The 115343-nt window shown below is 42.4% G+C and carries 76 protein-coding genes and 1 pseudogene (1 of these 77 running past the window's edge); 58 read left to right on the forward strand and 19 right to left on the reverse strand.

Annotated elements, in window-relative coordinates:
* Together BDD30_RS00005 and BDD30_RS00010 are read right to left on the reverse strand one after the other, a co-directional pair.
* A partial coding sequence (locus BDD30_RS00005) for a two-partner secretion domain-containing protein (protein WP_121302515.1) occupies positions 1–7006 on the reverse strand: 7006 nt, incomplete at its 3' end.
* Between the two features lie 20 nt (positions 7007–7026).
* A complete protein-coding gene (locus tag BDD30_RS00010) occupies positions 7027–7302 on the reverse strand; it encodes a hypothetical protein (protein ID WP_041381875.1) in 276 nt (91 codons plus the stop codon).
* Between the two features lie 902 nt (positions 7303–8204).
* Here BDD30_RS00010 and BDD30_RS00015 point away from each other — a divergent pair.
* Entirely contained in the window at positions 8205–9221 is a 1017-nt protein-coding gene (locus tag BDD30_RS00015; protein WP_015834423.1) for a phage tail protein, read from the forward strand.
* A gap of 2 nt (positions 9222–9223) precedes the next feature.
* Positions 9224–9847, forward strand: coding sequence for a tail fiber assembly protein (locus tag BDD30_RS00020; RefSeq protein WP_015834422.1), 624 nt, complete (start codon positions 9224–9226; stop codon positions 9845–9847).
* 17 nt (positions 9848–9864) lie between these two features.
* Here the strand turns inward: BDD30_RS00020 and BDD30_RS23315 are convergent, their stop codons facing one another.
* A complete protein-coding gene (locus tag BDD30_RS23315) occupies positions 9865–10032 on the reverse strand; it encodes a hypothetical protein (protein WP_170152928.1) in 168 nt (55 codons plus the stop codon).
* A 138-nt stretch (positions 10033–10170) separates the two neighbouring features.
* On the opposite strand from BDD30_RS23315, the gene BDD30_RS00025 reads away from it, so the two are divergent.
* The 22 genes from BDD30_RS00025 (at position 10171) to BDD30_RS24905 (ending at position 38165) form a co-directional block, all read left to right on the forward strand.
* Positions 10171–11121 carry a tail fiber protein gene (locus BDD30_RS00025; RefSeq protein WP_015834421.1) on the forward strand — a complete coding sequence of 317 codons (951 nt, stop codon included), beginning with the start codon at positions 10171–10173 and terminating at the stop codon, positions 11119–11121.
* Between the two features lie 2 nt (positions 11122–11123).
* Positions 11124–11747: a tail fiber assembly protein gene (locus tag BDD30_RS00030; protein WP_015834420.1), complete on the forward strand. Its 624-nt coding sequence runs from the start codon at positions 11124–11126 to the stop codon at positions 11745–11747.
* 130 nt (positions 11748–11877) lie between these two features.
* Complete coding sequence (locus BDD30_RS00035) at positions 11878–13137, forward strand: phage tail fiber protein (RefSeq protein ID WP_015834419.1); 1260 nt, start codon at positions 11878–11880, stop codon at positions 13135–13137.
* Between the two features lie 666 nt (positions 13138–13803).
* Entirely contained in the window at positions 13804–14355 is a 552-nt protein-coding gene (gene tssB, locus BDD30_RS00040; RefSeq protein WP_015834418.1) for a type VI secretion system contractile sheath small subunit, read from the forward strand.
* A gap of 7 nt (positions 14356–14362) precedes the next feature.
* On the forward strand, positions 14363–15844 hold the full coding sequence (gene tssC, locus BDD30_RS00045; RefSeq protein ID WP_015834417.1) for a type VI secretion system contractile sheath large subunit: 1482 nt from the start codon (positions 14363–14365) through the stop codon (positions 15842–15844).
* Positions 15845–15907: 63 nt separating this feature from the next.
* A complete protein-coding gene (locus tag BDD30_RS00050) occupies positions 15908–16402 on the forward strand; it encodes an Hcp family type VI secretion system effector (RefSeq protein ID WP_015834416.1) in 495 nt (164 codons plus the stop codon).
* Between the two features lie 57 nt (positions 16403–16459).
* Positions 16460–16903, forward strand: a complete 444-nt coding sequence (gene tssE / locus BDD30_RS00055) for a type VI secretion system baseplate subunit TssE (protein WP_015834415.1) — start codon at positions 16460–16462, stop codon at positions 16901–16903.
* 1 nt (position 16904) lies between these two features.
* Positions 16905–18716 (forward strand): type VI secretion system baseplate subunit TssF, encoded by a 1812-nt coding sequence (gene tssF, locus BDD30_RS00060; RefSeq protein WP_015834414.1) that lies wholly within the window; start codon positions 16905–16907, stop codon positions 18714–18716.
* A complete protein-coding gene (gene tssG, locus BDD30_RS00065) occupies positions 18707–19669 on the forward strand; it encodes a type VI secretion system baseplate subunit TssG (RefSeq protein ID WP_015834413.1) in 963 nt (320 codons plus the stop codon). The genes tssF and tssG overlap by 10 nt, the downstream gene beginning before the upstream one ends.
* A 22-nt stretch (positions 19670–19691) precedes the next feature.
* Entirely contained in the window at positions 19692–21698 is a 2007-nt protein-coding gene (locus BDD30_RS00070; RefSeq protein ID WP_015834412.1) for a type VI secretion system Vgr family protein, read from the forward strand.
* A 34-nt stretch (positions 21699–21732) separates the two neighbouring features.
* A complete protein-coding gene (locus BDD30_RS00075) occupies positions 21733–22329 on the forward strand; it encodes a DUF6931 family protein (protein ID WP_015834411.1) in 597 nt (198 codons plus the stop codon).
* Complete coding sequence (locus BDD30_RS00080; RefSeq protein ID WP_197535172.1) at positions 22329–22628, forward strand: PAAR domain-containing protein; 300 nt, start codon at positions 22329–22331, stop codon at positions 22626–22628. The genes BDD30_RS00075 and BDD30_RS00080 overlap by 1 nt, the downstream gene beginning before the upstream one ends.
* Positions 22629–22641: 13 nt before the next feature.
* Positions 22642–23739, forward strand: coding sequence for a type VI secretion system protein TssA (gene tssA / locus BDD30_RS00085; protein ID WP_121302517.1), 1098 nt, complete (start codon positions 22642–22644; stop codon positions 23737–23739).
* Entirely contained in the window at positions 23729–24388 is a 660-nt protein-coding gene (locus BDD30_RS00090; RefSeq protein WP_015834408.1) for a type VI secretion lipoprotein TssJ, read from the forward strand. Before tssA ends, BDD30_RS00090 begins: the two co-directional genes overlap by 11 nt.
* A gap of 5 nt (positions 24389–24393) precedes the next feature.
* Entirely contained in the window at positions 24394–25791 is a 1398-nt protein-coding gene (gene tssK, locus BDD30_RS00095; RefSeq protein WP_015834407.1) for a type VI secretion system baseplate subunit TssK, read from the forward strand.
* Positions 25791–26411, forward strand: a complete 621-nt coding sequence (locus BDD30_RS00100) for a DotU family type IV/VI secretion system protein (RefSeq protein WP_041381871.1) — start codon at positions 25791–25793, stop codon at positions 26409–26411. Before tssK ends, BDD30_RS00100 begins: the two co-directional genes overlap by 1 nt.
* Positions 26412–26426: 15 nt before the next feature.
* Positions 26427–29927, forward strand: coding sequence for a type VI secretion protein IcmF/TssM N-terminal domain-containing protein (locus tag BDD30_RS00105; RefSeq protein ID WP_015834405.1), 3501 nt, complete (start codon positions 26427–26429; stop codon positions 29925–29927).
* The gene (tssH, locus tag BDD30_RS00110) at positions 29920–32490 is read left to right on the forward strand and encodes a type VI secretion system ATPase TssH (RefSeq protein ID WP_015834404.1); all 2571 of its coding nucleotides are present in this window, start codon (positions 29920–29922) and stop codon (positions 32488–32490) included. The genes BDD30_RS00105 and tssH overlap by 8 nt, the downstream gene beginning before the upstream one ends.
* Before the next feature lie 85 nt (positions 32491–32575).
* On the forward strand, positions 32576–33814 hold the full coding sequence (locus BDD30_RS00115; RefSeq protein WP_231849131.1) for a hypothetical protein: 1239 nt from the start codon (positions 32576–32578) through the stop codon (positions 33812–33814).
* A gap of 17 nt (positions 33815–33831) precedes the next feature.
* Entirely contained in the window at positions 33832–34458 is a 627-nt protein-coding gene (locus BDD30_RS00120; RefSeq protein ID WP_015834402.1) for a response regulator, read from the forward strand.
* Positions 34459–34461: 3 nt separating this feature from the next.
* A complete protein-coding gene (locus BDD30_RS00125; protein WP_121302519.1) occupies positions 34462–38070 on the forward strand; it encodes a transporter substrate-binding domain-containing protein in 3609 nt (1202 codons plus the stop codon).
* Between the two features lie 26 nt (positions 38071–38096).
* Positions 38097–38165 (forward strand): tail fiber assembly protein, encoded by a 69-nt coding sequence (locus BDD30_RS24905; RefSeq protein ID WP_387794716.1) that lies wholly within the window; start codon positions 38097–38099, stop codon positions 38163–38165.
* 107 nt (positions 38166–38272) lie between these two features.
* Here the strand turns inward: BDD30_RS24905 and BDD30_RS00135 are convergent, their stop codons facing one another.
* The 7 genes from BDD30_RS00135 to BDD30_RS00160 form a co-directional block, all read right to left on the reverse strand.
* Positions 38273–38647: a LecA/PA-IL family lectin gene (locus BDD30_RS00135; protein WP_015834400.1), complete on the reverse strand. Its 375-nt coding sequence runs from the start codon at positions 38645–38647 to the stop codon at positions 38273–38275.
* Between the two features lie 952 nt (positions 38648–39599).
* Positions 39600–41366: an ATP-binding cassette domain-containing protein gene (locus tag BDD30_RS00140; protein WP_015834399.1), complete on the reverse strand. Its 1767-nt coding sequence runs from the start codon at positions 41364–41366 to the stop codon at positions 39600–39602.
* 19 nt (positions 41367–41385) lie between these two features.
* Positions 41386–43308, reverse strand: coding sequence for an asparagine synthase-related protein (locus BDD30_RS00145; protein ID WP_041381870.1), 1923 nt, complete (start codon positions 43306–43308; stop codon positions 41386–41388).
* Positions 43305–43769 (reverse strand): lasso peptide biosynthesis B2 protein, encoded by a 465-nt coding sequence (locus BDD30_RS00150; RefSeq protein ID WP_041381869.1) that lies wholly within the window; start codon positions 43767–43769, stop codon positions 43305–43307. The genes BDD30_RS00145 and BDD30_RS00150 overlap by 4 nt, the downstream gene beginning before the upstream one ends.
* Positions 43759–43935 (reverse strand): hypothetical protein, encoded by a 177-nt coding sequence (locus tag BDD30_RS23320; RefSeq protein WP_158307064.1) that lies wholly within the window; start codon positions 43933–43935, stop codon positions 43759–43761. The genes BDD30_RS00150 and BDD30_RS23320 overlap by 11 nt, the downstream gene beginning before the upstream one ends.
* 190 nt (positions 43936–44125) lie before the next feature.
* Complete coding sequence (locus BDD30_RS24910; protein ID WP_015834396.1) at positions 44126–44242, reverse strand: lariocidin family lasso peptide; 117 nt, start codon at positions 44240–44242, stop codon at positions 44126–44128.
* 669 nt (positions 44243–44911) lie between these two features.
* Positions 44912–45379, reverse strand: coding sequence for a hypothetical protein (locus tag BDD30_RS00160; protein WP_231849130.1), 468 nt, complete (start codon positions 45377–45379; stop codon positions 44912–44914).
* Between the two features lie 736 nt (positions 45380–46115).
* Between BDD30_RS00160 and BDD30_RS00165 the strand changes: the two genes are divergently transcribed.
* The 4 genes from BDD30_RS00165 to BDD30_RS00175 all read left to right on the forward strand — a co-directional run bounded on the left by BDD30_RS00165 (position 46116) and on the right by BDD30_RS00175 (position 49794).
* Positions 46116–47672, forward strand: a complete 1557-nt coding sequence (locus BDD30_RS00165) for an MFS transporter (RefSeq protein WP_041381868.1) — start codon at positions 46116–46118, stop codon at positions 47670–47672.
* Positions 47673–47714: 42 nt separating this feature from the next.
* Complete coding sequence (locus BDD30_RS00170; protein WP_015834393.1) at positions 47715–48518, forward strand: SDR family NAD(P)-dependent oxidoreductase; 804 nt, start codon at positions 47715–47717, stop codon at positions 48516–48518.
* 80 nt (positions 48519–48598) lie between these two features.
* Positions 48599–48736, forward strand: a complete 138-nt coding sequence (locus BDD30_RS23325; protein WP_170152929.1) for a hypothetical protein — start codon at positions 48599–48601, stop codon at positions 48734–48736.
* Positions 48679–49794, forward strand: a complete 1116-nt coding sequence (locus BDD30_RS00175) for an NADH:flavin oxidoreductase (protein ID WP_015834392.1) — start codon at positions 48679–48681, stop codon at positions 49792–49794. The genes BDD30_RS23325 and BDD30_RS00175 overlap by 58 nt, the downstream gene beginning before the upstream one ends.
* A 193-nt stretch (positions 49795–49987) precedes the next feature.
* On the opposite strand, the gene BDD30_RS00180 is transcribed toward BDD30_RS00175, so the two are convergent.
* Complete coding sequence (locus BDD30_RS00180; RefSeq protein WP_015834391.1) at positions 49988–50959, reverse strand: EthD domain-containing protein; 972 nt, start codon at positions 50957–50959, stop codon at positions 49988–49990.
* 344 nt (positions 50960–51303) lie between these two features.
* Here BDD30_RS00180 and BDD30_RS00185 point away from each other — a divergent pair, with 344 nt between their 5' ends.
* The 3 genes from BDD30_RS00185 to BDD30_RS00195 are packed head-to-tail and all read left to right on the forward strand — an operon-like array spanning position 51304 to position 56776.
* Positions 51304–52986 (forward strand): FAD-dependent monooxygenase, encoded by a 1683-nt coding sequence (locus tag BDD30_RS00185; protein ID WP_015834390.1) that lies wholly within the window; start codon positions 51304–51306, stop codon positions 52984–52986.
* Positions 52986–53219, forward strand: coding sequence for a DUF2783 domain-containing protein (locus tag BDD30_RS00190; RefSeq protein ID WP_015834389.1), 234 nt, complete (start codon positions 52986–52988; stop codon positions 53217–53219). The genes BDD30_RS00185 and BDD30_RS00190 overlap by 1 nt, the downstream gene beginning before the upstream one ends.
* Before the next feature lie 44 nt (positions 53220–53263).
* A complete protein-coding gene (locus tag BDD30_RS00195; RefSeq protein ID WP_015834388.1) occupies positions 53264–56776 on the forward strand; it encodes an indolepyruvate ferredoxin oxidoreductase family protein in 3513 nt (1170 codons plus the stop codon).
* 598 nt (positions 56777–57374) lie between these two features.
* On the opposite strand, the gene BDD30_RS00200 is transcribed toward BDD30_RS00195, so the two are convergent.
* Complete coding sequence (locus tag BDD30_RS00200; RefSeq protein WP_015834387.1) at positions 57375–58256, reverse strand: helix-turn-helix domain-containing protein; 882 nt, start codon at positions 58254–58256, stop codon at positions 57375–57377.
* 480 nt (positions 58257–58736) lie between these two features.
* A pseudogene (locus BDD30_RS24915) lies at positions 58737–58870 on the reverse strand (IS110 family transposase); the annotation flags it as partial.
* A 526-nt stretch (positions 58871–59396) separates the two neighbouring features.
* On the opposite strand from BDD30_RS24915, the gene BDD30_RS00210 reads away from it, so the two are divergent.
* The 20 genes from BDD30_RS00210 (at position 59397) to BDD30_RS00300 (ending at position 90917) form a co-directional block, all read left to right on the forward strand.
* A complete protein-coding gene (locus tag BDD30_RS00210; RefSeq protein WP_015834385.1) occupies positions 59397–60962 on the forward strand; it encodes a hypothetical protein in 1566 nt (521 codons plus the stop codon).
* 207 nt (positions 60963–61169) lie between these two features.
* Entirely contained in the window at positions 61170–61619 is a 450-nt protein-coding gene (locus BDD30_RS00215) for a phage tail protein (RefSeq protein WP_015834383.1), read from the forward strand.
* A gap of 25 nt (positions 61620–61644) precedes the next feature.
* Positions 61645–63018 (forward strand): phage tail sheath family protein, encoded by a 1374-nt coding sequence (locus BDD30_RS00220; RefSeq protein ID WP_015834382.1) that lies wholly within the window; start codon positions 61645–61647, stop codon positions 63016–63018.
* A gap of 307 nt (positions 63019–63325) precedes the next feature.
* Positions 63326–64492, forward strand: coding sequence for a phage tail sheath C-terminal domain-containing protein (locus BDD30_RS00225; RefSeq protein WP_015834381.1), 1167 nt, complete (start codon positions 63326–63328; stop codon positions 64490–64492).
* Between the two features lie 17 nt (positions 64493–64509).
* Entirely contained in the window at positions 64510–64980 is a 471-nt protein-coding gene (locus BDD30_RS00230; protein ID WP_015834380.1) for a phage tail protein, read from the forward strand.
* Positions 64977–65159, forward strand: a complete 183-nt coding sequence (locus tag BDD30_RS00235) for a DUF5908 family protein (RefSeq protein WP_015834379.1) — start codon at positions 64977–64979, stop codon at positions 65157–65159. Before BDD30_RS00230 ends, BDD30_RS00235 begins: the two co-directional genes overlap by 4 nt.
* A complete protein-coding gene (locus BDD30_RS00240) occupies positions 65156–65839 on the forward strand; it encodes a CIS tube protein (protein WP_015834378.1) in 684 nt (227 codons plus the stop codon). The genes BDD30_RS00235 and BDD30_RS00240 overlap by 4 nt, the downstream gene beginning before the upstream one ends.
* Positions 65836–67392 (forward strand): phage baseplate assembly protein V, encoded by a 1557-nt coding sequence (locus BDD30_RS00245; protein ID WP_015834377.1) that lies wholly within the window; start codon positions 65836–65838, stop codon positions 67390–67392. Before BDD30_RS00240 ends, BDD30_RS00245 begins: the two co-directional genes overlap by 4 nt.
* Entirely contained in the window at positions 67392–67838 is a 447-nt protein-coding gene (locus BDD30_RS00250) for a GPW/gp25 family protein (protein WP_015834376.1), read from the forward strand. The genes BDD30_RS00245 and BDD30_RS00250 overlap by 1 nt, the downstream gene beginning before the upstream one ends.
* On the forward strand, positions 67835–68260 hold the full coding sequence (locus BDD30_RS00255; protein ID WP_015834375.1) for a hypothetical protein: 426 nt from the start codon (positions 67835–67837) through the stop codon (positions 68258–68260). Before BDD30_RS00250 ends, BDD30_RS00255 begins: the two co-directional genes overlap by 4 nt.
* 52 nt (positions 68261–68312) lie before the next feature.
* Positions 68313–70112 (forward strand): baseplate J/gp47 family protein, encoded by a 1800-nt coding sequence (locus BDD30_RS00260; protein WP_015834374.1) that lies wholly within the window; start codon positions 68313–68315, stop codon positions 70110–70112.
* Positions 70109–72973, forward strand: a complete 2865-nt coding sequence (locus BDD30_RS00265) for a hypothetical protein (RefSeq protein ID WP_015834373.1) — start codon at positions 70109–70111, stop codon at positions 72971–72973. The genes BDD30_RS00260 and BDD30_RS00265 overlap by 4 nt, the downstream gene beginning before the upstream one ends.
* Positions 72974–73016: 43 nt before the next feature.
* On the forward strand, positions 73017–73670 hold the full coding sequence (locus BDD30_RS00270; protein ID WP_015834372.1) for a hypothetical protein: 654 nt from the start codon (positions 73017–73019) through the stop codon (positions 73668–73670).
* 207 nt (positions 73671–73877) lie between these two features.
* Positions 73878–76226, forward strand: coding sequence for a hypothetical protein (locus BDD30_RS00275; RefSeq protein ID WP_015834371.1), 2349 nt, complete (start codon positions 73878–73880; stop codon positions 76224–76226).
* A gap of 117 nt (positions 76227–76343) precedes the next feature.
* Positions 76344–77132, forward strand: a complete 789-nt coding sequence (locus BDD30_RS00280; protein ID WP_015834370.1) for a hypothetical protein — start codon at positions 76344–76346, stop codon at positions 77130–77132.
* Between the two features lie 206 nt (positions 77133–77338).
* Positions 77339–78793, forward strand: coding sequence for a contractile injection system tape measure protein (locus BDD30_RS00285; protein ID WP_015834369.1), 1455 nt, complete (start codon positions 77339–77341; stop codon positions 78791–78793).
* 27 nt (positions 78794–78820) lie between these two features.
* Entirely contained in the window at positions 78821–80932 is a 2112-nt protein-coding gene (locus tag BDD30_RS00290) for an ATP-binding protein (protein WP_015834368.1), read from the forward strand.
* A 26-nt stretch (positions 80933–80958) separates the two neighbouring features.
* Complete coding sequence (locus BDD30_RS00295; RefSeq protein ID WP_015834367.1) at positions 80959–81888, forward strand: Pvc16 family protein; 930 nt, start codon at positions 80959–80961, stop codon at positions 81886–81888.
* A gap of 109 nt (positions 81889–81997) precedes the next feature.
* Entirely contained in the window at positions 81998–82123 is a 126-nt protein-coding gene (locus BDD30_RS24560) for a hypothetical protein (RefSeq protein ID WP_282958013.1), read from the forward strand.
* Positions 82104–90917, forward strand: coding sequence for a glycosyltransferase (locus BDD30_RS00300; RefSeq protein ID WP_170152930.1), 8814 nt, complete (start codon positions 82104–82106; stop codon positions 90915–90917). Before BDD30_RS24560 ends, BDD30_RS00300 begins: the two co-directional genes overlap by 20 nt.
* Before the next feature lie 546 nt (positions 90918–91463).
* Here BDD30_RS00300 and BDD30_RS00305 read toward each other — a convergent pair.
* The 6 genes from BDD30_RS00305 to BDD30_RS00330 all read right to left on the reverse strand — a co-directional run bounded on the left by BDD30_RS00305 (position 91464) and on the right by BDD30_RS00330 (position 98477).
* Positions 91464–92855: an MmgE/PrpD family protein gene (locus BDD30_RS00305; protein ID WP_015834365.1), complete on the reverse strand. Its 1392-nt coding sequence runs from the start codon at positions 92853–92855 to the stop codon at positions 91464–91466.
* Positions 92852–93439: an acyl-CoA carboxylase biotin carboxyl carrier protein subunit gene (locus tag BDD30_RS00310; protein WP_015834364.1), complete on the reverse strand. Its 588-nt coding sequence runs from the start codon at positions 93437–93439 to the stop codon at positions 92852–92854. The genes BDD30_RS00305 and BDD30_RS00310 overlap by 4 nt, the downstream gene beginning before the upstream one ends.
* Positions 93440–93504: 65 nt before the next feature.
* A complete protein-coding gene (locus BDD30_RS00315) occupies positions 93505–94977 on the reverse strand; it encodes an acetyl-CoA carboxylase biotin carboxylase subunit (protein WP_015834363.1) in 1473 nt (490 codons plus the stop codon).
* Complete coding sequence (locus BDD30_RS00320) at positions 94974–96209, reverse strand: hydroxymethylglutaryl-CoA reductase (protein ID WP_015834362.1); 1236 nt, start codon at positions 96207–96209, stop codon at positions 94974–94976. The genes BDD30_RS00315 and BDD30_RS00320 overlap by 4 nt, the downstream gene beginning before the upstream one ends.
* Before the next feature lie 13 nt (positions 96210–96222).
* Positions 96223–97728, reverse strand: coding sequence for an acyl-CoA carboxylase subunit beta (locus tag BDD30_RS00325; protein WP_015834361.1), 1506 nt, complete (start codon positions 97726–97728; stop codon positions 96223–96225).
* A gap of 305 nt (positions 97729–98033) precedes the next feature.
* On the reverse strand, positions 98034–98477 hold the full coding sequence (locus BDD30_RS00330) for a MarR family winged helix-turn-helix transcriptional regulator (protein ID WP_015834360.1): 444 nt from the start codon (positions 98475–98477) through the stop codon (positions 98034–98036).
* 549 nt (positions 98478–99026) lie between these two features.
* Here BDD30_RS00330 and BDD30_RS00335 point away from each other — a divergent pair.
* The 7 genes from BDD30_RS00335 to BDD30_RS00365 form a co-directional block, all read left to right on the forward strand.
* Complete coding sequence (locus BDD30_RS00335) at positions 99027–99608, forward strand: nucleoside deaminase (RefSeq protein WP_015834359.1); 582 nt, start codon at positions 99027–99029, stop codon at positions 99606–99608.
* 339 nt (positions 99609–99947) lie between these two features.
* Positions 99948–100826, forward strand: a complete 879-nt coding sequence (locus tag BDD30_RS00340) for a PhzF family phenazine biosynthesis protein (protein WP_015834358.1) — start codon at positions 99948–99950, stop codon at positions 100824–100826.
* A gap of 204 nt (positions 100827–101030) precedes the next feature.
* A complete protein-coding gene (locus BDD30_RS00345; protein WP_015834357.1) occupies positions 101031–106838 on the forward strand; it encodes a non-ribosomal peptide synthetase in 5808 nt (1935 codons plus the stop codon).
* Between the two features lie 923 nt (positions 106839–107761).
* Positions 107762–108187, forward strand: a complete 426-nt coding sequence (locus tag BDD30_RS00350; RefSeq protein WP_015834356.1) for a PaaI family thioesterase — start codon at positions 107762–107764, stop codon at positions 108185–108187.
* Complete coding sequence (locus BDD30_RS00355) at positions 108153–108746, forward strand: GNAT family N-acetyltransferase (RefSeq protein ID WP_197535155.1); 594 nt, start codon at positions 108153–108155, stop codon at positions 108744–108746. The genes BDD30_RS00350 and BDD30_RS00355 overlap by 35 nt, the downstream gene beginning before the upstream one ends.
* A gap of 87 nt (positions 108747–108833) precedes the next feature.
* A complete protein-coding gene (locus tag BDD30_RS00360; RefSeq protein WP_158307063.1) occupies positions 108834–114917 on the forward strand; it encodes an AMP-binding protein in 6084 nt (2027 codons plus the stop codon).
* Positions 114907–115343, forward strand: partial view of a type I polyketide synthase gene (locus BDD30_RS00365; protein WP_041381863.1) — the start only. The gene runs 3826 nt beyond the window's last position; the window shows 437 of its 4263 coding nt (coding positions 1–437); it begins with the start codon at positions 114907–114909; the stop codon falls past the right edge of the window. The genes BDD30_RS00360 and BDD30_RS00365 overlap by 11 nt, the downstream gene beginning before the upstream one ends.

The raw sequence follows: 115343 nt of genomic DNA on the forward strand, positions 1-115343 counted from the left end.
GGGCGTTGTGTTGCTGGCTGTCATAGCGCTGGCTGCCCTGCTCGCTGCTGAGTGTCAGATGGCGTTTTACCTCGGCGGTCATCTGTTCGCCGCTGACTTGTGCCCCTTTCAGGGTGGTATCCCGGCCACTGTTTAGCTCGACGGTCTGTCCCGCCTGTAACGTGGTGTTATTGTGGCTAACACCGTGACCGTTTTCACGGCCGTTACCCCGGCTGACATTGGCCGAGACGTTCAAACCGGTGCCCCCGGGTCCGGCAGTCAGGCCCACGCCCAGCGAGCTGCCGTGGCTGCGGCTCTTGCCGGTGGTCTGTTCGGTGTTCTGGCTGGACGAGAGCGCAATATCCCGGCTGGCATGCAGTTGCAGGTCTTGACCGGCCTGTAACTGGCTGCCCTGAATGCGGATATCGCCGTTCGGACCGGATGCCCCTTTATCGTCACCGTGCGCCGTTATCGTGAGGTTATCCCCGGCGGTCAGGTGGCTGCCCTGTTGGGTAGTCTGCTGGTGCTGCTGTTCTGAACGGGAAGACTGACGACCGTAGGACAGGCTCACTCCGGCCAGGGTGTTATTGCCTTTATCACTGCCCTGGGCTTCGGCCAGCCGGGCAGCCTGTGTCGCCTGTACCCCACTGAGGGCGGCCTGAGTGTGTTGCAGGGCTTTGAGGCGCGGGTCTTCGGTTTGCTGCGCGGCCCGGGCCGTCTGCACCGCACTGTTGAGGGCGCCGCCTGCCGTGCCACTCAGCGCCACCGTCAGGCCACTTTGTTTCTGTTCGGTTTTGGTCAGGGTAGTGTGATGGTTTGCCGCACTGGTGATATTCACGTTCTGGCCGGTCAGGGTGATGTCCTTGCTGGCCACCAGGTCACTGCCGTGAAGGTTGAGCTGGGTACCGGCATTGAGGGTGACATGGCCCTGGCTGCTGCCCACCGTGCTGCCTTTATTCCGCTGGCTGTCGCTGTCGGTGGTGACTTTCTGGCTGGCCTGGCCTAATGTGAAACCAATACCGCCCGTGCCCATCAAGCCCGATTTTTTCTCCTGCCGCAAATGGGTTTCACCGTGAGATTCTGCGGCGGTGGTGACGGTCAGCTGATGACCGGCGTTCAGGCGGACATCCTGCGTGCCCGCCACATTGCTGCCGCGGATATGCAGGTCTTTACCGGCCTGTAAAGTCACTTTATCGCCGCTGAAGGTGGTGCTCAGGGCTTGTCGGTCATGCACTTCGTCGTGGGTTTCCACTGACGACTTGGACAGCCAGCCTTTGCTGGTTTGCTTACTGTGCTCCACTAAGTCGGATGAGGCGGTACCGGTTGTCAATGTCAGGTTATTTCCGGCCTGCGCCGTCAATTGTTGACCGGCATTGACGTGGGCGGCGGTAGCGGTCAAATCCTGCCCGGCTTGCAGGGTCACCTCACCGGCACCGGTTATCTGGCTGCCGATATCCTGCTGTTGGCTCAGATGGCGATAGTTATCTTTCCCCCAGTCGCCCTGTTCTGTACGGTGCGTGCTTAGGGTATCCAGCGTCAGGTTATGGCCGGCGGTTATCTCGGTGCGACCGTCTTTACCGGCGTTCTTCACCTCACTGGCGGTTAATTGCACATTGTTGATGGCACTCAGCGACAGGGTGCCCTGGTCGTTCTGCACATAAATCCCCGCCGGACGGTCCCGCCAGCGGTTCGCGGCATCTCCGCGCAGGGTCGCAGCGCTGGTGATATCCCGACCGGCTTGCAGCACAACTTTATCCGCCCCCTGAATCTGGCCGCCCCGGTTGGTGATGTCCTGCCGGGCCGTCACATCCACTTTACCGCCGCGAATAAAGCCGCTGTTGGTCAGGTTGTTGGCCGTCAATTGGGTAACGTCACGCCCGCTAATCGTGCCGCTGTTGGTGATATCGCCCTGACTGTTAAGGGCCACGGTATTACCGGCCAGTAAAGCGCCGTCTCCGCTCAGGTCGCCGGGTCTCACCCGGGCGTAAACCTGGGGCACCGTCACCACCTGCGTGCTGCCGTCCGGCAGAGTCACCGTCTGGTTGGTCAGCCAGATAATGTCGGCGGTCAGCAGCGCCATCTGGGCCGGACTCAGGGCAATGCCGGGGGTGAGTTGTTGTTCCTTACCGAAAGCCACTCCGGCATCCATCAGCGCCTTAAACTGCGCTTCATCGTTATGGTAACCGGGCAGGTAGCGCTGGCCGGTCAGCTGGGTAATCTGCTCCCGCACCAGTCGCTGTTCATAGAACCCATCGCCCAGGCGTTTGTGCACCAGCGCCGGGTCGTGCGTTAACTGTTGCCGCATATAATCCGAGCCCAGCCACTGTTTATACTGGGTAAATTTCGGGTCGGTCTCGACCAGATAGTGGCTGTCACTGGCCGGTTGCACCGTATACAGGCTGTTATCCGGCAGGCGGGTATTGGGGGTCACGACACGTATCACCGGGTCGATGGGTTGCCCTTTCACCGTTTCTGGGGGCAAACTCAGTTCAAACGGTTGACCAGGTGGCAAGACCCGCGGCTGGTCGTTTATCCCGCTCACCGGTTTCACCGCCGTGGGAGCCGCGTGAATTTGGCCGGTCTGTCGGTCCGTAATCGTGATATCGGTGTTCTGTGGACGGGCATGGTCCTGCCAGGCCAGCGTTTTCAGGTCAATCGTTTCTACCACCGGCGCAGGGTTATAACCACTGCGACTTTTTCCCTGCGAAGTTTTGGTGCCGCCGATGCCGAGTTTGTTCCGTTTTTTCTTGGCGTACCAGTGGGTCTGGCTGCCGGTCTCGGTGGTGATACGTTCGCCCTGCGTGGCGAGATTGTGCAGTTCGCCAATCGTGCCCGTCAGCGCGCCACCGGCAATAATTTGGCTGTCGTGGTTGGTGACCTTTGCACTGTTAAGGGTGAGATGGCCGCCGGCCAGAATTTTACCCGGGTCGCTGTGTTTGACCTGCGTTTCCGTCACGGTACGGGTGTACTGATACTCATAGAAGTTATCGCTGCGGCTGCCGTCCGGCATCCGGGCGGTATGCACGCCGTATTTGTCCCGCTGGGCGGTGTCTACCTGCGACCAGTCATAGCGGGCAGTCTGGCCGCTAAGCGCCGCATCGTGATGCCGGGCGTGTTCGGTTTCGGCGACCTGAGTCACCAGCCCGGCGTTGGTGTTGTGGAGCTGGTTGGCGTCAATCGTCAGATTACCGCCGGCTTCGAGGGTGGCGGCGTGGTTAGTGAGTTCACGCGCCTGACCGGTGGCGGATAAGGTGTTATCCAGCTGGCCGCCGATATGCGTCTCGCCCACACTGTAAATTTGCGCATGATGCTGGTTGTTCAGGGTGTCAGTGCCGATAGCCAGCCGGTCACGGGCGGCAATCACCGCCGCGTTGCCGGCGTGCGCGGTGTTATTGAGCGTCCCCGTCTGGAGGGCGAGATGGTCCCCGTAAATCCGTCCGGTGCCGGTGTTGGTCAACGTGTGAGCCGTAAGATGGGTCAGGTTGCCGTCAATCAGTCCGGTATTGGTCAGCGTATCGTGGACCTTGATTTGCGTTTGTTCGGCGCTGATTTCACCGGTGGCGCTGTTAGTAAGATTTTGCGCCCCAAGATGCAGCGCCTGACCGGCTTTTATCGGGCGGTCATTGAGGAGATTGCCGGTGGTTTTCAGGGTCAGATTGCCATTGGCCGCCGTGTTGCCGGTATGGTGAAAATCCTCGGTTAAGGTCACCGCCATATCGCCCTGCGATAACAGTTGGCCGTCACCGCTGAGCGTATTAGCCTGAATATCGACCTGTTTCCCGGCAATCAAGGTGCCTTGTTGGTTGTTAATCCTCAGAGGCGGTTGCTGAGCCTCGCGGTTGATAGTGAGCTGTTTGCCTGCGGAGACCCGCCCCTGAGTATTATTCAAGGTCTGGCTGATATTCGCTTGCAGGTGGTCGGCTGCCCGTAAAGTGCCCTGACTGTTGTCCGCCTGTTGGGTGCTAACCGTTAGGTTTTGGGCTTCCAGTCCTTTATCCGTCTGCGCCGTGTCGCGATTAATCAGGTGAGCGGTGCTCAAGGTCAATTGCGCACCGCCACGAATCAAGCCGCCGGTGTTATCGGTTTGGGTTTTAACATTCAATACGGTGTCGCCCACCGCCTGCACCTGCCCATGACGATTGTCGAGCTGCTGGGTTTTCAGGTTGAACGTACCTGCCGACAACAATTTGCCGTCCCGGTTATCTGTCTGCGCCTGTCGGGTGTCAATAACCAACTGTCCGCCTTGCAGATGACCGTGGCGATTGTCCAGCGGGCCGCTGGTGACGGTGGTGATGCCATCGCCGAGAATACGGCCCTGCTGGTTATCCAGTCCCTGTCCATCGGTATCGAGATTCAGCGCATCGGCGGATTGTAAGGTGCCCTGACGGTTGGTCAGTTGCTGACTGTGAATGTCCAGTCCGCCATTGCCGGCTATCTGTCCCCGGGTATTGTTAAGCGCGGTGCTGCTCAGGGTAGTGTGGCCGTCTGCGGCGATGATCCCGCCGGAGTTATTGATATCGCCGGTATGCAGCGTTAAGTGTCCGCCGCTCAATAACTGGCCGCCTTTCTGGTCCGTCGTGGCGGTGTTGGCGAGCCAGTGACCGTGAGTTTTCACCGTCATGTCGCCCCCGGACTGTAATAGTCCGGCGGTGTTTTCCAGCTCACCACTGTGTAAGGTCAGGGTATCTTGCGCGATCACTTGTCCGGCGGTATTGGTGAAGCGGTGCCCGGTCGTCTGGCTGGTGATATGTTGCGCCAGTAATGTCCCCTGGGTGTTATCCAAAGCCTGACTGGTCGTAGTGAGTCGGGTTTTGGCTTCGATATGGCCGTGGGTGTTCTGAATCTGTTGCCCGATAGTCAGCGTGGCACTGCCCCCAGAGGCCGCCAGGGTTCCCCGGCGATTATCCAGTTGGGTCGCGGTGAGTTGGATATGTTTACCCGCTTCCAGTCGGCCATTCTGGTTATCCAGCGTGTCGTTAACCGTCAATGTCAACGAGCCGTTTTCAGCCGCAACAAACTGGCCCTGACGATTGTTTATCGCCGTGGCATTCAGATGCAGGTTTCCGTTACCGGCAATCTTGCCGCCCTGATTATTCAGCGTGTTGACCGTCAGGGCCAGGGTATCGGTGCCCGATTGTTGCATGACACTGGCCTGATGGTTCAGGGTGTCTGCGATTACCGTGATTTTATTCGCCGTGGTGACGGCGTGGTTCAGTTGTAAATCGTGAGCCTGAATATCCAGTGCGCCGTTGGTCAGCAGTTTGCCCTGATGGCCCAGCCAGTGTTGGGCTGTCAGGGACAGCTGACCGTTGCCGGCCAGTTGCACTTGCCCCTGAGTGTTGTCTGCGGTTTGCGCGGTCAGGTGGAAGTTATCCCCCTGATTGACGAGGTTGCCCTGACGGTTATCGAGCTGGTCGGTGGTGATCGTCAGCCGTGACCCGGCATTAAACAGGGTGCCACCCCGGTTATTCAGGGTCCGGGTGTGGAGGGTCAGTTCACCGGGACCGGTCTGGGTCATTTTGCCCTGATGATTGGATAAATCCGGTGTGGTGACGTGGATTTCCCGCGCCACCAGCTGACCGCCGTCATTGTTAAACTGGCCCGGTGTCTTTGCGGTAAAACGGTCCGCCGTCACGGTAGCATGGGCGGTGCTGATGCCCGGTTGACTGGCCGTCAGCTGAATGTCGCCCGCTACAGTTTGACTGCCGCTGAGGTCAATCTGTTGACCGTGAATATTCAGCGTATGGGTCGCCAGATTTTTCCCGCCAGCCTGAACCTGCTGGGCGGTCAGGGTCAGTGAGCCGGGGCGGGTGGTGTTCCCGTTATCATCCAGTCCGGCGGCCCAGATACTGTGGCGGTCACTCTGTATCGTCTGGGCGGTGGCGGTGATATCCCCCCGCGCCTCAATCCGGCCCCGGTTGTGCAGTGGGCCCCCAGCCTGCAAAGTGACCGTCGATTGCGACAGCAGTTTGCCCTGATTATCTATCCCGGCGGTACTGGTTAATTGCAGCGCATCCCGGCTGCTGATTGTGCCCCGGTTCTCAATCCGGCCATCGGCGGTGACGAAGACTTCCCCCGCGGGCACGCCGATATCGCCGGCATTCCGCACCCCGACACCGGCTTCGGTGCCTATCAGCAGAATCTTATGAGCATACATCCCGCCGAGTGCCGTACTGTCCAGCGCGAACAGTGGGTGGGCCTCATCTTCAGCGGCGGATTTTTTCGTGATGGTCTGGTGTGCGGCATCCACGCGATTGCGCCCGGTGGTCACTTTCAGGTTTTGGGCGTGTAATTTGGCGTTGAGGGCAACGGCGCGGGCAATGATGTCCGTGTAATTTTGCTGCCGGCTGTCCATCCCTTGCCCCTCAATACGCACTTCGCCCTGATTCACGTCAAAACCGGTCAGATGCCCCCGTTCCATCAGGGCTTCACCGGTGGTCAGGGTGGTGCGATGGGCATTGATAAAACCACAACCATTACAGGTAATCCCGGACGGATTGGCAATCACCACCTCAGCCTTGCGTCCGGCGACTTCAATCCAGCCATTGAGGTGGCTGGGGTCACGGCTGTTGACTTCATTGAGGATCACTTTGGCTTCCCCTTTAGCCAGCCAGGGGTTGCCGGCGACCATGCCGCCCAGTTGGGTCTCGGTCGCCTTTGCGCTGTTGTTGAGGATAACCCCGCGTTTATCGACATCAAACTGGCGGTAAGTATTGTGGGACACGCCGGCAGCGCTGGGGGTCTGGATATTCACCTGCGGCGTGCCGTTGGCACTGGGGATAATCGTCGGCTGTTGCTGGCCCGGTGCCTGTCCATCGGCCACAATCGCCGCCTGGGCGGTGAGTGAAATCCCGCCCAGGGCCAGCAATAAACCGAACTGGAACGCGGTAAGGCGACACAACCGTTGAGCCGATGGCCGACCGCGACGGCGCGCGGTGCTGCCTTGCCCGGCCCGGGCAATCTCCGCCACCACCATCAGCCTATTTCGGGATCGGTTAAAGATAAGACGATATAACTGTTTGTTCATGGGGGGTCTCCACGCACAGACTACACACGGGCAGCCGGGTTATTTGAATGAATACGGCCAGTACCGAATGGCGGGACCCGGGCAAGGGGAAAGCCGTGTGCTGCCGTCGGAAAGGCGGCGGGCGAGGTTTTTTCCAGTACAGACAGGCGAACTGCTTCAGGCGATGGAGCTAATTGGGCCTCCAGTGCTTGCTGACGCGCCTGTTGATGAATACGTTGTTGATCTGAGAGGTCAGCGGCCTGACTGCCTGAAGCCGTGCTATAAAAAACCGCTAATACCAAAATACTGCTTTTCATTGCTTTTCTATTCCACAATTACGAAGCGGTATTAACCATAAATTTAACTTAGCGATCAATGTTTGAGGTTTATTGTCACGCAGGTAACTAAAAGCAGGGATGGGGTTAAGATAGCAGCAAAAACAAGGGGTTGTATTTTAATCAAAAAATAGATCCAGGTTATTATTGTGTTACAAATCATATAAAAAATACATTAATATTAGTTATTTAATAATCAATAGTAATAATTTCAAATTAATTTCATTTTTTTGTTTTATTTTGTGATATTAATCACAAAAATAGATCTCATTACCGGAAAAAGTTACTTGCAATAAAGAGGATTTTCGTCATTACCTGAACAGGTAAAACTATTTACCCTTGTCCGATAATACTGAGGCTAAATCGCGTCAATTGAGTTATATCCTTCATCCTTCAAATTGCTGCTTTGTTGGCTGCTTTCACTTACCCCAGTCACAGAGTTATCTATGCTCCTAGGGATGCGTTCACTTGCTGCCGCGCCGCAACTTGAAATCTATTGGGTATAGCTTTTTCACGGCAGGGGCCAGAAAATAATTGGCAAAATATTTATCTTGACCATTTTACTATATTATCCTCCTGCTTTTATCTTCTTATTTTTTTATATGGAAATATTTATAATTTTTTATTATCCGCGGATCATAATAAATCCAGGAAATATTTCCATAAAAATGACAGTAGAAAGTCAGGGTCATGAATAGTTATCAAATATTGACCTGATTATTTTTTGCCTATTATATAAAAATAATTAACCCTGTAAGTTATAAAAACAATCCATTATTATTTTTATGAACTAGACTATGACTGACCCCAATTGGGAGTAATTATCTGTATAATAATTTAATATGTTGATTATAGAAGGGCATTATTTAATTTAAGAGGGGTATATGAGCCAAAAGAATGATTTCAAGGCATTTTCTATTAAGAATGGTGCTAATGTGGTGAGTCAATATTCTTATGAAAATAGTCCTGAGTTACAGACTGGATTGACACCCAATAGTCCTGTTGATATTCACTTGTTAAATAAGGCGCTGCGTCAATCGTCAGTTATATCATCTGTGGTAGCTGATTTTATCGCGACACAATCTGGCGATGATATTTTGGATGATGGTGATATAGCTAAACTCACTGTTCAATTAAATAGAGCCTTAAAACAAAAAGTTACGGCAGAAATTCCCAGTGCCTCATTGATACAAAAAGGTGTTGTTCAGCTGACTAATGAGATGGGTAATAATGACACATTGGCAGTAACACAAAAGTTAGTTCAGGAAATAGTCAATTCATTGCGTGAAAATATTAATGGCAAGGTACCCAATAGCCGGAGAATAAATGGTAAAGCGTTGACTGAAGATATTAATCTGAATGCGAGTGATGTGGGAGCATATACTCGTACAGAAGTATATACTCGAGCGGAAGTAGATAAGTTGATAAAAACAACCAGTGAAATTCCTGTTGGCTCTCCTATTCCCTGGCCGTTGTCCCATCCACCTTTTGGTTATGTCACTTGTAATGGCTCCGCTTTTAGTAGATCACAATATCCAAAGTTAGCGGAAGCTTATCCTAGTGGTAGGTTACCCGATTTAAGAGGTGAGTTTATCCGTGGTTGGGATGATGGTCGTGGAATAGATAGTGGTAGAGCACTTCTGACAAACCAGAGTGATGCAATTAGAAATATAACCGGAGGATTCTCAGCCCGAAGAATGCAGGGTCATTTAAACATATTCAGGTCAACTGGCTGTTTTGGTTGGAAATTTGATGAGTCATATGTTATAGGCACAAGCCAGATGTCGAGTGTTAATTATGGAACAGATGATATAACTTTTGACGCATCACGCGTTGTCCCAACAGCAAATGAAAATCGTCCTCGCAATATCGCATTTAACTACATCGTAAAGGCAGCATAATAATGACACAAGAAAATATCTTAGATACTGAAATCGCAATATTAGGTGAAGACGGCTTAGCAATTAAGGCTGGCTGGATAAAGGTTTATCATGTTAATCCTTATTCGAGAGAATTCGCCGGAACTAATGTTGAATATGTGGCGGAAGGTGTAGGTGTATCCGCGCATTCTTATCCTGATGCTCCAAATCTTCCTGATACCGATAATATGGTTGTACGTCGCAGTGCGGACGAAAGTCATTGGGAAATTGTCCCTGATCATCGGGGGAAAATAGCTTATAGCACACAAACAGGTGAACAACAGGAAGTTATTGAACTGGGTGAATTACCAGAAATATTGACATTCGAGCAACCGGTTACTGATTTTGATAAATGGGATGGTGAAAACTGGGTAACAGATATTGAAGCGCAACAAGCCAGTCAAATTAAACAGGCAGAACAACAACGTGCCACTTTTCATCAACATGCCAGTGACGCTATAACCGTGCTGCAATATGCAGTTGAAACTGAAATGGCATCAGAGGCTGAAAAAACGTTATTGCTGGATTGGAAAAAGTACATGGTGTTATTAAGTCGAGTTGATATTTCATTGGCACCAGATATTACTTGGCCTGAAAAACCACAATAATAATAGCGTTACCGTTTTTAAATATTGATATACCCGTTATCTTTCAAGTTGCCTCTTTGTTGGCTGCACTCACTCACCCCGGTCACAGAGTTATCTATGCTCCCGGGGATTCGCTCCCTTGCCGTCGCGATGCATCTTGAAATCCATAAGGTATAAGGTATAAAAAGGCTAGCTTTTTTAATCATAATTTTGACTTAGTAAAAGCTCGTCTAAAAACGAGCTTATCACTATGTTATTAATAATGGGTATAAATTCTGGGGAATTATGTTTAATAATTTAATATGTTGATTATAACATAATATTATTTAATTTAAGAGGGATATATGAGTCAAAAAAATGATTTCAAAGCTTTTTCTATTAGTAATAATGCTAATGTGGTGAGTCAAGAAAAATATGAAGAAAGTCAGGGGGTAAAGACGGGGTTTCCACCAGAGAATATCCCTATTCATGTATTAAATAAGGTGTTACGTCAATCGTCAACTATAGCCTCTGTAGTGGCTAATTTTATTGCGGCCCAATCTGATGATGATGTTCTGGACGATGGTAATATAGCTAAACTGACCGATCAATTAAATCTATCTTTAGAACAAAAAATCACAACAGTAATTTCCAATGCCTCATTAACACAAAAAGGCGTTGTTCAGCTGACCAATGAGATGGGTAATAATGACACATTGGCAGTGACACAAAAGTTAGTTCAGGAAATAGTCAATTCATTGCGTGAAAATATTAATGGCAAAGTACCCAATAGCTGGAGAATAAATGGTAAGGCGTTGACTGAGGATATTAATCTGAATGCGAGTGATGTAGGAGCATATACTCGGGCGGAAGTAGATAGATTGATAAAAAAAACCAGTGAAATTCCTGTTGGCTCTCCTATTCCCTGGCCATTGCCTCATCCACCTTTTGGTTATGTCACTTGTAATGGTTCTGCCTTTAATAGATCACAGTACCCAAAGTTAGCGGAAGCTTATCCTAACGGAAGATTACCCGATTTAAGGGGCGAGTTTATACGGGGATGGGATGATGGGCGCGGAGCTGATAATGGGCGGAAATTATTATCCTGGCAAGAAGGTTCCGCATTGTCGGAATATCTTGGAAGCTTCACAACTGGAGTAGCACAAAATATACATCAGAGGGATGGAGTTACATATCACGATAAAGATCATAAAAGATATAAAATACCATCATTAGAAATCATTGGTACTGGAGTTGATTATTTCCGGTTCAGGCCACGCAATATCGCATTTAACTACATCGTAAAGGCAGAATAATAATGACACAAGAAAATATCTTAGATACTGAAACCGCAATATTAGGTGAAGACGGCTTAGCAATTAAAGCTGGCTGGATAAAGGTTTATCATGTTAATCCTTATTCGAGAGAATTCGCCGGAACTAATGTTGAATATGTGGCGGAAGGTGTAGGTGTATCCGCGCATTCTTATCCTGATGCTCCAAATCTTCCTGATACCGATAATATGGTTGTACGTCGCAGTGCGGACGAAAGTCATTGGGAAATTGTCCCTGATCATCGGGGGAAAATAGCTTATAGCACACAAACAGGTGAACAACAGGAAGTTATTGAACTGGGTGAATTACCAGAAATATTGACATTCGAGCAACCGGTTACTGATTTTGATAAATGGGATGGTGAAAACTGGGTAACAGATATTGAAGCGCAACAAGCCAGTCAAATTAAACAGGCAGAACAACAACGTGCCACTTTTCATCAACAAGCCAGTGACGCTATAACCGTGCTGCAATATGCAGTTGAAACTGAAATGGCATCAGAGGTTGAAAAAGCGTTATTACTGGATTGGAAAAAGTATTTAGTATTATTAAGTCGGATTGATATTTCATTGGCACCAGATATTACTTGGCCTGAAAAACCGCAATAATAATAGCGTTAAAATTTTACCGTATTTAAATATTGGTAAAAGGTTTTTTTAACCGTCGTTTTTATTTAATAGAAGCTCGTTTTTAAACGAGCTTATCGCTGTGTTTATTATATAGCAATAGGGGGGATATATGAGTAAAAAAAATGAGTTTAAAGCCTTTTCTATTAAGAATGGTGCTAATGTAGTGAGTCAAGATAGATATGAAGCAAGTCTGGACTTACAAACGGGGTTTCCACCCAATGATGTTCCAACACATTTGTTAAATAAGGTATTACGTCAATCATCAACAATAGCTGCTGTGGTGGCTAATTTTATTGTGACCCAATCTGGCGATGATGTTTTGGATAATGGTGATATAGCTAAACTCACCGCCCAATTAAATCTGGCGTTAAAACAAAAAATCACGGCAGAAATTCCTGATGCTTCATTAAAGCAAAAAGGTGTTGTTCAACTTACAAATGTGATTGGCAATAGTGACACATTGGCAGTGACACAAAAATTAGTGCAGGAAATCATTAATTCATTACGTGAAAATATTAATAGTAAAGTACCCAATAGCCGGAAAATAAATGGTAAGGCATTGACCGGTGACGTTAGTCTGAATGCGGGGGATGTGGGGGCTGCATCAATTAATGATGCAATGCGTTTTACTAATTTGAATGGATGGGAAAATATATATAACGGTTATTCTTGGGTTGCCCCTAATACGCCTTTCGTCACTCGATATGGGTTGCCAAATGTATATGGGGTCCAGTTAAGATTCAGTAATGTGAATGGTGCCTCAAGCGAAGGCATTGATGGAGTATGGAGCCATAGGCTCGTTTTCATGCATGAAGGCGATACATATCGTACAGATAGAATAAACGCCGATAGCAAAAGACAGTATACACGCAGGTTTTGGGATGACAGAAATGCTAAACCGGATACTAATGGATACCTTAAACGAGCCTCTCCGGTAGTAGAAATTTATCCTGATGGCACATTCTCAACTAATGAAGAATCAGAGGGTGTGGAAGTTAAAAAACAGGGGATCGGCATATATCATCTATCAAATATTTTGGGTTATAACGCTGATGGTGGTTGGGGGATACATGGTGGTATTTCTGTTCCCCATGACAACAATAATCTCGAATTGATTTTTGTTAAAGATCAGGTTCAGCCTGATGGTTCTATTATTATTAAAACTTTCCACCGTCAACATGCACATTTACCTGAAATGTTTCAGAACTGGCAACTCAAATCTGTTGATGACAATGGTAACGAGATATTCTACCAAGATGGAGAACCCTGTGATATTCCCGAATCTTGCCGCTTAGATATTCGTGTCCAAATGCCAGAAGATTCGCTGTGGAACTTGAGACAAAAGGAGTTACAGGAAGAATATAAATAACGTGCACCGCTGATCACAATTCATAATTTGTAGTAATACGGGGCCTAATATGGCCCTGTATCTTATTTTTTACGCAATTACCCGGCTATTTGCAATAAGTATTTATCTATTAATCCAGATACAATTTCCAGTAAAAATTCATCAGGCCGTGACATCTCAATTAATCATATTTAGGTAGTTAATCGATTTGTCTTTATTAAAAGCCTTGAATATGAATCAAGTATTTTATTTCAACGTTAGGAAATCCGTAATTAAATAAAATCCTAATTCCATATATATTTCTATTTTTCTGACAAATCAGATTTCCATTATTAAAAATAGTTAATCGAGAAATAAGACAAGTACGAAAATTCATTTTAATAATAATATTTAATGTTTATTTTAATTATTAAATACAATGAGTTATATAATTTCATGGAATTCAATGTATGATATTTAACCCTAGTGAGGTTGCATTAAAACAATATACGTGAGAATTTATTTACCAGCCGACACACGGTGGGTTTTAAATATCATTGAATGTGCCACAGCATATTAAGTTGCTATAAATGGACGTTAATTGATCTCTTCGTCCATCTCATCTTGTTCGGTTATTTAATCAGGTTTGGTGCGGTTTAACGTAAGTAAGTTTGCACTTCCTGTCATATATAAAGGTAAAAAGGTGCCATGAATACTCAACGTAAGCTTGATAAAGTAAGGCCGCCCCGTGTTCAGATTACTTATGATGTCGAATTAGGTGGTGCGGTTGAGAAAAAAGAATTGCCTTTGGTTATTGGTGTGATTGGGCAATTTGCTGAGCAATCAATTCCTATGCGTGAACGTCGTTTTATGCATGTTGATAAAGATAATTTTAATGCTGTTATGGAAGGTTTATCACCTTCTTTGGAATTACAGGTTGAAAGTGCTCTGCCGGATCAGAGTGGATTTATTAATATCGATTTGCAATTTCAATCAATGGCTGATTTTTCCCCGGAGAATTTGGCGAAGCAGATTGAGCCACTTCGTAATTTATTGGAAATTCGCAGCAAATTAAGTGATTTGAAAGGTCGTGCATTGAGTAATGAAAAATTGCGTGACCGTCTGGCGGAAATTCTTGCTGAACATGCGGACAAATTACCGCCGGTAAACGAGGAAGCAGAAACCGTTGCAACAGAAAATACAACGGATGACGTTACCCCGGAAAATAACAATATTCCGGAAGATAACAATGCACAGTGAGGACAACATGGAACAGAGCGTTGTTGAACAGCAAGAATTGCAAGCAACGGAAGCCAGCGGCGATTTTCTTGATCAGATTATTGATAACACCCAGGCCATTCGTCGGGAAACGGATCGTGATCGGGTAAAAAGCCAACTCGACCAGTTTTTATCAGAAGTGACTGCTGGCTCATTAGTGGTTTCTGGTGATCTGGTAAACAGCATTGAGGAGCGTATTGCCGCGATTGACGCGTTGATGTCAGCTCAACTGAGTTTGGTACTGCATCATCCAGAATTCCAGCGTCTGGAATCTTCCTGGACGGGGCTTAAAGGGTTACTCGATCAGAGTGAAACGGATAACACCCAGATTCGCATGTTGAACGCGACAAAAACCGATTTAATTAAGGACTTTAAATCGGCTTCTGATTTCGATCAGTCAATGCTGTTTAAAAATATTTATGAACATGAGTACGGTACCTTTGGTGGTGAACCTTACTCGGCATTTGTGGGTGATTTTGATTTTGATAACAGCCCAGAAGATCTTTACTTACTGGAGCAGATTTCTCATGTGGCGGCTGCGGCACATGCACCGTTTATTAGTTCAGCCAATGCAGGCATGTTGGGGCTGAATGATTTTGGTGAATTACCGCGTCCGCGTGATTTGTCCAAACTGTTTGACACATCCGACTATTTGCGTTGGAAACGCTTCCGGGAATCTGATGACTCCCGTTATGTTGGTCTGACTTTGCCAAGAGTGATTGGTCGTTTGCCTTACGGAGCAAAAACGATTCCGATTGAACAGTTCTGTTTCGAAGAACAGATGAGAGAAGGGGATAGCAATAGTTATCTGTGGATTAATGCCGCTTATGCATTGGCTGGCCGTATGGTGGCTGCGTTTGAACAATATGGCTGGTGTGCTGCGATTCGTGGTGTAGAAGGTGGGGGATTGGTCGAGGCATTGCCAACTCATCATTACTCCTCTGTGTCCGGCGAAAAAATGCTGCAATGTCCAACTGAAGTGGCTATTTCTGATCGCCGTGAGAAAGAGTTGGCAGAATTAGGCTTTATTCCTCTGGTTTATTATAAAGGGACTGACTACGCCGCATTTTTCTCTGTGCAGTCACCTAATAAACCCAGGAAATATAATTCTGACCTGGCAAATGCCAATGCAAAATTATCAACACAATTGCAATATATTATGACGACTTCTCGCTTCGCACATTATTTGAAAATGATTGTGCGTGACAAAGTGGGTAGTTTTATGTCCCGCGGAGAATGCCAAACTTATCTGCAAAGTTGGATCAACCAATATATTGTTGGTTCTGATACTGTCGGCGCAGAAATTAAAGCCAGCCATCCGTTGCGGGAGGCAAGAGTTGATGTTGTTGAAGTTCCCGGTTCACCTGGAACATATCGCGCAGTGGCTTATTTAAGGCCGCATTTCCAATTAGAGGGATTAAGCATGTCTTTACGGTTGGTTGCTGATTTACCACCGTCCTCAGCTGCTTGATTGTTCATTTATTAATATTTGTCTTATTCATTACAACTAAACAACTAACTGGAGTAGTTAATTATGAGTTCTTCAATTTTTTTGCAAATTGATGGTATTAAAGGTGAAAGTACCGACAGCAAACATAAAGACTGGATTGAGCTGGAGCATGTGAATTTTGGCGCGTTCAACCACGCACGTATTGCAGACAGTGGTAAACGTAAGATTACCGTTGGTGCAGCGGATTTCCGTACGATCGACTGTGTGAAGGTGATGGACATCAGTTCTGTCAAATTGTTGTCAGCAGTGGCACAGGGGACTGCGATTAAGAAAGTGAAATTGGAAATCTGTACGATTTTCAAAGGGGAAATGCACCCTTACGCGGAGGTTGAAATGGATGAATGTATTATCTCTGATGTCCATGAAACTTGTTCACGTGGCGGTGAATTCCCACAAGAGCAGTTTTCCATTACCTATTCCAAAATTAAATGGACATTCACACCACTCAGTCCAGACGGCACCAAAGGCAACAAAGCAGGTCCAGAAGGCTGGGATCTTATCGAAAACAAGAAACAGTAATTTTTGTTGTTTACTGCCGGCCTTTGGCCGGCGGTTTTATCCGCAAAGAGATGACTTATGATTCAGCCTTCATTTCTCCATCGCTTGAAAGATGATTATCCACAAAATGAAGAACGTGGAGTAACGTTTATTTGGTCGCGTCAGGAAGTTGTGCAAAGCCTTATGTTCGATCTGAACATGTTATTTTCATCAAGACCGATTTCCGCAGTTTTACCTTTATTTGGTGAGTTACCGAAATCCGTTTTAAATTATGGCGTTTCTGATGTTATTAGTGTTGATATTTCGGATGATGAGCGTATTGATGCACTGAGTAATAATATTTACCAGGCTATTTCCTGGTTTGAACCACGCCTAAAAAATGTCGTTATTACATTACAGAAAAATACACCGGAGAATATTACTTTTTGGGTGAGTGGAATTTTTTTCAACGAACAGATTGTGTTTTCTATCTCATGGAGCAGTACTGCTTATACCTATTCAATTTCATGGGACAGATCATAATATGATGTTATTACCGCAAAAAATACTGACTTATTATAACCGGGAGCTGAGTTATTTAAGGCAATATGGTGCCGCTTTTTCTCAGCGTTTTCCTAAAATTGCCAAACGTCTTGGATTCGCGGAGGGCGTTTCAGAAGATCCCCATGTAGAACGGTTAGTAGAATCTTTTGCTTTTCTGACGGCCAAGATTCATCAGCGTATTGATGAAGATATGCCAGAGCTGAACAACGCCATGCTGGAAGTGTTGGCACCACAATTCTTACGCCAGGTTCCGTCAGTATCGTTGGTACAGTTTCAACAAGACCCGTTGGCATCGGGTGTGACTGGCGTGATGACGGTGGCACGACATACGCCGTTAATTTCTCAGCCGGTCGATGATGTGGCTTGCCGTTTCCGCACGGTATATCCGCTGGAAATGTTGCCACTGGATTTAACCCACACGGAACTGATGCCAGATCCTTATGATCGGGATTTTATTTTAACTCTGAATTTCACGTTGTGGCCGGGTGCCAGCTTTCGGGCGCGTCATATTCGGTTGTACTTACATGGTGCGCCGATACTGGCCCATAGCTTATATGAGCTGTTGTCGGCGCAGGTAAAACAACTGGAATGTCGGCTGGGTGAGCACGTATTCAACATGGATAACCGAGATATTCAGGTCGTGGGTTTCGATCCGCAAGATAACCTGTGCGCTGATGATCTGATGATAAATCCGACTCATCATCTGTTCCGCGATTATTTTAGTTTTCCTGAACGGTTCTTATTTCTGGACATTCCGTTACCTGATGCAGGTTTGATCACCAAATTAGCGGGAGATCTGCATTATCGTTTCCGGCTTAAGGATTGTGCTGCGTTGCGTCGTATTGAGCGAATGAGCGATAAAGTTGATAGTGAAACTTTTCGGCTAAATTGTGTCCCGGTAGTGAATCTATTTTCTCATCAGGCAGAGCCGATTATTCCGTTAGAAACTGAGCACGAATACCTAGTGCAACCGGATGCGCGTCGTCCACAAAGTATGGAAGTCTATACTATCGATAGAGTTGAGATTGTTAGCCGTCAGCAAGAGCAATTGAGTTCTAGATCTGTACCGCCATTATTCGGTATTGAACATACACAAGATGGCGAGCAACCTCTGTTGCTCTGGCAAGCATCACCACGCCCTTCACTCAGGCATAACGAAACGGGAATGAATATGTTTATCGGTTTTTCCGATAGCAGTGGTGAGCAATTAAAGCCAGAAACCGATGTGGTGGTATTGAGTTTAACCTGTACTAATCGTGATATGCCGCGGCTGTTGAGCAATGGTCATCCCGATGGGGATTTTGAATCAGAGGTTGCTTTACCGGGCGTAAAAATTCTGGGACTGATCCGTCCCCGGTTACCGGCGCGCCCACAACCGAATTGCGCATTGAACTGGCGTTTGGTGTCACAACTCAATCTGAACCAAATGTTACTGAGTGGCTCGCAAGGCGTTCAATGCCTAAAAGAGACGCTAGAACTGTACAACTTGCATGGTGATCCGGCCATATCGCGGTTAATTGCCCAACTACAACAGGTTGCCATTGTGCCTGTGAGTGCACGTCTGAATCCTGCTGATCCTTATTCTCTGGCGCGTGGATTGGAAGTGACGTTGACATTCCAGACACAGGCGGGTGAGTTTGTCGATTTTTATCTTTTTTGCAGCCTACTGGAACGTTTTATCGCTATGTATGCGCCGATTAACAGTTTCACGCAGACAGTGACTCAATTGGAATCGGTTAATAATAGTATGCGTCGTTGGCCACGTCGTAGCGGGAGGCTGACATGGCTTTAGAAAATAGAATACGTCTGGCTGGGGGGCGCTTTTATCAGAATGTTCGTCGTCTGCTTAAACGCTGTCACTATCGGCGAAGTAGTGAGGCAGCAGTTATTCCTGATGATGTGGTGCAATTTAGTTCGGTCCTCACACTGGATGCGCCGGAAAGTGAAGTGGACGCTTTGTTGCCACCGCAACAAGAGGGTGAGCAGTATCGCATGGCGGTATATCACTTTGGTTTGTTGGGAACATTTGGTGCACTGCCGTTGCGCTATACCGAATGGCTGATTGATCGGCGTTATCGTTATGGCGATGAATCAGCTCAAGCGTTTATTGATATTTTTACCCATCGTCTGCTCAGTCTGCGTTTTCAGGCATGGCAGAAATACCGGTTATTTGTTAATGCTGAATTGCAAAGCCGTCGGGCGTTACCTGCGGTCATTCCGGCAGTGGCTGGGCAATTTACGACGAATGAACCACAGCATATTCGTCCTGCCTGCGTTGGCTTGTTGGCAACATCTGTTCGTTCAATGATGAACTTGCAACATCTGTTGCAGCGGGAATTCAACATGCCAGTCAGTATTCAGCCGTTTAGGGGACGTTGGCAATATGCAGAGCAAATGCACTGTTGTTGTCTGGGCCGCAGTTTGCTGGGTGATAATCCGATGTTAGGTAGCGCTTATTGGGATATTCAGTCGGGATTTCATATTCAGTTAGGACCGTTTGCAGCCCAGCAGAGCGCCGATTTTATGCCAGGAAATGAACGATACCGCAGATTGACGCAGTGGGTGTGGCAATTTGCCGGTCCGTTGCTCTCTTTCTCGTTGGAATTGCTAGTAAAGCACGATGGGCAGGGCAATATATTAAACGGCAGTCGTCGATTGGGATGGGATGGTTGTTTGGGGAATACCGGCGATACCCATATTCAACGTGTGTATCTGGGAGAATGTGTGGGTCCTTATACGGTTTGAACAAAAAATTCAGGTGAAAAAAATGCTGTTAGGGCAAAAGAATCGTTTTTTACAGGTTATCGGCAGTCTGTCAGATATTGTGGCACTGAATAAAATCAGCGGCGAAGAACACTTGTCTCGTCCTTATTCCTTTTCAGTCCAGCTCTACTCCAGTTCGGATTGGAACAAGTTAGAGCCTTATATTGGTAAACCACTGGCATTTCGTATTGGTGAAGCACCAAATCACCGGATTGTGCATGGCATATTGACGGAATTACAGCAACAAGGTTTTGCTGATGGTCAGTTTTGTTATCAGGCACGGGTTGAACCGTGGCTCAAAATGTTGACGTTAACCAGTAACCTGCGTGTTTATCAGCGTATCAGTGTGCCGGATATGGTGTGCGATATTTTCCGTAAACGTGGGTTCAACGATGTTGAACTGGCGTTAAAAAGCCGTTATCCGAAACTTGAATATTGCATGCAATACAAGGAATCAGATTTTGATTTTGTGACGCGCCAACTGGAACAAGCGGGTATTTTCTACTTTTTTCGCCATGAAGAAGGGCGTCATGTGTTGGTACTGGCTGATCACCCTTCGACGTTTGTTAACGCGCCTTTGGCGGTATTGCCGTATCAGTCGAAGCTCGGTAGTCAGCAAGGATACGGGCTGCGTGCCTGGCAGATTCATCGCACGATGATCCCTGGCATGGCGGAAATGAGTGGCTATAACGTTAAAAATGCCTCGACAGTCAGCGCCAGTGCTAAAGCGAATAGCGGTTATTCCATCAATCCGAAACTTTCTATCTATGACGATCGGCGTCAGGAGGAACGTAATCAGTTGGAGGCACAGGCGGCGCTGTGCATGGAACAGTGGGAATCACAGTCGCATTATGCAAATGCGGTTAATAGTTATCCCGGTTTGCAAGTTGGGCATCAATTTACGTTGAAAGGGCATGTCAGCGCTGATGGGCGTTATGCGGTGGGCAGCCAGCAATTAAAAGCGGAAAGTAACCTGGAGGAAGGAGGATTGTTGTTTTCGTCGCAGGTGACGCTGTTTCCGGCGAATAAAACGTTCCGTCCACGTCCTTCAGTTACGCGGCCCTATATTGCTGGTGTGTTGTCTGCGTTGGTTGTGGGTGCGGCATCGGAGGAGATTCATACCGATGCACAAGGGCGTATCAAAATCCAATTTCATTGGGATAAAGAGCACAAAAAAAATGATGACAGCTCTTGTTGGGTACGCGTGAGCCAGTTTTGGAATGGTGCAAAATTTGGTGCTCAATTTGTGCCACGTGTGGGTAGTGAAGTGTTGGTGAGTTTTGTTGACGGCGATCCCGATAGCCCGCTAGTGACTGGAACGGTTTACAACGGCGTGAAGATGCCACCGTTTGCGTTGCCGGGACAAAAAACACAAAGCGGTATTGCTACCCGCAGCAGCGCAAAAGGTACGGTGGAGCAAGGGCATCAATTTTGTTTCGAAGATAAGAAAGGTGAAGAATTTATTTTGCTTCATTCACAAAAAGACCTACGTCTGAAAGTGAAAAATGATTTTTCAGCGAATATTGACCGTAATGCCTCGTGGGAAATTGCAGAGAAGCGCGATACAAAAATTAAAAAAGGCAACGATACGTTAATTCTGGGTGAAGGCAATGCTGTCACTGAGGTAAAAAAAGGCGATAAGAAGCAAACACTGGATCACGGCAATTTCACCACGACTGTCAGCGCGGGCAGTTATTCGCTGGAGGTATCCAGAGGCAGCGCCAAAATTAACGCGGGACAACACTGCACTATTACGGCCAATCAGGGAATTGAGCTGAAAGTGGGTGCCAGTAAATTGTCGATTACTCCGGCGGGGATCACCATCAAAGCGCCATCTGTCACGGTAGAAGGATCAGGGAAACTGGCATTGAAGAGCAGTGGAGTGGCGGAATTAACGGGAACTACAGTCAAAGTACAGGGCAGTGCGATGGCACAGTTAAAAGGCGGCATTGTTCAGGTGGATGCGACAGGTATTGCGATGGTGAAAGGGATCTTGACCAAGATTGGTTAATAGTGGAATCAACGGATAATGAGAGTTTGAAGCAATGGCTAAATTACGACACTGTCAGCTTTCGTCACAAGCGGAGTTGGTATTACAGCAACACGTAGCACATGATCAGAATCTATCGGCACTTAGTCAGGAAATGTTGTGGCAAGATGCTGTGTTCTACACCATTTTCATGTTGCCTTACACTCAGGCTCTGGAATTGGCACTGACATTTATCTCTCGTGTTTACGAACGTGATCTGAAGCAGGAACAGCGGTTGCTGTTGCAGCAAGTGCGGCACTGGCGCGCTAATGGGGGTGACCTGTTACGTCATGAATTGTTCGATCAGGCACAGACTATAGGGTTTGATAACCCTATCTCGTGTCTGGCGCTGTCGGTTTTCTGGAGCGAAGGCAGCATGACAACGCCGGATCTGGAAGATGTTTATCCGCAGCCGTGGCAGTCACTGGCGGCATTGGCAGATACGCTGTGCCTGATCCTGCACTTTTATGGTGAACAGCCGGAGCAGCAAGTGCTGTATGTCGAGCAGTTTTTTCAACTGGCGCAGGGGCAATTAAAGCAATTACCACCATCACAGGATCAGGGCCGCAAAAACTATCTGTACCATGAAGCTATGTTATCAGGAGAAAAATGATGCCAATGCCAGCTGCTCGGGTCGGAGATATGCATATTTGTCCAATGGTATCGCCTGCAGTACCTCCGGTGCCACATGTGGGTGGGCCTATTATGCCGCCAGGAGTGCCAACGGTTCTTATTGGTGGTTTGCCCGCGGCGACGATGGGGTCGTTGTTGGTGTGTGTTGGGCCACCGGATACGGTGGTAATGGGAAGTCCAACAGTGTTAATTGGCGGGCGGCCTGCGGCCAGACTTGGCGATTTGTGCGCCCATGGCGGCACGATCACGACAGGCTATCCGTTGGTGATTATTGCCTGAAAGGGAAATAAGAGTGAATTTAGCACAGACAGACATCGCACGTTTTTTACATCCTATCTCTGCTGATGCACCCGCGGGATGTGATATCGAATATGAACCTCTTTTTGAACAGATAAACGCTGCGCGTGAAGCAGATGAGGATCTCCCACAGGATGATGAGTGGGGATATGAAACCCGGCAGGCTGACTGGCCTCAGGTTTCAGTGTTGTGTCAGGAAGTACTGGAAAAACACAGTAAAGACTTACAGATAGCTTGTTGGTTAACTCAGGCACAGGGAAAGCTGTATGGTTTAGCTGGCATGGCTGGCGGTATGACATTAATTGCCAGCCTACTGGAAACCTTTTGGTCAGTACTGTATCCGCCGTTGGATAATGAAGAGGGAAACTGTGCTGATGCCCGTCTTGGTCGGTTGAGTTGGTTGGATAAACAACTGGTAAAACAATTGGACAACCTGACACTGACGAGTGATGGTAAGTTGAGTCTGAGCGTTTGGCAGCGGGTGCAGTATTTTGAACAACGCGTTGCGGCTAATAGTGAATTACGCGCCTCCCTGATCAGTGATGGCTATTTCGGTATCGCTGAATGTGATGACAGTATTCGCGCTACGCTTGCTGAACAATTTGACCAACTATTGGCTCAGGCTGAACAAGTCAAGCAGGCATTGGAAAAACTGCACCAAATTATGGTGAACTTGATGCCAGATGCTGGCAACAGCATGAGCTTCAGCACACAACGATTACAGGAGATGATGGCATTAATCACGCGTTTTCATGAGATTGTTGCGCCGGAAGACGCGCAACAATACCACGATGAGGAAGCGTTACCAGGAGGAAGAGCGTCAAATGGTATTAATACGACGTTGGCAGAAGATCGGTCACATCATGAAATACGCGCTATTGCCATTGGGCAGATGATCAATATCGCCAATTATTTTCGTAAGAACGAACCCACCAGCCCAGTACCCTATTTAATGGAACGGGCAGCACGCTGGGCAAATATGGGAATAGCCGAATGGCTGGAGGAAATGATGGAAGATAATACCTCAGCGCTACAGGACATTATGCGCGTGATAAAAGGACCAGATAAAAATAGAGAGCAAGATGAAGAATAAGACGAATTTTTATAATGTTATTAAACGTAGTTTCTCAGTATTACTAATAATTTTTTTAATCAATGGTTGCAGTGATTCAATTTCTAATAATGAAAAACGATTACAGGCAATTGAACAAGCCAGACCTGTTTATGCTAATAATGCCATTCGTTTAAAAATGACGGCTGATCCGCAGCTGAACGTTTTTAATAATATGCCCAATAGTTGTACGATATTAATTGCTCAGGCGGAGAAACGTGAACAATTGGATAAATTACTGGCTAATCCCACGCTATTACGTAATTTATTTGCTGGCACGGGTGCAACCGAAAATATATTACAGCTTGATAATTATGTGATGATGCCGGGGCAATCTGTATCTTTACATATTGATAGAGCGGAACAGGCACGTTATATCGCGCTGATTGCCGGTTATTATCCCGCCCCAGATAGTGCACATGTGCGGGTATTATCGTTACCGTTACGTCTTGAACAACGCGGTTGGTGGAATAAATCCTGGAATGCTGAGTTTGTTCCTATGAATATTGATTTAATGCTGGGGCGTTATGCCATTACCCGGAGTAATGTCTCTGCGGGTAATGCGGGGGATGAGGTGATTTTCCCTGAGCAGACAGCTGAATCTGATAATCGGAATTTGTTAAGGAAGTAACCGCCATGTTTGAACATAAACCGATGTATTGGTATTCAGGATTGTATTTACAACCACAACATTTTCAGGCGCATGAATTGCAACATGAATATTGGCAAGGACGTTATCAATTATTGACTCAACCTTATGCTTTCGGTGTTGTGAGGTTGGTGTTCAATCTGGCCGCGCTGAGTGATGAAGTACTCAGTATTCATAAAGCCGTGTTCGTTTTTCCGGATGGCTGTTATGTGGATTGTGATGTGAATGGTGTGCTCAGTGCTCGCTCACTGCGCAACTGTTGGCCGGAACGTGAAAAACCACAGCGCATTTATGTTGGCCTGCGGACGTTTAACCATAACCAGAGTAATGTCACCGGTGTCGTGGATGCTGACAGTGTAGGTAATATCACTAGCCGTTGGGTGACATGGCCGCAAGAGCAACGGATGCGGGATGCGTTTGGTGAGGGACCAGAGGCAGAAGTGCAGCAACTCACTTATAACTTACGTTTTTTTCTACATGATGAAATTGCACAGGCAACGGGTTATACATTGTTACCTGTGGGTCAACTGCATTGTACTAGTGATGGCATTGAACTGGATAACCGCTACTTGCCGCCCTGTTTGACGTTATACGCTGTGTCACAACTGGGACAGCGTATTGATCAACTTTGTCAGGAATTGACAGGACGTGTCCATCAACTGGAAGAGCTAAAGCGCCCGCAAACATTGGAAGCGGAAGTTTATACTCAGGAAAAAAGTACATTATTGCTGACATTGCGTACTCTGGTGCGTTATGTCGTGCAGTTGCATCACTGCCAGGAGACGCGTGATGTTCATCCTTTGCAGATTTTTGGGCTATTGCGTCAACTGATCAGTGAGCTTTCCTGTTTTACCGACCGTTGCTCTTTTTTAGGGGAATGGAACGGACGAGAGGAGACGTTGGAGAAATATCAGCATCAGGATTTAGCTTTGACGTTCAATAGCTGTGAACGAACCATTATCGACCTGCTCAATGCACTGGTATTGGAACCGAACACGGTGATCCCGCTGCAACAGGAATGCAATGGTTATTATCATGCAGCGTTCAACGTAACAGGCGCAAGTGAACAGCAACGGATCTATTTGGTGCTGCGCTCTGACAACTTAACTGACAGCGAACGTGAAATTCCTGATGATCGTTTAATTAAGCTGGCGGCAGCGGAACAGATTGACGGCATTATTAATCGCGCTTTACCTGGAGTGCGCTTGTATTACCAGGAGATTGCCCCCCATGGTTTACCTAACCGAATGAATACTCATTATTTCCGGGTAGAAAATCGGGGAACGCTGTGGCGGCAGGTAGAAGATAGCGAACGCGTAGCGGTGCACTGGGCTGATGCGCCAGACGATTTACAGATAGAAATCGTTATAGTGAGAGTGTCGTGATGCGCTTATTGGATTGTTACATTCCGGTATTTACCTGTGTGTTGCGTATGATCCAGCAACAGGTGAATCAAGCCGAAGAGCTACGGCAAACATTGTTAGCCGCGTTGACGCAGGCGCAGAATGAAGCGCAACGGTATGGTTATGGATTGCAAGATATTGAAGAGGCGAATTTCGCAGTGGTGGTTTGGGCCGACGAAGCTATTTTATGCGCAGGTCAGAAAGAATTGCATGTTTGGCGGCAGTCATCATTGCAGGCGCAGCTTTATAATGCTGAACTTGGCGGAAATACCTTTTTTGATCGTCTGGCAGCGTTATCCCCGGATAATTATCAAGTTCGATTGGTTTATGTTTTTTGCTTGCTTTCTGGATTTTATGGACGTTATGGCAGACGTGATAATTTGGAATTGCACAATATTATCCAACAAGAATTAGATAATTTTCCTGATACTTTGCGTCGTTATATTGCCACAAAAAATCACAGGATCATGAACACGGGCGATAATATTCTGGAAAATAAACGACCTAATAATAAATGGCGTAGGAAGTTAATATTATTAATATTGTCGCTTATCTCAATTTATATTTTTATCACAGTTTACTTATTGAATATTAGCCGATAAAGTCGGAAATTAAACATGAAAAAGTTATTTTATGCCATTGGCTGGCTCAGCGTGATGGTTATCCTTTTGTTACTCAGTTTAATCATTGCTGTGGCGTTTTCATGGCCAACAATCGGTGGTCTGATATTATTTCTTTGTTTATTGCTGTTGTTATTATTGCTGCGTGGTGCGATGGCATTAATACCGCAGATAACGAATAAGGTGAGTCGGATAAATAAGTTCTGGCGACAGGGAAATAATCGTCTGGAATATTTACTGTATCAGCATTGGTGGTGGGGAGGACGTTTACAAAGTTGGCGTCGATTTCGTTCATGGTTACAACGTAACGGTTCTGTTCCTCCATGGTTTCTAGTGGTGGGAGAACTCAATAGCGGCAAACAGTCATTGTTAGCACGCAGTAATGTGGTGCCTATGACAGGGAGAAATTTGACATCGTTTTCGGAGAATACCTTTACTTGCCGTTGGTGGTTTTTCCGTCGGGCGATGTACATGGTAGTTTCTGGTCGTTATACCGAGGGCCAATCCTTGTACCGGCAAGCGTGGTTGCGTCTGATACGTTGGATCGCACAGGTGCGTAACCCTGCGGGTGTACTCGTTTGTCTGTCGGCAGAGCAGTTGCTAAACAGTGACAATAGAGCGCTCTATACCATGGCGCGTAATGTACGTGCGCAGTTGGAACCGTTGCAGATACGTTTGGAACGTCGTTTACCAATCTGGTTAATTCTGACACACAGTGAAGCATTGCCGGGGTTCAGCCGTTGGTGTTCGCAATTGTCGGTAGAGCAGCGTGCTGACTTACTGGGTAGTTTTATTGATCAACATACAGATGGCAATGTCACTGATGTGCTGGATAAGAGTATACTCACGATTGTTGATACTCTGAAAATGATGCGCCTTAAATTGCTCAATCAGCAACGGCAGCAACCACAAGCAGAAGTGTTGGCGTTACCGGAAACTGTTGCCCAATTGAAACCCGCATTGGACTATTACCTAAACGCATTATTCGAGCGTGATCATTATCTGGAACATGGTCTGTTACGCGGCGTATTTTTTACTGCGGAACATCAAACAGAATTGCAGCAAACCGAAGGCGTTTTTAGTCACCGTTTGTTGGGAGAATATCTGCCTAACCAGATTCGACGTAGTGATTCTGTTTTGCTAACCGGTTGGCGAACATTGACCAAACGTGCGTTGATTAGTGTGTTTAGCTTGATGATTGTATACGGTGCAGGTAGCGCATTGGTTAATACCTGGCATGGCGTCACGCAACTTGAGAATATCCATGAAACCAGTCCACTTGAGCGGAGCTACTTGCGCTATCAATATGTTGAGCAATGGTTACAGCAAACAGTGTCATACCTGCTTTTTTATCCTGTCACCTATACGCTGGAACAGCGTATGGAGCAGGAATACCAGCAGCAGGTTCCAGTTGATGTGTTCAATCCTGAGTCGATAGCCACACGTTTGCTAATGCGTTTCAGGGAGGCTGAAACACCGCAAAAACGACTGTTGGTTTTACATTGGTCGCGCTTTATCAATATCGAGCAGGCAATGGCGCGTGGTGCTTCACTGGAAACTTTACAACACATGCCTGCTTATTCTGCCTCACTATTAAGCGGTAAAGATGATCCTCTACGGCCAGATCAGCGGGTAGCATTGCGTTTAGCACAATATCGTCAAGGCAACGCACAGCAAGCCTTCGATCAATGGCGGGATACATTGCAGACATTATTGGAAGATTCCAGTGATTGGCAGTGGCTTTTGGCGGATGAACAACCGACTGGAACGCATTCGCTAACGTTGGCGGATTTCTGGCCGCTGGCGGAAGGTGATGTTGCTAAGGTTAACGCGCGTATTCGTGGCATTTATACTCGCGCAGGTGAGCGGGATATTCAGGCTACCTTGAATGAGTTGGCACAGGCTCTTGACCGACCGGCACGCTTTTCTCCTTTGCAGCGCTCATTCTGTCAACAATATCAGAACCAGCGTCAGTCAGAGTGGTTGGCATTTGCTCAAGCAATGCCACAAGCGGAAGGATTAGTACGTGGTAAGAAAAACTGGCAAACGTTGGTATTAGCAACCGGCCAGTTTGGCAGTCCTTATATTGTTTTTCTGTCACGACTGGAGAATGACCTGTCTACGGTGAAGCAGGAAGATCAGCAGCTTTGGTTACAGACGCAACAGCGTTTATGGCAACTGCATGGCTATATACAAAAAGGCAGCATGATGCAGCGTGTCTCGCTGGGAAATATTTCCTTGCGCCAACGCATAATGTCATGGCTTGGCATTTCACCGCAGATCTCTGTGCGGTTGGATGACAATGCATTAACGCGCTATCGCGATTACCGGCAGGCCATACAGTTGAATAGTCAACGTGAATTGCTCAGTGACATGGAAACGGAATCGTTAGTCAAAAATGCGTTGAGTGATGGGAAAGGGGAACTAAATGATAACGGTTTACGTACATTGTTTAATCGCTTCGCATTGTGGCGTCATGAAACGGAAAGCAAGAATGCCGGAGTAAATGAAACCTTGTGGCGGCTCTATCAGGGTGATGCTCATTTGGTACTGCGTTATGCCTTCTTAAGTGCTGCCAGCCGCTTGCAAACACAGTGGGAAAGTAAAGTGATCTGGCCGATGGAAAAATTAGGCGGACAGACGCTGTTGGATGGTCGGGAATTGAATGCACGGTTGTATGAATACAGCAATGCATTTGTACGGGATACGGCAGATTATGCGCTGGATATTCGTCCTGAAGGCATTAATCGCCAAGAAATTGAAGGTGTGTCCTTTCCGTTTAACGACAATTTTATGTTCTATATCAATAATTTGATTCAACCGAATAACATGCTGTCATCTACATCTGATATTCGTCGCCGTTTGCAAGAGAAGCTCGCTTTGTTGGAAAGCGAACGTGAATTGGCTGCGGTACAGCAGGAACCGGAACAAGAGCAATCAGCAGAAGTGGTGATTACCAGTCAGCCTGCGACGGCTAACCGGGGAGCGAGGGTGTTACCGGTTGGTAGTTCAGTGACGCTAAGTTGTAATGATGGTGAGCAACAACTCAGAAGTATGAATTTCAATGACAGTATGACTGCGCACTGGAATCCGGCCTCATGCGGCAAGGTACGGATTGATGTGTATTTCCCCAGTTTTACGCTAAGCAAAAGCTATGTTGGTGCTGATAGCTTGCTGCAATTTATACGCGCTTTTTCTCATGGCGAACTGACATTGACAGCGCAAACATTCCCGCAGCGGCGCAATGAATTAGGCGCTTTGGGTATCAATGACATCACAGTGCGATATCAGATCGGTGGAGAGAAAGCGGTTTCTTCATTGTATCAACAGTGGCAACAACGTCAGCAGCAACAAACCGCACTATTGGAACAACGCAACCGACTGGATAGTCAGTTGTTGGATTTAAGTGAGCCGACAGTGGCGAAAGGCTCTCTTTCTACATTGCCGTTACAAATCACGACATATTGGAACGAATTGAGGAAACCTAAAAGTGAGTAATTATCTGAAACAGATCGTGGGTAAATTAACGGTGGAGGCGCGTCAGTGTCTTGATGAGGCTGCTAATTTGGCGGTACGACGCACCCATCATGAAGTGGAAATTGAGCATTTGCTGCTAGCTTTGTTTGAAAAACAGATGCCGATGATGGAGCAGGTATGTCATCACGGTGGTATTGATGCTATCGCGCTACTGAATGCTTGCCAGCGGTCGCTGACGCTATTGCGTAGTGGTAATCATCGTCCGCCAGTATTCTCTACCAATCTGACAGAGTGGATGGAACAGTCATGGATGTACGCCAGCACTCGTTCTTATTTGGGATCGTTGCAGATTACCGCTCAGGCGTTGATTGTGACATTACTCGTCAACCCATCACTGCAACATTCGCTCACATCGGAACTGCAACAGGCGTTACAGTGTAACTCTGATGCGATAGAACAGTGGTTGTGTACACAGGTGCATCCAGAACCACAGCAAATGACGACTACCAGGGATAATACGCAATCCGCATTGTCTCAATATGCTCATCATCTAACGCAGGCGGCACGTGATAATAAACTGGACCCGGTACTGGGACGTGAGCGGGAGATTCGTCAATTAATTGACGTGTTGCTGCGCCGTCGTCAAAACAACCCACTGTTAACCGGTGACGCGGGGGTCGGTAAGACGGCTTTGATAGAGGGACTTGCTCAACGTATTGTCGATGGCCGTGTACCGGAGGTGTTAACGCAAGCCGAATTATTCACACTTGACATGGGGCTATTGCAGGCAGGTGCTAGCGTGAAAGGTGAATTTGAAAGTCGCCTGCAAAACTTATTGGATGAGGTGAAAGAATATCCTGCACCCGTGATTTTGTTTATTGATGAAGCGCACACTTTGATTGGTGCTGGTGGTCAAGCCGGGCAAAACGATGCGGCTAATTTGTTGAAGCCAGCGTTGGCTCGGGGGGAATTGCGGGCGATTGCTGCAACTACCTGGGCCGAATATAAGAAATACTTTGAAAAAGACGCCGCGTTAGCCCGTCGTTTTCAGGTGATTAAAGTTGAAGAACCTTCTCTGGAACTGGCTACAGCTATGTTACGTGCCATAACACCGGCTATGGAAAAACATCATGGCGTCAAAATACTCGCTGAAGCGGTAACAGAAGCCGTGACATTAGCCAGTCGTTATATCAGTGGGCGTCAGTTGCCGGATAAATCAGTCAGCCTGTTGGATAGCGCCTGTGCCCGCGTCTCAGTTTCACAGACTGACGAACCTGCACCTATTGAAGATTTACGTGCCATGCTGGCAAATATTGCTACTGAACAGGCAGCATTATTACGTGAAGGTGGTCATGAAACTCAGTTAAAGAAATTGGCACAACGTCAGGCCGAATTACAGGCTTCACTGGAAGAAATTTTGCCGGAATATCACATTCAGCGTCAGTTAGTGAATGACATCCTCACTTGTGAAGAACATGACGAACAGCTACCCAAACTGCGAGCAGAACTGCATCAACGCCATCGCCAACATGCCTATGTATTTGACTGTGTTGATGCAGCTTGCGTAGCGGATATTGTTGCCGGCTGGACGGGGATACCGCTTGGCCGGATGGTAGAAAATGAACGTGATGTACTGCGTCAACTCGAAACGCGCCTCGGTCAGCGGGTAATGGGGCAAGATCATGCGCTCAGTCAGATAGCGCGTCAAATTCGGATTGCCAAAGCGCAACTGGCTGATCCGGTCAAGCCTACTGGCGTATTTATGCTTGCAGGTCCTTCTGGTGTTGGAAAAACGGAAACCGCTCTGGCATTAGCTCATGAATTGTATGGTGGTGAACGTCATATGATCACGATCAATATGTCGGAATATCAAGAGGCTCATTCTGTTTCTGGCTTGAAAGGTTCTCCTCCAGGGTATGTCGGTTATGGACAAGGTGGCGTGTTGACCGAAGCAGTTCGGCGTCAACCTTACAGTGTGGTATTACTCGATGAAGTGGAGAAGGCGCATCCTGATGTGTTGGAACTGTTCTTTCAGGTGTTTGATAAGGGCATGATGGAAGATGCAGAAGGGCAGCAGATTAATTTCCGCAATACGTTGATTATTCTTACCACTAATGCGGCATCGGATTTGGTGATGCGGGCAGCGATGCATGGGGTAAAAGAGCAGGGTGAAAATCGCCCGGCAACACTTGAAGATATTCAGGAGATTATCCAACCGGAACTGCAACGGATTTTTACTCCCGCATTTTTAGGCCGTTTGCAGGTTATTCCTTATTTGCCAGTACATGGCGAAGTTCTGCATGCCATTGTGCGTCATAAACTGAATAAAGTGGTTGGGCGTTACCATCAAGCAACTCAGTGTGAACTGCACTATAGCGACGGGCTGGTAAATTTCATCGCTGAAGAGTGCCGGATCGCAGAAAGTGGGGCACGTGAAATTGATAACTTGTTAATGCAGTTTGTTCTACCGTTGTTATCGGATCAATTGTTATTGGGGGATACACCAGTGAATGAGGATGTTCGGTTGGATGTTATGGACAATAAAGTACAGTTATTATCAGATAAAACCGAATTATCACCATAGAATATTGTCAACTTAGGGTAAGAGACTGCCTTCTCTGCTATTATTATCTTATGATGTAACATCAGTGTTACGGAATGAGATCCTGATGAAAATGAAAAAGATAGTGGTCTTTTGGTTTATTTTTACGCTAGTCAATTTTGCGCTGGCGCTGCTGAGTTTGCAAGTACGTGATGTCTGGAGCCTGTCGTCATTGGTGTGGTTTCCGGCGGGTTTGTTACAAGGCATTTTTTGCGCCAGGGCTCCCCGGTACTGGCCTGCCTGGTTAATAACGGGGGCTTTGATTTCTCTGACAGCGAGCCAATGGTATGGGAGGCCGGTAAATGTATCGTTGATATTTTCTTGCATCAATGTCGTGATGTTAGTCGTGACGGGACTAATCTGGCAATTTTTCTACGGTGCAATGTGGGCGCCAAAACGAGCAAGGGACATCTTTAGTCTGATAATTCTTTGCTCGTTAAGTGGAATTATTGAGCGATTTATGGCTAAGTGGGTACTTCATCTATTGGATTACCCTACCGATATCTCCATTTCATTACTGCTTGTCGTAGGCTCTGTGTTGAGCTATCTGCCGTTTACATTTTTTATTATTTCTTTCATCACCCATGAAAAAAACCGGACCGGAGACAGGAGAGTCTATGGTTTATGCCTAGTGGCTTTGTTCGTTATGGCAATATTGTTTACTAGCCCACCCCCTGAAACAGGGAAAATTCATTGGCAAGGGATAGCGCTGATGTTTTCCTTCAGTTTACCGATGCTATTAGCATTAAGTGGCGATTTATTGGTATTAAGTAGCTTCTTATCCTTATGTACACTAGGGGTTGTAAGTGCAACCATTTTTGGCTTTGGGCCATTTTCATTTCCATTAATGAATCTTCAACAGAATGTACAAATGGCAGCATGGTACAGTACCGCGTTTACTTTGCCTGCGTTACTATGTTGTAGCTGTTTATATAAAACAATCAATGCATTGCATCGTCGTAAAGCGCGATTTCTGTTACTGAGTGCGATGTTGGAACAAGAACAGATTAATTGCTTTCGCTTAAGCGCCGATGGGCACTTGTACTGGCATCATGATGCTGCCTGGATGCGGTGTGGAAAGGCGCCTGCCTACTGGTCACAGTTGATGGCTTGGGTACATAAAGAAGATAGACAAAAGATTGAACAACTTAAAAGTTCAGTTTCTTTGATACCACAGGTGTTAAAAGTGCGGATTGCTGATGGCAAAGGTGAATTTAACCAGGTCATTATCGCCTTGATTATTCATGTAGGGGAAAATGCCGGTTTTATTGAAGGAACTATGCGTGAAATAGCAGATAAAAAATAATATGGAGAAAATAACCTATGTCAAGACGAGTTATTATTGCTGACGATCATCCGGTATTTTTATTAGGACTGCGTACAGTATTGGCAACATTACCCGAGAATTATCAGGTTGTGGGGGAAGCGCATGATGTTACTGCGCTTTTTTCTCTGCTGGAAGAAAAAGAGGTGGATATGCTAATTACGGACTTCAATATGCCAGGTGATAATCAGATTGACGGTCTGCGGATGATTAGCCGGATACGTGAGCGATATCCGAGTTTGCCGATTGTGGTGATTACGATGATTAGTGACCGGAAAATAATTGCTTCGTTGATTGATTACAAAGTGAAAGCGATTTTAAATAAAAATAGTCTATCTCATGAACTAGTGAAAGGATTGTATAGCACAACGGGATGCCATGAGCCTTATTTGAGTGAGCAATTTCTCGAATCTCCGGGTGAGGAAGTTGTAAAGGCACTAACCAGTAAAGAGTTAGAAGTGATTAAATTATTGGGCCAAGGGCTGAGTGTGAATGATATCGCTGCGCGTTTGTACCGTACTAAACAGACGATTAGCGCACAAAAAATCAGTGCGATGAAAAAGCTGGGGTTAAATAATGAAGCCGCGCTTTATAATTATTTGCATCAGGTTGGATTGGGATTGTAACAAATGAAAGGCGGGCGGAACGGACTTCTATGGGTCGCCATATTGTTACTCTTGTTGCCATTATCTGGCCAGAGTCTCAATCTGTTTGAATTCCATAATGCGCAAGAGCTGCCTTCAGACGGACTGCCGGTGGAATTTTATTCGAACGTCGTCACTCAGGAGTTTGTTCCATTACCTGTCAAAGAACACGAGATCTTAGCCCCGCATTTCCCAACACTAAAAGTTGGTATTCTCTGCTGTATCGGGTCGCCATTAGTGACCCATCGTTGGGATGGCAAGTTGGAAGGGATTTATGCTGATTATCTTCGCCTGATTGAAACGGTGTTAAAAAGGCCCGTGGAGGTACGTCTGTTTGGCAACTGGGCATCCGCTTATGAAGCATTGCAGCGTGGAGATATTCAGCTGTTATCACATTCTGCCTCATCACAATCGGAAAATAGGAGCGATAATACTTACCCGATTCTGGTGCAGCCACTTGCCCTGATTATGCGTAAAGAACAAGTGAATATGCCATTTGATAAAATGAATATTATGGCGGCGCCTGGCAGTAACCCAAATATCATTAAACAATTGAGCAAATATTACCGCAGCGTTTTAGTGGCAAAAAGTCAACAGGAGGCAATTCAGGCGGTGGTGGATGGTCAGGTAGATGCTTATCTGGATGGTCAAAGCCAGATTGCCTATTTACTGGCTTTTCGCCCGTTTAGCGAGCTGACTTATCGTCGGGATCTTTCACAGGGAGAACGATATAATTTTCTTGGTCGCAACGGTGATGGGATGGTTGAAACGATCAATCTTATCCTGACCGCAATTCCCCATGAGATAAGAACTAAGGTTTATCAACGTTGGGTTTCTGGGTTGGCCCTAGGAAATAATAACGACACCGCGATCTTTTCACCACAAGAAAAAGCCTGGATTAAAAAGAATCCTGTCATCAATGTTGCAACCAGTCGTACTGAGCCGCCTTATTCGTTCTTAGATAAAAAAGGTGAAATTACAGGGCTGGATGTCGATATTTTACGTCTGATAGGCGAGAAAAGCGGCATCACCTTTAATTTTATTCCGGCAGATGGCGCTGCGGGGGTCAAAAAACTGTTAAAAAATGGTGAAGCTCAGATGACTTCTTTAGTCAATACACCAGATCGTAACCGTTGGCTCTCTTTCAGTCATCCTTATGGTACTGTGGAATGGGTAATGATCACCCACAATGGGCGTAATGCCCCTTATGAGTTTGAGCAACTTAAGCATCACCGGGTTGCGGTTCCGCGCGATCATGCACTAATGTCAGTATTGAAGCAGTATCCAGATATTTCCATCGTGGAAGTTGACAGTGTGACAAAAGGGATTGAAATGGTACTGGCCGGAGCGGCGGATGCAACTTTTGATAGCTTGATTAGTGCTGATTATCTACAGGCAAATCGCTATGGTTCCAATATTTCTATTCAATTTCTTAGGGATTCGTTACAACCAGAACAATACGCCATTCTACCTTCCTATCCTCAATTAGTTAGCATATTGAATAAAAGCATTGATGCACTGCCCCCAAATGAGCTGCGTGTGTTGCGCTTAAAATGGTTATCTATGGCGAATGTGACGCCTTATGATGACAATAAGATCTCTCCTTGGTTGAAATTGTGGGGAGGCGCGTTATTTGTGATTGCACTGAGTTCGGCCTTTTGGGGCAGTTATCTTGCACATCAAATCAGACGCCGTAAAAAGGCGGAAAATAACTTACAGAATTTGCTGGCATACTGGGAAACGTTATTTAATAACATTCCTACGCCAATGTTTGTCTGTGATCCAACGATGTGTATTACGGCTGCGAACCTTTATTTCCGGCGTGAGATGAGCCAGGCTGGATCTGATGTAATTGGCCGTAGTCTTTTCTCTCTCTGTTTCTTAAACCCTGATGATGAGCAAGATATCAGTATGATTTTCTTGCACTGCATGGAGGGGGAATTGGCGCATTTTTCTGATCGCAGCATTGTGGTTCAGAGTCAAAACAAAGATGTTTATTTATGGCTTGAAAGTTACAGCAATACCGAAGGCGTTGTTCAGGGCATCATTGGCGGTTGGTTTGATGTCACTGAGCGTAAATTGCTAGCGCAAGAGCTACGCCAAGAGCGCGATAAAGCCGAACTTGCCAGTCTGGAAAAATCAGATTTTCTGGCGCACATGAGCCATGAGATCCGTACTCCTTTGCAGGCAATTATCGGTATTCTCGATTTGGAAGTAAAACAACAAACCCAGCAATCTACGCCGTTACATATTGCATGGCATGCCGCTATGTCTTTACAGGGAATCATCGGTGATGTGCTGGATTTTTCCAAGATAGAAGCTGGGCGTATGGTGCTGAATCTGAAGTCAGAATCATTGCAGGATGTTTTAGAAAGTTGTGCGGCAACTTTTAGTCATCGAGCGAAGGAAAAGGGGCTGTATTTCATCCGGCAGTTTGATTTGCCATCTGAATATTATCATCTACTGGATGCTATACGTGTAACTCAGGTAGTTAATAACTTGCTGGGCAATGCGATTAAATTTACTGAACAGGGTGGCGTGCGGATCAGCACTAGCTATCAGCATATTGCAGACAGTAATCGAGATGAAATTACGCTGGTGGTTGCAGATACCGGTTGTGGTATTCCGGAAACCTTGTATGAGGCGGTTTTACTGCCGTACGTACAGGTAACGCAAAATAATGGTGGTAAGACCGGTACTGGGTTGGGATTACCTATTTCTGTACAGTTAGTTGAATTAATGGGAGGAAGCCTAAAAATCACGGGTGTGCCTGGTGGTGGTGCGCAAGTAACCGTGATGTTACCGCTTCTACGTAGCACGATGGAGAAGGAAGTTGCGAGTGAAAAAACTGAAAGTATCAGCACGGAGATTAATGAACCACTGAATATCTTGGTAGTTGATGACTTACCTGCCAATTTACAAGTGCTGTCATTACAGTTAGCGCCATCGGGCCATTATGTTGTACTGGCTGAAAGCGGTGAACAGGCGATGAATCTGATGGAAAATGGCTATTTCGACATTGTACTGACAGATTGTCAGATGCCAGTGATGAATGGTTACGAACTGACCCAGTTACTGAGAGAATATGAACAGCTACGTCAATTACCGCCGTTCATTATTCTAGGGTGTACCGCGAACGCATTTTCTACCGAGCAAACCCGTTGCCTGGAGGCGGGAATGAATGGTGTGTTGATTAAACCGTTGGTGCAAAGCAAGTTATTGGCAGAAATTACTCGTTATTACCGACAAGTCAATGATGAGGCAACACTCCAGTTTGATGAGATTCAAACGTTGGCTCAACAAGATATGGTTGTAGAACGTCAATTACTCAGTGCGATACAGAAGGGCATGTCGGAAGATATTGCAGAACTGAGGCAACAGGAAAATCAACAATTCCATGAGAAAGTTGCACATCATGCACATCGTATGAAAGGCGCTTTTGCCTTGATGCGATATCAGCAGGGAATACGTGTCTGTCTGCGTATTGAGAAAGGCGAATTTTGTGATGAGAAAACAGTTGCCGTTTTGTTGACTCGTGCTGAGCATTTCCAACGGCAAATCGAGCAGCGATTGGAAATATTGCAAGATGGGTGACATTATTTTTTTAGTAATTTTACATATTGTTTACTCGTGTAGATGTGAATCAAGCGCCTGATGTGGAATGGCCGCCACAGCCTAAATTAAAATAGGGGCTGTGAATTGCTATCCGCCAAGTGAAGATCACATGATTTTTCACTTGGCATTATATTAATGAGAATGTTTATTACTTTATTGCTAATACGTATTCACTGGATTTTTATTTTCTTTCCTTAAGAGGGGAATATCGAGACTCTATTATGACATCGACAAGAAATTTATCTGAGTTGTCACCGTAATACCTTGGCGCGTCATTGAATAAAAGTATTAATTCTCCATCTACGGGAACAGTTTTATGAAGTACTCCATTGCCTATGTCGTAGGTTTTATCACCGATTTTGGCACTGAGCGCGTCGGATGAATTTAGTTGATAAGTAGGTATAGAGCCCTGAGGTGCGGCCCATTGATTGTCTCCACGACCGAACTTTACCCATCCTTTGGCAATAACAGAGATTATATCTCCTTGTTTGAGAATAAGTCCTGTGGGTTTACCGTTTTTAGCATTAGCTGGAACACTTCCTGACCAATCATACATAATATTACCTCCGAAATTATGTTTTATACCTGTTATCTTTCAAGTTGCCTCTTTGTTGGCTGCACTCACTCACCCCAGTCACATAGTTATCTATGCTCCCGGGGATTCGCTCCCTTGCCGTCGCGATGCATCTTGAAATCTATTGGGTATATGGGAATAATTTTTCCAAAGATATTTGCATATTTGGCTGAAAAAGAATTTATCTTTTTATGACAGGAGGAGCAATGAAATACATCAGATATTGTGAACTATGTTAGTAAAAATGATTTTTAGAACAACGGTTAATTTAATATTATAATTATTTACTTTTGTTTTTTATAAAATCTGTTGGATTCGACTGTATCGAGCCGCGTAAATTGAAAAAGTGCGTCATTTTAATTTACGCGGTTCGCTACAATGGCTCTTACTAAACTGTGTATTAGAAATATATATGCGTTGTTACTCTTCATAAAGTACACCCAGATCCAGTAACGTATCTATTCAATCCAGTATTAGTTCAATATCTTCAGATTTTAATTGGCTATTATTGGCAATACGATCGATAAGGGTTTCTACAATATAGACGAAAAAAACATTATTACACTTGATATTTTTTATGGTTTTTACAAAGTATTTATTATTATAATTCATATTAACTGATAATAATTACTCTCCTCTGTAAATCATAATATGTCACTATATTAGATCTGAAATAAAGTATTAGGTAATTTATTTAAACTGAGCATGTCACCGAGGTAATTATCGTGGGCATTATTCCTGAGATATTCCTGTATTAGATATCGAAAATATGGTTCGGGTCACAAATCCAGCACTTAAGTGCTGGATTTGACAATTTAGAGGTCAGAGGCCGCCCGTTGAAGCAAGAACTAGACACTGAGCAATCAGCAGTCACCCACTAACGGGAATCCCCCTCCTGAGTCACGAAGTCGAAGGTGGGGGAAGATGTCAACTCTTATATAATCTCAGTGCGTTTCTGATAGAAACTGGCTTGACTGTGAAACATCCGGGCGTATTTTCCGTTCTGTGCGATAAGTTCATCATGCGTTCCTGCTTCAATAAGGCGGCCTTGGTGCAATACGATAATGCGGTCGACGAAGCGCGTTAAAGAAAGGCGATGACTGACAATAACGGTCGTCCGTTGCTTGGCCAGTTTGAGTATAAGCCGCATTATCTCGCCTTCAGACTCCGGATCAAGTGCTGAGGTGGGTTCATCGAAAACAAGCAGGTCGGCCTCATCAATGTGAGCCATCGCCCGCGCGATAGCCAGCCGTTGCCATTGCCCTCCAGATATATCGGCTCCACCTTCTATTTCCGTCGTTAACGGCGTGTCCAGCCGATTTTCAAGAAAATTAAGACCAACCTCCCGCAGATATTCGTTGATAGATTGCGTATCGCGGGTAAAAAGATTACCACTTACGTCAAGTGGAAAACGTGCAAAGTCTTGAAATACACCAATGACGCGTGGAGGAATGTGCGATACCGACCACGTTAGTTCGCCAGTGGTCGGTGCATATAGCCCGCATAGCATTTTGAGCAGGCTTGTTTTTCCAGCGCCATTTTCACCAACGATCGCGATCGTCTGCCCATGTTGAATGTTCAAATCAATTTGCTCCAGCGCAGCACATTCAGCACCTGGATAGCGTAGTTCAACATTCCTCAGCGTTAGACAGGGCATGATCACCGATGATTTGGGCATAGTCTGAGGCTTACGCGTGTCCTCGCAATTTGTCTCCTGTTTAGCCGTATGGATGGAAACCAGGTTGCGATATGGACGTACGGCATATGACACTCGGAGCAGGTCACCGAAATTAAAAATGACCGCTGATAGGCCGTCTTTCAGTTGAACGAGTGCACCAAGCAAAAAGGCGAGCTGAGCAATGCTGAACTTACCTAGCTGAAATCCATCGACAACAACATAAAGCGGTACGCCCAGACAGATGCTCGCGAACAAGGAGGTGAACAACAATTTGATGGCGTTACGTGTACGTACCAGCTTGATATGCTTAAGATAGTTATCATAAAGGGTTTGCCACCGACTCAGCAAATGCGCCTGCATACGATAAAGACGCAGATCTTTAGCAAATTCGGGTTGAGTTAATATTCGCTCCAGAATACGCAGTTCGTTAAATGTCGCTGCATGATGTTCCTGCACATCCCAACTTTCGCTTTCCGTTCGAGCACGGTACATCACGGTAGGCACCATGCCCACCAGCATTAGGAAAGGTATCCACCATGCGACCTGTCCTGTCAGGAAAAGAATCGGAATAATCATCAAAATTCCCGTACATACGGCGTATAAATGTGACACCATTTCACCTAATTCATCGCCGACTTTAGTCGAGAGAATAGCCATTTCACGCAGTTTGGTATCTTCATGAATGGCGAGGCCCGGGAACGTTGCAATGATCTCATTCACCTTACGTTTCAGTAGCATGACTGCTGAGTCTCGCAGTGTATCTACGATAAAGTTTGAGATAGCATTCAGTCCGTCCTGAAAACCACTGAGTATAAAATAGGCAGATACTAATGCGATGACAGCCGCTGCGGCTATATTGGTGGTTAGACTTTCTATGAGATGTGCGTTGATATAAAGTAACGCGCTAGGAATGAGGCCAATGACAAGATTAGAGGCAATAGCAATAGTTAATGCGCGCGGTGCTGCTTGCCATAACAGCGACAATGCGTTGCGGAGGTTTTGTATGTTATCCCAATATTTCATGACGATAGTCTCGGCTCATTTAGTTCACGAAAGTACGCAAGGGTGAAAATTTCAGGTAGTGAATTACAGAAGTTCGCTCCTGCGTAAATTTCATCAGCCAGGCTTCAAGATCTATCACTCCACGTAGGTAATGGTATTCAACACCAAGCTGAGTGTTGGGATCTTCCGTCGCAATGATATAGGCCATCAAATAGCGACGGAATTGGGCCTGATCAATGAACTTCCAACTATCCAAGATCATTGGCCTATCCGTCAAACGCAACATCTCTTTCGCGCTGTTATAAAACATACGACGAGCCATTAATGCATAACTTGTTTTGCTCTGTTTGTCGGTAGCAAAATTGGGTAGTATGTCGGAATAAGCCTTTCTCGCCAGCATCTTTGAAGTTGCATATGGGTTGGCAAGATTGAGACGTTTGTAATCATGGTTTAGATGCGGTGGACAGGACAGCATAAATGCGGTCATCCTCGGATCTAGAAGAGGATGAGAATGTGTGCAGTAAATGTTCAGCGAATCGAAATAAGTGGCTCGAGGAAAAAGTAAAGTTTTAATGTAATCATGGCCAAGATATTTAGCCTGAGAGCACGCTATCTTTATTTTTTGTAATTTAGCTTGTTGGCTCATAGAATTATGCAGCACAGCCCCAAAGTAGTCGGGCAGCCTCTGGTCATTTGACACCTCCTTAATCAATGCCCGTCTTCCCAAATAAGGTGAAAGAGAAGTGAGTATATGGCGAAAGTAGTCCAGAGAAAAAGGACGCACCCGCAGATTCTCGGTGATATATTTATGTAACTCCCCGATTCCGTCGTGTATACGAATCGAATCTAGAATCCATTGATGCATCGATTCTCCAAGAATGATATCTCCGCCTTCTCCCGTCATAATAAGCGATACATTGTTGTGCTGAAAAACGCTAGCTAAAGCCTCCTTGGCAAGTGGGTTAGCGGATGGCTCTGGCCCGTCGACGTAGGCGATTGGATCATCTGGTGCCGGCAAACGAAGAAAATCATCGGCATAGACAATATTGTGAGGAAGGTTGCAGTGATGAACTAGTGCCTCAACAATTTTATCATCTTGACTCATTGCAAGGTCTGCATCTCTGAAGCTCATATTGGCGCAGAACATGGGAGGGCTTTCATTCAATGCGAGGCTTGCGCCGAGGACAGTACTTGAGTCTATTCCTCCGCTTAGTAGAATCCCATCTGCGCCGGCTTTGAGGCGGTCTGCCACACACGTATCAAAGCATTCTCGGAATGCGTGCTGAAAGTTCTCATGATAAGAGAGCGTCTTGCTGTACTGAGAAGCTGCGCTTGTGTTCATTGGTGCCAATTTAAATATCCCATCTGTTCTATTGATCTTCAATACGCTGTTTATCGGCATCTTTCGTATTTCAGCAAAGAAAGTTGCGCCATCGGCCAGTTCGTTTTCTCCTACCATGACGGACTGCGTTAGGAATTCAAAGCATGACTCATGTCTTATGTTGAGCGGCACATGATGAAACAACAGTAACATTCTTAAGTCATTACTAATGACCCACTGTCTATTCTTTCCCTGCCAGTAATAAACCGGATGTGTCGCATAGTGATCGGTCACAGCATGCACATGGCCGGGCTGAATCGATATGTAGCTAAACTCACCTATTACTCTTCCCTGAGATGGATCAAGTATCGGCGCGTTTTGGCGGAATGATGAAATAAGAAGATCGTTGTCCAAATCACGTATCCATCCGCTGTAAGATGAATGAGCAGTAGATATCTCAATGCCAGTCAACTTTCGTTCAGTATCGCAAAGGCGAACATCGGCTTCGATCATTGTTGCCCATTGGTGATCCATCTTCTTCATGCTATCGATTTGGATATCTGTCATGGCATTGAAGAGAGCGTTAACATATGCATCTATATCAATCGTCGTAGCGTTTATTACCACCGACCAAAGTTTCATATTGAAGTTGCCCATTCAGAGATGGCTGTATCTGGACTCATGCGCTGTAACGGACTATATCCGCTTAAGTCTACATGCCCCGGGTTAACAATTTTTGTTTTGAATTTGTCACTGCATAATTCAATCCATGCATGACCGACGATCTTCTCATCTTGTTTTTTGATGCCAATCACCATATCGCTGGGGATGCCGTGTAAAGACGCCAACAATTGAACGACAATACTTGCTGAATAGCATGATGCACTAGTAATTTCTGATGAATCGGCCTGGTAAATAAAATCACAAATTTCCTGAAAATAGGATTGATCGATATGCTTTGCTGCATCAGAGAAATTCCCTCTAACAGTACATGGATATATCGATTTAAAGATACTGAGATAGGCATCTTTGATTGGTTTTTCCAGCAATATGGCTCTTACTAAACTGTGTATTAGAAATATATATGCGTTGTTACTCTTCATAAAGTACACCCAGATCCAGTAACGTAGCTATTCCATCCAATATTAGTTCAATATCTTCAGATTTTAATTGGCTATTATTGGCAATATGATCGATAAGGGTTTCTACATACAGGCCATTCGGTGCATCTTGGAAAACACCCATAATATCGGCAGCCACCCCAGACACACCAAAATACTCTCCTTTGGTTTCGCTATATATTATTGCCTCACCGTCCAACGAAATGTATTCAAGAGGTTTTTTCGAATAAATGAGTTTTGGATATCTTTGCATTACGTATTTTACATACCTATTAAGAGACATTAAGTTGAGAAGAAAAAGCACGCACCTAAAAAACTTAGATACGTGCCAAATACCATTATCTTCCGCCGCCTTTCACACCGCGTCCAAAGACACCATCACCGGGGCGGGACTTTTTAGATAGAATGACTGCCAGAAATGATCCATAAGAAACTATTTTTGTCGGTTTAATCATTTTTTAACCTCTTTACGTTAAAATTAAAAAAATATTTTTTCGCTTTAGCATAAAAATAGTTTACTGAATATTTAATTAAGGCTCGTTTCTTGTACGCGGGTATAATAAACTAAGAGAATGCATAGAAGCTATTTGCTTTTACACTATAACGGGTAATTATGTAAAGTAAAAAATTCACATAATAGAGATAAAAATACAAATTAAAATAGAAATCATGATATTACAGTTCTAATAACCAATACACACCAAGTAATTGGCCCACAAAAATATAGACGAAAAAAACATTATTACACTTGATATTTTTTTATGGTTTTTACAAAGTATTTATTATTATAACTCATATTAACTGATAATAATTACTCTCCTCTGTAAATCATAATATGTCACTATACCCAATAGATTTCAAGATGCATCGCGACGGCCAGGGAGCGAATCCCCGGGAGCATAGAGAACTATGTGACTGGGGTGAGTGAGTGCAGCCAACAAAGAGGCAACTTGAAAGATAACAGGTATATATTAGATCTGAAATAAAGTATTAGGTAATTTATTTAAACTGAGCATGTCACCGAGGTAATTATCGTGGGCATTATTCCTGAGATATTCCTGTATTAGATATCGAAAATATGGTTCGGGTCACAAATCCAGCATTTAAGTGCTGGATTTGACAATTTAGAGGTCAGGGGACCACTCGGTGAAGCCCCACGTCCTAGTAAATTTTCTTAATATTTTCAACTGTATGCTGCCATGAACTCCAACAAATGCAAGATGGTTATCCTTTCTCATGCACCACTCGAATCCTCCAGATTGACGTTTAATCACAACCATATCCTCCCATTTTTTCTGGTACTGAGCTTGACAGACAAGTATCTCGTGAGCGTTGTAGCCAAGGTAAGCCCCGTGCTTATTTACAGGGGATGCCCGGCAAATAAAACCAAGGTAGTCCCCATTTCCCCTTTCAACACACTCAAATTGTTGTAGTGGTTCAGTGCTCTCCCATATTGCCAATGACACGCTTCCCGGCACTGCATGAAATTTACTAGCTACCGTTACAGCCGTCGCGTAATTACCCGCTGGATACGGATGAATAATATAAGTTTTTCCTGGGATCGGAGTATCGTTGCCTGTAAGTATTCCCATAATCATTCCTCGTTAGTTTATACCCTTCATCCTTCAAGTTGCTGCTTTGTTGGCTACCCCAGTCACAGAGTTATTTACGCTCCTAGGGATTCGTTCACTTGCCGTCGCGCTGCAACTCGAAATCTATTGGGTATATATAGTATTCATTGCATTCATTTTAATTATTGTGTTTTTTTAATGAATTAAAATAATAATAAACATCAGTATTCTGATATATAAATATCTAAAAAATTCATAATATATTCCTTTAATTTCCTCATCGTTTACGAATTACTTTTAAAATATTTTCGTTCCCTAATGAAAACTATGAATTTCGATACAGGGATATCATAACTTTTATTGTTTATTTTAATATTCAAGGGCTTTTTATGGCGTATGGCGAAAAAATCTTTATATGTTTTTCAATGAGTCCTAATGTATTGGGTTATTTCTGAAGTCTGTTGAGTTACTTATTTTTCATTATAAATTTCCATTTTCCTATTCTGCACGAACTAAAAACAATTTCATCTGAAATACATTACATCACTTTATTATTCTCATTGATGAGTTTCCAGGGCATTTTAGCCTTCAAATCACTACCGTCTTGCAACCAACTTACCTTGTATCCTGTTTGAGCTATACTTCATAAAAATAGATTGCATGCGATCTATTCGTATGACACCATTGTGTCATTATAGCTCCTTAAGCTGAAGCAAAGATGGCGTCTGATTAACCAAACCGAGTCATGGAGTTTAAAATGAACGTTTCACAGCAGATACCTGCGCCTAATAATTATAGTGAAGAGAGAAACCGGTATTCAGTATTACTTCCTTTGTGTGCTGCGGGAATCATCATCCCTATCGTATTCACAGGGCCTGCAATTGCTACGCCTATGATTGCTCTCGAACTTGGTGGTTCTTCGATTGAATTGGGCGGAATTGTTAACGCTTATAACGTTGCTTTTGGTAGTTGTGTGATGGCTGGTGGAACATTGGCTGATCGGTTTGGTCGTAAGCGTTGTTTTTTAAGTGGATTAATCTTGTTTTTTATCACTTCACTTCTTATTGGCTTCGCTCCCGATATTATTTCACTCAATATACTCCGGGGTATAGAAGGAATCGCCGGCGCTTTGACCCTGACGAGTTCATCAGCTCTGATAGCGCAAGAATTTGATGAACATTTACGATTGCGAGCGTTTAGCTTCCTTGGTACCTCCTTTGGTATTGGATTAGCATTCGGCCCTATGCTTGTGGGGACGATGATAGCTAACTTTGGTTGGCGATCGCTCTTTTTCTTTATCGCTTTGGTATCACTGCTTGTCCTTTTGTTCAGTGCCAAAAAGGTAAATGAATCAAAAGATCCTGAAGCGAAAAGTATAGATTGGCCGGGCATCATTCTTTTTACACTTGCCTTGAGTACATTAACGTTGGGAATTGTTTTTGCACCAGAAAGAGGATGGACTGATATTTATATTATTGGATTGTTCCTTACGAGTGCTTTGCTTTTAGTTGTTTTTGTTATAGCGGAAGTTAAGTCTCGATATGCAATGCTTGATTTAAGTCTATTCCGCTATCCGCGATTTATTGGCGTGCAATTATTGCCTATTTCAACAGGATTCTGTTTTGTCGCGTTGTTAGTTTCTCTGCCAATCTGGTTCATCGGTATTCAAGGTTTTAATGAGGGGCGAGTAGGTCTTGCAATTCTCCCACTGACAGCGCCGATGCTGGTTGTTCCTTTCATTGCTGGGTATCTCTCAAAATATGTCTCCCCCGGGCTGATTTGTAGCATCGGGTTGTTGGTTGCCGCTGTTGGCGGATGTTGGTTAGCTTTCAGCCTCCAAGTTGACGGAAATATAAATTCTTTAGTTGGTCCTTTATTAATGATCGGTATTGGTAGTGGATTGCCGTGGGGACTCATGGATGGTTTATCTATGAGTGTAGTACCTAAAGAACGCGCAGGCATGGCAGCAGGCATATTTACGACTATGCGTGTATCTGGGGAAGCTTTGGCTATCGCTATCATTGGTGCTTTGCTGGCAGCGAAGACATCGGCCATTCTGGTTTCCGCCAAAGCAGATCATGCTTTTTCAAATATAGTCTCCAGCGAATGGGGAGGAAAGATCGCGAGTGGCCAAATGTCATCCATACTTGAATCGGTCACTGATGCTGATAGGGCAAGTTTGGGCCACTGGCTTGCGACAATATATCAAAATTCCTTCGGTTCAATTTTGTTGATAATCGCAGCATTAACAGCGTTGAGCGCGTTAGCTTGTGCATTATTGCTACGACGTGAAAAGCAAAATTCAATTCGCTAATACATAATTTTAATAAATTGACTTGCAAAAGCGAGGTATCTGATGGATTTGCAGCTAACAGGAAAACGAGCTTTGGTGACGGGAAGCAATAGTGGAATTGGTAGAGCGATAGCAATTTCCTTAGCAAATGAAGGCGTGCAGGTTGTTGTACATGGACGAAGGAAAAAGGAAACCGAAGAAGTGATGCAGGAAATACTTGATTATGGTGGACAAGCGTGCATGGTTATTGGCGATCTGACTGATGATGATCAGGCTCAGAATGTTGTCCGGGTGGCTCAAGTTGCATTTGGCGGAATCGATATATTAGTTGCAAATGCTGGCGCTTTTCCGCCAACGCCAATCCTGGAAAGTACGGCTCAGGATTGGTTAAATCTTTACGATCAAAACGTAGGTTCTATCATTCGTTTACTTCGTTTTATCGTTCCTTCAATGGTTGAAAATGGATGGGGGAGAGTGATTACTTTAGGGAGTATTGCCGCATCCCGTCCCTTTGCTTCTTTCGGTGCTTATGCGACAACAAAATCGGCCTGTGTGAGCCTTGCTGTCACCATTGCAAAAGAGTTTGCTGGTACAGGCGTGACTTCCAATTGTATTAGTCCAGGTGATGTGATTACTCCAGCAGCAGAACAGCATTGGCGAACCGTAGCTAAACGCAATGATTGGTCAGATGAGTGGGAAAAGATTGAATCTCATGTGGCTACCAATATTTCACCGACTTTGGTAGGGCGATTGGGCCGCCCAGAAGAAATTGCTGATTTAGTGACTTTTTTGGCAAGCCCGAAATCTAATTATATCAATGGCTCTAATTTTAGGATCGACGGAGGTTTTTTAGCGAGTACGGCTTAATTCGATAGATATATACCCAATAGATTTCAAGATGCATCGCGACGGCAAGGGAGCGAATCCCCGGGAGCATAGATAACTCTGTGACCGGGGTGAGTGAGTGCAGCCAACAAAGAGGCAACTTGAAAGATAACAGGTATATACCCTATGGTAGAGGGATATTATGGATACACATTACGCTGCATTGTTTGCGCCAATGTCATTTGGCTCTCAGATGTTGAAAAATCGAATTGTCATGTCGCCAATGACACGGCAATTATCTCCCAATGGTATTCCAGGGCAGGTAAATGCTGCATATTATCGACGACGTGCCGAGGGAGGTGTTGGTTTAATTATTACCGAGGGAGTATGTATTCCACATATCGCAGCAAATGGTTACGCTGATGTTCCAGTAATGTATGGAGATGAAGCTCTTAACGGATGGAAAACAGTTGTAAAGCAAGTCCATGAATATGGTGCGTTGATAATTCCCCAACTTTGGCATGTTGGTCCAATGCGTAGACCGGGTATTGGGCCAGATCCTTTAGTGCCTGGATATGGCCCGATGACCATAAGCGATGGCGGCCAGACAATCGTGAAAGGTATCGATGAGAAAGATATCAAAGATATTATTGATGCGTATGTTCAGGCGGCTAAGAATGCATTGGATATTGGCTTTGATGGTATTGAGATCCATGGGGCACATGAGTATTTGTTAGATAGTTTTATTTGGCAGGTGACAAATCAGCGTACAGATAAATATGGAGGAACCTTTAATAATCGTATTCGTCTTGCATCTGAGGTTGTCAGCGCGATACGGAAAGCCACTACTCCAGAATTTCCTATCGTATTCAGGTTTTCACAGTGGAAAATACGAGACTATGGCGCCAAAATAATCGAAACACCCGATCAGTTAGAGAAATTTGTGACAACGCTAGTTAAAGCCGGTGTAGATATATTTGATGTTAGTACCCGCCGTTTTTGGGAACCAGCATTTGAAGGAAGCCCAGACAGCCTGGCAGTTTGGACCAGACGTTTAAGCGGCAAGCCTACCATTATGGTAGGTAGCGTTGGCTTGGATAAAGCCTATGCGATCGCTCAGTTGCGTGGAGATGAGAAACCAGATGCAGGGAGAGCTGATTTAGCGCCGGCAATAGAATTGTTAGCATCAGGTTCAGTTGATTTAGTTGCTTTAGGGCGAATGTTATTAGCTGATCCAGAATGGCCTACAAAAGTTTATGAAGGGAGACTGTCGGAAATTCTTCCTTTTAATAAATCGTCAATGACGACGCGTCTTTGATGTTATTTACATATACCCTTCATCCTTCAAGTTGCTGCTTTGTTGGCTGCGTTCACTTACCGCCGCGCTGCAATTTGAAATCTACTGGGTATATTACTTATATTTAATATTTAATCTGACAGCTACCGATTATTTGTCTGGTGTCTGTCAGATGAATTTTCGTATCTGATTGTCAATCCCAAATTATAAAAAGCTATTTTAGCGAGTTTTGATTTATCAATGTGTGAGAAAGCGCACTCCAATATTCGCTTTTTTCTCTATTAAATAAAGAATTATTCTCTAGAGTGGCAGATAAATCCAGATCCTGGAGAAAGTCTTCTAAATCTGTTATCGATGCGAATGTCATAATCGAGATGGCATCTATATCTTTTGCTATCGGATGGAAAAACTTCTCTCCTACCGTAATGGGACCAATATTATGTAGCTGAATGTAACGTTGGACAAACTTTTGCGTTGAAGGTTGAGAGATTATTTGTTTGGCATATTTGTATAACAGAATTTCATGAAAATCACTGCGATTTAATTCCGTTGCACGTTGGTGAATATTGACTAAAAGGATAGGGTCGCTACGTATTTTGCCCGGAATTAAAACATGTTGACGACAAAGTACTGGACAGAGTTCTCGAAAGATCACTTGATCTTCTGGCAGGATAGCTCTACTGATTTCTGGGTGTTCGAATAAAGAATACAAGTTATCTCTATTTGGGAAGCTTAAATACGCCATGCCATCCCATTGTGGCCGACGATGGACAGGAATATGCCCTATGATGGTATTAAACAAATGCCCGTCTTTATCAAGTGGTGGCTTATAAGGAAGAGGGTTGATGCTTGAAGGCCCAGATGAGAATCGATGGATTTGATCGTAACGTAATAATGTATATTCCCCACCGGCTTCCCGTGGTAGGGCATGAATAAATCTAGGGCCATGGACTTTACGCCAATATTCAGCCCATTTTTCGAAAGCTAAATTAGCATCCTTTTCAAATGCATTTATCACTAAAGACGGCTCTACTAAAGGATTGCCCTGTACGTCAAGCATTTGATTTGGATCTTTACGACGTTCTGTTAACGAAGAGCTGTCAGCTCTGGAAAGCAATGTGCAAAGTACGGTTGTCTGAGGTGTCGATGATGAACTCACTGGCGGAACGCTAATGCAATCAGTCATATGTTACTTCCTTAGCTAAGCGCTGGTGCAATATTAGTGCATTACAAACGTTCGACGTGTCCGATAAGTCTGTGAGGGACAGTGAACCTAATAATGGTATCATGCGATTAGTAAGCATGTAATGATATTTTTATGCTGGCATGCATTCACTTGCCGCCGCGCTGCAACTCGAAATCTATTGGGTATATAACGAATAGCAATGTTATAGCTGTTTATATTTACATTAAAATTTAAAGAATATGTTTGCTTATTACACGCAAACGATCTAAATTCAAAAAAGAAATAATCCCGTTCAGTTCTCATCAATCGTTTCTGTTCTCGCGTCATTCCGGAGAGCTAAAAAAATGCATCAACCTCCAAGTTTGGATTACAAAAAACCTTTGGATATCAACTTATCAGTGCCAAGGAAGGTTCCCGTAGTGATTGTGGGAGCTGGATTAGTAGGATTGACTTTGGCATTAGATCTCGCTCGTAGAGGTGTGCCAAGTGTCGTGCTTGAAACACGACAGGTATTAACTGAAGGCTCTCGAGCGATTGTCTTTGCTCAGCGTTCTTTAGAAATACTTCAGCGGTTAGGGTTAGGGGAACGATTGGCTGAAAAAGGCGTCAATTGGAGTTTATCCAGGGTTTATCATGGGGAACGAGAGTCTTTCAGTTTCGATTTTAAAACTGAGCCTTATTTTGGTTGCCCTGCGTTCTTGAATATTCAACAGACTTATATAGAACAATGGTTAATTGAGGATTGTTTAGCCAGTGAGTGGGTTGATTTACGCTGTTTGAACACGGTTTCCGCGTTAGAGTCGAATAGTGTTGGTGCTTCGGTGATGGTCACCTGTCCAGATGGTTCGTATCAACTTGATTGTGATTGGCTCATCGCATGTGATGGCGCGCGATCGTTTGTGCGTAATACGCTGAATTTACCGTTAATTGGTAGGCACTTTGATGATCATTTTTTGATTGTTGATGTCGAGATGAAACCGGACTTTCCGGCAGAGCGTCGTTTCTGGTTCGATCCACCGTTTCACCCAGGACATTCGGTTCTTTTACATAAACAACCTGATAACTTGTGGCGCGTTGATTTTCAATTGGGGGTAGAAGCAGACCCAGTATTTGAGAGACATCCGGCAAGAGTTACCGAACGTTTAAAGGCGATGCTAGATCCGAAAATAGCTTTCAAGATTGACTGGATAAGCATATATACCTTTCGATGCAGGCGATTAGAGAACTTTGTTCATTCGCGGGTAGTATTCGCTGGCGATAGTGCTCACGAAGTTAGCCCTTTTGGAGGAAGGGGGGGAAATGGAGGAATTCAGGATGCAGACAATTTGGCCTGGAAACTCTGTGCTGTTGTAAAACATGGGGCATCATCAAAACTGTTGCAGTCCTATAACGAAGAACGAATTCACGCTGCCGATGAGAATATTATGAATTCGACTCGCAGTGCCCAATTCATCACCCCGCCGAATCACGCAATAGAGACTCTTCGTCGAGCAAGTCTTGTTTTGTCCGAAACAACGGCAATGGGACGTACCTTTGTAAACTCTGGGCGTTTATCCAGTCCCGCTCGTTTAAATGGGATTGGGCAATTTTTGTATGACACCTCGGTAAAAGGAAAGGTAAAGCCCGGAGATGTCGCGCTGGATGCCCCGGTAAAAAATGGAGATGAGAGTAGTTGGTTATTGCACTTCATCGGTAGAAAAGGGTTCACACTTCTATGCTATCGACAGAGTTCTAATTATGACGGAGGAGTAAATCATCTAGAAGATATCAGTAGTCCCTATCCATTAGAAATCATTACAGTAGTGCCGGCTACAGTAGAACAACTTGCTGTAACCTCAATTGATGTCACTTTGGTAGATCACTATGGTTTGGTTGCTAAGCGTTATGATTTGGCTGGTGGATCAGTCGTGTTATTTAGACCTGATCAACATGTGTTAGAGATATTTTCCTCATTTAACCGTGATGACATTGAAAGGACGCTTGCTTATTCCATACCAATAGCTACCCATGCCGAGAGCAAAATATAATGAAATCGTACAATCACTTTTTGGCAGAATCATTAATTACCTATAGCCACTTAACAGACCCAGATGCCTGTTATGAAATGATAACAGAGGCATGTCAAGAGCTGGGGGATGAACTAGGGAATCTATTTTACGCTCAATTAGTTTTATTACTCGTTAATCATATCGGTGATTCTAATATCTTACGAGAAGCGATAACTGTTACACGTAAGGGGCTGATGACAGCCGCCAATTAAATCGCGTAATAACCTTTAAAAATTTATATTTGAGGGGAATTGATATGATTCTCGATACTTCTTATCGTCTTGAATCTCGTTATCGTCGAGGTATTGATGAGCCTCAAGGCAAAATATTCATCAGTGGACAACAAGCTCTGGTGCGAATGTTATTAGCTCAATCAGCTCTTGATCGATCTGTGGGTTTAAATACTGCGGGATTTGTCAGTGGTTATCGTGGCTCACCACTTGGTGGTGTTGATAAAGAACTTTGGGCTGCAAAAAATTTACTGGAGCAAGCCAATATTCGGTTTCAACCCGGTATAAACGAGGATTTAGCCGCAACGACTCTCATTGGTACTCAACGTGTAGAAACGGATAAAATGCGTCGCTTTGACGGTGTTTTTGGGCTTTGGTATGGAAAAGGGCCTGGAGTAGACCGATCTGGTGATGCATTAAGGCATGGTAACGCCTATGGTTCATCGCCACATGGAGGAGTATTAGTCGTTATTGGTGATGATCATGGGTGTGTATCCTCTTCAATGTCGCATCAATCAGATCAAGCACTAATTGCCTGGGGATTACCGGTTATTCATCCTATTAACCTTCAGGACTATGAATATTGTGGGCTCTGGGGTTGGGCATTATCACGTTTTTCAGGTTTATGGGTGGGATTTAAGGCGATTACTGAAACGGTAGAAGCGACTGCATCAGTTAACGTGTCTGGGTTTCCATCGTTCAAACAACCTGAGGTAGATGTTGGGCCTGACGGATTACATTGGCGCTGGCCAGATTTACCAGGTATGCAAATTGAGCGGCGCTTTGCTTATAAACTAGAAGCTGCTCGTCGTTTTATCCGCGAAAATCCATTAGATAAAGTGGATTGCGCCCCGGTTACACCAAAATTGCTTATTGCCGCAGTGGGTAAAGCTTACCTGGATGTTCGCGGAGCATTAGATGAACTTGGTATAACGCTGACTGAATTAGAGGCGGCAGGCATTGCATTACTTGGTATTCGAGTTGTTTATCCACTATCTCCTATTTTAAAAGACTGGGCTCAACGAAGTGAGAAAGTATGGATTATCGAAGAAAAAGCCGGGGTCGTTGAGAATTCGCTAAAGGCCAGTATATTTAATTCAGTTCTCAATACTCAGCCATTAATTATTGGCAAGTCAGATGAAAATGGAATAAAACTTTTACCCAATGAAGATGAGTTAAAACCATCGCGTATTGTCGATGTTCTTGTTAAACAGCTTCGAGAATGCGGTCTGTCAGTAGAAGTCCCATCATTTTGGTCAATGAAACTCATCGAACGTTCTGTTAATTGGGTAAAACGTACTCCATATTTATGTTCCGGTTGCCCACATAATAGTTCGACAATGATTCCAGAAGGGAGCCAGGCGAGGTTAGGCATTGGATGCCACGCTCTGGCCGCTCGTATTCCTGAACGTGCCACGACCGGCAGTGTACAAATGGGAGGAGAAGGTGTTGATTGGATAGGTCAAATGTCGTTTGTCAAAACAGAGCACATTTTTCAAAATATGGGAGATGGAACTTTCTTTCATTCTGGATATTTGGCCATTCGGCAAGCAATCGCAGCAAAAGCGAATATCACTTATAAGATCTTATATAACGATGCTGTCGCAATGACGGGCGGTCAACCATTGGATGGTAGTTTAAGTGTTGAGCAAGTAGCAACGTTAGTCTGTAATGAAGGGGCTCAAGAAGTGGTTATTGTCGCCAAAGAGCCTGAACGTTATAAAACAAAGGGCCGTTTGCCTGAACAAGTCAAAGTTTACCACCGTGATCAGCTTAATGAGGTGCAACTTCGATTGCGGACGATACCTGGTGTCACCGTATTGATTTATGATCAAGTGTGTGCCGCTGAAGATCGCAGACGCCGTAAACGCCAACCAGTACCGGCTAAAAAGACCTATGTAACAATAAACGAGCTTGTCTGTGAAGGTTGCGGAGATTGTCAAATACAGTCGAACTGCTTATCCGTGGTGCCCGTTGATACCGAGTTTGGCGCTAAACGGGCGATAGATTCTGAATCATGTAATACAGATCTTTCATGCTTAAAAGGTTTTTGCCCCAGTTTTGTGACTGTGACAGGAAAACCGCGTTTGGTTAATACGGATAAAACCAAACAAACCAAACGGCAGTTAATTATGACACGGGCGGATGAGTTACCACTGCCGCAATTACCCAGTATAAATCAATGCTATGAAATACTGATAACGGGTGTTGGTGGTACAGGTGTTGTCACTATGGCTGCGACTATCGGTTTAGCGGCTCATCTACAGGATTTTTCGGTTAGCGTGCTTGATTTTACGGGCTTTACTCAAAAAGGCGGCTCTGTTTTTAGTCACATACGCATTGGCGCTAAAGATCATATATTACATCAGCATCGTATTGATCGAGGATGTGCCAACGTTTTAATCGCTGCGGATTTAACTGTCGCGTCAGAAGATGAGGCATTAAATGCTCTGCTTTCAGGACAAACTAAAATCATTGCCAATACGCATGAAATGCAGACGGGTTCAATGGTTCGTGATAGAAACCTCAAAATAGACACTTCTGAGATTGAGAAACGATTAATAGCATTGGTCGGGGAAGATTGCTATGACGCTATAAATGCACGTTATTTTGCAACTCAATTCGTGGGGAGCATACAAACAAATATATTATTGTTGGGATATGCCTGGCAGAAAGGCGTCATCCCGTTAAGTTTGCAAGTTTTTGAGCAAGCAATTAATTTACAAGGCGGTGATATTACTGCTAATAAAGTCGCGTTCGCTTGTGGTCGGTTGCTAGCTAATGATCCTGAATATATACAATCCTTAGTTGCTCCTGCCGCTAAAAGTTATCAACCTATCAGGACCAGCAGTGGTAGTGGTGAGCCGGGACTCCGTAAGATTATTGAGTCTCGTAGCCGTTATCTTACGGACTATCAGAATGAGCGCTATGCGGCAAAATATAGAGCACAGGTTGATGCCGTTATAAAAGCGACTGCTAACTGGGGGGATTTCACACTAGCTCACGCAGTTGCTCGCAATTTATTTAAGCTCATGGCTTATAAAGATGAATATGAAGTTGCCCGCCTACATAGTTCACCGCAATTTCTTAATTCTTTGACGGAATCATATATTGGGCACCCAAAATTAAATTTTCATCTCGCACCGCCATTCTTAGGTAAGTGGCTGGAAAAAAATGGCTATCATCGTAAAATTACTGTATCTGGTTGGATTATTCCCTTTTTTCGCGGGCTTGCCGCTCTCCGATGTTTGCGCCATACTTTTTTCGACATCTTTGCCTGGTCTCATGAACGACGTGAAGAGAGGCTATTAGTTTCGAGATATAAGGATACATTAAATGACTTATTATCAAAGATTTCACCAAATAATCTCTCTTTGATTGTCCAGTGGGCTGAAGTACCCGAAAATATTAGGGGATATGGACATATCAAGGAGCGTTCAATTGCAGCAGCGTATAAACGTCAGGATGAATTACTTAATCAAATAGCAAATGGTGGCTCAACCATATATTCAGCGATACCCGTTAAAGAAGTGAGTTAAGAATCTTTGGATAAATAACCGAATTAAGTCATCGCTACTGGTTATTCATTTTCAAATAAAATAAGGTTTGAGAGTTACTGGTTCTAATAGTTTTCTACATTCTTATATAAAACAAAAGGTAACTCTCATTAATTATGAATTTTTAGACCCTCGATTGACAGTTTTATGTATATACCCTTCATCCTTCAAGTTGCTGCTTTGTTGGCTGCTTTCTCTCACCCCAGTCACATAGTTATCTATGCTCCTGGGGATTCGTTCACTTGCCGCCGCGCTGCAACTTGAAATCTATTGGGTATATTTAACAGGTGTTAGTTGAGCAAAAATGAAGAACAGAAAGTTAGAAGAAAGCTCAAAATATTGGCTCATTCTGAAGAGGGGAATAATGTCAATGAAACCTGCCGTTATTAGGCAATATCCCGGGATACTTTTTCCCGTTGGGAAAAAGGATTATGCTGCCAAAGGAGAAACATAAACAACAATGTCACTTTTATCGGCGGGGAGAGCATCTGTTTACAAAACAATTACGGACGTAGTACGAGTAAACAGAAGTCTCCAAACTAAAATTATGATGTTGAAGTCAACTGTGCAATAAGTCAGCTTAAATGTGAATCAACTTAATTAGCCACTGTAGTTCTTCTTTATTTTCTCTCTTGTAATATATTTTTCTGTTTATTTTTATATTAAAAGGTGATGGGGGTGATATCAGGGCTAAATCATATTTTTTTATTAATAATAGGTTTTCTTCGCACTGTGGAACAAATGATATACCTGCTCCATCTCGTAATGCCTGTAAAACATCATAGATATTTGGGATTGTAATTATACTTCTATTATAATTCAGGTTTAATAAATGTTTTTTTATCTGCTCGAATTCTTTTAAAAATAACATATTTTCTGTTTGAATTATGTTATTTGTCAATAACAGATCCATATTGCTTTTGCTATATTTTATAATGTGCTTTGTAACGGCTAACCCTAGAAAATTCGGAGTTAAATCCATACTTTCAATGCTAGAGTGAAGATTATCTTCATTTCTTAACCCAATAAAAATATCGGCTTTCTCATGAAATATAATATCTGATATCAGATGATTGGGATAGGTCCTAACATCAACTAGAAAACTAGATTCACTTGAGCATATTTTGGAAATTATCGAGGATAGGCTAGGAAATAAGGTTCCATCCGTTGCAATATTGATGACGTTTTTTTTGCTGTTAGAAAAGCTCTTCATTAAACGTTTTGTTGTCGAATTTACATCTTGGTAATATGGAAATAATTCTCTATATAATAGTTCTCCGTTAACTGTCAACTTAGCATTTCTCCTGGAATGCTGAAAAAGTTGAACTCCAAGTTGTTCTTCTATTTCTTTCATTCCCTTGCTGAGGGCTGAAGGTGACAAGCATAATTCATCAGCAGCTTCTTTAAAAGAACCTTTATTAGCTATCATTATGAATTGCTTAATCTTTTTTGAGAAAAACATACTTTCCTCCTGAATTGAAAGTCAATATAAGAATATTTATATATTTAATGTCATCTATTTTTTTATATCAATTTGTTTGGTTGATAAAGAAAAAAACAGTTTATAGTGTATTTTTGTATTTTTTCTATAATTTTGTATATAATTGTAAATTTTTGAACTACACGAGATAACTGAGGTCATATATAATCCATATTATGAGTAAAAGTAGATTGAATTGTAGGAAACAGGATTTTTATTACGTTATATTTGTTTAAGGAGTAGGAGTATCTGTACTGATCAATGTGAATGAGTCCTGTTTCTGACTATTTCTATTACCTGAGAAAGAGCATTACTGATTATTTTAAGGAATTATTATTGTATTTAGGGGGACATTGGCAAGACAGGTCAATAACAATGGCAGCCTATCATGATATCCAGCTCGCCAATCTCAACATGTAATTCGAGATAGCGCTGAGCTAGTGATTTCAGTGTAATACGGTGGGCATCCTCAACATCAATCGTATCACTTTTACCCCGTTTCCTGCGCCCCATTCTGTCGGGAGCTGTGACCTAAAGACTTCAATACCTGCGGGTTGAAGATATCGCAGCAAACCTGCGCCATACGAACCGGTACATTAAATCCCCACCCGGATGAGCAGCCAAAGTAATTTCAGGATAAAATAGTTTCAAATCAAAATAATTAAAATGGAAATGATATGGATGATTGTGTAATAATTTTATTATAGATGTACGAAAAAGGTGAAAAAAAGTATTTTCAAGGTGAAAAAAAAGCGTTTTTATTACCCATGAGCATATACTACAATTTTAAAAGATAAATATTAATATGACCTAATGACTATCTTAACTGTCTCTGCATATTGTATTTTTCGTTATTTTCAGTGAAGTGTTGCACACTATTATTAATATATTTTTCTGAAATACAAAACGTTCAGAAATGGCGGTAGCTTTATCAGATGTAAGCTTATACCCAATAGATTTCGAGGGGCAACACGGCGGCAAGTGATTGTCTAATCCAATTTTTTCTCATTTGAATATCTAATTCAAATTCCTTATCTAGGACAGCCCTTTATTTTGGATAATGAAAGTCTTTGATGATTTAAATTTCATTAATATTTTTATGATATTTTAAAGGATAATACTATGAATACAGCTCAAGAAATTATTAACCGTTTATCGGGGAGAGCCGTTACGCTTGGTTGGGATGTTGTTATTGCTTATGACCGAAAAAAAATTAACACTCTGTTAGAGCAACAATATGTTGAAAAGGTAAAAAACGGGGAGAACTTCCCGCTTATCAACTGGGAGAACCAGAGAAAAACACTTCAATTTAAAGATCTTCAATTAGGTGTTCCACTTATTTCTTTTGAGAATTCAACACTGGAAAATTCAAGGGCGCTTGCCACGATAGAATTTATTTCAGGAGCTATTATTGAATTTAGTGACTCCGGGCAAATAATCAACTATAAGAAGATTGAACCTAGTCATGGTTATGGCATGGTGCTGACTATCGATCTCATGGCTGGTACAGGTTCAGTAGAAGAACAAGGTCGGGTGATAATAAATCTTAACGAAGGCGCCATACTCGATTTGCATGTTATCCAACAACCGCCAGCAGAAGTGGTAGAATTTTTCCGCACTTGGTTGATGGCTAATAAAATGACTTATGAATTAGGTAAGCTGGATCTGAGTAGTCAAGCTGGTCTAGTGCCTCGTTCTTTTCGTATTCGTACTCAGCGGGCGCCTGAAAAAATTCGTAAAGCGACGAGCGATGAAGGAAATGGCGCTGTTTTGTTGTTTGTTGCCACTAACTATAACCCTACAAGTGGAACTTTACCTGCCAAGGATTATCCGTGGCTAATCCCTGAGGAATATTCAGGCGCATTGCTTATCGGTAATAAATGCTTATTTAAAGACATTCTGAAACCGAATCTGGATCAGTTGTTTGATAAAGGGGAATGGACATTAAAAGTTCAGCAAACGGATTCTGATCAACTGCTGCATTATCTGGAGGCAAACTCTGCATATATAACAGATAAGCCTTATATGGCAGACTTTGAAGGAACTCAGGATGGAGTCTGGACAGGACGTTATAAATTTGAGACTGGCCGGGGACATTATGGGGTGTATGAAAATGTACGCTTTCCTATCAATGGAATGTTGATGAAACCGGCTAAAACTGGATTACAGTTATCAATAGATTCACCACAAAGCCATCAATTTAATGTTGATTTCGGAATGAAGTGGTTCCATTGTGCTAATATAATGTGTGGTTATTCCTGGTTTAACGAGACTTACCCATTTTATCTTGATGGAAAATCATTTTATCAAGTTCATATTGACCCTGATAAAGAGGTGATTTATTTTACTGGGCCAGATGAAGATATTAATATTGTAGGAAATTACAGCCCGCCTGCGTGGTGGCAATCTAAATGGCAAAAACATATCAGTGATGATTTTACGGATATTTCCTCGGAAAAATTTAAGCGACTCAGTCAAATAAAATTGCCAGAAATATGCATGTTTGCCGTGAACCATTTATTATTTCCTGGTCATAATACTTTGCTGTTGAAAGACGTTTATTTACCGGGTGATATGGTGATTTTCGGTGATATTAACCCATCACTTACCGCTTTTCGGGTTACGCCATTAAAAGCAACAGTGGTGGCAAAGGGAACCCAACAATTTAAAGCCATAGAAACTAATTGATGATTATACCCTTCATCCTTCAAGTTGCTGCTTTGTTGGCTACGTTCACTCACCCCAGTCACATAGTTAGCTATGCTCCCGGGGATTCGCTCCCTGGCCGTCGCGATGCATCTTGAAATCCATAGGGTATATATTTAATTGGATAAGTCTTTTTTATTTTAACATTATAACCTGATTCTTTTTGGATAAAATTAAAGGATTATTAACATGTCTATTACACAAGAACAAATCGCTGCTGAATATCCTATTCCTAGTTACCGTTTTATGGTTTCTATAGGAGATGTGCAAGTCCCTTTTAATAGTGTTTCGGGATTAGATAGGAAATATGAGGTTATTGAATATAAAGATGGCATTGGTAATTATTATAAAATGCCAGGACAAATACAGAGGGTTGATATTACACTTCGGAAAGGCATATTCTCTGGGAAAAATGATTTATTTAATTGGATTAATTCCATTGAACTCAATCGGGTAGAAAAAAAGGATATTACAATTAGTTTAACTAATGATACTGGCAGTAAAGTCTTAATGAGTTGGGTTGTTTCGAACGCCTTTCCGAGCTCACTGACGGCCCCTTCATTTGATGCTTCAAGTAATGAAATTGCAGTACAAGAAATTTCATTAGTTGCTGATCGGGTAACAATTCAGGTTCCCTGATAACTAAAAACTTTAAGGAAAAATAATGTCTGTACAAACAACTTATCCCGGAATTTATATTGAAGAAGATGCATCATTGTCTCTATCTATCAATAATAGTCCAACAGCAATCCCTGTTTTTATCGGTAAATTTTACAACTTGGATGGTTCCTTACCTAAAGTGGGAACATGTTCTAGAATTACCAGTTGGTTAGATTTCACTAAAAAATTTTCGGTAGCTCCTCCTCAAACCATTTCATTGATCGCGTCGCCAATTGCTGACACACAAGAAAGTGTACCCAAAGCAGTTCAATATACTTATAAGGCCGAGTTTGAAACCTCAGAAAATCTGGCAAATGGTGCCTATGCGGTACAACATTATTTCCAGAATGGCGGTGGTATTTGCTATATCATACCTTTAGTTAGCGTGAAAAAAGAGGATGCTGCGATTGAGTTAACAAAATTACCTGAATTAATTGAAAGACAACAAGAGATTACGTTAATCGTCTGCCCGGAGGACGATAAGACGCTCACTGTTGATAGCAGTAAAAAATCGGATGTTTATAACAGCATCAATACATTATTGAGTAATAAGGTAGGTTATTTTCTCATTGCAGATTCAGATGATGGCAAAGCAGTTCCTGATACGTTGCCGGAAAAAACTGCGGTCTATTATCCTGGTTTACTAACTTCTTTTACACAACGCTATGCCCGACCTGCCGATTCTGCTATCAAAGTGACCGGTATTACAAATATATCAACTCTGGCTGATATTCACACCAACTTGGCCGATGACTACTCAACAGCAAGTCAGGTTATTAATGATGTTTTGGAAAAAAATAATAAGCTCGCATCGTCTCCCATTATTTTACCTCCCAGCGCCGCTGTTGCTGGTGCTTATGCCGCTGTTGATGTGAGTCGTGGTGTTTGGAAAGCACCTGCGAATGTGATGTTAAGTAATGCCACGCCAATCATTAGTATTTCCGATGCGGAACAAGGTGTGATGAACCCATTAGGTATTAATGCTATTCGTAGTTTTACTGGTAGAGGTACTTTGATTTGGGGAGCTCGTACTCTGGATAAAACGGATAACTGGCGCTATGTTCCTGTACGTCGTTTATTCAATAGCGCAGAGCGAGATATTAAGTTAGCAATGCGTTTTGCAGTTTTTGAGCCTAACTCCCAACCAATTTGGGAAAAGGTCAAGGCTGCTATCAATAGCTATTTGCAGTCACTTTGGCAGCAAGGTGCACTGCAAGGCAATAAACCCGATGAAGCCTGGTTTGTACAAATTGGTAAAGGCGTGACCATGACAGATGATGATATTAAGAATGGGAGAATGATTATCAAAATCGGCATGGCGGCAGTACGTCCGGCAGAATTCATTATTTTACAGTTTACGCAGAATATCGCCCAGTAACTTAGGTCTATACCCTATAGATTTCAAGATGCATCGCGGCGGCAAGGGAGCGAATCCCCGGGAGCATATACCCAATAGATTTCAAGTTGCAGTGCGGCGGCAAGTGAACGCATCCCCAGGAGCATAGATAACTATGTGACTGGGGTAAGTGAACGCAGCCAACAAAGCAGCAGCTTGAAAGATGAAGGGTATAGATAACGATGTGACCGGGGTGAGTGAGTGCAGCCAACAAAGAGGCAACTTGAAAGATAACGGGTATATTTAATATGGGCGATTTATTGCCCATTTTTGTGAAAGGAAATGAGTTATGTCGCCAACGCTACCCGGTGTAACGATGACTCAGGCGCAGATAACAGCGTTCGGTGTCAGTACATTAAATATGCCCGTATTCATAGGGTATTGTACGAGATTGCCTGCCTTTTCAGCGCCTGTAAAAGTAAACAGTTTAGCTGAAACAGAACAAATAATAGGGAAAGAAGGGCGTTTGTATGCTCTATTGCGCCACTTTTTCGATAACGATGGGATACAAGCTTTTATTCTGTCGTTAGGCGCACCTGCTGGGGAAAATGCTAATAGTTGGCTTGAGGCATTACAACAGCCCGATTTGTATGCGGCTGTTGCAGCAGAGCCGCTAATTACACTTTTAGCCGTCGTTGAGGCAAGTGAACTGAACCAAAAAGAAGGTAATGAGGCTGTGGAAGCTTGGCGACAGTACTGGAAAGCAGTATTAGCGTTATGTCAGGCACGCAGTGACTTGTTTGCCATATTGGAGGCACCAGATGATACCGCATTAATCAAGCGTAGTTTGCAGGATTTTCATCATAAGGCACGTCAGTTTGGCGCTCTCTACTGGCCAAGGCTAGAAACATCTTATCAATCCTCTCAGTTAAAAATTTTGTCTCCTATTGGTGCAGTAGCAGCGGTTATTCAAAGTAATGATGTCCGGCGAGGGGTAGGACATGCACCTGCCAATATAGCGTTAAAACAGACGATTCGCCCGATAAAGTCCCGCCTGGAATTAGAAGAGTTGTATGAAGAATCGGATGGTTCACTGAATCTGATTTGTAGTTTTCCAGCTCGTGGTACTCGTATTTGGGGATGTCGTACGTTGGCGGGTATTGATTCACCTTGGCGTTATATTCAAACCCGATTATTGACTTCACACGTGGAAAGGCAACTCAGCCAGTTAGGGTGCATGTTGATGTTTGAACCTAATAACGCAGTCACTTGGATGAAGTTTAAAGGCCATGCTGGGAATCTATTAAGGCAGCTTTGGTTACAAGGGGTGCTGTATGGGCAGCGTGAAGATGAAGCCTTTTCCGTTGAAATAGATGAAAACGAAACGATGACTCGCCAGGATATTGATGAAGGCAGAATGATTGCTCGTATTCATTTGGCATTGTTAGCACCGGCAGAGTTTATCGCTGTGACTTTGAATTTTGATACTCGCTCAGGCATTGCGACGAGTACATAATAAATCGGAATATCTCCATGACACTACCAGCAGAGCTTTATACCCCAGCGGTTTCACATCGTTTTATTGTTAATTTTCTTTTTAAAGGTTTACTTCCTTCTCCCGTAGATATTCGATTTCAACGTGTTTCTGGTTTAGGGCGTGAGTTACAGGTTGAACAGCGCCATCAGGGGGGAGAAAACGCACGGAATCATTGGTTGGCTGAACGTATACAGCATAATAGCTTGATATTAGAAAGAGGGGTTATGGTCGTTACCCCTTTAACACTGATGTTTGATCAGGTGATGCGGGGGGAAACTCTCAATTGGGCAGATGTGGTAATTATTCTTCTCGATCAGGCTCAACGTCCGATAACAAGTTGGACCTTGAGTCATGCGCTACCGGTTCGCTGGCAAACAGGAGATTTAGATGCCAACAGTAACCAAGTGCTGATTAACACCTTAGAGCTGCGTTATGAAGATATGCGCATTATAGGGGTAAAATTATGACTATCGAAATCCGTGAACTCATTGTTCAAGCCCGTGTTGTCGGGACTGATACCAAAACAACACGAACCGTTCCTTTATCTATTGTGCAAATGGAAACACTTATAGAACAACGTCTGGTTGAAAAAGTGAAGCGGGAGATATTAGACGTACTCCGGGAAGAACAAGGTGGTGGGTTATGAGCTTGCTTGAACGAGGTCTGGCTAAACTCACGATTACGGGTTGGAAGGAGCGTGAGCGTAAACATCAGATTGGTAAACTAGAAGCAATGTATAACCCGGAAACACTTCAACTGGATTATCAAACTGATTATCTCCCTGATGTTAGCAATAATCAGGTAACAGTGAGTAACCGCTACGTTTTGTCAAAGCCCGCAGGGTTAACACTATCCTTGTTATTTGATGCCAATATGGCTGGTCTTACGACAACCGTCGAGTCCCAAATCACTACCCTCAAATCGCTTTGTTTAGTTAATGCAAGTACTGATGAACCCAATTTTTTGGAAATTAATTGGGGGGCAATGCGTTGGGAAAATAAAAATTATTTTGTTGGTCGGGCTAGTGGATTGTCTCTGACTTATTTGCGCTTTGATCGTAACGCAACACCATTGCGTGTGAGTGCGCAGCTCACATTAGTCGCAGATGAAAGCTTTGTGCTCCAGGATAACCAAGCCAAGTTAGATGCGCCGCCGGTATCAGTAGTTAATGTCCCGGATCTGACTTCATTACCTGCACTGGCGAATATCGCTAGCGTAACCACTATGTTGGGAGTGGATTATTTAATGTTAGCCCGCACCAATGATATGGATAATTTGGATGATATGCAGCCAGGTCAGACATTGCGAACACCGGAGGCATCATGAGTTTTTTAGATAACAGTAACTTCAAGCCATCAGATATCAAACTGTTCGTTAACATTCAGGGAGTGGAGAAGGAACTCAACGAACTGATAGTAAGCGAATTGAAAATCTCCCGACGTATCAATGCCATTCCGCAGGCAGTTGTAAAGCTAAGAGCGAAAGAGAGTGAAAGTGGTGTATATCAGTCTGATGTACAGCGGATGTTGAAGAGTTGCCGTCCGGGAGTAAAGGCAGAGCTTCGTATTTTGAATACCCGGCTATTCAGTGGCGATATTGTGCAGCAAAAAACAGAGTTAGTGTATGCGAAAACACACACTATCAAATTGGTGCTACGCCATGACTTACAGCGCATCACCGGTAATTTTCGTACCAGAGTGTTTGCGAATACCCGTGATCGTAAAGTGATAGCCGATCTATTGAATACCGCAACATTAAAGCCGGCATTTTCGGGGACATCACATTGGGATATAGATCATGAGCAACTGGTTCAGTATCGTTGCAGTGATTGGCAATTTTTGTTGCAACGGCTCTATGCTACGAATAGCTGGTTGTTAGCTGAAGAAGATAAAGATAACACTCAGGGGAAAGTGACCATTATTGCTCCAAATTCTTTGCCCCTGAATGAGCGTTGGACACTGCAACATCAGGCTGATCATCAGGCTATCCGGCTTTACAGCACGGAGCTGATGCTGGATAACCGGTTTGATACAGCGGAGGCTGTTGTTAGTGCTTGGGATATTGATGATCAGGCATTACTCGTGGCGTGGAAAGAAACCCTTAGTCAAGTTGGGAAAGATGCGTTAGCGTCAGATAATTTTAGCCAGACAAATAAAGATTCGAGTGAACTGTTATTAAGTTGTCCGCTCTCTACAAAAGAAGTTCAATTTTTAACGCGTAGCCAATTAGTCATGCGGCGCTTGACGGCCGTTCGTGGTTCACTGAAGGTTGAAGGCAGTACTAAGTACCGTTTAGGGCATGAACTGATGTTGTCAGGTTTTGGTGAAAATATGGATGGCTCACAAATACTGACGGGAGTGGATCATCGAATAACGGCAGAAGAAAGTTGGAAAACAACCTTACATGTGGGATTAGAACTGCCGTTAAAGGCAGAGTATGTCACTCAGGTTAACGGTGTTCATATCGGCAAGGTTGCTGATTATCAATCAGATAGCAAAAAATGGGATCGTATTCCTGTTTTGATCCCTGCATTTGGAACGAATATTCCCTTGTTTGCCCGATTGGGAAAACCCTACGCCAGCCACCAAAGTGGATTTTGTTTCTATCCTGAAACGGGTGATGAAGTCATTCTCAGTTTTTTGGAAGGGGACCCTCGTTATCCTGTCATTATTGATTCCCTGCATAATCCTAAACAACAGACTCCATTGCAAATCAGCAAAGAGAATAATCTCAAAATGTTGATGATTAAGCAGAGCGATAAAGATGAGCAACAATTGTTATTTGATAGCCAGCAACAAACAGTCGCGTTAATCGGTAAGAAAAATATCGAGGTTAAAGGTGAGTATATCAACCTGACTAAATCAAAGGGGACTCGATAATGGCAAATACGCTTATTGGCCAGGTATATGGTCAAGGATGGGCTTTTCCCATTAAATTTATTCCTGATAATAAAGAAACCGCAGATCAAACAGCCGGTATTGTTATGGCTCAAGGGATTGAAGATGTCAGTCAATCGCTGGAAATATTATTTCTTACCGAGCCTGGCGAACGAATTATGCGTGAAGATTTTGGTTGTGGTTTACAAGATTTTGTTTTTGAAAATATTAGTGATACGCTAATTTCTGCCATCAAAAATCGTATTCAGCAAGCAATATTACGTTATGAACCTCGCGCATATTTATTGAACGTTGATATTCAAACCAAAGAAAACCAACCTGGACATCTGCTCATTCAGATTAATTGGAAATTACGTGGTAGTGATATATCTCAGCGTTTAGACGGAGTGCTTAGACTCCATTCAGGTCAAGCATTGGAACTGTTATGACCAATTATATTATTATCGACGGGGATCTCATTCAAATAAATCCCAAATTTGAGGGTGATCGAACTCTTACGATTAATGGTATTCCTAAAATAAGCGGGAATGGAGATGCGCAAATTGAAGGAAAAAATATTTGTGTGTCAGGTGATCACTTAACTGTCTCAATTCCAGCCATTTATATAACCTCCAGACATCCTGTTGCAGGTAGTGGAAAAGTGAAAATTACAAATTTATCTGACGACCAACTAGCAGAATTTTGTGTTAGTGGGGATGTTGTGATTATTGAAGGCAGTCAGTTTGAAGCTCAGTTTACACCGGATAAGCCGGCCACTAATCCAAGTAACCAAGATGCAGATAATCCTGCGCCTTCGAATGGGAGTGGGAGATTTATACACTCACAGAACTTCGTTAAGGCAGAAAAATAAAAAATTTTGCCGAAGCGGTTAATAAGTATGAATAAGCGGGGCGGATAAAAACATGGATCTTGCTGAATTAAATAATACGTTGATGAATGACTTACCAACGACCAATTTTAAGTTAGAAACAAAGGACCCATTAACGCAATTAAAGTGGTTACAACGTTATACAGAAAATATTCGTTTTTATGCGAATGATGATTATTTCTGGCATCAATTCTGGTTCTTAAAAAATCACACACCAGAAGCGCTCTTTGCTCGTTTGCAAGGTGAAACGTTGGCTGATGGAGAATTGCCTCCTCATCAAGCGCTATTGCTGGCCTTTTTACAACAGCTTAAGACGCCAGGAATCATGCTTGATACTTTTTCAGCCCGTCATCGGCAATTGTACTATCAGGAATTGCTAGGGATAACGCAGAAAGATGCACAACCTGATCATGTGGCGCTTGGCGTGGTATTAAGTACTGGTATTGCAGAATATTTATTACCGACAGGCACATTAGTGGATGGTGGACAAGACAGCAGCGGAAATTCACTGCAATATGCGTTGGATACCGATTTATTGGTTAATCCAGGGCAATTAACAGATGTTCGCTACAGCTATTTGGATCATAAGACCTATAAAATCTTCATCTTGCAAGATGATAAAGCGAATATCAGTTGGCCCTCTTCAGGCGCTCGTTTATTTGTAGCACCTGAGGGCAACGGACAGGAAAAGGCACCTGAACAAAAGTTGGCACTTTACCTGGGATTTGATGATATACAGCCAGGGCAAACTCTTTCTTTATTTTGGCAATTCATTGCATCAACTCCCCTGACATTAAAATGGTTTTATCTGAACGAGATAAATAACTGGGTGAAGCTAGATAGTGTCAGAGATAACACGGATGGCTTTTTTATCAGTGGATTATGGCAAGCGATATTACCTGATGATGCGGTGAAAATGTATTTTCCAGAGACAACTTCTGTAAAACGCTACTGGATTAAAGCTGAGGTGGAATCGCTTACTGAATCTGGCGATTTGTGGCAACCGCTATTAGAAGGCATCTTGTATAACGCTCAAACAGCAACGCTGGTTGATGCAGACAACACAGATGAAAAGCACTTTCATGATGGGCTGATGCCTTTTAGCGTGCAGCATTTGGTCAACACCGTTTCAGAGGTAAAAAAAATTGAGCAGCCCTGGTCTTCTTGGGGGGGAACGCCACAGGAAGACACTACTGATTTCTTCCATCGAGCGGCAACACGTCTTCAGCATCGCCAGCGTGCGTTAACTTGGGATAACCAAATTGCCATGTTGAAGGCTGAATTTCCGCGGATTTATGATGTCATCTCACCAAATATCACGTGGATGAACCAACTTCAGACATCAAATACGCAAACGCTGATCGTTATTCCTGATGTGAACTACAGCGACAACAAGGATCGCTTACGGCCACAATTCAGCCCTGCCAGCTTGCGACAAATGAGTGACTGGTTACAGATTCACACTAGCGCATGGGCGAATCCACAAGTGGAAAATCCAATTTATATTGATGTCTCTGTGACCTATGAGGTGCAATTTAGTGCGGGTGTGAATCCTGATTATGCCCTCCGGCAATTACAACAATGGTTGAGTTCAATTTATATGCCATGGTATCACGCAGATAAAAAAGGTGTTGCCGCTGGCGATCAAATCGATTTTTACCAACTGTTTGCAGATATTCAGCGAGTACCTTACGTGGAGCATGTCAAAACATTGACATTGACCACAAAAGACACCTCATTAACCAATGGCGGGGTTATTAAGGCACAGCAAAATGAAGTGCTGGTGTTGGTATGGCAACAAGGAGAACAAATTAGGCAGGGAGAATCGAAATGAGGCAGCATAATGAGTTATTTCCTGTAGTAAAAGACGCGATAAGCTTTGAAAACCTGCAAGCTCAGGGTGAGAAGGTTATTAGTGATCAGTCCGGTAACATATGGAGCGATAAAGATAAACATGATCCTGGTATAACATTACTAGACTCTTTAAGTTACGGTGTTTCGGATTTAGCGTATCGGCACTCATTACCTTTAACCGATTTATTAACCATTGCTGGAAAAGATACGCTTTTTCCAGCCGAATTCGGGCCACAGCAGACGCTAACTTGTGGCCCTATAACACTGGATGATTACCGGCGTGCGTTACTTGATTTACATGGTAATGATGCATTTAAAATATCAGCTAGTGACCCCAGAGACTTTTTGTTTCAGGATATACAGTTAATTTGTGAGCCAAAAAGTAAGCGTTATAAATACTATTTCAATCCCGAAACGCTTGAATATACATTCACGCCACCTTCAGGGGATAAATTTAAAACTTTAACACTACGAGGGAATTATTGGCTTTATTGGATACCAACCCGTTGGGCAGGTAAATCAGCTAATTTGCCGTTAGTTAAGCGGGTGATGGAAGATTTTCTCCGTGAAAATCGAAATTTGGGGGAAAATGTTGTTCAAGTGACACGGGTGATATCAACGCCTATTTATCCTGAGCTGGTCATTGAGCTGGCGGATGATATTACAGATGCGGCATCAGTATTAGCATCAATCTATATGCTATTAGAACAGTGGGCGATGCCGATGCCTGCTCGCTTTACTACCGAAGCATTACAGGCCAAGGGATTAACAAACGAAGAGATCTTTGATGGGCCGTGGTTGCGTCATGGTTGGATACCTCAGTTACCGACCTCTCAAAACTACCATACAGGCATGGTTCTGAAGATGAATCATCTGATTAACCAATTGCTGGCGGTTGAAGGTATAAAGCGCGTAGTTAGCCTGACGTTGCCAGAAACAGAATATTTGCATCAGATAAAAGATGATAATTGGTCCTGGCAATTAGATGTTGGTTATTATCCATTATTATGGGGAGCTAATCCACTAGAGGTAATTACAGAGAAAAATAACAATTATGTCAAATTGTTCGCAAAAGGTGGGGTACGATTACAACCTGATCAGAAAAGTGTTGAGCGGTTATTATCACAGGAATCACTCATTAATAATGCTGCATCCACGTTACCGGCTGGTAAGGTGCGTGATCTCAAAGCCTATACACCTATAAGCCGCAGGTTGCCTGCCTGTTATGGTTTGCAGAATACTTTGCAAAAGTTAAAACCTGAACAACGACACTTATATCAGTTCCTATTACCATTGGAGCAAATGCTTGCTGATGGATGTGCGCGGCTTGCATTTTTGCCACATTTGTTAGCATTTAGGGACCGAAGCGGAAATATCAGTGATACACTCTGGCCTTTCAAGAATACAGAGGACACAATTGCCCAACAGGTTCATCAGGAATATGCCGGTACATTAAAAGCCTTTCAACAGCAGGAAATTAGCCTGTTTGATGATAAAAATAGACCGCATCATGGCAATATCAATCGGGAATTAGATATTCTTGATTATCTGCTAGGGTATTTTGGTACACAACGTGCAAAGCGTCCATTAACGCAGGATATTCATGATTTTCTGCAAACCCAGCGAGGTTATTTGGCACAGCAGCCGGAGTTGGGTTATCAGCGTGATAATATCCGTATTGATCGAGTTTCAGCTTTACAAAAACGTATAGCAGCCCGAATTGGGCTAGATGGTACTATTTTCAAAGAATCGGTTGATTTAAGTAAGTTACCTTTTTATTTGATTGAACATCGTCAGCTTTTACCAAATTTACCCCATCTTGACTTTCAACATGATCAAACTCCCCAATCTTTTGTGATTTCCGACAACATTGTTAAAGTGAAACAAGCGGGAATAGCAGATAAAATCGTTCGTGGACAGCTTATTGATTTTATAGATATTGAAAGCAAATTTACCGTTCGTGCCCAAATGATTGTCGCTGTAGAGGGAAATGAATTTTCTCTGGATACAAAAAATAGTATTCAACTTGAAAAGAATCTGCAGTTATTACAATCAGCGTCTGAGAAAAACAATTTACGATGGAGAAATAGCACGGCGTGGTTAGAGGATATGACGTATCGTATCAATTATACTGACGATCAGGTTATAGACGATAAAACAAAACAATGTCGTTTACAAAGTAATACTAAATCGCCTTTTCCAGCCTTAATTGCACCAAAAAATAAGATTACGATTATTAAGCAATCTTCTCCACTCTCCAGTATTGCTGAATTTACTGATGAACCAGAATTCAAATTAGTTGCAACGGTGACAGAGATTGATCGGATTGAAGGGATATTGACTATCGAACGGGATGACAACCAACTCCCTTTCCCGACTAAAGAAGAGAGTAATCAATATATATGGTACATATCTGATGAAAACTATATTTCAAGTGATCGTTTCTCTTTTGTGGTGAGCGTCGTGCTGAATCGCGGTTTGGTTGAAAGGGAAGATATTGATCAATATAAGCTAGAGGAATGGATAGAGCGTGAAACACTTGCAGAGTTTCCTGCACATATTTCGTTAATTACTCATTGGCTGGCATCTGAAAATTTCGATGATTTTGCGAAGACATATCAACGTTGGCAAAACAATGGGGCGCAGTTAGGGGATGAATCCTACACCATTTTGGAAAAACTGACATTAGGGCATTTACCAACAGGACTTACTGGCATTAGTAATATGTTTATTGCTACAGAAGCTCAGCGTCTAGAAGTTGTTGGCGAGAGTGGTAATGAGTGGAATACCCAGGCAATTATTAACAACGAACTATTCTATGTTCCCTCACAGAATAGTTAATACCGAGTGTTGTGATCAACTTTTATTATAAGCCGGAGGATAAATGGACAACAAAAATAACAAACCTACTGATCAAGAGATTCTAAAAACATCACGGGCTGTCGGAGAAATTCCTTCAGCGGATAATTTAAAAAATCGTTTTAAAGCTCGTTCGATTCCATTAGAGACGGATTTTACTAATCTCATTGACCTTGCTGAAGTTGGACGATTGGCTATCGGCCAGTCACCATCGCAGCAAAGTAAAACGCCTGGCACCGGAATGGAATTAACTTCGGATGGTAAATTACAAGTCAAGGCTGGGGCAGGTGTTGATATCGATAATAATAATCGTATTACTATTAAGTCTGGTCATGGAATTAAGGTTGATGGAAACGGCATTTCCGTTAAACCAGGTTCGGGTATTAAGGTTGATAGTAATGGTGTAAATGTCAATATTGATGATTTTTGGGAGGAAATACGCAATAAAATTATGCCTAAAGGAACCATGCTGCCTATTTATGGCACACCTAACCCCTCTGCGCTGCCAACAGGATGGGAATGGTGTGATGGTAAAGATGGCAGACCTAATTTAAAAAAAGGGAAATATAACTTACTATCAGGTCAGTCTTCAGGTACTGATACTTTTTGGGCAGATAATAAGAATGGAGATACAGAGATCAACGTGTTATTTGTTTACTATATGATTAAGGTTGTGTAATATCTTAAGTAATATGCATTACTCTAAAATGAATGATTTATATTTAAGTAACATAATAATTAAGTTGTGTTGTAGGGCTGTTTTTATGAGAAATATAAAAACGGAGGTAATAATTGGCTTCAAAATATCAGTGATGAAATAGAGTTATTTCGCTTTATAAAAATTTTGTTTTATTTCTTTTAATAATTATTTATAGAAGGTAATGATATGTGCACACAAAAAAACGTGTTAGATAGACTGAAAGATAGAAATATTACATTGGGTTGGGATGTTGTTGTTGCATATAACCAAGAAAGTGTTAATAAGTTATTGAAGCAACAATATGTTGAAAAAGTTTACTCAAATGAACATTTTGTTTTTAAAGATTGGCATGATGATAATAAAACGAAATTTATTGAGGGATTAACAGTAGGCGCTCCACTAGTTTCATTTGAGGAGGCGTCTTTATCCGATGCTAATGTAAAAGTGACACTTAACTTTCTTTCTGGTAGATGGAGAGTTATACAAGCAAATACCGGCACACCAATTGAATGGAAAGAAATTGTTCCTGGCAGTGGCTATAAAGCAGAATTAGTTGTTCCGCTTAAATCAATAACTGGTAGTGTAAGTAAAAAAGATATCATATTAAAATTCAAAGATGCTGTCGTAAAAAAAATAAATTTATTTGACAATCAAGAGCCTGATTTTATTAATTATTTCAAGCAATCGATCAGTGAGGGAAATTATACTTTAGGGCAACTGGTGACAGACAGCACACCGGGATTAATTCCTGCTGAATTTCATATTCGTACTCAACCCCATCCAAAAACACGTGAGCGTGGTTCTCAATATGTAGGAAATGGTGCGGTACTGTTGTTTATTAAAACGCAATATGGCGGAAGTGGAACATTGCCTGTAAATGATTTTGATTGGTTAATTCCTGATGATCATACTAGCGCATTAGTCATTTCGAGTAAGACCATGATGGGGCAAATATTGCCAAAACAATACAAAGATAAATTGCCTGGTGATCCTCAGTTTAGCCCACCAAAAAGAGTCAATGATAAACAAGACTCTGCTTATTATATTACGATTACCGATGGTGGATTTGATGGTAATAGCCCTATAGAGAAGTCATGGTTACGTTCTGATTATAGCAATGGGATTTGGACTGGTGAACGTGGTAATGCTATTATTGGTGAAAAAGGAAAGCGGATACCACCACGTTTTCCATACCAAAATTTTGTTATTAAACCTCATGGTGAATCGTTATTTCAAGGATGGGAGAATAAGATAAATTACACTCAAAAGTGTGCAAGATATTTCCGACATCATAGTAATAGTATAACTTTCGAAGATACTGCATTAATGGATCTCAGTATTGGTGGACAAGGTAGTATCAATTGCCAGATTGATGGTGAACATTTCTATTTAAAATCAGATGATTTTTCCCCCAATGTCAGCTATGAACCAACTTCATTCTGGGATAAATTTATCGGTGGGGTGGATGCAAATGTGAAAGATGAATTCAGAGATGAATTAGCACAACAGGCAGAAGCAAAGTTAAAACAGGTATTTAATATTGAATTGCCTGAAATCAGTCTGTTTTCTATTAAACATCTGCTCTTTCCTGGCATGGATGTTATGCAACTTAAACAGGGTTATTTCCCAGGAGATTTGATTATCTTTGGGGATATTTCACCTAAATTGACCACAATTCAGGTGGCTCCTTTGGAAGCCATGGTTGCCCTTAAAGAAAATCAAAAATTCACTGTCGTACCTGAAAATAAAAATGTTAGTTGGAAGTTGGATCATAATAGTGAGGCTATCAATGATCCGGGAAATATTGATGATAAAGGTATTTATACGGCACCGGGCAGAATCAGATCTGGTTCTGAAGTCATTAAAGTCACTGCAACTGACGGCGATGGAAATCAGGCATCGGCGGCGCTGACGTTGGTTCCTTCTTCTGTTGCATTAACACCTTCTTTTGCTTTTATCTCTGAAGCAGATAAGAAACCTATATTATTATTGGCGAATGTCCTAGACGGAAAAGCAGTAACATGGAATGTGGAAAGCTGTACAGGCAGCCAATGTGGTTCTGTTGATCAGAATGGGCTTTATACTCCACCAGCAGGGCGTTTTAACGATGGATTTACTTTTGCATCCATCACCGCAACTGCAAAAGATGGTAGTCAAGCACGAACCATTATTTGTCTAATGGCATCAATGCCAGGACATGGTTTTTACAAGGTTGAACCTAATTTACGTTTGAATGTGAAAGTAGGGGAAGAAATTATCTTTAAAGCGCAGGCAGATAGCTATAATGGTGATCCTGATACTTGGGAAATTTTCCCTCCTCGCGGAAAATTAAGTGAACCTGAGTTTGAACCCAATAATGATCCTGAAACTAATGATACAATTTTTGGTCATTATAAGGTGACCTATACCGCGCCGACTAATGTTACCTCACCTGAATTGCTTGTTGTCCATGTATGGGAGAAAAATAGGCATAATGAGAAAAACAAAGGTAAGGCAGGATATGCACTTATTGAAATTATCCCAGATGATAAATAGAAAATTTATTTAAATAAAAATCACAGCGGGTTTATCTCGCTGTGATTAAAGTCATCTTTTTTTATAGATTGTTTATCTCTAATAATAATTTTATTTTATAATATAAAGGAAATTAAAATGAATAATGAATATAAAAATAACACCGTGAATTGGCGTATTTCACCTGATACGGTAGGAAGTATTGATAATAACGGTTTATATACAGCACCTAATCGGGTAAAGAATATCGAATTTGTCCAAGTAATGGCAAGCGATGCTAATAATAATCAATCTTCTGCGATTATTACTGTTATTCCCTCTTCTGTTGCGTTAACGCCATCGTTTACTTTTATCTCTGAGGCAAAAAAAACATCAGTCACTTTTAAAGCGACAGAACTTGAAGGGAAAAAAGTGACATGGAGTATAAATAATTATACCAGTAATCAGTATGGTTCCATCGATCAAAATGGTATCTACACACCACCGGAAAGTCGTTTTAACGATGGATATACTTTTGTATCTATTACAGCAAAAGCGGAAAATGGCGCTGAAGCGCAAGCGCTTATTTGCTTGATGGCCAAAATTCCAGGGCATGCCTTTTTCGATGTTCAGCCTAATATATGTTTAAGTGTGAAGCCTGGAGAAGAAATCATTTTTAGAGCTAACGCAGATCGTTATAATGGTGATCCTGATTCCTGGGAAATTTTCCCGTCTCTTGGTAAATTGGGTGAGCCTGAGTATATAAAAAATAACGATCCAGAAATTCCTATTTATGGATATTATCAAGTGAAATATATTGCGCCAACCAATATAAATTCTTCCCAAATACTCGTTGTGCGTACTTGGGAATATGACAAACATGATGAGCATAATCAAGGTAAAGCAGGATATGCATTCATTGAAATTGTGCCAGAAAATGAGCTTTAATATATATACCCAATAGATTTCGAGCCGCAGCGCGGCGGCAAGTGAATGAATCCCCAGGAGCATAGATAACGATGTGACTGGGGTGAGTGAACGCAGCCAACAAAGAGGTAACTTGAAAGATAATGAGTATAAATGACTTTAGTAAGAGAAATTATGGCTTCATTCAGAACTATTTATTAGAGTAATTAACTTTATAAAGACATTTAATGGAAAATATAATAGAAAAATTTAATATTAATATTGAAGTCTCATCTGAAATTATTGGAGAGAGTTTATTAAACTCCCCTTTATTGATGAGTAGAGAAATCAGCAATCAATTATCTGAAATATTATTAGATTATAAAGAATATAATATTGCATTGGATAAGTTAGTGTTAAATATAGGAGAAATACCCTATGAAATATTTGAACAACAATTCTATGGTCGTTTGGGAAAATTATTAAATGAAAAGTTAACAATAATAATAAATGATAAATTATTGGTAAAAAACATATCAACCTCGTTATTTCCTGAATGTTTTAGTGAAAAAAGAAACCCATTATTAAATAGAGTCATAAAAAATTTACCTTCTAATTTGGTTTTTGAAGTTCATTCAATGGTAAAAATAGAATCAGTAAATAACAAAAAACAAGCTAATATATTGACATCTTATCTGGCTTATTCTTTTTTTAATAAAAGCAAATTACAACAACATTTATTTTCCACTAGTAATAATAAATTAATTGAGAGCTTATACGCACTTTTTCTAACGGATCAGAATCGAATACCTACTGCTCATAAAATAGGAAAAGGTGCACTTATACTATCTGCCCTTATTTGGCTTTATTCTAATTCCAATGATTATCTGCCCAAACCAGAAAGCACTCTGTTGTTACAAATAGAACAGGATATAAAACAAGGATATTTGCCTTTAACGTTGTTAATCACTTTCTTCCAGAACAGAAATGGCGGGCGTGTTTTTTGCGATTGGCAGTATGCGTTATGGCAAATCGATATCATCAAAAATCACTTAGGCATTAAAATAACATCGAAAGAACCCCATTTACGGGAGAAAATAATGTTACAACCAGTTAATGCTTCTGATCGATCCTCTGTGCTGATATCAGACGAAAAATTGACAATACCGTTAACAATTACAGGTGCGGGATTAGTGCTTCTCTGGCCACTATTAACTCCACTATTTTCGTCTTTTGATTTGTTAGATAAGAAAAGTTTTTCAGACAATTTGGCACAGGAAATAGCATTTAATTTATTGGAATGGTTAGTCTGGGGAGATGAGATGCTGTTACATCAGGAATCATCATTATCTTTATTACTCTGCGGAATAGATCACCAAACAATACTGGAGCGCCAGGTTCTTATTCCTGAGCACAAGGAAAAATTAAATAACTGGTTGCAAGGTATTTGTACTCAACTTTTCTCTTGGAAAAAGCTAGGGATCGATGATATGCGCCAACTTTTTTTGCAGCGTCAGGCTGCACTTTATTATGAAGATGATGGCCGTTGGTTATTAACGGTGCAGCGTGAAGCTTATGATGTATTACTGACTCAAATGCCTTGGCCGTGGCCATTGAATATTGTGACATTACCTTGGCTAGCTGAGCCGATTAGTATCACTTGGGAAGGTATCTCTGAACCAACGGATTTGTCATTTTGGTAATCCAATATCTCATTAGGAACTCTATGCATGTACGATTTATCTGATGATCTTGCCAGACAGAATATTTCACCGGAATATGAATTGACGGTTTTGCTGTCTCAGACTGCTATATTGGATAAACGAATTCGTTTACGAATTCAGGAATTAATGCAACAGCAAACACTATTGGGAGAAAGTGGACAGACGTCTTTTGATGATATTTCATTTTCATTCGTTTCGAGTGAACAACAAAAATCATCTTATTTGGTGTCACCGCATCAAAATTGGACGAAAGAGGATTTTCCTCCTGAGCCGATCCCATCTCGTAGCCGTCTAGGACAATTAGTTGAACGGTTTGACTTAACTCAATTTGAAATTGATTTGATTTTATTGTGCCTGTTGCCTCATCTTGACAGACGTTATCTAACGTTATTTTCTCTTGTTCCGGTAAGTGGAGGTAATAACAGCAAAAAGCAGATGTTAACGTTGGGATTGGCTTTGGAGTTGCTTTGTCCGAGTGTAGTAGAGCGCAATGCGCAACGTGCCAGTTTATTACCACAGGCACCGCTTTGGGATTATCGTTTATTTCAGTTGCGCGGTGATATGTCTGTTTCCTACGATGAAATACCGTTAGCAATCGATAATTCTCTTATGCATTGGTTATTGGGGCATGATGCTCTCCCGATTTCTCTTCTCTCCCGGGCTCATTGGCTTCCTGTTCCTGAAGTGCCTGATATTTTGCCTGATTTCACCAACCAATTGATAGAACTCTGCCAAATGGAACAAGAGGGGATGCTGACAATAATCGCCGGCGGAGCCGGAAGTGGCAGCAAAACAAGTGTTGCACGCGCAGCATCACAAGTAGGGCGCTCTGTATTGTTGTTATCGTTAGCATCAGTGACACTGAGTGAACATGAAACTATTACACTGATAACACTGGCATTACGTGAAGCACAACTAAGAAATGCCTGTCTTATGTTTGAAGCTTTGGATGAGTTTTGTGAAGCACGCCCCGCTTTGCAGCTCTGGCTAGGAAATCGACTGGCTCGTTGTTCGATTCCGCTGTTTTGTCAATTACCTAAGCAAGCATCATTATTGCCATTGGATGCAATTTCACAAGTTGTATTGTCTATGCCAATGCCTTCTTTAATGGTGAAGGCTGCAGCATTAGCTTCAATGATGACGAATTATTTTCCAGACAATTCATTGGATGTTGAAAGTTTAGTGACATGTTTCCATCCTTCTCCATTGATATTGAAAAAGGCCCTTAGTGAAGCAGAAATTTATCGCCGACTACGGGGGGAAACGGCTAGTTTGAGATTAGATGATGTGCAAATGTCCCTGCGTTTTCGGTTACAGCAGAATTTTGGACGTTTAGCACAGAGAATTACACCACAACGAACCTTTGATGATTTGATCATCAGTGAATCTCAACAGCAACAATTACAAGAAATCCTGGCGGCTATTCGGCAACGAGATAGGATGCTAGAGCAAGGATTTGCTCGTAAAGTGAGCTATGGGACGGGTATCAGCACGCTATTTTTTGGTGAATCTGGCACAGGAAAAACGATGGTAGCAGAAGTGTTAGCTGGTGTTTTAGGTGTGGATTTGATCAAGGTAGATTTGTCCACTGTGGTTAACAAATATATTGGTGAAACTGAAAAAAATCTGGCTCGTGTTTTTGATTATGCCCAAGAAGACGCCGGGGTATTGTTCTTTGATGAGGCAGATGCATTGTTTGGCAAACGAAGTGAAACTAAAGATGCAAAAGATCGTCATGCTAATATTGAAGTTTCCTACCTATTGCAACGCCTTGAAAGTTATCCAGGGCTGGTGATATTAGCCACCAATTACCGTAATCATTTAGACTCAGCATTTAGTCGTCGCCTGACTTTTTCGGTACGATTCTCTTTTCCAGATGTTTCCTTACGGGAACGGATGTGGCGGATTATCTGGCCATCGGGAATTCAATTAGCCGACGACATCAGTTTTTCAGCGTTGGCAAAACGGGCTGAATTAACGGGGGCGAATATCCGTAATATTGCGCTACTCGCTAGTTGGCTGGCAGTAGATGAAGGAAATGAAAAAATTACTATGGCTCATATTGAATGCGCATTACGACGTGAACTGAGTAAAGTTGGGCGCATTGATTTACCTTAATTTTTCTTTGTAATCGGGAGACAACTATGGTTAAAAATATCAAATCAGATGAAACCTTACTGATATTAAATAGTAAAATAGAAGATGCATTAAAAGCGTATTTACCGGGCGAAGATGTCGTTATTCGGTTCGATATGTTTGGTAAAAATGAAAATCCAGATTCTCCTACCGTGTGCGTTTTTCTTTATGATATTCAGGAAGATCTGCAATTACGCGTGGGAGAAGGGCGGCAATACCTGCCTGCGACAGGAAATTTTGTCCCGGGATGTGTCAATGTTCGTTGTAATTATCTTATTTCCTACTGGGAGCCGGAACAGAGCGGAGGGCAGGGATCGCCAACCATACGTTCTAATAGTCAATCAATGAAGATAATGAACTGTGTATTGAATGCATTAATTAATCATCGTTCATTTCCTGGTTTACCCAGAACTTATACGAGAGTTCTTCCTCCTAATGAACAATTAAATAGCTTAGGAAACTTTTGGCAATCATTAGATAATAAGCCTCGACTATGTTTAAGTTATATGGTGACTATTCCTATTCAACTTACCCCGCCGACAGAGAAGGTATCTCCTGTCATTACCTCAAAAACTGATATTACTCGAAAACCATCGCTTAACTTTTATCTTGAGGCAGATGAAATTATCCGTCAGGCATTAGTTGATGCCTTAATATCTCAAACAACAGAATCTATGGATACGATAACTAGCTGGCTGGCAAAAGTTGTTATTATTTGTCGACCACCAGAAATAATGAATAAACAAATGATTGAACAAACTGTGAAATTAATTATTGCTGGAATTACAGAAGAGGGATTAGCTGGAAATATAAAGACAATCACTCAAAAGTGGGTGGAAGAGAAGACGATTATTGGTGAAATCGACGATGTTTCTCTAGTTATTTCCCAAGTTGACACGACAGCGTTGTCTGCTGTAACAATACCGACATCTGTTTAATTAAAATATTGTAAGTCTTTCTTTTTTCTCTATCTTTATTTATACCCTATAGATTTCAAGATGCATCGCGGCGGCAAGTGAACGAATCCCCGGGAGCATAGATAACGATGTGACTGGGGTGAGTGAAAGTAGCCAACAAAGCAGCAACTTGAAAGATGAAGGGTATCGAGGGTGTTATTATGCTTTCTCACGACATATTGCCAGAGAAGTTACTGGTGTCAGAAAAAAAACATGAAAATGTTGGATCTTACTTTAGCGATGATATAGGAGAACAATCTGAGCAAACGGAAGTAAGTCATTTTAATTTATCGCTTGATGATGCCTTTGATATATATGCTGATATTTCAATTGAAAATCAGCAGGAATTAAAAAATAAAGATAATAACACAAACATCTGGTCATCCCTTGGGAGGGGAGATGATGACCATAATCTGAAGAAAATAATTAATGATGCTTTTAAAGAAAAACTGCCACAACTGATGGAATATCGCCGTAAGGGTTATAACGTCATCGGGCTTGATAAGGAGGGCATAAAAAAACTGGAAGGTATGCTGAAGGCGGTACCACCGGAGATACAACAGCCCACCATGAAGAACCTGTATTCTGCCGCACAGGAACTGTTGAACACGCTGAAACAACATCCTCTTTTGCCGGAGAATCAGGACATGATACAGCAGTCGAACTTGGTTATCAGAAACCTGAGCGATGCGCTGGAAGCCATAAATGCAGTCAGCAAGGTCAATCAGGTTGAATGGTGGGAGGAAGTGCACAAGACGAACAAGGCGCAGAGCGACAGACTGATTGCGGCAACATTGGAAGAGCTCTTTTTTAAGGTGAAAGACAAACGTCTGCCGGGCAGCAATGATGATTACTGCCAGCAGGAGAGAGAGGAGACAGAACGAAAGATTAAGGACTTATTACTTTATGACGGATATCAGCTTACGGCAGAACACTTCAAATTTGGACGACTGAGGAAATCGCTGCTTGCGGAGAGCCGGGTAACACGATTAAAACTTGCAGAATATCTGGAAAAGAAATCTGTCGGGATATTAACGGCTGCCAGAGATGCCAAGATGTATGCAATGAAAATACTACTGGCACAGACCCGTAATAACGGGTTTAACGCAAAAGACCTGATTAATGCAGGGCAGGTAAATGACCGGCTCTTGAGTTTTCAGCAGTACGCCAGACATATCCGTGCGGTTGACGGGGAGATAGATGGCATTATCTTGAGTAATCCTCTGGTTGTTGCTTGCATAAAAGAAACGAATGATGAGCCTGCCCATATCAAGATTGCCCGAGCCATCCTTCCTGTTTCTGAGGAGCTGGGTACGGTTTCTAAGGTACTCAGGGAGACGAAGGAGAAAGTTCAGCCTTCCAAACCAAAAGAAGAACTTAACCACCCCCACCAGGACTGGTGGAATAGGGGGGATGAATTATGGAAATATATTAAAAAAACCAGCTGGAATATAAAAGAGACATCCGTTCACGTGACCCAGATGGTGGGATACGAGGCCAGTAAAACAGCCTCAAGGGCGAAACACAAACTTAAGGAGTCATCTTATTCTGAAAGTATCAACGGGGCAGTCAAAGGTACGGCGTTACTGCTTCTGGATGAAATCCAGCAGGCGGAGAATCGAATAAGGCAGATACCACAATTTGCCTGGGACGTGCAGGAGGCGGTGGAGCAGCACAGCAGTGTGATCCAACGTACAGCCTATCCTGATGAGTTGCCAGAACTCAGTGAACTGCTTAACGAACAGCTGAAACACGAAGAGGCGCGGTGGCAGGCAGTCAAGAAGCAATCCAGAGATAAATTACAGGAATTGATAGCACCGATAACCCGGTTGGCACAGGAGAAATGGGCGCAGGATTTATATTTCCAGCTGGGTGAAGAATTAAGAAAGGAGCGGCAGGATAGATGGAAGGATATACAGCAGTTTGATGAAATCATGGCGGAGGCCGTCGGGCAGTTTGCAGAAATGGCACGTGAACTCGATAGTGAAGCCGTGCGTCTGGCTGAGCATGGGCATAGCGGCGGCAAGGAGCTGCAAGAAAAAGTGGCAAAATGGCTGCGAGACTTAAGCAAACTTAAAGGCAAGGTCAAAGCTGGCGTTGCGAAGATTACGGGAACATCGTTAGATAATTTCTCCCGTAGCGGTATGCTGGCGCGTGGAATGAGCGAATGGGCAGAGGATTTAAAGCAGAGTTATTTGCAGGAGACGCTCCAGGAGGGCAGTGCTGTCGCCGCAGAATTATTTGAGCGCACTCTGATGGAAGTTGTAGAAGAAAACAGAACCCATTTCGCCAAAGAATCAGATCCTGAAGCAGAAAGATTCCTGAAAAGGTTAGCACTGGCATTAAAACACGCGGCTGAGAATACCACCGTCTATCCACCGACACCGGAAGAGATTCTGGCGGGATCGCGCAGCCTGCCGGAGGATATTCGACACTGGGCAGAGAAAAAAGTAGTAAGCGGAGCCATCTCTGCAGCATTCAGAGGGGGTTTTAAACTGGTCACGGGGACTTTTTCTTTACCTGTACGCGTTGTTATTCGAGGTGCGAAAACCGGCGGAACCCTGTACAGGGGAGTCCGGGCAATAAACCGGAGCGTGAGACTGGGGCAAGGCCCTGCCACACAGGTAAAAAGCAAATTTATCAATCAGGAGCTTTCCAAAACAGCCTTCAGACTGACCCTATCCCTTTCCCCATTGGTGGCGTGGGGTATGGCCGCATCGATAACCGCTGGGCGTTTATATAATGAAAAGGATTACCCTGAAAAGATTATAAAAAACATCGTCATCGACTTGCCGGAAGAACTACTCTGGATAGGCGGGTATGCAGGGATAAACGCGGCTATCAGGGCACATGCTGAGAAGGCGATTCAACAGGCTATCCAACATGCACTAGACGAGCAGGCCGACAAACTGGCATTGCGTATAAATAAAGAGATAGCAGGTAAAAGCGCGGATGTTAATGTTGAGATTATTCCTCAAGAAACGAGTGTATCGCCAGCTGAAACAGCACAATCTACACCAGAACCTCTCTCTGATTTTGCTAGTACTTCACAACTCACCATGCCTGAACTCATTGATATACAAGACAATAATTCAGCACAGCAGCCTAAAGTCAGGCGTAAGCGGGATGTATCAGTAGAAAGTGAAATAAGTATAGATAACCTAAATATAATTAATGCTAACACTAGAGAGGATAAAGTTAATAGTGAAATAAAAAGTGAATTAAGAAGTGAATTAAAACGATTCGAAAATAGTGATGCCAATAGCCCGATGAGCGATGTCGAACGTGCTATATTTATCGATTTATTTTTATATAAAAATAAATATGAGGTAAGTGAAAGTCAACAGGATTATAAAAATACATGGCTAAAATTCAGACGAGAATTAGAAAGCCAGGAAAATAAAGAAATAAAAGAATATCTGCGATTTAGATCAATAATTGAAGCGTATGAGATATATGATAAAAAGAGGCTAGATGATGACACTATTCCTGAAGCTGGGACTATAATAAAAGAGGTCATTGATTTTTTTCAGAAACTAAAAAAAGAAAATCCAATAACTTTCATGAAGTTAGCTGAAGCCATGGTCAAGTTTCAATATTATTATGAGGAAGAAGATGAAAATGAAGATAGATACTTCAAAATGGCAGAGATATATTATTTTCTCAACAAAACAGAAAATGAAAAAAAATCAAAAACATTCCATTTAGATATTATCGATAAATATCCAAATGAAAATAATAGACTATTAGATGAGTTTTTCCTGAACAAAAATAATAACAATCCAGACCTAGATGAAATTATCTATAAACTGCAAAGCATGCAAGAAAAATATCGTGAATCATATGAGATGCTTAGCAAAGTTGAGAACATCCATCAAGTTCTTTCAGATGATAGTAAAAATGAAGAAAATATATTTTTAGATAATCGTATTATTGCTGCACAAGTATTTGACGGTAGTATAAATATATCTCTGCAAGATAAGAAAAAATGGCTTAATAGATATGATCAAATAAGAAATGAAGAAGGCAGTGATGGCTGGAAATTAATGCATATAGAATCAATCCTAATTAATCTTCGCCGAATAAATACAGCGATTAATTTGACGGCGATGAAATCTGAATCGGCTCTTTTATTGATCGATAAATTGTTAAATTTTCAAAAAAAAGCACGAGAAAATATATTGCATATAAGCGAAACACCCCATGAGGATTTTACGTCTTATTCTCAGTTCAAGACCAGAAAAGAGTTGGGTAATGACGATAGTAAATATTATGCTCAATTTGATAATTATAAAGATAATCACGATGCAGAAAAGGAAGCCAAAGAAATTCTTTCACAAGTTGTTGCACGAGCTAGCCTTTCTTTCTCTGAGCTGTTCGATAAAGTCGAAAGTATTAAGTTATTTTCGTTTGTATATAAAAATAGAGATGGTGGAGCTCCTCTTGCTGCACCCGGTCGGACAGTTGTTATTAAATTTCCTGGAAAAGATACAGGTGGTTTGGTTATCTCTAATCTGTTTCTTAGAAATCATGTTAAAAGAATTAGCACAAAGGAAATGGAAGATTTAAAGCCTCTGACTGAGGGTATGTACACTCGAGCTACACAGCATAGAAGTCTTGGGTCGTATTATCATATAGGCTCACAGAGTGAACATACAAATGCATTGGAAATTTTAAGTGGTATGAATAAAGAGGAGTTAAAGACTCATCTTAAAAAACAAGGTATCTGGTTTGGAGAGCCCGCGCTTTTTTCAAATGAATATCCCAAACAAGAAAATACAGGTCATTTGGAAAATACGACTCTTAAAAACGCAATTATCGGGGTTTCGACCATTCAAAACAATGCCGCAGCAAACTATCTTCGCTCTACGATGTATGAATCTACTGGCTGGGAAAAATTGGGGGATAGATTTATTCCATTCTATGAAATAGGTCGTAGGAAACATTACGACCGGGAATATGAAATAAATTCTGAGCAATTGACTCTAGACATTATTACAAGTATTGCTATTGCCTATCCAGCGGCGAGAGGAATCGTGGCTACGATCCGCAGCTCAGCAATACCAAGCATTCTTAAATCAGGACTTAGAGGTTCCGCCCTATTTAAGTCATTGAGTCTCGAACTAGGAAAAATGGGATTCAACGCTAGCAAAGTGTTCGGCGGTGCGGTGTATGAATTAATCGAACCTTATCCAATAAATAGTCATTTAAATAGGCATAATGTTTTTAATAAGGTCAAAGATACTGCATGGGAATTTCATACTGATGTCGGGTTAAAAGGCGGTGGATTAAAAGATTTCATCGATAGATTCACCAAAGAGCCAAAAGAAATAACGATCAGCGGCTATAAGTTCAAACGCATTAAATACAATCAAGAAAACTTTGATACTATGCAGCGTATGGCACTTGACTATGCTTACAATCCGGACAGTAAAGGAAAGATAGCACAAGCTCAACAAGCGTATAAAACAGGAAAAGAAGATTATAATGCTCCACAATACGATAACTTTAATGGTCTATCGCTTGATAAAAAAATAGAACGTTATATTTCGCCTGATACCGATGCGACAACAAAAGGTGTATTGGCGGGAAAAATGAATGAATCCATTAAAGACATTAATGCATTTCAAACAGCAAAAGATGCTCAGTCATGGAAAAAATCGGCAAATAAAGCCAATAAAGTTGTCCTCACTCCCCAGAATCTTTATTTAAAAGGAAAACCCAGTGAATGCTTACCTGAATCAGTCTTAATGGGATGGGCATTACAAAGTAGTCAGGATGCAAAACTGTCTAAAATGCTTATGGGGATTTATTCTTCTAATGATATTACAAGCAATCCTTTGTATAAATCATTGAAAGAATTACATGCAAATGGGAATGCATCAAAATTTAATGCATCTGCTACGTCTATTTCGAATATCAATGTTTCTAATCTCGCGACATCTGAAACAAAACTCTTTCCAACTGAAATAAGTTCAGTCCGGGTAGATGCTCCGAAACATACTATGTTGATATCAAAAATAAAAAATAGGGAAAATAAAATCAAATATGTTTTTTATGACCCCAATTATGGTATGGCTTATTTTGATAAACACAGCGATATGGCCGCATTTTTTCAGAAAAAAATGCAACAGTATGACTTCCCAGATGACTCAGTGAGTTTCCATCCATTAGATTATTCCAATGTCTCGGATATCAAAATAAGTGGTCGAAATTTAAATGAAATTATTGATGGTGAGATCCCGTTACTTTATAAACAAGAAGGTGTTCAATTGGAGGGTATTACACCTCGTGATGGGATTTATCGTGTACCGCCAAAAAATACACTAGGTGTACAAGAGACTAAACACTATATAATAGTCAATAATGACATTTATCAAGTCGAATGGGATCAAACAAATAATACATGGCGAGTTTTTGACCCCTCAAACACGAATCGTTCAAGACCGACAGTCCCGGTAAAACAGGATACAAATGGTGAATGGTTTAAGCACTCAGAAACGGGCTTGAAAGGAGGTGGACCTATTGACGACATAAGAAAGTATATTGCAAGAAAGAGCGCTATAAAGATATTCAATCAGTCAATTAATTATTCAGCCACAAAATGGCCACCGGAACCGATTGATAAAAATATCCATATGATTTGGATTGGTACAAAAAATATATCCGAGAAAAATATTAAATTGTCAATCGATACAGCCAAAAAAAATCCGGATTATAATACTAGTATTATTTATGATAGTGGTATTAGTGGACATGAAGGCGCTAAGAAGTTTATGTTAGAAAAGTTTCAAGACAGCAATGTTAATATCATCGATTTTCGTAAAAAAAGTTATTTCTCTCAATTAAAACAAGAGCCTTCATTTGCCTATTATGAACAAGTGATTGCAGAAAATAAATATGCCCAAGCGAGTGATATTTTAAGATTATTAGTCTTAAAATATGAAGGCGGTATCTATAAAGATATTGATGATATACAGGTAAAAGGTTTTGGTTCATTAACGTTTCCAAAAGGAATTGGGGTGATGAGAGAATATGCACCTGAAGCAGGTAAAGCGACTGCATTTCCAAATACGCCCATAGCGGTAACAAAAAATAATCCCATTATTAACAAAACATTAGATCTTGCTGTGAGTAATTATCAACGCGGTGAAAAAAATGTATTGAAATTGGCAGGTCCGGATGTATTTACGCAAGCCTTATATCAAGAAATTCCAGGTCTTGATTCTAAGGTTTTAAATGCACAATTATATCAACTTGAATTAGCAAAACGGCAAGCGTTAGGGGTTCCATTAGAGAAGCCGAAAAATTTCGCAGATGAACAACTCACTTCTGCGGAAAAAGAAAAAATTAATCGACCTTATCAATCAATACGTGGGCTTTCAGGCTATGTTGAGAATGGCGCTGATCACTCTTGGGCTGTGGATACTAATATCCCCAGTACAAGTACTCAGACATCAACAATAGTAACGCCTCTGGCACCAAAAACAGAAATGCTTCCGCCGGTGCCATCATCGAGCACAAAGTCATCGACATCGGCTCCAGTCTTACAGGAAAAGATAAGTTATAATCTTGCTACAGACATAGATGCTACTGATTATCTGAATCAGCTAAAACAAAAAACCAATATCAATAATAAAATTAGCAGTCCTGCTGGGCAGTGCGAATCATTAATGAAACCTGTGAGTGATTTTATGAGAGAAAACGGTTTTACTGATATTCGCTATCGGGGGATGTTTATCTGGAATAATGCAACGGAACAAATTCCAATGAATCATTTTGTGGTTGTTGGAAAGAAAGTAGGAAAGGATTATGTGTTTGATGTTTCTGCTCATCAATTTGAGAATAAAGGTATGCCTGACCTTAATGGGCCATTAATCCTTGCTGCGGAGGACTGGGCGAAAAAATACAGGGGGGCAACCACAAGAAAGCTGATTTATTATTCTGATTTTAAAAATGCCAGTACTGCGACTAACACCTATAATGCACTTCCGAGAGAATTGGTGTTAGAGTCTATGGAAGGGAAAACATTTATTACTTCACCGAATTGGTATCAAACGTTTAAAAGGACTCATAATATTCATCCCGAAGTTACAGTATCTGATCCAGCCACATTTAGCCTAAATTATAGTGTAAATCCTACAGCAGAGAATTTGTCGCCACCACCGCCACCACCAATTCCATCGCATGGTCAGGTGCCAAAAACAGTAACACCGCCACCCCCGCCAATGCGGTCACCGCTATCACTGAGCCAACCATTAGAAAGATTACCGGCTAATAAAACGAAACCTATTGGATTTAATCCGGGAGAGAATAAGGCGAGTTTCTCTAAATTGGAAGAGGCAGGTAAACATTACTATAAAGATGATAAAAGTAGGCAAGCCGCACCAGTTAATACAATGAGTGACTTTGATAACAGATATTTATCCCACACGACGGAAGCCCCTGCCCCTTCGAATGTTGCACATCTCGCACCAGGCAATATATATAATACTAAGGTTACAGCAAAGGGAGCTGAAAAACCGGCTTATGATATATATATATCTAAAGATGGTGAAAGTCTCATCACGTCTTCCTCGTATAAAGTGGATGATATAACTACAGATAGTAAATTTGGAAAACCATTACCTTACTCAGAGATCATGTTTAATTCCCTTAAAAAGTCAGGTGTAGACCCGAAAAATTTAAAAAGATCTGTTCAGGCCAGTATTGAAAATAAAGTCACTCAAGACGTTATAAGCGCTATAGGAACCCGGATTCAACGAGGGCAGGTTATACGCGTTTCTCCTACTGAGAATCCAGACGCCTTTTATACACTGCTGGGAACCGATAATTGTAAGGCTACCTTACATATGTTGAACCAGCATGCGGAAGAATTTGGTCATAAGGTGGTAACGAGTATAGAGTTTAAAGGTACTGGGTATCTGGTAATGAACATCGGTACAAGTACTCAGACATCAACAATAGTAACGCCGCCACCAATGCCTGGAACGTCACAACTAGTACAGTAGCTGCCGATGCGAGCGGAAGGACAATCAAATCCAATTCGACCAGTGTTATGAGCCACTAGCAAGTTACCTGACGATATCAACCGAATGAAACAGGAGTTGAATGATATGTACTTACAGAAAGAAAAGTAACTAAGTAACATGATAGCTAAAGATGAAGGACTTTTCTAAAAGCAGAGAAACTACTCCGCGATGGAAACCGCTCTCAGCTTGAGCTGGTTAATCAAAACCGTGCGGCATTAGGAAATAAAATATCTGAGTAAACCACCGTATAAATTACTTACGTGGCCAAATTGATGATGCTAATTCATCTTGACCTCAACTGATATCTGTTAAAGATACATATACCCTTCATCCTTCAAGTTGCTGCTTTGTTGGCTGCTTTCACTCACCCCAGTCACATCGTTATCTATGCTCCTGGGGATTCGTTCACTTGCCGCCGCGCTGCAACTCGAAATTTATTGGGTATAAAACTGTCAGTTGAGGTCTAGAAATTCACACATTAATAATAAATTTATCAATCCATACTAAACTAGCCGTTAAATTTCCTCATTTTTGGAATAATGCGTTAGCAAGTATTTGATAATCTGGATTATGATTTTCGCGATCTAAGATCCAGTCTAATATTGCTGAAGTATTTGTGTGAATATATGCATTTTGGGAATAAGCCACGCATTTTTTAAATTTGTCTATCAATTCTTCAAGTGTCATTGGGTTTCTGGCATTACCTTTTGCATAAGAAACTTCGCCTTTAAGTTGGGTAGAATCCTTAAACTGAATGATAATTTTGATTTTTCCATGTGTGCCTAATTCAGGTATTTCACATTCGGCTGCACTGCTGGGATAAATTTTTCTACTTAAGTCGATGATATCCTTGCGACGAATTGCGTTCTCAGTGAAATCGTCAATAAAAAGGTCACCTGTTCTGAGTACGGTCGCGATATTATAAGCAAGGCTGAAACGTGCTTCGACCACGGTTTGCGGAACTTGCTTTCGTTCTACTGGCGAACCAACCAGATCAAATATTTGTTGGTTGGTAAGAACATCTATACGCGCTATTTCATTAATATCAATCTGTTGACCATTTAGCATGTCTTTTATTAAAGCCACGGCTGAAGTATTTGGGCGGCAGGTAGGATAAGGTTTAAATGCGATTAATGGATCAAGGACAAAGGTTGTGCCTAATTCGTCAATAATTGAGTCAAGATTTGAGCCAGGTTCAAAGGCGCTATAATAACCCCAGCGTCCACTGAGAAATTGTTTTGCCCCGGTAAAGCCTTGGTCAGCTAATATTACCGCCTTCACTGCATGAGATGCGACTAAGCCTTGTTGGTAAAAAACGGTTGAAGCACCATCTATCATACATTGTGTTTCACCAAGTGCGGATGTATATGCGATCCCAAGTGCGTTATGCAGCCGCTCACCTGTCAGACCATATAACATTCCTGCGGCTGCTGTTGCTGCAATGACTTTACAGAGGTCATACCGGCCACTTTCAAGTAATGTCTCCTTACGGGCCCTTGAAAGTCTCAGAGAAAGCTCGATACCTGCAATATAGGCAGTCATGAATTGTTCACGCGATATTGGTCGATCAATTGAATCGGCAATCGCAAGCAACGCGGGTAATATCGCCACACTGGGATGTGTTCCGAGCGAATCGCCAACATCATCGAAATCCAGCACTCTGGCCGCCGCACCGTTTAACATCGCTGTGGACGGGGTAGGTAATGCTAACATTCGCCCAAGTACTCGACTTTCCGGTTTTCCTCCCCATCCTGCGGTTATTTTAGTCAATAGTTCAACGCCGGGGTCACGGGTGCCAGCTAATAAAACGCCAATAATATCAAGTAAGCAATGACTGCCAATTTCTCGGGTATTAAGATCGATAGATGAATATTTGAGGCTATCACAATAATTAACGATTTTAGATTCTAAGTTCATGATAATTCCTTTTTATGATTGAAAGTAATTAGTACCTGATCAGTACTGACATTTTCTCCCACTGCCACATTTATTTTTTGGATTAAATACTTTCCCGGAGAGTAAAGTGTTATAACCATTTTCATTGCTTCTATACGTAGTAACGGTTGTTTATCTTCTACCACACTGTTTTCAGATACCAGAATTTCTAATACATTTGCTGGCATAGGGGATGACAATATATTGCTATCTTGATAAGACTTAATGGATTTGTTTTTCCATGAGTTTCCCGTATTTAAAACTATTGCACGATGGCTTCCCGCATAATCGATAAGAAAGTCACTTGATGAATTGCGTTTTAATAAAATAGTTTCTCGAATACCGTCAATCTTTATTCTTAATCGTATAGTATCGCTTGATATATGTTGCACATCTTCTAACTTGAGTTCACATGAAATGCCTTGCATATCATTCCATTGCGCTTTGTAACGATTCGAACCAAGACAATCAATTGTTGTACTGACTTGGTTTAATTCACCTTCTACGACACCGTGCAGCAATGTTGATATTGTTGATGATACAGAACTTGGATCTGTATTACGCATATGCAATCCTTAGTATGAGGAGATTTATGGCGTACTTGTTGACTCATTTCCAACTGCTATTATTTCTAACGACTATTTCGTTGAATCCATGGTGATATTGGTCTATGTGTATCCGAATTTGTTTGCACACCAGGAATAAGATTTAAATGTAGAGCTAGGGCTGTAATTGCATGTATTGCCAGCGCTTTCCGCTGGGGTAGGGAATGGGTATTTTCAATTGTTTTACCGATAGAAAGATCGTAATTGCCTTGATTGAATGATTGGTTGCCTATTAACCAACGATGTACTGCAAGATTGGTACTAAAACCCGCAATAACGAGTTCATCTAGCGCCAACTGCGACCGTTTTAAGGTCTGTTCACGATTGGCGCCGGAAACTATCAGCTTGAGACATAAACTATCAAACAGAGGTGACATCTTAGCGCCCAAATGTATCCCTGAATCGACACGTATACCTGGTCCTTCAGGGATACGATAATCCAAAACTTCTCCACCGTTTGGTAGAAAATCCCCATGGGCATCTTCCGCACAAATACGAAATTCAATTGAATGGCCTGAGAAATGAATGTCCTGTTGAGTCAGCGTCAACGGTTGATTTGACGCTGAATAAATCATTTGTTCAACGATATCTATACCAGTTATCGATTCTGTAACAGGGTGTTCAACCTGAATGCGGGCGTTCATCTCAATGAAATAAAAATGTCCTTCTTTATCAAGCAAAAATTCGACAGTGCCAGCGCTGTCGTATCCTACCTGATGAGCAACCGCCAATGCGGCGTTATGAAGTTCCTCATATTGAATTTCTGTTAAACCTGGGGCGGGTGCTTCTTCGACAATTTTTTGCCGTCGACGTTGCACGCTACACTCACGAGTTCCAAGATGTAAAATTTTTCCATATCGATCAGCCAATATCTGAACTTCTATATGGCGGATATCTTCTCCCAGGAATTTCTCAAGATAGACCTGATTGTTGCCGAATGCCCGTAGAGACTCTTGCCTGACCTCTTCATAAGATGTGATAAAGTCTTCTGGTTGATCTACCACTCGAATCCCTCGTCCACCTCCGCCATGAGCGGCTTTAATCAACAGTGGATAACCTAGTCTATTTGTCAAAATCATTGCTGCATTGGCATCAGTATCAATTTGCATACCGGGAATAATTGGAATCTGAGCCTGTTCTGCTGCTAAACGAGCAGCAATTTTGTCACCCGTTTGGCGGATGGCTGCACTATTAGGGCCGATAAAAATTAAGTTCGCCTTAGCACAGGCGTCAGCGAAGTCAGCGTTTTCTGCGAGAGGGCCATATCCTGGCGCTACGGCATCTACCTTGCTGGATAACGCGACATTAATCACCGTCGTGATAAGCGTTTCAGGTATCCATGCGTCGACTCTTACCGCCTGATCAGCGGCATGAACAAATTCTGCATTATCGTCGTCCGCACTGTAAATCACAGTGGTACTAATATCCATTAGCCGACATGTACGTATGAAACGAAGGGCGATTTCTCCTCTGCAACAGATAAGTACATGGCGGATCATAACGATGTGTCCTCTGATGATGATTCAGTTGGCTTCGTCGGGTTTAAGCCACGACCCAATACGGTATGGGCACGAGTGAATTCTCCTGCACTTACCGCGCCAGCAACGGAGATTTCACCCGCCAATGCGACTGCTGCGGTTATTTCGGCCAATTTACGGGCATCATCAGTGCACCCAATCATACTGAGACACTCTTGCTGGATGGGAAGCTTAGTTCCACCGCCGACCACACCAACGATAAGGTTAGGGATGGTCAAACTGGCGTTGAGATCTCCGTTATCCAGCACTGCAAAATGCGTGCAGGCATTTTTAAAAGAGACGGTGACAAAAGCCGGGTCTTGTCCACAGGCGATAAACATCGCAGTTAAGGCATTAGCAACATGGATGTTTGGTGCTGTGGCTCCGCGCTGAGCAAGTAATGTATTACATGCTAATAGAAATTGTTGCATGCGTAACGGCGTGGTACGTAATCGTTCTTTTACCAAACTATGAGGTATTCGGACACTCGCGGTAACGTATCGGCCTTTAGCCTGATCACTGACAAAACGTTTATCTCCCCCTAATGTATTGAAATAGTGTGAAATAAGTTCGGGACACTTTTCCTGAATATAACGACAAACGGCCTCATTCGCCTTAGTCGCCATATTTAATCCCATCGCATCACCCGTCTGGTAGGTAAATGCTAATCCGATTAAATCGCCCTGGAATAGTGGGGAAACTTCTAACAGCCGGGCGTAACGACTGGTGTTATTGGCAACTAGTAAAATTTGCGGCATATGTTCTTGCAGCCAGTTGACAAATTTTAGCGCATCCTCCGCTCGGTGTAAGACAACGGCAGATACTTTTGTCAAAGCGTCACCCAAAAAACGATATGCTGGGTTTGGCGTGTTTTGAACTGAATTCTCCTGACTCAGGATTTGGCAACCTCCGCTATCACTGATTAAATTCATTCCTCTTGAAAAAGAAGCAATCAAAGCGCCTTCTGTGGTAGCTAAAGGAATAGTAAATGTTCCTTTGGCTGATATGCCATTGATCAGCAGCGGGCCAGCGATGCCTAGAGGAATCCCAACGTAACCAATCATGTTTTCGCAGGTTCCTTTGGCTAACTCAGGTTCAATGGTTTTACCGGCAATGTAGGGATAAGATTGCCCGGTTGTTTCGCAAAGCCAGGACAACCGTTGGCTTACCGATGCCTGACTATAGTCATCGTGTCGATCACGCGGAATTGCCATAATATTTATTCCTTCAGAGTTGTATGTTCGAATGCCGTCTGGCCGGAGGGCCACTTATTTTGTCTCTTAATATTCTGAAACTTGAAATAAGTCGGTTACGCAGATGAGAAGCAGGGATCAATCCTTCAATGTAGGTTTTTTTGGCAGAATAGGCAGCGCTAGCGTGGGCTTGACGATATTCTGCAATCAGAAGTTCTCGTTGTTTTTCTGGCTCTGGGGCGGCTGCCACAACTTTACGAAATATGATATTGACCGCACCTTCTGGCCCCATTACGGAAATTTCAGCATCAGGCAGGGCATAAATGAAATCAGTGGCTCCCCGATTGGCCAGTGTTGGATAGGCTCCTCCATATGCTTTGCGCAATATAACAGCAACCTTAGGGATCGACGCTTCACAATAGGCGTGCATCAGCTTAGAGCCGGAGCCTATTATGTTACCTTGTTCCTGCTGTTTTCCCGGTAAATAGCCCGGTACATCAACTAATGTCAGTAAGGGGATGCCAAACGCATCACATAAGCGGACAAAACGAGCGGCCTTTTCTGAAGCATCAATATCTAAACAACCCGCTAACCAATTAGGTTGATTGGCAACAATTCCGATGACATGTCCACCCAAACGAGCCAGACCGGTAATGATATTGCGAGCATACAACTGCTGTATTTCAAGGAAAGTTTCTTTATCGACTATTTCTGCAATGACTTCCTTGACGTCGAAAGGAAGAGATTTGTCATGAGGTACGATTTCTCCGATTCTAGGTGTTTCTCGCGGCATCACTGTAGAATCTGAGATAACGATAGGCGTTTCGGTATTATTCTGCGGCAGGTAGGATAATAGATGCCGAGTTAACGATATTGCCTCCTGCTCTGAATCGACCAGAAAGTGAGCCAGCCCGGTCTGACTTGCATGCATTAATCCGCCACCGATATCCTCTTTGCTGACATTTTCTCCGGTCGCTTGTTTAATGACCGCAGGGCCGGTTAAAAATAAAGTAGATTGTTTATCAATCATGATTATGAAATCAGTGAGTGCCGGTGTGTAAGCAGCCCCGCCTATACAGTCGCCGAGTATTAATGATATTTGGGGGACAACACCGGAAGCTTGCACTGTTTTATAAAATACGTAACTAAATTGAGAGTTGGCATCAACTCCTTCATGTATGCGTAATCCAGATGATTGATTCAGCGCTATGATCGGCATGCCAGTACGTAAAGCTAAGTCTATGACTTTACATATTTTTACGGCATGAATTCGGCTGGAACTTCCTCCCATAAATTGATTGTCATGACCATAGACAGCCACTGGACGGCTATTAATGAATCCATATCCTGTAGATATTCCGTCTCCTGGTATTTTCTTTTGATCGGCGTTAAAGCGAATACAGTCATGTTCTGCAAGCGCATCCAACTCTGAAAAGCTACCTGGATCAAGGAGATTTTCGATCAGATTATAATTTTGGTTTGCGGGAGAGACTTCTTTTTGTTGATTGATGATACCGGTAGTGTCAGATAATTCAGGCATGTGGTGACTCCGCTTGCATAACGAAACAAGACAACAAAATTGACCCTATCTGATTATGATAATAGATCTCATACGAACTAATCGCAAGCTGTGTTATTGAGGATTTCGTTGCTATAAATTTGTGCGCTGAATTCAGGCTATTTTTGGTCTGAATATCAAAGAATGCGCCTCAGGGCAGGAGAATGAAATACGGGTTGTCAGGCTTTATATGATGGACGCTCCGTGGGTTAAATGAATTTTTTCTATCCATTTTTTACGCATATGGCACTTAATCGAGGCGTCCATCTCGTCAGATCCAAACTCGTTTATTCACTGGCTGCATTGATAATCTTGTCAAAAACTCGGTCAACAATGGCCAGATTTTCGTTAGGTTCACCATCAAGTAATCTAGCTCTGATATTTCTTACGACAATTTCTGCTTGCTCGGCTAAATTACGTCCTTCATCAGTGAGGTAAAGTGCCTTAGCGCGTCGATCAGTAGGATCGTCTCGCCTGATCAGCAACCCGGCACCTTCTAGCTGATCGAGTAGCCTGACTAATGATTGTCCTTCAAGCCCCATGTGGTCGGCTAAGGTGCGTTGGCGTAAACCCTCACCAAGTTTATTAATCAGCCAGAGAGGGGTTGTTGTCGCTTCGGATAAATTCAGTTTGCTCAGTTCCTCATCAGATACCTTACGCCACATCCTTGCAGCGCGTTGCAAACGTAGACAGAATGTATCGTCAGCCAAGGTTAGTAAACTTGTGTACATCTTATTGCCTTTTTGTTTGAGTGCTTATGTCCTGATGAGATCAGCTAGCATGAGATAAAATCTGCTGGCTATATATCGGAGTAAGCAGGAGCTTGTGAATCTACGGCAAGTTATGCTCAGAAAATAGATACTAACGAGCAATACGCATGCTTCTAACTTCAAAGTTATACCAAATATACCAAAGTGAGGGAAGAATAGCACCACTTGTCCGGTTTCCTGGGTTGAACAATGCCGCCTATGCAACTTGTCACTTTTTCGTAGCTAATCATCTTTGATTTATATGATATCTGACAAAATGGCGTGACGGTTATAGCTATTAATAAAAGCAAAAATAAACATCACATTAGTTACTTAATAATTCTCTTTTTTATGTAATTTACTCGTCCATATTAATAACAGAATATAGGTTTATATATCAGATAAAAAATCAACATAAAACTATGTCGTTATTTTTTAAATGATGTAATAATCGGTAAATATTATTAAATTTATAATTTACTCTGTTGAAATAGAAAGTCGATAAAATGATAACTAAGAAAAGGATTAATCATGAATAAAACCAAAATTGAATTATTGACAGTGCCTGATATTATGAACACCAGTATATCTTTTATTACAAAATCGGGTGAAAAGAAAATAAAGATCACAAATAATATATTATCAAAACCGGAGATTGCCAAACATGAAAAATATATGCGAGAAGCAATAGAAGAAGCTAAAAAGAGCGCTAAATATCCTTTTGGTGCGGTGATCGTTAACAGGAGCAGCGGGGAAATATTAAGTCGTGGTGTGAATTCATGGGTAAAAAATCCCATTTTGCATGGAGAAATTCAGGCAATAAATCACTATGTTACTTTATACGGTAATCAAGGATGGAATAATGTTGCACTGTATACCACAGCCGAGCCTTGTTCAATGTGCATGAGTGCCTTGGCCTGGACGGGGATTCGGGAAGTGATATGGGGGACATCTATCAGCGGTCTTCGTAATGTGGGTATACGCCAGATTGATATTTCTGCGCAGGAGATTGCGGAAAGAGCGTCATCATTTTACAGCCCGATCTCTTTGGTAGGAGGGATCTTGGCAAATGAGACAGATAAATTGTTTTCTGAACGCAGAAAGAAAAACTGAATCATAGTATCTCGTATCGTAGCGAAATAAAAAAATGTTATTTCGCTATCTCTATTGTCGAATAAACCTGACATCATAAATACCTATCGATTGTAGAAACACAGATTGTCTCCTTTCTTTTGGCTTTTTAAGATCAGAGAATTGTATGTCACGTGATTTGTCAATGGGTACACTTTATACATTTACTATACAAACAGTGTATTTCAAAACTGTTTTGGTATTTTTGGCTCTGTATTTATATGTGGACTCAGAGTAGCATGAAACCGTGAAAATATGGCTGACTATTATGTCAGCCTTTTGAGATCAGCGCTTAAATTAATTCAGAAAACAGGAAATTCTATGTCTAGTGTACCCTTTAAACAAGTTGACGTTTTTACTTCAAAACGATTCAAAGGAAATCCAGTCGCGGTTGTTATGGATGCTTCTGAGCTTTCGACAGAGCAAATGCAAAATATCGCCAGTTGGACCAATCTTTCTGAGACCACTTTTGTTCTTCCAACAGTAGATGCGGCGGCTGATTATCGGGTTCGCATATTTACACCGGGAAGTGAGTTACCTTTTGCGGGTCATCCCACTATTGGTACCGCACATGCATTGCTTGAAGCTGGAATTATCTCAGTGACAAATGGACGTTTGCTTCAAGAGTGTGGCGCAGGCTTAATCACCCTAAACGTCAGCAAAATGGAAAATGGTGAACGGTCAATATCATTTGAGTTACCAGAACCGAAAATCACTTTACTTAGCCGAGAACAAGTCAGTCGCCTTGAAAATATTCTTGGTTGTTCGATCAATTATGAATTAACACCGGCATTAGTCGATGTTGGTGCCAGATGGATAGTTGTTTGTACTGCTGATGCAAAAACAGTACTCGCTACACAGCCCGATTTCAGCCGCTTAAAAGATCACGATATTGAAATGAATTGTACCGGAATTTGTATCTATGGTTCGTACCCAGAAGGCATGGATGCGCACATTGAAGTTCGCTCTTTTGCGCCTGCTTGTGGTGTGAATGAAGATCCGGTTTGTGGCAGTGGAAATGGCAGCGTTGCCGCGTTTATGCGCCACCATAATGTTATGGCACCAGAAGGTGTGGTTGTGACCTCTTCACAAGGCGTAAAACTGGGTCGTGAGGGGTTGTTATCGCTCGTTCAGCATGGAGGCAAGATTTTCGTGGGCGGAAGTGCCGTTACCTGTATTGAGGGCACAATTGCATTCTGAAGCAAATATGAGCGAATAAAGACATGCTCAAATTTTTCTTGCTAAAACTGATATCAAAGGTTGCCGATAACGTAATTGTGCTTTAAGCATGTTTAATGTAATACAGAATTATGAATATTTTCAAAAAGCTAGATTATTCTAGCTTTTCATGTTTGTCATAATTCAAAGTTTGATTTATCTAAGTTATTGTCTAAGGATGAAATAATGGAAGTTAACAAATCGGCTCGTGAAGGCAGCGACCAGGATATCCTATCAAGCGAATGCAATGTGGATGATTTAAGATTTTGGGCTGCGTTACTTTCCGGTCGAGATAATTTTTCCATCCCTGTTGACAGGTTGGTTCGTGATTTTGGTGAAAATCGGGTTTTAACATCATCTTTTGATATTGATGAAAAACTTTCTTTGCGATTACGTAACCTGGCTACATGTGAAGGCAAGTCACTCAATACCGTACTCTTGAGCGCATTTTATGTCGCACTTTCAGCATCATCAGGGCAGCATGATATTGTTATAGGCAACGATTTGAATGATGGGGATAACGGTCACAATAGCGCGTTGGACCCTGTTCCGTTAAGAGTGAATGTTCAACCCGATATTGCCGTTCTTTCACTTATTCATCATATCGATAAACTAATAACGAACGTACAAAGATATCGCTCATGTTCATTTGACCAATTGAATGCATTTCTGGCATCAGCAGAAGGGCCATCGCGCAATTCAATATTTCAAGTGAAATTTGCCGTAAAAGGCTTTGATTTATTAAAAAGTGAACAAGAAAAGCTTGATTTATCCCTCACCATTGATGACAGCCATAAACAACTAAACGGTCAATTTTATTGGGCAGCAGCGGTATTTGATGCTGAGACTATGGATCAGCTGGTGGCGGTGTATAAGCAAGTATTGGAATCCTTTGTCGACAATAAGCATCAACCTGTTGGAAAACTCCCGCTGTTACCGGAAAAGGACATGCAACGTCTGAACCACTGGAACGATACTGCTACCTCTTTCCCTGATGAAAAAACGTTATCCCAGCTGTTTGAGGAGCAAGTGGCAAAAACCCCGACGAATACCGCAGTGATTTTTGCAGACGAGAAACTCAGCTACGCGGAACTGAACGCCAAAGCGAATGCACTTGCCCGGACAATACGCGCCCGTTATCGCGCGCTCACAAATAAGGAATTGACACCAGATACATTAATCCCCCTGTATCTGGAACGCAGTGCAGAAATGATTATTTCTATTCTGGCGGTATTAAAGGCAGGGGGCGCTTATGTGCCGGTATCGCCGGAATATCCGTCAGAACGAGTCAGGTTTATGCTCAGTGATACAAAGGCTCGTGTAGTTCTAACGCAATCTTGGTTGCTTGATAAGCTGGAAGAGATAGGGGCAAGAGAGGGAGGAAACGAAATCGCTTATCTGTCAGTCGATGATCCAACATTGACGCAGGATATAGAACAGACCAATTTACCTCTGATAAGTGGCCCGAAAGATCTTGCCTATGTGATATATACCTCTGGGACCACCGGACAGCCTAAAGGGGCAATGTTAGAACATATAGGGGTCGTAAACCGTATTTTTTGGATGCAACAAGCTTACCCGCTCGGTGAATCGGATCGGGTTCTGCAAAAAACACCTTATGTTTTTGACGTATCGGTATGGGAACTGTTATGGGCTAACTGGACTGGCGCATGCATTGTTGTTGCTTCACCTGAAATTCATAAAGATCCCCAAGCCTTGCATACACTTATTGCCAGGGAGAATATTACCCACCTCCATTTTGTTCCCTCCATGCTTGGCGCTTTCAATCAGCATTTGAGCGAAACAAATCAACGTATTCCTTCATGTGTGAAATGTGTCTTTGCCAGTGGAGAGGCGTTGACGGAAGCCACAGTGACTCAGTTTAAAGACGTTTCCGCACAACAGACTGAATTACATAATCTGTATGGACCGACAGAAGCATCTGTTGATGTCACGGCTTATGACTGTAGTTCTGCCTCGCTGAAAGTGATACCGATTGGTAAGCCAATCAACAACATAAAATTATATGTCCTTAACGAGAGCATGAATCTGGTGCCATTGGGTGCTCCGGGAGAACTTTATCTTGGTGGTATTGGATTGGCTCGTGGATACCTGAATCGCGAGGAGTTGAGCGCTCAACGATTTGTAGCAAACCCCTTTGCTGATGAACATGACAAGGGAAAAGGGTATACACGGCTCTATAAAACAGGCGATCTGGTTCGCTGGAGAAGTGACGGTGAATTGGAATATCTGGGACGGAATGATTTTCAGGTAAAAATTCGTGGTTTCCGAATAGAACCGGGAGAAATAGAAAATGCGCTGATGAGCATAGATGACGTACAACAAGTGGCCGTTATCGCTCATGGAAAGGAAGCAAAGAGCTATTTAGTTGCGTATGTTGTAGCGACACAGGGAAAAGAGTTATCAGAGACGAATCTGCGTAATGCGTTATTGAAGGTTTTACCGGAGTATATGGTTCCGAGTGTATTTATTATGATGCAACAGTTACCGTTGACGATAAACGGTAAACTGGATCGTAAAGGGCTGCCAGCACCAGAAGAGGTAAGAAATAGTGTCTACGAGGCACCAAGCACAGAATTGGAACGGGAGCTGTGTCAGCTTTGGGAGGAGGTACTGGGAGTCAGGCAAATAGGCATTACAGATAACTTTTTCCGTTTAGGGGGGAATTCTATTACCACGGTTAAATTATCTGCTTTTATTCAGAATCGGTATAAGAAAAAAATACCGTTGTCACAACTCTTTAATATTCAGGATATTAAAACCTTATCGTCAATTTTGCATGAGGTGCCGATTGAAACTCTGAATATTCCACCTTCACCTCAGCCCCAAATTCTATCGTTTGCCCAAGCAAGGATGCTATTCATTGGACGAGCGTTAGGGGGAACATGCGCCTACCATATTCCTTTATTAGTAAAATTAAAGGGCGATGTGAAACTGAGTGTTTTAACAAACTCGTTGTCTTATCTGCAAGAGAGGCACCAGATACTCAAAACAGTTTATCGAACAGATGATCAAGGCCATGATTATCAAACCATTATAGATATACCGTTATCCATGAGTTCTGTGGTTATTCATGATGATAATGAATGGTTGAAGAGCGTGAAAAAAGATGCCTCGCAACTGTTTGACCTGTCTAATGAACATCCAGTCAGATACCATCATTATATTGTTGCTGATGAGCAATATCTGCTGATGGTGTGGCACCATATTGCTTTTGATGGCTGGTCGACAGATATTTTTCTATCAGAACTTGCTCAGGTATATACATCTTATTCAAACTCATCAGCCCCTGAATTGCCGCAACTCCCTATTCAGTATGTCGATTTTGCCTACTGGCAACGTGAATCTTTGGTCGATGAGGAGCTACAACTTCATCTCGCTTATTGGAAAGAGCTGCTGTCAGGTTATGAAAATCTTGCTTTCCCGACGGATAAACCACGTCCAGCTCAGTTCGATGATACCGGGAAAGAACACCATTTTTCGCTGAATGGGATGGTGTCAAACTCACTGCGAGAACTGGCAAAAAATGAAGCAACTACCTTGAATACTGTTATGTTGGGAGCGCTTTATGTCTCACTGGCGGTCATGTCAGGGCACCATGATATCGTTATCGGTATTCCATCAGATGGCAGGCATTATACTCAGACCCAGCCATTGATTGGCTTTTTCGTCAATTCCTTACCGATAAGGATCAATGAAGATTTCTCGGTTTCAGTCCGTGAGCTGATTGCTTCCCTTCATACGCGTATTATTGCAGCCAAATCTCATCAGGATTTGCCATTTGACCGATTGGTCAGCGAATTAAACATTGAAAATGACTTATCAAGACATCCAGTATTTCAGGTGATGTTTGCTGTACAAAGTTTTGGTCAGAATCGTGCTGAAAATATGCCTTTCAGCCCTGTAACATTGCCGCAGAATCAATCCCTAGCGCTGGCAGCAAAATTTGATATCAGTTTGATTATTGACGACAGTCACGAGCAACTGAGTGGTCAATTTTGTTGGGCAGAGGCGGTATTTGATGATGTCACCATGACTCAGCTGATAGCCGTGTATCAGCAAATGCTGGTGGCCTTTGTCGGTAACAAATATCAACCTGTTGGAGAGCTGCCGTGGTTACCGGAGGAGGATAAGCAACGTCTGAACCGCTGGAATGACACAACAGCTTCTTTCCCAGATGAAAAAACATTATCCCAGCTATTTGAGGAGCAAGTAGCAAAAACCCCGACGAATACCGCGGTGATTTTTGCAGACAAGAAACTAAGTTACGCTGAACTGAACGCCAAAGCGAACGCACTTGCCCGCACAATACGTACACGCTATCGCGCGCTCACGCATAGGGAATTAGAACCAGATACATTAATCCCTCTGTATCTGGAACGTAGCGCAGAGATGATTGTTTCTATCTTGGCCGTATTAAAAGCTGGTGGCGCTTATGTGCCGGTATCGCCGGAATATCCATCAGAACGGGTAAGCTTTATGCTGCGTGATACAAAAGCCCACATCGTTCTGACCCAATTTGATCTACTGGAAAAGATAAGGGCAGGAGAGAGTAGGAATGAAATCACTTACCTGTCAGTCGATGATCCAACATCGACGCAGGATATAGAACAGACCAATTTGCCTCCGATAAGTAGCCCGAAAAATCTCGCCTATGTGATCTATACCTCAGGAACCACCGGGCAACCTAAAGGCGTCATGGTAGAACAAAATGGGGTAGTTAATTTACTGCATTCCCAACGTCAGACAATGTGTTTTGGTGATGATGAAAAAGTCCTTGGATTAGCGCCTTATGTCTTTGATGCATCCATTGAACAGATATTCTTACCGGTATTATCAGGTGGATGTTTTATCATGGCCTCTGATGCAGACCTGAAAGATGTTGAAAAAATAAGGCATTTTGCTTTCAAATATCAGGTAACTCATATTCACGCAACGCCTGATTATCTGTTATCCCTTGGTAGCTTGCATGAACTGATAACTCTCCGTCGTATAATCAGTGGTGGTGATCGGTGCCATGCCCAACTGAAATCACTCTTTGGTGAAAAATTGAATAATGAATATGGCCCGACGGAAACAACCGTGACGTCCCTTAATTTTATAAATTATCCTCAATGCCGCTATGACGGTGGCATAGGTAAACCCATTGCCAATACGAAATTATATGTTCTTTCTCCACAGATGAAGTGCCTACCAATAGGTGCCTTAGGGGAGCTTTACATCTCAGGCGCAGGTGTTGCCCGTGGATATCTGAATTGTGATCAACTGAGCGCCCAACGATTTGTAACGAATCCTTTTGCTGATGAATATGACAAAGAGAAAGGGTATACACGACTCTATAAAACAGGCGATTTGGTTCGCTGGCGAGGTGACGGTGAGCTGGAATATCTGGGAAGGAATGATTTTCAGGTAAAAATTCGCGGATTCCGAATAGAACCGGGAGAAATAGAGAATACGCTGATGGGCATAGACGACGTACAGCAAGCAGTGGTCATTGCCCATGGAAATGGAGCGAATAGCCATTTAATTGCGTATGTCATACCGACACAGGGAAAAGAGCTATCAGAATCGGCTCTGCGTGATGCGTTATTGAAGGTTTTGCCGGAGTACATGGTTCCGAGTGTGTTTATTACGCTGGAAAAATTGCCGTTGACGATAAATGGTAAATTGGACCGTAAAGGATTACCCGCGCCCGGAGAGGTGAGAAACAGTGACTACCAAGCACCCGGGAGAGAGATAGAGCGTGAACTGTGTCAGATCTGGCAAGAAGTGTTGGGTGTAGAGCAGGTAGGTATCAATGATAATTTCTTTCACATCGGTGGTAACTCTTTATCCGTTGTCCGATTGGTTACAAAGATGAATGCTCAAATTCCGGGGCAAGTGAAAGTCAGGATTAGGGATGTCTTCAGACATAAAACCATCGCTATGCTGTTAAATTCGCTGGAAAAGACACCGGAGGTAACAACGGTGTAAGTCATTAAATTAAAGGGAAATGAATAAAGAGCAGGTTTATTTTCCTCGAAATTATCTAATAAGCCTCTGCTCATTCTGATAGAACTGACGGAGGCTTATTCAAAGCACTTTAAATCAAGTTATCAGTAACAGTGATGAAATAAATAAACAAGAATTTAGGTTTTAAAGTTATTCGTTATTCTAATCAGTCAATAACATGTTTCTGCATAAATACCCCCTTAGCTCTGATAAATTGACAACTGAATATATCAGCGATAGCATAAGAATATAAAGGCAGTTTGTGGTGGTAGGAGCGCCCCACGTAAAAAACAGAAACCTCCAAACAGAATTAACTGCCAGCATAAAACCCAATTTTTTCTTAATTTAAGCAAAAGTGATCAGGATTAAATCAAGAAAATAAAAAACCAAATACCATCATATTTTCGCATTAATTGGCGCTCTATTTTATCGGAGTATTTAATTCAAATAATTTAAATTTAATTTTTACTTATTTAACTTACACGTTCTATTTATAAGATACTTGATTGAATCGTCACCATCAAATTTGGGAGCGTTCAATGCTGATAAAATATGCATAAAAAAATGACGACTGTTTAAATAAAGATCATCCATTTATTCCCATGTGATATATAAAATCTTTTTAAGATCGAAAAAATTATATTGGCCATGCACCATAATGAACAGCATATTTCATCCATACGTTAACTTATGGGAAATTTATTATTAATATTAATTCTTAGTGTGACAAACATCACAAAAACAGAAGGAAACAGCAGAAAAAAATTAAGCAAAAATTTATCTTGCATCACAATTTCAGTATTAAGCTAATTATTGCTAACTGTTTAGTTTCATAAAGTAATTAAATTATTACTTTATGAAACTATATTTGATGGAAACTTTCCAGTGTTAATAGTGGTGCAAGTTTGAACGAGTTAGAACATGTGACAGATGGAAGTATTGAAGCATTTAATCACTCTCCATTATTTAAAACACTTGGATTCACGATTGTTGAATGGGGCGTGGATTTTGTTGATCTGCGGATACAACATGGTAATCCATGCCATGCGGGTTCTTTCGGGAAAAACACAGCTGTAGGGATTAATGGTGCAATCGTGACAGCAGCGTTGGAATCAGCTGTTGGTATTTCTGGGTTTATTGGATTCGGTTGCACGCCATCCGGTGTCGTCGCTCTCGATATCAAAATGATGCAGATCATTCGCGGCCAGTTTAGTCATGTGAAAGCACGTATAGACAGAAAAACTCGGACAATGATTTTCGCGTCAGCACATCTCTATAGCGAGAGGGGCGGTTTATGTGCGGCTGCAAGTGGTATCGTTGCTAAAGGATGATGAAAAGGAAGAGCTGATTATGCTGAAAAATGAAAGAATTATGCTGGTTGAGCCTACAATCGGCCTTGCAGACACCATGTATTGTGCAATTAAAGAAAATAGAGAGTACCTTTCTCGTTATATGCCTTGGGTGAAAGCCATAACGAATGAAGAAAGTTTTATCGAAAATATGAAGGAAGCGGTGGAAAATTTTAATAAATGTGAAAATGAATTGCGGTTTTCCATCATTCGGTTAGATGATAATCGGTTTCTTGGTGCTCTGGGACTTATCGTCCGTGATAAAGAAATCCCATTCTTCGAAATGGGATATTGGCTATGTCGTGATGCGGTAGGTTTTGGCTATGTTAGTGACGGTGTAAAACTCTTAGAAAAATATGCATTCGAAAATCTTAAAGCCAAAAGAATCGAAATTCGTATGGCCGCCAGTAATATGGCAAGTCGGAAGGTTGCGGAAAGAAATCATTATCAACTAGAAGGCATTCTAAAATGCGAGCGAAGGCTGCCATCCGGAGAAATAGATGATACTGCGATATATAGTAAATGTATGTATCAGTGTTAATTAGCATAAAAAAATAAAATCAAGAAAATAAAACCCTCTTTATTGAGGGTGGCACAACTCATTCTTAAACAAACTATGTGAATGCTTATGTACGATGCAACTTGTTATCCAGTTAATATCTATCAACAAAACTTTCATTTGGCCTCTCAATTAGATGAGACCCACACCAAGTACTTAATTCCGGTTAAGGTATCGATACAATGTGTGTGTGACATAAGCAAAGTATTAAGCGCACTGAATCAGTGGATAGCACAGCATCCAAATATTTTTTCTAAATTGTCGTTTGATCAAGGAATGACATTTTCTACTGCCGAAAGTGTGACGATAGAACAATATAAATTTAATCAGGCAGCAGAAAGAAAACGGGCGTTGCTGGAATATCTCCAACAACCTATTAAGGTCGATGGTGATCTTTTATTTCGGGTAGGGCTATTTTATCTGGAAAACGCGAACATCGAACTGGCGCTACTTTTTCATCATATTCTCATTGACCAGCAAGGGCTTGAAGAATTGATGAAGGATCTCGACCTTATTTTTCAAGGGTACGACAAGTCACCTGTCATTAAATTAAATTCGTTGCCTAATAGTGAAATTGACCCCTCACTCTTTGACTTTTGGTATCAGTCAATACATTCATATGAAGCCATCAGATTCAAAGCACCTGAATCTAAATATTCACCTTCGTCAGACTGGCGCTACGATTTAATATTCACTCAAGAACTGTCAGATAACATAGTCCAATTCTGCAAGGAAGAAGGGGCCACACCGGCAATTTTCCTTAACAGTTGCCTTGCGATTGTGATCTCATCACTGCAACATTCAGATAAAGTCCTTTTAGGAACGGTGACTAATGCCCGTCAAGAACAGGATCAAGGTATAGGATGTTTTGCTAATACGACATTCCTTCCGCTTGATCTGTCACAGGCGACAAAATTCTCTGATGTTATGGAAATAGTATTAGAGAGGACAATCGATATCCTTGAGTATGGACATTATCCATTCCAGGCATTGCGCAAAGGTATGTTGGAAAAAGGCTGGGGAGGAGAAAATCCATTTCACATTTTTACCAGTTTTGCTGAGAAGTCGAAAAATAAATTAACCACACTAGCATGGGAAGTGATGTCTGCTGGTGGATCTAAATTTCCACTGAATGTACTGTTTTCAAAAGAACATGAATGTTTTTCTGTCTGTATAACATACGACACCACTATTTTTAACCGTGACTACGTGGCTGTTGTATGCCAAATGATTATTGACGTGGCGAAGAAAGCCGTTCATACGAACAACCATTTGGATATCACAAATCGAGAACTTTATAGAAAGTTTGAGCCGTTAACGACAGGATCATTTCAGCCAGACGGTACATTGCTGGGGCGATTTAGACAACATGTGACAGCCTACGGGAATAGGCCGTTTTACGTCGACCATGAGCAGGTATTAACCTGGCGTGAGGTTGATGCTATTTCCAATCGAGTTGCCTCGTCATTACTACATTTAGGCGTTAAACCTGGAGATAGGGTCGTTTTTGAGGCACCAAGAGATTACCGGTTCATCTGCCTTGTATTAGGTATCTGGAAAGTCAGGGGAAGCTTTGTTTGCTTAGACGAGCAGGCAATTTTAAGCCGAAAGACCGGTGTTTTTGCTGAAGCGAAAGCGGCCCTGTTGCTTACTCTAACTGACAGTCACGAGCTGCATGAGAAAAGCTACCTTATAGACGAGGTGTTGCATCATAACGGTGAAGAACAACTTCTCATCAGTAATGAAGTTATCTCAGCCAGCGATGAAGCCTATATGGTGTTTACTTCCGGTACCACGGGAACGCCAAAAGGTATCTCTATATCGCATAGCAATGTCATGCATTATGGCAAGAGCATTGTAATTGAATTGGAGCGACTTGCATTGACAGAGGCCGAATCGCCTCTCGCTTTTGCCGTCGCATCTACACTGTCAGCCGATCTGGGTTATACCTCTATCTTTGCTTCCCTCTACATGGGGAGAAGCTTGAGTATCGTGCCTTATCACATCAGTCTCGATCCTTTGTTATTCTCGCAATTCATCCGGGATAACCATATTGATGTTCTAAAAATCACGCCATCCCATATGTGGGGCCTGTCACAGGGAGAGGGAATCGCATCAACGTTCCCCTTAAAATGTCTCATTCTGGGAGGAGAGAAACTTTCGGGCCAGCAACTTGATGCTGTTCAGCAAAGCGGTATCAAAGTACTTAACCATTATGGACCATCAGAAACAACCGTAGGAGCGGTGCTCCATCACCCCAAATCAGGTGATGTCAAATTACCCAATGTCCCTATTGGCAAACCTTTGGGCCTTAATCAGGTTTTGATAATCGATCATAATAAAAGATTGCTGCCGGATGGAATCATTGGTGAGTTGACTATTTCTGGCCCCAGTGTTTCCAGAGGATATCAGGGGTCCCACGAAAACACGGCGGGCTTTGAGCAAAGTCCATTGACGGGGCAGACATACTATACGGGGGATCTTGCTTACTACAACAACGAGGGTGATTTGGTTTTTGAATGCCGAAAAGATAAGCAAATAAAAATCTTAGGGCATCGAGTTGAATTAAATGAGATTGAGTATGCTGTCGCCATGCACATCAATCCCACAGAATTTCGGGTGAGATTTATCGCTGGACGTATCACACTTTTTTGTACAAGTTTAACGTTTGACCGTTGGCAGCAACTGTCGGTGCTCCTAAGAGATACCTTGACAGACTATATGATCCCCACTGAGTTCGTAAAACTTGAACGCTGGCCGGCAACACTGAATGGAAAAATTGATGAAGAGGCATTAAAACAGTTTGCTCGCAATGCTTTTACACAAATAAAAGAACACCAGTTCTCTCTGTCACAGATCGATAAACGGATTCTAAATATATGGGAGAAACACATTGGGCTTGCTAAGTCGCTGGAAGATTCTATTTATGCATCAGGGGCTAGTTCTATCTCTGCGGTAAGGCTGATTGCTGAAATTAATGAGCAATTTGGGCTGAGCCTGAAAGTATCAGACTTTCTTAAACAGCCAAGGATTGTTTTTTTTAACGATATTCAATTAGGAAATTCCATTCAATCAAAAGAGGTAGAAGAAAATCAACTTGGGGAGAGAGGCTATACATTAAGTTCACTGCAACAGACGATGTGGAATATCAACCAGCTTGACGAAACAGATACCTCTTACCATGTACCAATTTTAGTGCGCTTAAAAAGTGAAAAAAGCCAAAATGATATTGAAACCTGCCTAAACGATATTGCCGGTAAATTTGAAGTATTTCGGACACGGTTTTATGATGATGGTGAAAGTGTTTCTGCTATCATTATGCCGGAAATAAAAATTTCAATACAAGAAACTCGTTTTAAAGATGATTTAAACGAAATAACCAGGCTATGTCGTGTTAATATTAATCTAAGCAAACAACTCCCTTATATTTTCTTTAAGGATGATGATTATCTACTGATTGTCATTCACCATATTATAACGGATGCTTGGTCGAATGAACTTTTATTAAGTGCGATTAATACTGCACTTGCAGGGAATTTGGATGGGATTGATATTCTGCCAGAGTGTTTTGTTGGAAATAAAAACTTAACCGATAACCAAATACAATATTGGGTAAATACATTAAAAGATAAAGGATTAGATTTTCATTTAATTGAACAGTCCCATGTAATAAAAAGTGGCGGGGTTGCGACAGCGGAGACTTATATTGAGAAATCGCTGTCAGGATTGATCGGTGAATTCTTCAAAAAAGTGGAGATATCTCACTATACTGGATTGCTGTCCATATATAATCTCATGATGTGTCACCATTTCAATAAAAATGAAATATTGCACTACATACCCATATCCAAGAGAAAAACTAAAATAGACTTCTGTCGGTTTGGTATGGCAGTGGATACTTTACCGGTATTGGGACAGGTTTCGCCTGAGTTACAGGTATTAGATTATCTTAAACTCTTCAATATTGGTTTCTTAAAATCCATAGAAAACTCGGACGTTGATTTCAAGCAGATTGTTGATGCATGTAATTTAGTGAGAAAGGATGGTAAGCTCAAATCAAACCATATGTTCATTTATGAACAAGAATCGACAAAAAATTTCGATCATATTGAGCGCTTGAACCTTGATAGTATAGATACAAAATTTGAATTAACTTTCTCAGTGATGCTAACGCAGGACGGCAGACTAAAAATAAATGCAGCGTCCAATACCATTCAGGCTGATTTATTGCAAATTCTTTTGGAAAAATATAACAGAATTTTGTCTGTTATTGCTGAATCTGCAAACGTTCAGCTGAGATATCTGCTATTACATGTTGAAGGAAAAGTTCTGGTTGGCAATAATGTGCCGGAGGATATGCTGGGTTTGCCAAATAATATTGGCAAATCTTTACAGCATTCATTAGAAGAGCATACATTGCGCATTGCTGTTATTGATGGTGAACATCATTACACCTACCAGCAGCTTTATGCCGCTTCAGCACAAATTGCTGAGTTCATTATAAAAAAAGACCTTGTTAACCAGCCAGTTATGGTCCATATGGACAGGTCGTTTTATGCGATAGCAGCAATAATAGGCGTAATATTATCGGGTAATATTTTTATTCCTGTCGATGGTTCATCTCCCTTGGACAGAGTATCTGGCATACAATCTGTAATAGGTGGAAATGTATTAATCCTGAATAGAAAGACAATTAGAGACGCCATCAATTTAAACAATCGGGATACTTGGAGTTTTAAGGAATCTTTACCAGAAGACATTCTATATATGATTTTTACTTCTGGTTCTACCGGGATACCTAAAGGTGTACCTATTAGCCACAAGTCATTGATTAATTATCTGGCATGGGCGAAAAATAAATATAGAATTACTGCTTCGAGTACAGTGCCACTATTCACGTCACTAAGTTACGACCTGACATTAACCAGCATTTTCTTGCCACTTATTTCAGGTGGAAAAATACAGATTATTGCGGGTGATAACGGCCTTTCAATAATAAAAAATTTGGTTGAAAGCAGAACATATTATGACATGATAAAACTGACACCGACTCATTTAACCATGATGAGCCACCTACTTGACAGTAATAGCAGTGACGGTAATCGAATTAAAGCGGGCTGTGTGGTGGTTGGTGGCGAGCAATTATACTATGAAATGCTTAATTGCATTGAAAGTAATACCCCAGTTTATAATGAGTATGGACCGACAGAAGCCACGGTTGGGTGTTGTGTACATGAAGTATTTCCTGAAAAAGATAAATATGGCGTTGTGCCGATTGGTTTGCCAATTTGGAATACATGTCTTGCGATTATAGGTTCCATGAATCAAGTGTTATCTGCCAATGTGGTGGGTGAATTGGTTATTTCGGGTGTACAGTTATTTTCAGGTTATTTCGCCTCAGCATCAGATAAATTGCATCAGATGACATTGGGAGATTGCCATAGAACCTGGTATCGGAGTGGCGATTCCTGTTATATAAAAGAAGGTGTTATACATTACGTCGGGCGCGAGGATCGGCAATATAAAATAGATGGCAATCGAGTTGATCTTGGCGATATTGAATCGGCAATCATGCTAATTAATGGTATACATTCAGCACAAGTCTATTATCTCAATAATAATGAGCCATGCTTAATATCGGTCATTTCCGCAGAAAGTAGCATTGAGAAAAATCATATAGTCAGTGAATTAAAACGTTATTTGCCGGGTGCAATGATACCTCAAAAAGTGATATTCGATACAGAAGTCATTTTTACTGATAGTGGCAAGATCGACTTTAGTTCTGTGCTTTCAACGCCACAAAATCATTCTGCGATCAAAGAAGCTCGTAAGCATGTTTCGCTAGTCAGAGATCTATGGGAAGAATTATTAGGATATACAGGCATTGATGGAAACATTAATTTCTTTGAGGCAGGTGGCAGTTCCAGAAAACTATTACAGCTCTCACAGCGCTTGTCTGAAGCATTAAATAGAGAACTTAGACCTGTAGATCTATTGACATATACCACTATTTATCAACAAGAGGATTTCTTGTTAGGTAAACAACATAGCGCTGAGATTTTTGTTGCAAGCCGGGCGAAAAGTCGCGGTATCAATCAGGCTAACACCATACTGAATAAAAGAAAGAAAAGGGGCAGTGTCCTTGAGTCATAAAATAGCTGTTGTTGGCATGTCAGGGATATTTCCCGGTGCGAGTTCCATAAAAGAATACTGGGAAATGCTCATTGAGGGTAATACAGGTATCCGCGAGATACCTGATGAGCTTCTGACTACAGAATCGAAAACAAATAAAGCGCGTTATGGTGAGAATTACATTACTCGGAAAGGCATCCTTGATCGTGAGTTTGAATTCGACTACCGCTTTTTCAAAATGTCTAAGCAAGAAGCTTGTTTACTTGATCCTCAGCAAAGGAAATTCTTGCAAGTATGTTGGAATGCCTTAGAAGATGCCGGTTATTCGCCAAACACCATGCAAAACCGCAATGTTGGGGTTTATGCAAGTTGCAGCCCTTCAACCTATGCCGAACAAGTTTCTAAAGACATGGATCTGTCAGATTGGCAGCAATCTTTAATGCTTTT

It is taken from the genome of Photorhabdus asymbiotica (genome assembly GCF_003634575.1).
Lineage (GTDB): Bacteria > Pseudomonadota > Gammaproteobacteria > Enterobacterales > Enterobacteriaceae > Photorhabdus > Photorhabdus asymbiotica.

Bases quoted from the DNA above. Each gene is read 5' to 3' on its own strand.
- tssG (WP_015834413.1), top strand. From the start codon at position 18,707: ATGGCTTTAGAAAATAGAATACGTCTGGCTGGGGGGCGCTTTTATCAG.
- BDD30_RS00185 (WP_015834390.1), top strand. From the start codon at position 51,304: ATGCATCAACCTCCAAGTTTGGATTACAAAAAACCTTTGGATATCAAC.
- BDD30_RS00030 (WP_015834420.1), top strand. From the start codon at position 11,124: ATGACACAAGAAAATATCTTAGATACTGAAACCGCAATATTAGGTGAA.
- BDD30_RS00070 (WP_015834412.1), top strand. From the start codon at position 19,692: ATGCTGTTAGGGCAAAAGAATCGTTTTTTACAGGTTATCGGCAGTCTG.
- BDD30_RS00215 (WP_015834383.1), top strand. From the start codon at position 61,170: ATGTCTATTACACAAGAACAAATCGCTGCTGAATATCCTATTCCTAGT.
- BDD30_RS00220 (WP_015834382.1), top strand. From the start codon at position 61,645: ATGTCTGTACAAACAACTTATCCCGGAATTTATATTGAAGAAGATGCA.
- BDD30_RS00230 (WP_015834380.1), top strand. From the start codon at position 64,510: ATGACACTACCAGCAGAGCTTTATACCCCAGCGGTTTCACATCGTTTT.
- BDD30_RS00135 (WP_015834400.1), bottom strand. From the start codon at position 38,647: ATGTATGATTGGTCAGGAAGTGTTCCAGCTAATGCTAAAAACGGTAAA.
- BDD30_RS00240 (WP_015834378.1), top strand. From the start codon at position 65,156: ATGAGCTTGCTTGAACGAGGTCTGGCTAAACTCACGATTACGGGTTGG.
- BDD30_RS00160 (WP_231849130.1), bottom strand. From the start codon at position 45,379: ATGGGAATACTTACAGGCAACGATACTCCGATCCCAGGAAAAACTTAT.
- BDD30_RS00245 (WP_015834377.1), top strand. From the start codon at position 65,836: ATGAGTTTTTTAGATAACAGTAACTTCAAGCCATCAGATATCAAACTG.
- BDD30_RS00305 (WP_015834365.1), bottom strand. From the start codon at position 92,855: ATGAACTTAGAATCTAAAATCGTTAATTATTGTGATAGCCTCAAATAT.
- BDD30_RS00235 (WP_015834379.1), top strand. From the start codon at position 64,977: ATGACTATCGAAATCCGTGAACTCATTGTTCAAGCCCGTGTTGTCGGG.
- BDD30_RS00360 (WP_158307063.1), top strand. From the start codon at position 108,834: ATGTACGATGCAACTTGTTATCCAGTTAATATCTATCAACAAAACTTT.
- BDD30_RS00170 (WP_015834393.1), top strand. From the start codon at position 47,715: ATGGATTTGCAGCTAACAGGAAAACGAGCTTTGGTGACGGGAAGCAAT.
- BDD30_RS00285 (WP_015834369.1), top strand. From the start codon at position 77,339: ATGGAAAATATAATAGAAAAATTTAATATTAATATTGAAGTCTCATCT.
- BDD30_RS00190 (WP_015834389.1), top strand. From the start codon at position 52,986: ATGAAATCGTACAATCACTTTTTGGCAGAATCATTAATTACCTATAGC.
- BDD30_RS00330 (WP_015834360.1), bottom strand. From the start codon at position 98,477: ATGTACACAAGTTTACTAACCTTGGCTGACGATACATTCTGTCTACGT.
- BDD30_RS00255 (WP_015834375.1), top strand. From the start codon at position 67,835: ATGACCAATTATATTATTATCGACGGGGATCTCATTCAAATAAATCCC.
- BDD30_RS00295 (WP_015834367.1), top strand. From the start codon at position 80,959: ATGGTTAAAAATATCAAATCAGATGAAACCTTACTGATATTAAATAGT.
- BDD30_RS00210 (WP_015834385.1), top strand. From the start codon at position 59,397: ATGAATACAGCTCAAGAAATTATTAACCGTTTATCGGGGAGAGCCGTT.
- BDD30_RS00345 (WP_015834357.1), top strand. From the start codon at position 101,031: ATGGAAGTTAACAAATCGGCTCGTGAAGGCAGCGACCAGGATATCCTA.
- BDD30_RS00195 (WP_015834388.1), top strand. From the start codon at position 53,264: ATGATTCTCGATACTTCTTATCGTCTTGAATCTCGTTATCGTCGAGGT.
- BDD30_RS00090 (WP_015834408.1), top strand. From the start codon at position 23,729: ATGAAGAATAAGACGAATTTTTATAATGTTATTAAACGTAGTTTCTCA.
- BDD30_RS00035 (WP_015834419.1), top strand. From the start codon at position 11,878: ATGAGTAAAAAAAATGAGTTTAAAGCCTTTTCTATTAAGAATGGTGCT.
- BDD30_RS00165 (WP_041381868.1), top strand. From the start codon at position 46,116: ATGAACGTTTCACAGCAGATACCTGCGCCTAATAATTATAGTGAAGAG.
- BDD30_RS00275 (WP_015834371.1), top strand. From the start codon at position 73,878: ATGTGCACACAAAAAAACGTGTTAGATAGACTGAAAGATAGAAATATT.
- tssB (WP_015834418.1), top strand. From the start codon at position 13,804: ATGAATACTCAACGTAAGCTTGATAAAGTAAGGCCGCCCCGTGTTCAG.
- BDD30_RS00145 (WP_041381870.1), bottom strand. From the start codon at position 43,308: ATGAAACTTTGGTCGGTGGTAATAAACGCTACGACGATTGATATAGAT.
- BDD30_RS00050 (WP_015834416.1), top strand. From the start codon at position 15,908: ATGAGTTCTTCAATTTTTTTGCAAATTGATGGTATTAAAGGTGAAAGT.
- BDD30_RS00125 (WP_121302519.1), top strand. From the start codon at position 34,462: ATGAAAGGCGGGCGGAACGGACTTCTATGGGTCGCCATATTGTTACTC.
- BDD30_RS00120 (WP_015834402.1), top strand. From the start codon at position 33,832: ATGTCAAGACGAGTTATTATTGCTGACGATCATCCGGTATTTTTATTA.
- BDD30_RS00080 (WP_197535172.1), top strand. From the start codon at position 22,329: ATGCCAATGCCAGCTGCTCGGGTCGGAGATATGCATATTTGTCCAATG.
- BDD30_RS00200 (WP_015834387.1), bottom strand. From the start codon at position 58,256: ATGTTTTTCTCAAAAAAGATTAAGCAATTCATAATGATAGCTAATAAA.
- BDD30_RS23315 (WP_170152928.1), bottom strand. From the start codon at position 10,032: ATGATTAAAAAAGCTAGCCTTTTTATACCTTATACCTTATGGATTTCA.
- BDD30_RS00175 (WP_015834392.1), top strand. From the start codon at position 48,679: ATGGATACACATTACGCTGCATTGTTTGCGCCAATGTCATTTGGCTCT.
- BDD30_RS00265 (WP_015834373.1), top strand. From the start codon at position 70,109: ATGAGGCAGCATAATGAGTTATTTCCTGTAGTAAAAGACGCGATAAGC.
- BDD30_RS00075 (WP_015834411.1), top strand. From the start codon at position 21,733: ATGGCTAAATTACGACACTGTCAGCTTTCGTCACAAGCGGAGTTGGTA.
- BDD30_RS00280 (WP_015834370.1), top strand. From the start codon at position 76,344: ATGAATAATGAATATAAAAATAACACCGTGAATTGGCGTATTTCACCT.
- BDD30_RS00270 (WP_015834372.1), top strand. From the start codon at position 73,017: ATGGACAACAAAAATAACAAACCTACTGATCAAGAGATTCTAAAAACA.
- BDD30_RS00310 (WP_015834364.1), bottom strand. From the start codon at position 93,439: ATGCGTAATACAGATCCAAGTTCTGTATCATCAACAATATCAACATTG.
- BDD30_RS00315 (WP_015834363.1), bottom strand. From the start codon at position 94,977: ATGATCCGCCATGTACTTATCTGTTGCAGAGGAGAAATCGCCCTTCGT.
- tssK (WP_015834407.1), top strand. From the start codon at position 24,394: ATGTTTGAACATAAACCGATGTATTGGTATTCAGGATTGTATTTACAA.
- BDD30_RS00140 (WP_015834399.1), bottom strand. From the start codon at position 41,366: ATGAAATATTGGGATAACATACAAAACCTCCGCAACGCATTGTCGCTG.
- BDD30_RS00010 (WP_041381875.1), bottom strand. From the start codon at position 7,302: ATGAAAAGCAGTATTTTGGTATTAGCGGTTTTTTATAGCACGGCTTCA.
- tssC (WP_015834417.1), top strand. From the start codon at position 14,363: ATGGAACAGAGCGTTGTTGAACAGCAAGAATTGCAAGCAACGGAAGCC.
- BDD30_RS00150 (WP_041381869.1), bottom strand. From the start codon at position 43,769: ATGAAGAGTAACAACGCATATATATTTCTAATACACAGTTTAGTAAGA.
- BDD30_RS00020 (WP_015834422.1), top strand. From the start codon at position 9,224: ATGACACAAGAAAATATCTTAGATACTGAAATCGCAATATTAGGTGAA.
- tssF (WP_015834414.1), top strand. From the start codon at position 16,905: ATGATGTTATTACCGCAAAAAATACTGACTTATTATAACCGGGAGCTG.
- BDD30_RS00250 (WP_015834376.1), top strand. From the start codon at position 67,392: ATGGCAAATACGCTTATTGGCCAGGTATATGGTCAAGGATGGGCTTTT.
- BDD30_RS00105 (WP_015834405.1), top strand. From the start codon at position 26,427: ATGAAAAAGTTATTTTATGCCATTGGCTGGCTCAGCGTGATGGTTATC.
- BDD30_RS00015 (WP_015834423.1), top strand. From the start codon at position 8,205: ATGAGCCAAAAGAATGATTTCAAGGCATTTTCTATTAAGAATGGTGCT.
- BDD30_RS00115 (WP_231849131.1), top strand. From the start codon at position 32,576: ATGAAAATGAAAAAGATAGTGGTCTTTTGGTTTATTTTTACGCTAGTC.
- tssE (WP_015834415.1), top strand. From the start codon at position 16,460: ATGATTCAGCCTTCATTTCTCCATCGCTTGAAAGATGATTATCCACAA.
- BDD30_RS00225 (WP_015834381.1), top strand. From the start codon at position 63,326: ATGTCGCCAACGCTACCCGGTGTAACGATGACTCAGGCGCAGATAACA.
- BDD30_RS00260 (WP_015834374.1), top strand. From the start codon at position 68,313: ATGGATCTTGCTGAATTAAATAATACGTTGATGAATGACTTACCAACG.
- BDD30_RS00290 (WP_015834368.1), top strand. From the start codon at position 78,821: ATGTACGATTTATCTGATGATCTTGCCAGACAGAATATTTCACCGGAA.
- BDD30_RS00180 (WP_015834391.1), bottom strand. From the start codon at position 50,959: ATGACTGATTGCATTAGCGTTCCGCCAGTGAGTTCATCATCGACACCT.
- BDD30_RS24910 (WP_015834396.1), bottom strand. From the start codon at position 44,242: ATGATTAAACCGACAAAAATAGTTTCTTATGGATCATTTCTGGCAGTC.
- BDD30_RS00100 (WP_041381871.1), top strand. From the start codon at position 25,791: ATGCGCTTATTGGATTGTTACATTCCGGTATTTACCTGTGTGTTGCGT.
- BDD30_RS00320 (WP_015834362.1), bottom strand. From the start codon at position 96,209: ATGGCAATTCCGCGTGATCGACACGATGACTATAGTCAGGCATCGGTA.
- BDD30_RS00340 (WP_015834358.1), top strand. From the start codon at position 99,948: ATGTCTAGTGTACCCTTTAAACAAGTTGACGTTTTTACTTCAAAACGA.
- BDD30_RS00325 (WP_015834361.1), bottom strand. From the start codon at position 97,728: ATGCCTGAATTATCTGACACTACCGGTATCATCAATCAACAAAAAGAA.
- BDD30_RS00335 (WP_015834359.1), top strand. From the start codon at position 99,027: ATGAATAAAACCAAAATTGAATTATTGACAGTGCCTGATATTATGAAC.
- BDD30_RS00025 (WP_015834421.1), top strand. From the start codon at position 10,171: ATGAGTCAAAAAAATGATTTCAAAGCTTTTTCTATTAGTAATAATGCT.